General features: G+C 62.2%; 105 protein-coding genes, 1 tRNA gene and 1 riboswitch (1 of these 107 cut by a window edge). Of the genes, 48 read left to right on the top strand and 58 right to left on the bottom strand.

Annotation, left to right across the window (positions count from 1 at the left end; translation table 11 throughout):
- Positions 1-1,355, bottom strand: the 5' portion of a protein-coding gene (locus M8523_RS17560) for an IS1380 family transposase (protein ID WP_282586187.1). The gene continues 40 nt to the left of window position 1, outside the view; the window shows 1,355 of its 1,395 coding nt (coding positions 1-1,355); its start codon is at positions 1,353-1,355; its stop codon lies off the left edge, out of view.
- A 389-nt stretch (positions 1,356-1,744) separates the two neighbouring features.
- Here M8523_RS17560 and M8523_RS17555 point away from each other — a divergent pair, with 389 nt between their 5' ends.
- Complete coding sequence (locus M8523_RS17555) at positions 1,745-2,065, top strand: hypothetical protein (RefSeq protein ID WP_282586186.1); 321 nt, start codon at positions 1,745-1,747, stop codon at positions 2,063-2,065.
- A 60-nt stretch (positions 2,066-2,125) separates the two neighbouring features.
- A complete protein-coding gene (locus M8523_RS17550) occupies positions 2,126-2,278 on the top strand; it encodes a hypothetical protein (RefSeq protein WP_282586185.1) in 153 nt (50 codons plus the stop codon).
- Between the two features lie 8 nt (positions 2,279-2,286).
- On the opposite strand, the gene M8523_RS17545 is transcribed toward M8523_RS17550, so the two are convergent.
- The 24 genes from M8523_RS17545 to M8523_RS17430 form a co-directional block, all read right to left on the bottom strand.
- Entirely contained in the window at positions 2,287-4,137 is a 1,851-nt protein-coding gene (locus M8523_RS17545) for a S8 family serine peptidase (RefSeq protein ID WP_282586184.1), read from the bottom strand.
- A 293-nt stretch (positions 4,138-4,430) separates the two neighbouring features.
- On the bottom strand, positions 4,431-5,510 hold the full coding sequence (locus tag M8523_RS17540; protein ID WP_282586183.1) for a hypothetical protein: 1,080 nt from the start codon (positions 5,508-5,510) through the stop codon (positions 4,431-4,433).
- Positions 5,507-6,991 carry a hypothetical protein gene (locus tag M8523_RS17535; RefSeq protein WP_282586182.1) on the bottom strand — a complete coding sequence of 495 codons (1,485 nt, stop codon included), beginning with the start codon at positions 6,989-6,991 and terminating at the stop codon, positions 5,507-5,509. The genes M8523_RS17540 and M8523_RS17535 overlap by 4 nt, the downstream gene beginning before the upstream one ends.
- Positions 6,992-7,011: 20 nt before the next feature.
- A complete protein-coding gene (locus M8523_RS17530; RefSeq protein ID WP_282586181.1) occupies positions 7,012-8,184 on the bottom strand; it encodes a hypothetical protein in 1,173 nt (390 codons plus the stop codon).
- A gap of 443 nt (positions 8,185-8,627) precedes the next feature.
- Positions 8,628-9,257, bottom strand: coding sequence for a hypothetical protein (locus tag M8523_RS17525; RefSeq protein ID WP_282586180.1), 630 nt, complete (start codon positions 9,255-9,257; stop codon positions 8,628-8,630).
- Positions 9,258-9,295: 38 nt separating this feature from the next.
- Positions 9,296-9,637: a hypothetical protein gene (locus M8523_RS17520; protein WP_282586179.1), complete on the bottom strand. Its 342-nt coding sequence runs from the start codon at positions 9,635-9,637 to the stop codon at positions 9,296-9,298.
- Positions 9,634-10,233 (bottom strand): head-tail connector protein, encoded by a 600-nt coding sequence (locus M8523_RS17515; RefSeq protein WP_282586178.1) that lies wholly within the window; start codon positions 10,231-10,233, stop codon positions 9,634-9,636. Before M8523_RS17515 ends, M8523_RS17520 begins: the two co-directional genes overlap by 4 nt.
- Position 10,234: 1 nt before the next feature.
- The gene (locus M8523_RS17510; protein ID WP_282586177.1) at positions 10,235-11,470 is read right to left on the bottom strand and encodes a collagen-like domain-containing protein; all 1,236 of its coding nucleotides are present in this window, start codon (positions 11,468-11,470) and stop codon (positions 10,235-10,237) included.
- Positions 11,460-12,848, bottom strand: a complete 1,389-nt coding sequence (locus M8523_RS17505; protein WP_282586176.1) for a phage portal protein — start codon at positions 12,846-12,848, stop codon at positions 11,460-11,462. The genes M8523_RS17510 and M8523_RS17505 overlap by 11 nt, the downstream gene beginning before the upstream one ends.
- Before the next feature lie 3 nt (positions 12,849-12,851).
- On the bottom strand, positions 12,852-13,202 hold the full coding sequence (locus M8523_RS17500; RefSeq protein ID WP_282586175.1) for a hypothetical protein: 351 nt from the start codon (positions 13,200-13,202) through the stop codon (positions 12,852-12,854).
- Positions 13,203-13,272: 70 nt separating this feature from the next.
- The gene (locus tag M8523_RS17495) at positions 13,273-15,198 is read right to left on the bottom strand and encodes a phage major capsid protein (RefSeq protein ID WP_282586174.1); all 1,926 of its coding nucleotides are present in this window, start codon (positions 15,196-15,198) and stop codon (positions 13,273-13,275) included.
- 10 nt (positions 15,199-15,208) lie between these two features.
- A complete protein-coding gene (locus M8523_RS17490; protein WP_282586173.1) occupies positions 15,209-16,813 on the bottom strand; it encodes a terminase large subunit in 1,605 nt (534 codons plus the stop codon).
- The gene (locus tag M8523_RS17485; protein ID WP_282586172.1) at positions 16,813-17,304 is read right to left on the bottom strand and encodes a phage terminase small subunit P27 family; all 492 of its coding nucleotides are present in this window, start codon (positions 17,302-17,304) and stop codon (positions 16,813-16,815) included. The genes M8523_RS17490 and M8523_RS17485 overlap by 1 nt, the downstream gene beginning before the upstream one ends.
- A 168-nt stretch (positions 17,305-17,472) precedes the next feature.
- The gene (locus M8523_RS17480; RefSeq protein WP_282586171.1) at positions 17,473-18,321 is read right to left on the bottom strand and encodes a DNA-methyltransferase; all 849 of its coding nucleotides are present in this window, start codon (positions 18,319-18,321) and stop codon (positions 17,473-17,475) included.
- Entirely contained in the window at positions 18,321-18,686 is a 366-nt protein-coding gene (locus M8523_RS17475; protein ID WP_282586170.1) for an HNH endonuclease, read from the bottom strand. Before M8523_RS17475 ends, M8523_RS17480 begins: the two co-directional genes overlap by 1 nt.
- 5 nt (positions 18,687-18,691) lie before the next feature.
- A complete protein-coding gene (locus M8523_RS17470) occupies positions 18,692-18,985 on the bottom strand; it encodes a hypothetical protein (protein WP_282586169.1) in 294 nt (97 codons plus the stop codon).
- A 186-nt stretch (positions 18,986-19,171) separates the two neighbouring features.
- Positions 19,172-19,699, bottom strand: a complete 528-nt coding sequence (locus tag M8523_RS17465; RefSeq protein WP_282586168.1) for a transcription termination/antitermination NusG family protein — start codon at positions 19,697-19,699, stop codon at positions 19,172-19,174.
- 274 nt (positions 19,700-19,973) lie between these two features.
- On the bottom strand, positions 19,974-21,671 hold the full coding sequence (locus tag M8523_RS17460) for a DNA primase family protein (protein WP_282586167.1): 1,698 nt from the start codon (positions 21,669-21,671) through the stop codon (positions 19,974-19,976).
- A complete protein-coding gene (locus M8523_RS17455; RefSeq protein ID WP_282586166.1) occupies positions 21,668-22,030 on the bottom strand; it encodes a hypothetical protein in 363 nt (120 codons plus the stop codon). The genes M8523_RS17460 and M8523_RS17455 overlap by 4 nt, the downstream gene beginning before the upstream one ends.
- Positions 22,018-23,424 (bottom strand): DUF7146 domain-containing protein, encoded by a 1,407-nt coding sequence (locus tag M8523_RS17450; RefSeq protein WP_282586165.1) that lies wholly within the window; start codon positions 23,422-23,424, stop codon positions 22,018-22,020. Before M8523_RS17450 ends, M8523_RS17455 begins: the two co-directional genes overlap by 13 nt.
- Positions 23,421-23,735, bottom strand: a complete 315-nt coding sequence (locus tag M8523_RS17445) for a hypothetical protein (RefSeq protein ID WP_282586164.1) — start codon at positions 23,733-23,735, stop codon at positions 23,421-23,423. The genes M8523_RS17450 and M8523_RS17445 overlap by 4 nt, the downstream gene beginning before the upstream one ends.
- A 202-nt stretch (positions 23,736-23,937) precedes the next feature.
- On the bottom strand, positions 23,938-24,288 hold the full coding sequence (locus M8523_RS17440) for a hypothetical protein (protein ID WP_282586163.1): 351 nt from the start codon (positions 24,286-24,288) through the stop codon (positions 23,938-23,940).
- 325 nt (positions 24,289-24,613) lie between these two features.
- Positions 24,614-24,817, bottom strand: a complete 204-nt coding sequence (locus M8523_RS17435; RefSeq protein ID WP_282586162.1) for a hypothetical protein — start codon at positions 24,815-24,817, stop codon at positions 24,614-24,616.
- On the bottom strand, positions 24,814-25,077 hold the full coding sequence (locus M8523_RS17430; RefSeq protein ID WP_282586161.1) for a carph-isopro domain-containing protein: 264 nt from the start codon (positions 25,075-25,077) through the stop codon (positions 24,814-24,816). The genes M8523_RS17435 and M8523_RS17430 overlap by 4 nt, the downstream gene beginning before the upstream one ends.
- Here M8523_RS17430 and M8523_RS17425 point away from each other — a divergent pair.
- The 3 genes from M8523_RS17425 (at position 25,076) to M8523_RS17415 (ending at position 28,655) form a co-directional block, all read left to right on the top strand.
- Positions 25,076-25,834 (top strand): LexA family transcriptional regulator, encoded by a 759-nt coding sequence (locus tag M8523_RS17425; RefSeq protein WP_282586160.1) that lies wholly within the window; start codon positions 25,076-25,078, stop codon positions 25,832-25,834. The two genes, M8523_RS17430 and M8523_RS17425, sit on opposite strands and share 2 nt — an antisense overlap.
- Positions 25,835-26,134: 300 nt before the next feature.
- Positions 26,135-26,683 (top strand): hypothetical protein, encoded by a 549-nt coding sequence (locus M8523_RS17420; RefSeq protein ID WP_282586159.1) that lies wholly within the window; start codon positions 26,135-26,137, stop codon positions 26,681-26,683.
- 349 nt (positions 26,684-27,032) lie between these two features.
- Positions 27,033-28,655, top strand: a complete 1,623-nt coding sequence (locus tag M8523_RS17415) for a recombinase family protein (protein WP_282586226.1) — start codon at positions 27,033-27,035, stop codon at positions 28,653-28,655.
- Here M8523_RS17415 and M8523_RS17410 read toward each other — a convergent pair.
- A tRNA-Met gene (locus M8523_RS17410) sits at positions 28,612-28,688 on the bottom strand. The two genes, M8523_RS17415 and M8523_RS17410, sit on opposite strands and share 44 nt — an antisense overlap.
- Positions 28,689-29,055: 367 nt before the next feature.
- Between M8523_RS17410 and M8523_RS17405 the strand changes: the two genes are divergently transcribed.
- From M8523_RS17405 to M8523_RS17380, 6 genes are all read left to right on the top strand, one after another.
- Positions 29,056-30,834, top strand: a complete 1,779-nt coding sequence (locus tag M8523_RS17405) for an acyl-CoA dehydrogenase C-terminal domain-containing protein (protein ID WP_282586158.1) — start codon at positions 29,056-29,058, stop codon at positions 30,832-30,834.
- A 33-nt stretch (positions 30,835-30,867) separates the two neighbouring features.
- Positions 30,868-31,341, top strand: a complete 474-nt coding sequence (locus M8523_RS17400; RefSeq protein WP_282586157.1) for a GFA family protein — start codon at positions 30,868-30,870, stop codon at positions 31,339-31,341.
- A gap of 36 nt (positions 31,342-31,377) precedes the next feature.
- The gene (locus M8523_RS17395; protein WP_282586156.1) at positions 31,378-32,586 is read left to right on the top strand and encodes an acetyl-CoA C-acetyltransferase; all 1,209 of its coding nucleotides are present in this window, start codon (positions 31,378-31,380) and stop codon (positions 32,584-32,586) included.
- A 139-nt stretch (positions 32,587-32,725) separates the two neighbouring features.
- Positions 32,726-34,945, top strand: a complete 2,220-nt coding sequence (locus M8523_RS17390) for a 3-hydroxyacyl-CoA dehydrogenase NAD-binding domain-containing protein (protein WP_282586155.1) — start codon at positions 32,726-32,728, stop codon at positions 34,943-34,945.
- A 159-nt stretch (positions 34,946-35,104) separates the two neighbouring features.
- Complete coding sequence (locus tag M8523_RS17385) at positions 35,105-36,049, top strand: ABC transporter ATP-binding protein (protein ID WP_282586154.1); 945 nt, start codon at positions 35,105-35,107, stop codon at positions 36,047-36,049.
- Positions 36,046-36,807, top strand: a complete 762-nt coding sequence (locus tag M8523_RS17380) for an ABC transporter permease (RefSeq protein ID WP_282586153.1) — start codon at positions 36,046-36,048, stop codon at positions 36,805-36,807. Before M8523_RS17385 ends, M8523_RS17380 begins: the two co-directional genes overlap by 4 nt.
- Before the next feature lie 50 nt (positions 36,808-36,857).
- Here the strand turns inward: M8523_RS17380 and M8523_RS17375 are convergent, their stop codons facing one another.
- A complete protein-coding gene (locus M8523_RS17375) occupies positions 36,858-38,012 on the bottom strand; it encodes a DNA recombination protein RmuC (protein WP_282586152.1) in 1,155 nt (384 codons plus the stop codon).
- 233 nt (positions 38,013-38,245) lie between these two features.
- Here M8523_RS17375 and M8523_RS17370 point away from each other — a divergent pair, with 233 nt between their 5' ends.
- Entirely contained in the window at positions 38,246-39,370 is a 1,125-nt protein-coding gene (locus M8523_RS17370; protein ID WP_282586151.1) for an AI-2E family transporter, read from the top strand.
- Positions 39,371-39,394: 24 nt separating this feature from the next.
- Here M8523_RS17370 and M8523_RS17365 read toward each other — a convergent pair whose 3' ends face one another.
- On the bottom strand, positions 39,395-40,555 hold the full coding sequence (locus tag M8523_RS17365; RefSeq protein ID WP_282586150.1) for an ABC transporter ATP-binding protein: 1,161 nt from the start codon (positions 40,553-40,555) through the stop codon (positions 39,395-39,397).
- Between the two features lie 95 nt (positions 40,556-40,650).
- Complete coding sequence (locus M8523_RS17360) at positions 40,651-41,565, bottom strand: LysR family transcriptional regulator (protein ID WP_282586149.1); 915 nt, start codon at positions 41,563-41,565, stop codon at positions 40,651-40,653.
- A 93-nt stretch (positions 41,566-41,658) separates the two neighbouring features.
- Here M8523_RS17360 and M8523_RS17355 point away from each other — a divergent pair, with 93 nt between their 5' ends.
- The 3 genes from M8523_RS17355 to M8523_RS17345 all read left to right on the top strand — a co-directional run bounded on the left by M8523_RS17355 (position 41,659) and on the right by M8523_RS17345 (position 44,720).
- Entirely contained in the window at positions 41,659-42,585 is a 927-nt protein-coding gene (locus tag M8523_RS17355) for a ring-cleaving dioxygenase (protein ID WP_282586148.1), read from the top strand.
- Positions 42,586-42,596: 11 nt separating this feature from the next.
- Positions 42,597-43,205: an alpha/beta hydrolase gene (locus M8523_RS17350; protein WP_282586147.1), complete on the top strand. Its 609-nt coding sequence runs from the start codon at positions 42,597-42,599 to the stop codon at positions 43,203-43,205.
- A 75-nt stretch (positions 43,206-43,280) separates the two neighbouring features.
- Positions 43,281-44,720 carry a phospholipase D-like domain-containing protein gene (locus M8523_RS17345; RefSeq protein WP_428350779.1) on the top strand — a complete coding sequence of 480 codons (1,440 nt, stop codon included), beginning with the start codon at positions 43,281-43,283 and terminating at the stop codon, positions 44,718-44,720.
- Here M8523_RS17345 and M8523_RS17340 read toward each other — a convergent pair.
- Positions 44,611-45,342, bottom strand: coding sequence for an endonuclease/exonuclease/phosphatase family protein (locus M8523_RS17340; protein ID WP_282586145.1), 732 nt, complete (start codon positions 45,340-45,342; stop codon positions 44,611-44,613). The two genes, M8523_RS17345 and M8523_RS17340, sit on opposite strands and share 110 nt — an antisense overlap.
- 259 nt (positions 45,343-45,601) lie before the next feature.
- On the opposite strand from M8523_RS17340, the gene M8523_RS17335 reads away from it, so the two are divergent.
- Positions 45,602-47,032 carry an aldehyde dehydrogenase family protein gene (locus M8523_RS17335; RefSeq protein WP_282586144.1) on the top strand — a complete coding sequence of 477 codons (1,431 nt, stop codon included), beginning with the start codon at positions 45,602-45,604 and terminating at the stop codon, positions 47,030-47,032.
- 81 nt (positions 47,033-47,113) lie between these two features.
- Here the strand turns inward: M8523_RS17335 and M8523_RS17330 are convergent, their stop codons facing one another.
- Together M8523_RS17330 and M8523_RS17325 are read right to left on the bottom strand one after the other, a co-directional pair.
- Complete coding sequence (locus M8523_RS17330) at positions 47,114-48,466, bottom strand: FAD-dependent monooxygenase (protein ID WP_282586143.1); 1,353 nt, start codon at positions 48,464-48,466, stop codon at positions 47,114-47,116.
- Positions 48,453-50,447: a squalene/oxidosqualene cyclase gene (locus M8523_RS17325; RefSeq protein WP_282586142.1), complete on the bottom strand. Its 1,995-nt coding sequence runs from the start codon at positions 50,445-50,447 to the stop codon at positions 48,453-48,455. Before M8523_RS17325 ends, M8523_RS17330 begins: the two co-directional genes overlap by 14 nt.
- A gap of 352 nt (positions 50,448-50,799) precedes the next feature.
- Between M8523_RS17325 and M8523_RS17320 the strand changes: the two genes are divergently transcribed.
- Positions 50,800-51,903, top strand: coding sequence for an NAD(P)/FAD-dependent oxidoreductase (locus M8523_RS17320; RefSeq protein ID WP_282586141.1), 1,104 nt, complete (start codon positions 50,800-50,802; stop codon positions 51,901-51,903).
- Between the two features lie 71 nt (positions 51,904-51,974).
- Here the strand turns inward: M8523_RS17320 and M8523_RS17315 are convergent, their stop codons facing one another.
- The 3 genes from M8523_RS17315 to M8523_RS17305 all read right to left on the bottom strand — a co-directional run bounded on the left by M8523_RS17315 (position 51,975) and on the right by M8523_RS17305 (position 54,940).
- The gene (locus M8523_RS17315) at positions 51,975-52,289 is read right to left on the bottom strand and encodes a 4a-hydroxytetrahydrobiopterin dehydratase (RefSeq protein WP_282586140.1); all 315 of its coding nucleotides are present in this window, start codon (positions 52,287-52,289) and stop codon (positions 51,975-51,977) included.
- A gap of 186 nt (positions 52,290-52,475) precedes the next feature.
- The gene (locus M8523_RS17310) at positions 52,476-53,276 is read right to left on the bottom strand and encodes an enoyl-CoA hydratase (protein WP_282586139.1); all 801 of its coding nucleotides are present in this window, start codon (positions 53,274-53,276) and stop codon (positions 52,476-52,478) included.
- The gene (locus M8523_RS17305) at positions 53,273-54,940 is read right to left on the bottom strand and encodes an AMP-binding protein (RefSeq protein ID WP_282586138.1); all 1,668 of its coding nucleotides are present in this window, start codon (positions 54,938-54,940) and stop codon (positions 53,273-53,275) included. The genes M8523_RS17310 and M8523_RS17305 overlap by 4 nt, the downstream gene beginning before the upstream one ends.
- A 252-nt stretch (positions 54,941-55,192) precedes the next feature.
- On the opposite strand from M8523_RS17305, the gene M8523_RS17300 reads away from it, so the two are divergent.
- Entirely contained in the window at positions 55,193-56,038 is an 846-nt protein-coding gene (locus tag M8523_RS17300) for a class I SAM-dependent methyltransferase (RefSeq protein ID WP_282586137.1), read from the top strand.
- Positions 56,039-56,062: 24 nt separating this feature from the next.
- On the opposite strand, the gene M8523_RS17295 is transcribed toward M8523_RS17300, so the two are convergent.
- A complete protein-coding gene (locus tag M8523_RS17295; RefSeq protein WP_282586136.1) occupies positions 56,063-57,031 on the bottom strand; it encodes a cyclase family protein in 969 nt (322 codons plus the stop codon).
- A gap of 147 nt (positions 57,032-57,178) precedes the next feature.
- Positions 57,179-58,570, bottom strand: a complete 1,392-nt coding sequence (locus tag M8523_RS17290) for an MFS transporter (RefSeq protein WP_282586135.1) — start codon at positions 58,568-58,570, stop codon at positions 57,179-57,181.
- 209 nt (positions 58,571-58,779) lie between these two features.
- On the opposite strand from M8523_RS17290, the gene M8523_RS17285 reads away from it, so the two are divergent.
- A complete protein-coding gene (locus tag M8523_RS17285; protein WP_282586225.1) occupies positions 58,780-59,049 on the top strand; it encodes a DUF2312 domain-containing protein in 270 nt (89 codons plus the stop codon).
- Positions 59,050-59,121: 72 nt separating this feature from the next.
- On the opposite strand, the gene M8523_RS17280 is transcribed toward M8523_RS17285, so the two are convergent.
- Together M8523_RS17280 and putA are read right to left on the bottom strand one after the other, a co-directional pair.
- Complete coding sequence (locus M8523_RS17280) at positions 59,122-59,280, bottom strand: hypothetical protein (RefSeq protein ID WP_282586134.1); 159 nt, start codon at positions 59,278-59,280, stop codon at positions 59,122-59,124.
- Positions 59,281-59,428: 148 nt separating this feature from the next.
- Positions 59,429-63,283: a trifunctional transcriptional regulator/proline dehydrogenase/L-glutamate gamma-semialdehyde dehydrogenase gene (gene putA / locus M8523_RS17275; RefSeq protein ID WP_282586133.1), complete on the bottom strand. Its 3,855-nt coding sequence runs from the start codon at positions 63,281-63,283 to the stop codon at positions 59,429-59,431.
- Positions 63,284-63,506: 223 nt separating this feature from the next.
- On the opposite strand from putA, the gene M8523_RS17270 reads away from it, so the two are divergent.
- Positions 63,507-64,118: a helix-hairpin-helix domain-containing protein gene (locus M8523_RS17270; RefSeq protein WP_282586132.1), complete on the top strand. Its 612-nt coding sequence runs from the start codon at positions 63,507-63,509 to the stop codon at positions 64,116-64,118.
- A gap of 51 nt (positions 64,119-64,169) precedes the next feature.
- Here M8523_RS17270 and M8523_RS17265 read toward each other — a convergent pair whose 3' ends face one another.
- A complete protein-coding gene (locus tag M8523_RS17265) occupies positions 64,170-65,462 on the bottom strand; it encodes an MFS transporter (RefSeq protein WP_282586131.1) in 1,293 nt (430 codons plus the stop codon).
- Between the two features lie 121 nt (positions 65,463-65,583).
- Positions 65,584-66,198 (bottom strand): glutathione S-transferase, encoded by a 615-nt coding sequence (locus M8523_RS17260; RefSeq protein WP_282586130.1) that lies wholly within the window; start codon positions 66,196-66,198, stop codon positions 65,584-65,586.
- Positions 66,199-66,342: 144 nt separating this feature from the next.
- On the opposite strand from M8523_RS17260, the gene M8523_RS17255 reads away from it, so the two are divergent.
- The 5 genes from M8523_RS17255 (at position 66,343) to M8523_RS17235 (ending at position 70,977) form a co-directional block, all read left to right on the top strand.
- A complete protein-coding gene (locus M8523_RS17255; RefSeq protein ID WP_282586129.1) occupies positions 66,343-66,807 on the top strand; it encodes an Lrp/AsnC family transcriptional regulator in 465 nt (154 codons plus the stop codon).
- Positions 66,808-66,902: 95 nt separating this feature from the next.
- A complete protein-coding gene (locus M8523_RS17250; protein WP_282586128.1) occupies positions 66,903-68,102 on the top strand; it encodes a pyridoxal phosphate-dependent aminotransferase in 1,200 nt (399 codons plus the stop codon).
- Between the two features lie 128 nt (positions 68,103-68,230).
- Positions 68,231-68,830, top strand: coding sequence for a DUF1007 family protein (locus tag M8523_RS17245; RefSeq protein ID WP_282586224.1), 600 nt, complete (start codon positions 68,231-68,233; stop codon positions 68,828-68,830).
- Positions 68,821-69,924: a nickel/cobalt transporter gene (locus M8523_RS17240; RefSeq protein ID WP_282586127.1), complete on the top strand. Its 1,104-nt coding sequence runs from the start codon at positions 68,821-68,823 to the stop codon at positions 69,922-69,924. The genes M8523_RS17245 and M8523_RS17240 overlap by 10 nt, the downstream gene beginning before the upstream one ends.
- 54 nt (positions 69,925-69,978) lie before the next feature.
- Complete coding sequence (locus M8523_RS17235; RefSeq protein ID WP_282586126.1) at positions 69,979-70,977, top strand: adenosine kinase; 999 nt, start codon at positions 69,979-69,981, stop codon at positions 70,975-70,977.
- Between the two features lie 11 nt (positions 70,978-70,988).
- On the opposite strand, the gene M8523_RS17230 is transcribed toward M8523_RS17235, so the two are convergent.
- Positions 70,989-71,516 (bottom strand): hypothetical protein, encoded by a 528-nt coding sequence (locus M8523_RS17230; protein ID WP_282586125.1) that lies wholly within the window; start codon positions 71,514-71,516, stop codon positions 70,989-70,991.
- Positions 71,517-71,765: 249 nt separating this feature from the next.
- On the opposite strand from M8523_RS17230, the gene M8523_RS17225 reads away from it, so the two are divergent.
- From M8523_RS17225 to M8523_RS17200, 6 genes are all read left to right on the top strand, one after another.
- Entirely contained in the window at positions 71,766-72,731 is a 966-nt protein-coding gene (locus M8523_RS17225) for a sugar-binding transcriptional regulator (protein WP_282586124.1), read from the top strand.
- Positions 72,732-72,845: 114 nt separating this feature from the next.
- Positions 72,846-74,165, top strand: coding sequence for an ABC transporter substrate-binding protein (locus M8523_RS17220; protein ID WP_428350770.1), 1,320 nt, complete (start codon positions 72,846-72,848; stop codon positions 74,163-74,165).
- A 248-nt stretch (positions 74,166-74,413) separates the two neighbouring features.
- Positions 74,414-75,331 carry a carbohydrate ABC transporter permease gene (locus M8523_RS17215; protein WP_282586123.1) on the top strand — a complete coding sequence of 306 codons (918 nt, stop codon included), beginning with the start codon at positions 74,414-74,416 and terminating at the stop codon, positions 75,329-75,331.
- Positions 75,332-75,340: 9 nt separating this feature from the next.
- Complete coding sequence (locus M8523_RS17210; RefSeq protein ID WP_282586122.1) at positions 75,341-76,162, top strand: carbohydrate ABC transporter permease; 822 nt, start codon at positions 75,341-75,343, stop codon at positions 76,160-76,162.
- A 13-nt stretch (positions 76,163-76,175) separates the two neighbouring features.
- Positions 76,176-77,291 (top strand): ABC transporter ATP-binding protein, encoded by a 1,116-nt coding sequence (locus M8523_RS17205; protein ID WP_282586121.1) that lies wholly within the window; start codon positions 76,176-76,178, stop codon positions 77,289-77,291.
- Positions 77,292-77,495: 204 nt separating this feature from the next.
- Positions 77,496-78,704 (top strand): MFS transporter, encoded by a 1,209-nt coding sequence (locus M8523_RS17200; RefSeq protein WP_428350802.1) that lies wholly within the window; start codon positions 77,496-77,498, stop codon positions 78,702-78,704.
- Here M8523_RS17200 and M8523_RS17195 read toward each other — a convergent pair.
- Positions 78,691-79,596, bottom strand: a complete 906-nt coding sequence (locus M8523_RS17195; RefSeq protein ID WP_282586119.1) for a polysaccharide deacetylase family protein — start codon at positions 79,594-79,596, stop codon at positions 78,691-78,693. The two genes, M8523_RS17200 and M8523_RS17195, sit on opposite strands and share 14 nt — an antisense overlap.
- 121 nt (positions 79,597-79,717) lie before the next feature.
- On the opposite strand from M8523_RS17195, the gene M8523_RS17190 reads away from it, so the two are divergent.
- Positions 79,718-80,164: an RrF2 family transcriptional regulator gene (locus tag M8523_RS17190; protein WP_282586118.1), complete on the top strand. Its 447-nt coding sequence runs from the start codon at positions 79,718-79,720 to the stop codon at positions 80,162-80,164.
- Between the two features lie 8 nt (positions 80,165-80,172).
- On the opposite strand, the gene M8523_RS17185 is transcribed toward M8523_RS17190, so the two are convergent.
- Positions 80,173-80,646: a peroxiredoxin gene (locus M8523_RS17185; RefSeq protein ID WP_282586117.1), complete on the bottom strand. Its 474-nt coding sequence runs from the start codon at positions 80,644-80,646 to the stop codon at positions 80,173-80,175.
- A 234-nt stretch (positions 80,647-80,880) separates the two neighbouring features.
- Here M8523_RS17185 and M8523_RS17180 point away from each other — a divergent pair, with 234 nt between their 5' ends.
- Entirely contained in the window at positions 80,881-84,306 is a 3,426-nt protein-coding gene (locus M8523_RS17180) for a YhdP family protein (RefSeq protein ID WP_282586116.1), read from the top strand.
- Between the two features lie 21 nt (positions 84,307-84,327).
- Here the strand turns inward: M8523_RS17180 and M8523_RS17175 are convergent, their stop codons facing one another.
- The 7 genes from M8523_RS17175 to M8523_RS17145 form a co-directional block, all read right to left on the bottom strand.
- Complete coding sequence (locus M8523_RS17175) at positions 84,328-84,666, bottom strand: SUF system Fe-S cluster assembly protein (protein ID WP_282586222.1); 339 nt, start codon at positions 84,664-84,666, stop codon at positions 84,328-84,330.
- 59 nt (positions 84,667-84,725) lie between these two features.
- A complete protein-coding gene (locus tag M8523_RS17170) occupies positions 84,726-85,973 on the bottom strand; it encodes a cysteine desulfurase (RefSeq protein ID WP_282586115.1) in 1,248 nt (415 codons plus the stop codon).
- Entirely contained in the window at positions 85,949-87,277 is a 1,329-nt protein-coding gene (gene sufD / locus M8523_RS17165; RefSeq protein ID WP_282586114.1) for a Fe-S cluster assembly protein SufD, read from the bottom strand. The genes M8523_RS17170 and sufD overlap by 25 nt, the downstream gene beginning before the upstream one ends.
- 7 nt (positions 87,278-87,284) lie before the next feature.
- Positions 87,285-88,034: a Fe-S cluster assembly ATPase SufC gene (gene sufC / locus M8523_RS17160; RefSeq protein ID WP_282586113.1), complete on the bottom strand. Its 750-nt coding sequence runs from the start codon at positions 88,032-88,034 to the stop codon at positions 87,285-87,287.
- A 190-nt stretch (positions 88,035-88,224) separates the two neighbouring features.
- Positions 88,225-88,443, bottom strand: coding sequence for a hypothetical protein (locus tag M8523_RS17155; protein ID WP_282586112.1), 219 nt, complete (start codon positions 88,441-88,443; stop codon positions 88,225-88,227).
- Entirely contained in the window at positions 88,443-89,912 is a 1,470-nt protein-coding gene (gene sufB, locus M8523_RS17150; RefSeq protein ID WP_282586111.1) for a Fe-S cluster assembly protein SufB, read from the bottom strand. Before sufB ends, M8523_RS17155 begins: the two co-directional genes overlap by 1 nt.
- Before the next feature lie 69 nt (positions 89,913-89,981).
- Positions 89,982-91,148, bottom strand: coding sequence for a cysteine desulfurase family protein (locus M8523_RS17145; protein WP_282586110.1), 1,167 nt, complete (start codon positions 91,146-91,148; stop codon positions 89,982-89,984).
- Between the two features lie 222 nt (positions 91,149-91,370).
- Between M8523_RS17145 and M8523_RS17140 the strand changes: the two genes are divergently transcribed.
- From M8523_RS17140 to M8523_RS17130, 3 genes are all read left to right on the top strand, one after another.
- The gene (locus tag M8523_RS17140) at positions 91,371-92,075 is read left to right on the top strand and encodes an alpha/beta hydrolase (RefSeq protein WP_282586109.1); all 705 of its coding nucleotides are present in this window, start codon (positions 91,371-91,373) and stop codon (positions 92,073-92,075) included.
- Positions 92,076-92,141: 66 nt separating this feature from the next.
- Positions 92,142-93,464 carry a hypothetical protein gene (locus M8523_RS17135; RefSeq protein ID WP_282586108.1) on the top strand — a complete coding sequence of 441 codons (1,323 nt, stop codon included), beginning with the start codon at positions 92,142-92,144 and terminating at the stop codon, positions 93,462-93,464.
- A 9-nt stretch (positions 93,465-93,473) separates the two neighbouring features.
- A complete protein-coding gene (locus tag M8523_RS17130; protein WP_282586107.1) occupies positions 93,474-94,892 on the top strand; it encodes an MBOAT family O-acyltransferase in 1,419 nt (472 codons plus the stop codon).
- 53 nt (positions 94,893-94,945) lie between these two features.
- Here M8523_RS17130 and M8523_RS17125 read toward each other — a convergent pair whose 3' ends face one another.
- The 4 genes from M8523_RS17125 to M8523_RS17110 all read right to left on the bottom strand — a co-directional run bounded on the left by M8523_RS17125 (position 94,946) and on the right by M8523_RS17110 (position 101,983).
- Positions 94,946-98,089: an efflux RND transporter permease subunit gene (locus tag M8523_RS17125; RefSeq protein WP_282586106.1), complete on the bottom strand. Its 3,144-nt coding sequence runs from the start codon at positions 98,087-98,089 to the stop codon at positions 94,946-94,948.
- Positions 98,090-98,184: 95 nt separating this feature from the next.
- Positions 98,185-98,982 (bottom strand): ParA family protein, encoded by a 798-nt coding sequence (locus M8523_RS17120; protein WP_282586105.1) that lies wholly within the window; start codon positions 98,980-98,982, stop codon positions 98,185-98,187.
- 65 nt (positions 98,983-99,047) lie between these two features.
- Positions 99,048-100,451: an efflux RND transporter periplasmic adaptor subunit gene (locus M8523_RS17115; protein WP_282586104.1), complete on the bottom strand. Its 1,404-nt coding sequence runs from the start codon at positions 100,449-100,451 to the stop codon at positions 99,048-99,050.
- Entirely contained in the window at positions 100,448-101,983 is a 1,536-nt protein-coding gene (locus tag M8523_RS17110) for an efflux transporter outer membrane subunit (protein ID WP_282586103.1), read from the bottom strand. The genes M8523_RS17115 and M8523_RS17110 overlap by 4 nt, the downstream gene beginning before the upstream one ends.
- Positions 101,984-102,160: 177 nt before the next feature.
- Here M8523_RS17110 and M8523_RS17105 point away from each other — a divergent pair, with 177 nt between their 5' ends.
- Complete coding sequence (locus tag M8523_RS17105) at positions 102,161-102,670, top strand: VOC family protein (RefSeq protein ID WP_282586102.1); 510 nt, start codon at positions 102,161-102,163, stop codon at positions 102,668-102,670.
- 119 nt (positions 102,671-102,789) lie between these two features.
- Here the strand turns inward: M8523_RS17105 and M8523_RS17100 are convergent, their stop codons facing one another.
- The 3 genes from M8523_RS17100 to M8523_RS17090 all read right to left on the bottom strand — a co-directional run bounded on the left by M8523_RS17100 (position 102,790) and on the right by M8523_RS17090 (position 104,783).
- Positions 102,790-103,071, bottom strand: a complete 282-nt coding sequence (locus M8523_RS17100; RefSeq protein WP_282586101.1) for an accessory factor UbiK family protein — start codon at positions 103,069-103,071, stop codon at positions 102,790-102,792.
- Positions 103,072-103,137: 66 nt separating this feature from the next.
- Positions 103,138-104,073 (bottom strand): ABC transporter substrate-binding protein, encoded by a 936-nt coding sequence (locus M8523_RS17095; protein ID WP_282586100.1) that lies wholly within the window; start codon positions 104,071-104,073, stop codon positions 103,138-103,140.
- A 26-nt stretch (positions 104,074-104,099) separates the two neighbouring features.
- On the bottom strand, positions 104,100-104,783 hold the full coding sequence (locus M8523_RS17090) for an ABC transporter permease (protein ID WP_282586099.1): 684 nt from the start codon (positions 104,781-104,783) through the stop codon (positions 104,100-104,102).
- A gap of 171 nt (positions 104,784-104,954) precedes the next feature.
- Positions 104,955-105,070: riboswitch (TPP riboswitch) on the bottom strand.
- A gap of 567 nt (positions 105,071-105,637) precedes the next feature.
- On the opposite strand from M8523_RS17090, the gene M8523_RS17085 reads away from it, so the two are divergent.
- From M8523_RS17085 to M8523_RS17035, 11 genes are all read left to right on the top strand, one after another.
- Complete coding sequence (locus tag M8523_RS17085) at positions 105,638-106,003, top strand: NADH-quinone oxidoreductase subunit A (protein ID WP_282586098.1); 366 nt, start codon at positions 105,638-105,640, stop codon at positions 106,001-106,003.
- A complete protein-coding gene (locus M8523_RS17080; protein ID WP_428350759.1) occupies positions 105,973-106,578 on the top strand; it encodes a NuoB/complex I 20 kDa subunit family protein in 606 nt (201 codons plus the stop codon). Before M8523_RS17085 ends, M8523_RS17080 begins: the two co-directional genes overlap by 31 nt.
- Positions 106,579-106,614: 36 nt before the next feature.
- Positions 106,615-107,229: an NADH-quinone oxidoreductase subunit C gene (locus M8523_RS17075; protein WP_282586096.1), complete on the top strand. Its 615-nt coding sequence runs from the start codon at positions 106,615-106,617 to the stop codon at positions 107,227-107,229.
- The gene (locus M8523_RS17070; protein ID WP_282586095.1) at positions 107,226-108,416 is read left to right on the top strand and encodes an NADH-quinone oxidoreductase subunit D; all 1,191 of its coding nucleotides are present in this window, start codon (positions 107,226-107,228) and stop codon (positions 108,414-108,416) included. Before M8523_RS17075 ends, M8523_RS17070 begins: the two co-directional genes overlap by 4 nt.
- Positions 108,413-108,658 carry a hypothetical protein gene (locus M8523_RS17065; protein WP_282586094.1) on the top strand — a complete coding sequence of 82 codons (246 nt, stop codon included), beginning with the start codon at positions 108,413-108,415 and terminating at the stop codon, positions 108,656-108,658. Before M8523_RS17070 ends, M8523_RS17065 begins: the two co-directional genes overlap by 4 nt.
- Positions 108,659-108,665: 7 nt before the next feature.
- Complete coding sequence (gene nuoE / locus M8523_RS17060; RefSeq protein ID WP_282586093.1) at positions 108,666-109,580, top strand: NADH-quinone oxidoreductase subunit NuoE; 915 nt, start codon at positions 108,666-108,668, stop codon at positions 109,578-109,580.
- 12 nt (positions 109,581-109,592) lie between these two features.
- Positions 109,593-110,894, top strand: a complete 1,302-nt coding sequence (gene nuoF, locus M8523_RS17055) for an NADH-quinone oxidoreductase subunit NuoF (RefSeq protein WP_282586092.1) — start codon at positions 109,593-109,595, stop codon at positions 110,892-110,894.
- A gap of 113 nt (positions 110,895-111,007) precedes the next feature.
- Positions 111,008-113,074, top strand: coding sequence for an NADH-quinone oxidoreductase subunit NuoG (gene nuoG / locus M8523_RS17050; RefSeq protein ID WP_282586091.1), 2,067 nt, complete (start codon positions 111,008-111,010; stop codon positions 113,072-113,074).
- A gap of 13 nt (positions 113,075-113,087) precedes the next feature.
- Positions 113,088-114,110: an NADH-quinone oxidoreductase subunit NuoH gene (gene nuoH, locus M8523_RS17045; RefSeq protein WP_282586090.1), complete on the top strand. Its 1,023-nt coding sequence runs from the start codon at positions 113,088-113,090 to the stop codon at positions 114,108-114,110.
- A 40-nt stretch (positions 114,111-114,150) separates the two neighbouring features.
- Positions 114,151-114,639 carry an NADH-quinone oxidoreductase subunit NuoI gene (nuoI, locus tag M8523_RS17040; RefSeq protein WP_282586089.1) on the top strand — a complete coding sequence of 163 codons (489 nt, stop codon included), beginning with the start codon at positions 114,151-114,153 and terminating at the stop codon, positions 114,637-114,639.
- Between the two features lie 88 nt (positions 114,640-114,727).
- A complete protein-coding gene (locus M8523_RS17035) occupies positions 114,728-115,336 on the top strand; it encodes an NADH-quinone oxidoreductase subunit J (protein ID WP_282586088.1) in 609 nt (202 codons plus the stop codon).
- Positions 115,337-115,343: the final 7 nt, after the last annotated feature.

Raw genomic sequence — 115,343 nt, 5'->3', positions numbered from 1 at the left:
AGGATCGTCTGTGCCGGAGATGTCGTGGGCAGATGCAGCCGCACCTGCGTCTTCATTTCGACCACACGAGCCGCGATCTTGATCAGGCGCAGGCGCAGCGTGTCGAATTGTGCGACGCGCCAGATCGATCGTTTCGGCATGGACACGCGCAGCCCTGCGTTCGCAACCCTCTCCGGCTTCGCCGGACAGGGGCCCTTGCTCTCTCCGCCCCACATGAGCCAATAGGCTCCGGCGTGAAGGAAGAGGCGGAACTGGTTGGCGGTCGCCTTGGTGCAGGAGGTGCGGTCGGCGGCCAGATGCGTTTTCCAGGATTTGATGTGGTTCTCGGCGCAACCGCGCCGACAGTAGACGTCCTGATAGAGCACTTTCGGTTTGCCACCGGACAGATTGGTGACGATGAACCGCGTGTCGGTTCCTTGATCGCCCGCCTCGACCCGCGCGATGATGCGCTCGACGCGGCTCCAACTCCCTGCTCCATCGTGGAACTCCTTGAAGCGCCGCACCTTGCCTTTGCCAGGCGCGGCGTTGAACCGCTCGGCCGTGCTGGCTTCCAGCGTTTCAATGTGTTTCCGCAAGGTGGAGCTTGGCGCCACCCCGAAGATGAAGTCGACGCCGTTCGCCCGGCACCAGTCGATGACGAGGGGGCCGCAATAATGGCTGTCGGCGCGGATCAGAATGTCCGTCTTCGGCCAGTTGGTCCTGATGGCGCGCAGGAGGCGACGCAGGTGGGCCCGAATTTCGACGCCGCTCGGCCGTTTGGCCGGACGCAGGACGGCGGCGACGAAACGGCCGTCCCCGTCGAACACGACGATGAGCTGGAACCCATAGTTGTCGTGGTGTCCGTTAAACAGCCGAAGCTGCTGGCCGCCGTGAACGGCATCGAACGTGTCGTCGAAGTCGAGCACAATCCGCTTCGGCACCTTTGCGAACGACGCGCAGTAAAGATCCACCATGGCTCGCCCCATGCGCAGCAAGGCGCGTGGGTCTGGAAGATTTTCCACCCGCGAGAGCGTCGGCTGAGAGGCGAGGTCGCGTCCGGACGGCAGCGTGCCCTGCGCCATCTTGAACACCGGATCGTGGCGCAGGGCCGCTGCGTCGTTGGCATCCTCATAGCCCGCCGCGATCATCAACATGCGGAAACGGATCATGTCGGCGAGGCCGTGCACGATGAGATCGGGGTTGCGAGGATCGTCGAGGCATCCGGCCAACCGATCCGCCACGCCGAGACGTTTCTCGACTTCCCGCAGCACAAGAACGCCAGAATCCGACGACAACGATCCGCCATCGAACCGCGCCACGATCGACGTCCGCCCAAGAGGTGACAGGCCAGGCAGCGGTAACGTAGGATCATCCATGGCGGGTGTAGCTTCCTGAAATGACATGGGATCGGCTTAGACAACCGAATCCTAAATCACGTCAGTGCTTTAAGCTACATCCGCCAGCCCTGGCGTGAATTATTCAGGCTAGATAGTTGAGATTGACTGCGCTTGGCCGCGAACGGGCTGGCCGCTTTGGACAAAAGGGCTCGACAACGCGACGCGGCGATTCGGGCGGAGCGCCGAACAACCTGCAGAGGCGCCAGAGCAGTGCAGTTCATAGGAGAGGGGCCACTTGGGCCGGGCGCATGCGCTCGAATGATCCCAAATGGGGCGCTGGTGCGGCTTCGACCATGTTCCCGCAGGCGGCATATGTGAAAGTGAGTGGCGATGGGATTGCCGCGAGAAAGCCCGATCCGCGGCCGCGCATGAGTGAGGCCTACCTGTTCTTTTTCGCCCGGCTGGAGGCCTTCTTCCTGGGCAAGGAAGGCCGGGAGCCGACGGCCACCTCATTCCCGCTCTCGACGCGTACCGACGAGTGCTGCCAGGCTCTTCGCAATGCCCTAACGGCAGTCGTCATCGACCTGCAGAAGGACGATGACCCGCAGGTCATCCGCGAGACCCTGAATGCGCGTAGCGAGCCTCTGCTCCCAGCCGACCTCCTGAGGAACTACATCTTCTTTCGCGCTTCGAGGGAGAAGCTCGTCGCCGAGGTCATCTCCCAGAAATACTGGAGTGGTTTCGACTAAGACTTCTGGCGCAAGGAGGTCCGCCGGGATCGCCTGTATCAGCCGAGAAGCGACCTGCGCATGCAGCATTTCCTATTGAGCCGAAAGGGACGGGATGTGCCGATCAAGCACCTCTACGTCGAGTACAAGCACTGGCTGGAAACCACGAAGCCGTTTGCCAGCGTGGAAGCCGAGCTGCAAGCGCTTTCCCGGCAGCCCCACCCGCAATTTTAATCGACGACTCATTTGCGTTGTACCGGATCATCAGAACTCATTGCCGCCCCAGCGGTAGCAATAGACCCGAGCGCAGCCGTTGGCATCAGAATTCCGGCACCCGAAGCCACATCCGGATTTGGTCCGCCGATCGGTATTGCAGTGGAAGTTAAAGCGCCCCTGATCTGCTTACCGGTCAAATGCGAATTGAAACTCATTAGAAGTGCAGCAATTGCAGCGGCATGCGGTGCGGCTGCACTCGTTCCTGTAAAATGACTGAACCCGGGCACCCCGGTGTCCACGCCGTCAGCCGCGCAGAAATCCGGCTTCTTGACAATCCGCCCCCCCGTCCGAGTGAGATCGGCAGGCGTGATGAACGATCCGTCCACCTCGTAGTATAGGTGTCGCGGCCCGTCGGAACTGTAGCCGGCGACAGCGAGGTTACCGCCCGCCGCGAACACACCCGGGGGAGAGGACACGTTGACAGCACCAACAGAAAACGCATTTTCCCCGTCAGCGGCGTTATGCCCCCTTACCGCACCCGATGTCGCAACCTGGAGCGCTAGTCTGTTCGTGTCCAAGTACAAGTATCGCGGAGCCGCTTTCGACATCTTTACCACTACAAGCCTTTGCCCTGCGCTAATCGGAACGGTCTGATAAGGATCGCTGGCCCCGATACTCGGCGAATTGGATGAATGTGCAATCGATCCGTCCGAATTTACCGCATACAGGTCATATTCATTGGACGAATGACCAAGAGGGTCGTTCCAAAATAAGTCCGCGGTTGATTCTGACCTGCCGGTCATAGGGTTTTTCGACACAAGATTGCCGGTGGCTTGCTGTTGTTCTCCCGGCGCGGCAAAACTGACATAACGCCCAATTTCTTTCCCAGCGCTGTCGTTCACCGGTCCCCCATCTAGGAAATCTCCCTGCCACGTACCAGCGGTATGATGTTGCACATTGCCATTGTTTGCAGCAGCACTGAAGTAGAGGACACCCGCCTGCGACGCTTCATCAACCGCCTGCGCGATTAGCCCGTCTTGAAACGGCGACTCGTCAAAATATAGAATGTCATCGACAATGATGCGGCATCCGCTTGCCGTGAATTGCTTGATGTTGGCGGCCATTCCGACATCACTCTCGAGACCAGTCGCGAATTTTAGCATCGCACCGGGCGCGATTCTATGGAGAATTTCCAGCATCGCTGTCCCTTCACCCTTTCCGTGACCTTGTTGACCAGGCAGTATTTGAACGTCACCGACTGCACCAGCGTCCTGAGCTTCCCCTAAATGGTCGACACTATCCGACAACACACAAACTGAAACACCTGTCCCATTCACCCCAAACTTGGCACGCGCCGCAGCGGCGTCGTGCGCGACTTCACCGGCAACATCTGATTCACCCGTCCCGATGGCCTCCACTGTCCCCTGCGGACTAGGACGAAGGTATGTCACCTCAGGTTTAGCAGCCAACTCCTTGATAGAACTCGACGGGATCTCCACGTTGAGAATGTTACGCTCTGATACGCTAGATTTGACGGTCCCACCAAGATCGGTAATCTCCTGCTTGAGCTTATCGCTCACGACACCGAATACGTTAACTGATATGCGGCCATCGACCCCGGTAATCACCTGATGAGCGAGTGCTGCTCTGTTTGCTACCGAAGAAGACTCTGGTCTACTTAAGATCAGCAAATCAGACGACATCTTCATTTCGATAGGCGTTCGTGAGTTCTTCTCAACTTGCGCCGATTGGATTTGCGCAATCGCATCGGCATTGAACGGAGTTTGGTCCCCGGCAAAAGAACGAGTGCCGATCAAGACCGTACATACAGACAGCACCCCGGCTGACAATTGGCAGTTGCCTCGCATCCAACTCATTTTTCACTCTCCTATGTGCCGCGGCGGAGATCGCATCAACTCCCGTTGTCTAACGAGTTGGTACTGCCGTGAGCACTCGCACCCGACAATCTCGCAGACGATCACGAAGGGCAAGATAATCGCGCAGCGCCACAGCAGCTGCCGAGTCCGACGTCATGCGATTAACCTCAGTTCCAACCGCGGCTTCAAACTCAGCACTGTATTCGACTATATTGGGGCACAACACCGCTGGATAATGCGCAATGTTACGGTGTCGCTTCACGAAGGGTCGTAAATAAGGGAGATCAGCTGCCTCAGTAGGAGCCGTCGCGAAGCCGATTGAGTAGCTCATCGAAAGAACTAGACCTAGAGACTTGCTCAACACCCAGGCTTTTCTGGTCATACTTGGCGGCGGGAACCGAAGGTGACACATCGCTAACAGTCCCGACAAGAGAATATTCGACTTCGCCAACACCCTGCTTCCGGCTGACAATTAACCATTCTGGAATGCAACCGAGCGGCAAATCGCAAGTGACACCATCCGCCAAGCTCGATTCGCGGTGCAGCCAACCTGATTTACCCGTGCTCCATACATATCGAGAAAAGACCCCCCGATCGAACCAAGGCCGCTCTATCCTAAGGATCGCAATACTATAGGGGCTGGCCGAGTAACTGAGATCAACCCACGAGCTTCCTGAACCAAGGCTGTCCACCCTAACGACCGTTCCGGGATCGGCTCCGGTCGAAGCCGATCGCGCGCCCCCGAACACCTGAAAGTCAGTCCAAAGATCAAAGCCCAGGAACTTGGGGTCGACCCTTTCCAATTCGTGGATGTTACCCAGTGCAACAGCCACCGCTTGTCGCCCCTTAGACTCACCCCACATACGTAGGCGGCGTCGTGGATCGCCTCGGCCATTGCCGCCTCGCTGATCTACCTTCGCCAGCTCGTCTTCGTACTGAGCGTATCTCTCGACGGCTTTGCATGGCCGTCGAGCGACGGCGGTCCTACACGTCACCGGCTCGTTTAGAATTTCATATGCCGCATTAATGGCATCATCTGGCCGGCGCTTTACATTCGGCCACTCACCATACCTCAGAATTCCCAGATAGGCAGATGCTATGCGAGCCTCTCCTATCCGAAGCTCGTCCGCAGCTGCTCCCGCCATCGAACCAAATTCGAATACCTGCATCTGCGTCGCTGGAGCAAACAGCTGAATACGCATTTCCGGTCGCCATAATAGGAGGCCGCCGCCGACTAACGCCGTCTGGACAACACCCTCACCATCAGAATTGATGACATTGCCTGAGGAGTCGCCAGCGTGCACGACCCCTCCCCACATGAGAGGAGCAAGGATCAATCCCAATGTGCCGACGATCCGGTGGATATCCGTCACTCCTGGGCGCCGCTCTGAATCAAGGTCTGAGCTGCTTGAATGAGGGGATCAGCTGAACTCTCGGTACCCATGCTAGATACGACTGCGGCCGTCCGAGGCTCATCGGGCCAAACGACCGGGGTCCCGTTGACTACACGCGCACGGTTCGGTGAATTGGGGAGAAAATGAACAATGTAACCGATGATCTGAGGACTATCGAAAGTGACTGCATTACCGTTACCTTCGGCATGAACGTAACTGTCCTTTGAACTCTTGTTTGTTCGCCCGCCGAGTTTGAACGGCCCCCATCCAAAAGAGCCTCCTCCCCCAGAATGCTTCTCGACAAACTCCTTAATGTTAACGCTCCAATCGGCGGACAAAGTGAGATTTCTCGCAACCAGCAGCTCTACTGGTATCGCCGGCATTATACCGCTCGGAGTCTGCCCTTTGTCATAATCCGCGCCGCTTGAAAGCTTTTGCCCCGCGTATTGAGAGTTTCGCGACCAATCCCACATCTGCGAATCGAACAAATTGGCGTCCATCCACGCGTAGGTTATTCCAACACGAAGGACATCAAAGCTGACGAGCATATTAGAGGTACTTACCTGTTCGTTATGTTTCGTTTCATCCTCCGCATAGTCACCGCCCACGCTAAACAGACCCCACGACGCCGAGAGACCTCCGCCGACCTCCGAGTGCTCATCGTGGGTGCGTTGATCCAGCATATTTGAAGTTATCTTTATGTTCTGCCAGCTATTATCCTTGTTTAGCCACGTGGGGTATGATGGGTATAAGAGCGTCCGGCCATAATAGTTTTCTGTGAACCAGTTTGCTGCAAAGCGAGTTCTGAGCGAATCGAAATAAAACTCTCCATTTCTCTGGCCGTATTTTTGAATTGTCAATAGATCCCCTTGCGCCGTGTCTCCACGGTGAGCTATGTAAGGTGTCAATGCTTTCTTGATCTCGTTTACCAGTTTTAAAGTAAGAGGTTTGCCCACATTCTGAGACTGCCAAGTTGCGGCGTTTTCATTAGCCGTCTGAAGAGGGCCACTGTATGTGTTGTAATCAGTCATGAGCTGGCGCTCTTTGCCCGCCGGCGTGTATAGTGCATTTGTTGCTTTTTCAAGCTCAGCCTTCTCGCCTGCAGCGAGAATAACTTCCGGAACCGAGTGGTTGCGAAGTATCTCCTGGTACACGTCGCTCATTCGGCCTGGCTTGAAGTCTAGAAAAGCACTGGGAAGAAGGATTTTATCAGTAAGATTACTCACGAGATTTGCTGCGTCGTCCGGATTTTCCAGCTTTAAACTAGGATCCACCAATATCGCCGGAGCGGCGAGAATCAGCATATTTTGGTTTGGGCTAAGTTTCTGGTCACCGACTCGGAGATTGGCCGCAAGCTGAGCATATAGCTTTTGCATTAGTTCGGCGTTTGTCTCCCCGGCTGCGAGAGCTGCAGTCGGCGCAAGTGTCGCCACCACAATTGTAAAAAGCATAGATCTCATCAAACCAAGCCTCCCAAAAGTCAGTTGTTTATTCCATTCAGAATCGGTAGCGGATCTCCCCAGATGAGGGTCTGATCAGCGTTCGGCAATTCTGGCAGGATCTTCCCGCCGAAAGCGACTGCCTGTACCCCCGGGACGAATAACTCGTTGTTGCCCAGAAGCGACGGCCGGACCGCCACCGTTAATTGTCCAAACTTGAATTCCCCGCCCACGACAAAAGGACCAAAATATACTTGTGTAGCGTCATGCATCGCAGCTTCGAAGTATTGAAGAATGCTTGCGTCCAGACCGCCCGAGATTCGGAGTGATCGAATTAGGATTATTTCTTGCGGAAGACTGGTGAGGTCAGCAATCTCATCTTCCGACTTTGTGGCTTGCGGTCCTCGCGAAAGTGGGGGCGCCGCCTGACTCCACTTCCAATCTTTGCTCGGTCCACCGAGTAACACCTCATCAGCACGCCATGGTTGCCGAATGGAAACGTGTAGAACATCAAATCTAATTGTGATTAAGTCGCTTGCTGATTTCGTTGCGACGTCTTTCGGTATGGAGCAGCACCAGACCGGTGGAAGGGCGCTAATCTTGCCTAATTGGTCCGTAGGATCGCCCTGGGCTGCGAGCTTAAGCTCTACTGCTTGCCATCCTGCAGTTGCGCCGAAGTCGAAGAATTTGGGCGCGACGCTCGAGCTAGGCTTCCCTGACTTCGCATCCATGTTGGCGGCGAGCCTTGCCTTAAAGCTCTGGCCAACAGTAGTGTAATCGTAATTTAATAAGTTCCTCAGTCGTGACACGTCCGGAATTAGCGATTGAGCGCCAGTATCTCTGTTCAACGCAATTTTCGCGGCCTTGAGACGAGCCTTCAGATCATCGGTCCGACTTTCGACCGGTGTCGAAGCGAATTCCTTCTGTAGGCTTGCCAGTGTAGTCTGCAATTGCAGCAAGTGACTTAAGTCCGCACTTGGCTCGTAACCAGTTTCCTTATGAACAAACAGCTTTTTTAAGAGATCGATATACTTGTCCTGCTCACTCTGGTCAAACGCTAGTCGCCCCCATTGCGCATTATCGATCAAGTGGCGATACAATTCGGCTGCAGCGCCGAGATGAATGTCGGAGACTGCGTGCGGAGTAATAGCAGAGTTGACTAAATCGTTCAAAGCGTCGCTGAATTGCCCCTTGCTGGCGCCGTAGATCGCCAACGTGTCTATCGGAACAGCATGAGTAAAGACTGTGTAAAATAAATCTCCTGAAGAGAGCTGAGTTCGTACGTCGGCGTATATTGTACCACTCTCGAGTGTAGCGGCCTCAGCCTCGATTACGACGCACTGTAAGCACAGCGCGGTGAGGAGTATTGCAGGTGATTCGCGTAGGCGCCGACGGAAAAGCGGCATAGGTCCCTCGGACTGCGGCTATTTATCTCAGAGTGTCACTGCTTTAACCAGCTGTCAACGCGCGGCAAGAGTGTCGGCCTGAGAAAGACGGTTTGCGATGTAGGCGGCCTATGCACGGGTAGACTCAAAACGATAGCACGGTACCGAACGGCTGCTTTGTAGGCTCCGCCAGGAGAACCATATCGACCGTCTTGGGCAGAACGTCAGCTGCAAACTCCAGGTTACGGGCGCGCTAAATGAGCAGAGCGTTGTCAGCGAAGCGCCACGACGACCGCTGGCTGCCGGACGTCTTTTAGGTACTGCTGCCGTCGCTTAGGGCGACGGGGCTCCTTGGCGCTATGGCCCGACGCCCAGGCTTCAAGCGCGTTGCTTCCGCCGACCGGCTCGCGGAAGCCGAAGCTGATCTTTGCGACATTGCCGTAGCGGGCCTGCGCGAGAGCCGCGACCGCCTCGAAAACGCCGTGTGGCGCCTTGGGCGATTCGCCGCGCTCGATCTTGCGCGCATAGGGCACCGTCGCGAGGAACACGACCTCGGCCGCGGCCAGGGCGTTGGCCGGCGATCCGACCGCGACCCCGTCGGCGTAGATCGTGATGGACGCCCGGAAGGCGCCCGTGAGCACCGGCCCATGAGCCTTGAGCTGCGCGTCGACGAAGTCGAGGCAATCGCCGGCGAGATCGAAGACGGCGAGGACGCTGCCGCCGGGCCGCACCGATTCGTAAGGCGCCGCCGGGATGCCGTTGACGAAGTCGTCGTGCGGCGCCGGCCGGCCGAGCGCTTCGGCATTGGCGGCCGCCGCCTCGGCGACCAGCGCCCGCGCATGGGCCGCGACCTGAGCGGCCGCGCGCTCCGGCGACAGGACGCCACCGGGCCGGACCATCACCGACCGGTCGAGCGGGCGGATGCGAACCGACGCCGGTATCAGCCGCCGGCGACCTGGATTTCGTAGGCGACGAGCGCGCCGCCGACCCGCCGCGTCGCATCGTCAACCGCCTTAACGGCCAGCAACAATCCATTCCAATCGACACGGTCCGCGTCGGGCAGGAACGGCAGCGGAAAGCCCGAGGCCGTGACCGCGTCGGCGGGTAGGATCACCTTGCGGTCGCCCTGCTGCAGATCGAAGACGGTTTGATCGGCCGCAAAGCCCGTCACGCGGGCCGGGATCGGGCCGAAGGTCCCGTCGACGTCGACGCGCGACAGCAGCACCGTGTCACCGCCCGCGAGCATGCGGCCGAGCGAAGCCTTGGCCTGATCGGGCGTCACGCCAGCAAGACCCGGTAGGGCGCGAGCAGCTTCTCGGCGGTTTGCGTGAGCACCGGCGTCGCATTGGCCGAGAACTGCTGCGATCCGACGCCGAAGACGGTGTCGACCGTGAGCGACGGATCACGCGCGCCGAGCGCATAGAGGTTCTGGACTGCGAGCAGGATCGCCGCCTTGATGGCGCCGGGCAGAGTGGCATAGCCGGCGACGTAGCGGACGCGGACGCTCAATCGGTCGCCGGATAGCCACGGCCACGCGCCGCCCGACATCGGCCGCACGACGTCGCCGGGGCCGAAGACATAGGCCGACGGGTCGAGCGTGACGTTCGCGCCGTAGCTCACGCTCGTGATCGCGGTCACGGGCGGGAACGGCAGCTTGATCCAGGCCTGCGGGTCCGCCGTCTCGATCCCCTGCAGCTCGAGCGTTTGCACGCCGACGGCGCGGCCGAGCACGCCGGACGGCCCGTCGATCTGGCTCTGCGCCGCGGCCAGATACGTCGAAAGCAGGCTGTCCTGGCTCGTGCCCGTGATGCGCAGATGCGCCTTGATGTCGGCGAGCGACACGAGCGGATCGGGCGGCGTGATGACGACAACCGACACCTCAGACTCCCATCTCGGCGCGGACCTGCTCGAAGAGATCGCGAAGGTCGAGCGCGGCGCCGGTCGATCCGTCGCTCAGGACCGGGGTGACGGCATAGCGCTCGGCATCGACCCGCCACGATGCAATGCGCGGACCCGGCGGACCTGGTTCGCCCCGCTTGCCGGGTTCCCCAGGCGCGCCGCGGCGGCCGGGGCCGGCGACGAGCTGCCAACCGGGGCCAGGACACGCGCCGGGCTCGTCGTCGAGGGCCGCAAACGATCCGGCATTGAGCGCGACGACGTCGAGCTTTCGATAGGCGGTGCCGGGCGCATAGGTTCCGACGAAACACGGCGATGCGCCGTCGCGGCCGGGGCCTGCCAATCGCAGCCAGTCCGATCCGGTGCCCGGGGTCTCGGCTGTGTCGCAAAGCGCCTGCCAGGTCGCACCGTCGAAGGCGCGCACCTCGGCCTGGTAATGCACACCCGGCGCCCAGGCTTTGCAGACCGGCAACCGACCCGGTGCCCCATCGATGCCGTCGCGCCCAGGCGCGCCGTCGGTCCCATCGCGACCCGGCGCTCCGTCCTTTCCGTCATGACCGTCGCGACCGGGGGCGCCATCCTGACCGGCCGCGCCGTCCTTCCCATCGCGCCCGTCGGTCCCATCGCGCCCAGCCGATCCATCTTTCCCATCAACCCCGTTTCGGCCCGGCACACCGTCGATCCCGTTCAGGCCCGGAGCTCCATCCTGTCCGTTGCGCCCGTCCTGGCCCGGCACCCCGTCGCGGCCCGGTGGCCCTTCTTTGCCGTCAATTCCGTCTCGACCGGGCTCACCATCTTTGCCGTCTATGCCGTCGCCACCCGGCGCTCCATCACGCCCCGGTGCGCCGTCAATGCCGTCCCGGCCCGAAGCCCCATCCTTCCCGTCGAGACCGTCACGACCGGGCTCACCATCTGCGCCGTCGACGCCGCTGCGGCCCGGCGCGCCATCACACCCCGGCGCGCCGTCAATGCCGTCTTGACCCGCCGCCCCATCCTTGCCGTCGGTTCCGTCGCGCACCGACGCGAGACGCACCGCGACTTGCTCGCGCAGGCTGGCGTCGAGCTCGGCGATGCGGGCCCGAAACTCGGCCACGACCTCGCGCGATTGCGCGATGACCTCGCGGGATTGAGCGCCGAGCAGCTCGGCTTCGCGCCGCCATTCGCGGCGGCACTGCGCGATGACGGTCCCGAGCGCGATTCGCAAGCTGTCAGGCAGCACGATCGACCTCGTCGGCGATGCGGAGAAGGTCGACGGCGGACCAGTCCGGAATGGCGTCGGCTCCGACCGCTCGACCCTCGCCGGGCGCAGGAAGTGCGGGTGGCGCGCCGAGTGCGGGCGGCGCCGCGGGGATCGCGGCCGCGGCCGAGAGCGGCACGACCTGCTGCTGCACCCGCGGCTCGTCGCCGTACGGCGTCTTGCTCAGGCCCTCGATCGCGCGCGCTTCGTTCGGGGCGTAGACGCCGCCGAGCACGCCGGTCGCCAGTGCCTCGATGCGTTCCTTCATGTTCGAGCGCAGCAGCGCGCCGGTATCGAGCTCGAAATACTCGTCGGGCTGCCCCCTAAGACCGAAGAACAGGCCGATGCTCTCTTCGATGTGGTTGAGCGCGAAGCCGAGGCCCGAGGCGATCCAGAGCTGCATCAGGCTTTCGGTCGAGGCATGCGGCGTCGACCCGATGCCGAGAATCTGCAGCGGCACCCGGAACGCGAGCGCGATGTGCTGCTCATTCAGCTTCATGATGTCGGCGAGTTCCGCGTTCTCGGCGGACATCGTGAGGGGATGCGGCTTGAGCCCGTTCGACAGGATCGGCGTGCCGCCGGCCGCCAGGCCCTTGCTCTGTTCGTTCCACGACTCGCGGAGCTGCTGCGCCTGCTCTCTGGTCAGGGGCAGATCGGTCGACAGGATGTAGGAGGGCCGCGCCTGGTTGAGATAGAAGGCGAGCTGCTGCTGCAGCATGGCGTCGCTTGTTGCGACGTCAATCGCGGCCGCCCGGATCGGGCTTTCGCCGATCAACGGGTGCCGCGGCGTGTGAAGCCGTACGTGAAGCACGTCGCGCGCCGGCACGACGAGCGGCCCGTCGATCTGCCGCTCGACGATGTCGTTGCCGGACAACGCGTAGAAGACCGATCCGTCGACCGCCACGCGCGGCACACATTTGCGGGCCGGGAAGAGGTGCAACTCGTCGACCTCGAAGCGATCGTTGCGCAGTGCGAGCGCGAAGGCGTTGCCGTCCCCGTAGAGGTCGCGCGTGAGGTTCAGAAGGAAGTCGCTGATCGATTGGTAGTCGTTCGGCTGCTTGACGATCCGCGCGAGCGCCGAATTGCCGACCAGCTTGCGGCCTCCGTCATGCTCTCGCCGCCAATGGCCGCCGGGGCACATGGCGATCGTCTGGGCATAGGCCGAGACGCAGGCCTCGACCATGGCCGAGGGCACCGCGCCGCGCTCGACGTTATAGCCGAGCTGCCACCAGTTGAGGGTGCTGCCGGCCTGCGCGGACAGCCAACCCCCCGAGACCGGCAAGAACCACGGGCCGGACCGTGCTTCCCCTTCGGCCACCTCGCCGAAGGCGGCTTGCCAGATGCGACTGAGGACGCTCACGGCCTAGTTGCCGCCCGTGAGGTCGCGGGTTGCGTAGCCGCCGCCACGCGCGGGCTTCATGGTGCGGCTCGTCTTCGCCGGCATGATCGGCGGATCGGGCCGGCGAATGCCGCGCTTGATGTCGTCGATCTCGGCCTGTGTCGGCGTCGGCGTCTCGATCGGCGGCTCCGGGTCGGTCACCGGTCCCTCGTCATAAGGCTGATCGGTGGACGCCTCGGCAACAGCGACGGCCTGTGTGGCTGACACGACCGGTGCGACCAGCGCAGCCGCGAGGGGTGTGGCGGTCGGGGCCACTGGGAGCGCGGCGGCTGTGGCTGCGGTGGCGCCCGCCAGTGGTGCTGATGGCGTTGTCATGGTTCGACTCCTTCGTGGTGATGGGCGCCGGGCGACCGCCGGCCGGCACCAGCTTCAAGCGGCGTCGCTGCTACCAAGTCACGCTGTTGATCCATGCCACGACGCCCGGCCGCCGCAGCGCCCAGTTGATGTCGAGCAGCATGCGGATGCCGATCGTGTCCGTCTGCCAGAGCGAGCGCACCGGCGCCGCCACGACGTTCGGCGTTCCCGTGGTTCCGATCGCGGCCGGCGCGGTGTCTTCCATGTGAAGCACCGCCTGATCGGAGACGTCGAAGCGGGGATCGTCGCCGGTCGCCGAGAAGAAGTCCGCGGCGTCGACGAGGATCACCATGCCGGAGGTGACGCTCGCCGACTGCAGAACGGGATAGCCTTGCAATTGCCCGCTCGCGATCTCGGCCTTGAACGGGAAGTCGCCGGCCGTGTTTTGCGTGAGCGAGATCGAGACCGCCTGGATCGGATTCATGATCCACAGCGGCGCCCGGATGTTGCCGTTCGTCGACGTGATCAGGGCGCCGATCAGCGCCTTGAGGTCGCCGACAAGTGCCGCAAAGCCGCCGCCCGTGGTCGCCGTGAGGCCGGTCACGTTGTAGCGCAAGCCGGCGGGCCGGATCGCAGTCGCGGCGTTCGCGTCGGTCAGGACGGTGTCGATCGAGACGGCCGTGTCTTCCTGGATCGCCTGCCGGATGATGGCTTCGATCGAGGGCGTCGAGTGCTCGGCGATCTCGCGCGTGAAGGTCGAGATCACGCCCATCTTCTTCGGCGTCAGGGTCGTGGCCGCGAAGGCGCCCTGCCGGACCGGGATCGGGGCGCCCTGGCCGACGAAGGATCCCGCGATGGTCGGCGTTGTGGACCGCGCCGGAATGGACACGATCCCGTTCTGACCGAAGGTGAACCGGCCGCCCTTGTCCCGCAACCCCGGATAGATCGACATCGGCATCAGGGCGTCGATGAAATCGAGCACGGCGGTCTGCACGAGCTCGGCAGCCCATCCGCTCGTCGTCGTCGTGGCCGGCGCCGAGGCGGACCGTGTCACCGCGGCGAACACCGCGCGCGTCGCCTCATCCTCGCCGTAGCGCTCGCGCATCACCTCGTCGCGCGACCGCTGCTGGATCTTCGCGAGCAGCGACACGACGGCCGACCGATAGATGTACTCGATCGGTTGCACCTTCTTCGCCGCGACCGCGAAGGGACGGCGGGACGGGGATGCGGCCGGCGTGGCGGCCGCGGCGTCACTGTCGCCGGCGAGCCGGGCTTCGGCCTGCCGCAGGCTGTCGAGGCTGCGCTGCTGCGCCTCGATCCTGGCGTTGAGGTCATCCGTAACGGCGAGGGATGTCTCGTCGGGATTGGCGTCGTCGACCGTGGCGAGATGGTCGGTGAGTTGGCTGCGAAACGAGAGAAGGCGCTGCTGCGCGTCTTCGATGCGCTTTGCGAGTGTCATAGGAGGCTTTCGAGACGGAGAGGATGCGGCGTGCTCGCCGGTGGCACTGCGGCGCGCGATGGCGTGGCCCCGTGTGGCGTGCTCGCCGAAAGCCATGCGGATCGTGTCGTCGGAGAGGTGGAGACGCCGCGCGAGCTGTAGGGCCGACGGATTGGCCGGTACGCTCACGAGGCTGCATTCAAGAAGTTCTTGGCGCGTGAAGCGCAGGCCGCCGTCGCCGCGCGGTTCGGTCGCCAAGGGCTGGAACCCGACCGAGACGGCGCGCAGCACGCCTTGTCCGACGAGGCTCACGAGCTCGTCGATCCGGGCCGAGGTGCCGGGCGCCGCGAGCGTAAGGCGGCCGACCAGGCGCCCGCTCTCGACCCGCACGTCCGCCCAGGTGCCGATCGGGAAATCCGAGTCGTGGTTGAAGAGCGCGATCGGGTTCTGCTCAAAATGATCGAGCACCCACCCGGCCGGATCGATGACGTCGCCGTAGCGGTCGACCGTCGCGTCGGACAGCACGAAGTCGAGCGCGCCCCCGGCCGCGCGCGCGACCGTGACCTTCTTCACGAGCATGATGATGGCCTCAGATGATCATTGCAGAGGCGTCGAAGGGATCGTCCGCGCCATTGAGGTCGACGAAGATGGCGTCGATGGCGGCCGCGATGCCGTCGATCTTCTCCGAGCTCTTGTCCTTCGCCGGCTTGATGTTGCCGGCCGGATCGGTCGTGATCGCCACGTTCTCTGCCATCCACCGCGACACCGGGTGCCCGCCGTGGTCGAACAGGCCGGCGAAGACGAGGCGTTCGAAGACCTTGGCGGGTTCCGACAGAGACGCGTAACCCTGGCCGACGAGCACGATCTTCTCGGCCGGAAAGCCCTGGTCGGCGAGACGCGTCGAGAAATGTGACGAATTCCAGCGGTCGATGCCGAGCCCGGCGATGTCAAAGACCGCGGCGTCGTCGAGAACCCGGGCGATCACGAACTCATAGTCCGTGATATTGCCTGGCGTCGCGATCAGCGCGCCCTCCTGCACCCAGAGGTCATAGGGCACACGCGTCGTGCGCACCCTGTCCTCGATCGTGTCGGCAGGCACGAAGTAGCGCCAGAGCACGTCCGCGGCGCCACCGTCGATCGCCGGCGGGAAGTAGAGGCAGACAGCCGTGATATCCCGGTTCGAGGACAGGTCGACGCCGACGAGGCAGCGCCTGCCGACGAGCGCGGCTTCGTCGCGCCAGTCGCGACGGCGGCACCGCTCCCACGCGTCGATCGGAATCCAACGCACCGCCTGAGCGGTCCATTGATTGAGGTGATAGCGGCGGAAGTCGTTTTCGAGGCGCGGATTACGCATCGCCGACCGGCATTCGGCGCGGAGATAATCGAGCGTTACGCTCACGCCGAGATTGGGATTGGCCTTGCGCCACGTCTCTTCGGCGGTCCAGTCGTCGCCCGGATCGGCAGCGTAGATCACGACCAGCGTTTCGGGATCATCGATCGAGCCGTCGAGGATCTTCAGCGCTTCCTCCCATAGCTCCCACCCGTAACCGCGGTTTCGGATGCCCGCCGTCGAGATCAGGAATTCGAGCGGCTGCTCGCGGGCGGCCTCGGATTGATGCACGACGGTGTAGAGGCGGCCGTCGCGCCATTCGTGCACCTCATCGCCGACGAGGCCGGATGCGTTGAGGCCGTGCTTGCCCTCGGCATTGCCGGTGAGCGGCTTGAACACGCCCTGCAGCTCGGCGCAGAAGATCGACGATTTCAGGGCTGTGAGATGCTTGCGCAGCTCGGGGCGCATCCGAACCATCGCGGCGGCCTTGTCGACCACGATGGACGCTTGGTCTTCGTCCTTGGCGATCGAATAGACCTCCGGCCCATAGACGCCGTCGCCGAGCAGCAGCAGGAGACCCACCCCCGCGGCCAATTCCGTCTTCCCGTTTTTGCGTGGCACGAAGACGATCACGCGCCTGTAGCGACGGGTGCCGTTCGACCGCTTCCAGCCGAACGCCGGCCGAATGATGTTGTCGGCCTCCCACGGCTCGAGGTGGAAGGGCTTGCCGGCCCATCGATCCTTCGTGAAGCAAAGGTAAGTCGGGAAGAACGCCGCCGCCGCTTCGGCCGCGGCGGCGTCGAACCAATAAGCCTCCCGAACCGATGCAGGCGGCGGCGCCGGGACGCTTTCGGCAGCCAGCATCAGTTGAGCGCCGCCCGCTGCAGCATGCCAATCGGCGAGGGGGCAGAGGCGGCGGCCGGCTCGGCCGCGGAATCGGACTTCTGGGCAAAGAGATCGCCCCAAGCGCCGGGATGGGCGGCCTGCTGCGCGATCAGCCGGTAACGCGCCAGCGGCGAGCCGCCAAATCGGTCCTCGATATCGATGAGGTGCTTTTCGGCGAGATCGCGAACGCGCACGGCCGGATGCAGCCGCGGCATGCGTTCGTCGCTGTTCGTCATCTTGACCAGCACGGTCGAGCCCTCGCGCTTGATTGTGTCGGCGGCCTCGATCCACTCGGCGAAGTGTTGGCAGTACCGGCCGAAGACATCGGCGTCGCTCGTGCTCAGGATGTTGAGGCGGCGCAGCTCAGGCGTGACGCGATGCCAGACGCCGAGCGCTGCTTTGCTGATGAGCCACGGCGGCGGCGCGAAGCCGCTCAGGACGGACGCCGGCGGCGGCGCGGCCGGACGCACCCGGCGCTTGCCGGCTCCGGTGAGGCGCTTCTCGATCGGCGATTTAGGCGTTCGGCCCATAAGCCCCAGCACAAAAAAGAAGTGTCAGAATTTCGCGGCCATTTTCGGGGGCTTGGGGGACCGGTCCCCGGGGGCAGAGCCCCTGAGTTCCGACCCGCCCCCCCCGGGCTAGCTGGCCGACCGCGAGGCGAGCCGGCCCGTCATCCGTTCCCACCGCCGGACCGCGAGGTCGACATAGGCCGGGTCGAGCTCGACCGCGTGGCAGACGCGTCCTAAGGACTGAGCCGCGATGATGGTCGTTCCCGACCCGACGAACGGATCGTAGACGACATCGCCCGGCTGCGAGTTGTTCTCCATCGGCCGGCGCATCGCCTCGACTGGCTTTTGCGTGCCGTGTCCCGACGCACTCTTCAGATGCATGATCGGCCAGATCGTGCACTGCTTGCGATCACCCGACCAATGCGCCGTGCGACCCTTGCGAACGACGTACCAGCAGGGCTCGTGACGCCAATGATAGTGGCCTCGCGAGATGACCATGCGGCCCTTGTCCCAGATGATCTGGGAGCGAACCTCGAACCCACTCGCTTCGAGGCTCGTGCGAACGAGGTCACTGTAGAGCGCGCTGTGCCACACGTAGGCGACATCGCCCGGAAACAGCGACCAGGCCTGCCGCCAATCGGCACGGTCGTCGTTTTTGACCTTGCCGAGTGCGCGACCAGCCTTGGTCCGACCGCTTGCCGCGTCGATCACGCTGCTTCGCCACTCGGGGTCATAGTTCACGCCATAGGGAGGATCGGTCACCATCAGATGCGGCCGCACGCCCTTGAGCGCCTTCCCCACGACATCAGCCTGGGTGGCGTCACCGCATACGACGCGATGCTGGCCGAGCGTCCAGACGTCGCCGGGCTGCGTGATCGGCTTCTCCGGCGGCTCATCGAAGAAGTGATCGAAGAGATGTGTCGGCGGCGACACCAGATCGTCACAACATTCCGGAAGGAGCGGGACATTCAAGGTCATCAGGGAGCTTCGCCTTCGGCGCAGGCGCTCTGAGACGCCCGCGATCGTTCGATCCGCTGCTTTCGGGCGCTGTGGCAGGTCTCGCACAGGGATTGAAACGGGCCGGCGAAGAACCGCGCGCGGTCGCCCCGATGTGGTCGGACGTGGTCGCAAACGGTGGCGGCCGTCACGCGCGATGGTTGGTCGGCGGCGCACATCCGGCAGAGCGGTTCGGCGTTGAGCTGCTGCCGCCGGATCGCCCGCCATTCCGGCGTCTTGTACCAAGCGCGCCAGGGCATCTTGCGCCGGCGCGCCTCGTAATCCTGATTGGCCGTGCGCCCGAGCCGCGCGGATCGAGGCCGCAGCGTCAGGGGCGCAACCGGCATGGCGCTCAGGCCGCGGGGGCTTCGGTCGTGCCGGCGGCCTGCGAGGCGAGCGCGGCCGCGATCTTGGCGCCGTTCGTCTCGATCGCCGCGTCGATCGCGTCGAGGTCGGCCTGCTCGTTCAGCGCCTTCGTGGCCGCGAGCTGGTCGATCTGCGTGCCCTGTGTCGCGAGCTTGTCCTGAATGGATTTCAAGGTTGCTGCCATGTCCTGCTGTCCCTGCTTGAGTTGCGCGAAGTCCGCGCGATGGGCGCGGGTGTCGTGCGCAAGCGCTTCCATGAACGCGACGATCTTCTCGAACATGACGGCACGCTCCCGCTCGGCACCCGACCGATAAGCAAAGAAAAAGGCCCGCATGCTTTCGCACCGGGCCTCGCGCCATAGATCACCATCGCGGACTGAGCGATCTGCTCGGCCTGGGGCGGGCTAACGTCCTGTGGCGCACGTGGCGCATGGACACTAAAATCCCGCTCGTCCTGTGATTCTCCTCTAAGCGGCCAATTCGAGCGCGTCAAGAGGCACTGTCGAAAACGACTCCGGTCCGTGGCCGCCCCAGAGCACGCTCACGCCGGGGTGGTCGCCTTTTTCCACAAGCGAAACGATACGGCCGAAGCGCTTGATCGGATTTCCTGCGACCGAGGGCAACCGCATGGTGACTTTCGCGCCGAGGCGATGCTGCTCGACGTCGAAGCGCCCGAGCATGGCTCCGACCATGAGGGTGCCGATGTGGTCGCTCGGAATGCGCAGCGGCCGGCCCGCCGCGGCCACGATGGCGAACACGCCGCCGGCGTCCCGCACGATGTCCCATCGGGTCTGCCCGGGTTCGAAGCCGACCAGCACGTAGCCGGGGAAAAGCCTGCGCTCGACGAACCGCTTGCGGCCCCTCTGTCGAACGACCTTGCTGTAGGTCGGCACGAAGCAGTCGACCTTTCGCCGTGCCAAGTTGTCTCGCGCCCTGATCTCGTTTTGTGGAATCGTAACGACAGCAAACCAATCCAAATCGCAGCCTAAAAGCATGGCTGAAGCCTTTTCTTGTTTATCCTCCCATCCTCCCATTTTTTGATGATCCTCCCAACCACTAAGCCCTTGATAAGATTTCTCTTGGGAGCTTCTGGGAGGATTGGGAGGTTTTTGTTGGCTTTCGCTTATGGTGCTTCTTCTCTTGATTCCCGATCTCTACATGGACGTGCGTAAAACCCTCCCGATCCTCCCCAATCCTCCCAATGCTCCTGTTTTCAACGACTTAGCCTGCTTGTGATGCTCCCGGTTTTGGGAGCTTGGGAGGATCACGTCAGGATCTGTCTTCCTCTCTCGCCGCTTCTGGAGAGTCCGCAGCGCCATGGAGCGGTTTGCCGCTCGCATCGAGGAAGTCCGAAACGCCCTTGGTCAGCACGATGTCGAGCCAGTACTGCACGCTCGACTTCTTCTCGGCGAAGCCACGTTCGCGCAGCGCCGAGCCGAGCCCTTTCGGCGTGTATTCCGTTTCGCCGTTGAGCTTCGCCCAGGCCACGAAGACAGCGTGCATGTCGGCGGCCTGCACCCGCTTGCCGATCTCGGGTCGGGTGCAGAATTCGAGGAAGCGGCCGAGCGGATCGCTGTCGGACCGATAGGCCTCTGTCGCGGCCGAGACTGCGGCCGGGATGAGCAGGCCGCGGTCGAGCCAAGCACACAGGCCGTCGAGCAGCCGGTTAAGGATCCCCGAGGCCTCCCGCTTCAGCTCTTCGACCAGTTGCGGGTTGCGCTCGCCTTCGGGAATGAAGACCGGCCAGGGCACGAGGATCATACGACCCCAGATGCCTTCATCGGTGCCGCTGATCTTCGGCCGGTAGTTGCCCTGCATGGTCAGCTTGGCTTGGGGGAAGAACTCGAAATAGTCCTTGTTGAGGTGGCGCGCCTTGAGCTTGTCGCCACCCGTAAAGAGCTTCACGAAGGCTTCGTCGAGCTGCGCGCCTTTCTTTGGCTCCGAGGTCGTGAGCATGCGGACGCCGGGCAGGCCGGCGATGTCGGGCGTCGCCTGACCGCCGGCGCGGGCGCGGCCGCTGTCCAGAAAACTCTCGATCGGGATCGAGTCCGAATAGTCGCCGGCCACGAAGGACACGGTATTGACCCAGACGCCCTTGCCGTTTCTCCCTTTGCCATAGTGGAAGGTCATCTTCTGCACGCCGACGTCGCCGGTGAGCGACAAGCCACCCCATTGCGCGAGGAAGTGCCGCGCGGTGTCATCGGGCTGCACCCGCAGGAGAAAAGCGTCGAACCTCGGGCAGTCAGCCTCCCGGTCGAAGGTCACGGGCGCGAGTTTCGTGATGAGGTCAGCCGGATCGTGTGGCGACAGAACGACATAGGGATCGTCGTCTGATTTGCGCACGAGCAGCGTGCCGTTGAGGACATTGATCCGCATCGGGTCGCGGTCGAGCTGCGTGACCGGAATCGCGAACATGGCGGCCGCGCGCTTAGAAATCACGCCCATGCGGCTGGCGTTCTCGGATGCCCGACCCCAGGCCGCGACCTTGTCCGAGTACCAGACGGGCGGCTTCGATCGGCTCGCATCGGCCACGACGAAATCGTCGGCGCTGCCCCGAATGGTCTTGGCTTCGTCCTGGATCGCCCGCACCGTGGCGTGCTCGGCCAAGCCGACGCGCTCGTCGGCACCGTCGCGCTGCCACCGCCGCCCATCCCAAGCGAGCCAGCCGATGGCGCGGCAGAAGAGCAGCTGGCCGCTGTAGCGGCGGTGGAACCGCTCGGCATTGCCGAGGTCCGTCAGCGCCAGGAAGCCAAGCTCACGATCGCGGGACGCGCCGTCGCCTCCTGCGCCGCCGCCATGCCCCGCTTCCCCGAAAGCCCGATCCATAGGATCCGTTCCGCGAGAAAGGCGATCTGCGGCGCTGGCCGAGGCGTTGGGAGCATTCGCTTGCGTCTCGGCCGGAACCTTGCCGCGCGGGAACTGCAACACTTCGGCGCCGGCGACGCGTTTGACGATCTCGTCGCTCATCGCGCGCCTCGCTTGAGCAGCACGATTGCTCTCAGATGCGGAGCGCGCTCGGCGACGACCTCGGGCGGCGTCCACGAGCGGCGGCTGCCACGCTCCCTTCGGTCCTCTTCGCGATACATCGAGGCGAGCCGGTTGAGCATGCTGAGTACGCGCAAGGCGCGTGCTGCAGAGCGATCGAAGCGATGCGCCATGAACAGGTCATAGAGCTCGGCGCCACGCGTCTGGCGTCGGTTGTTGTAGGCGCGCCGGCACGCGGCCGAGCAGAACTGGCTCGTTTGCTTGTCGGTCTGATAGGCGGCGCCACATTCCAGGCAGTCCCGGCCGCGGCTAACCTGGGATGACGCGTTTAGACGGGGCACGACAGAGCCCCATGGTCGGCAAGGGACGCCTGCGCCGGTACGGTGATGGCCCGGACGGCAGGTGCCTCCTCCGGAGGATTCTCTGGCCGACACAGTCGATCGGGAGTCCAACCCTCCTTCGCTCGCCAGAGGTCGTTGAAGTCGGCGCCTTCGGGCGCCATCGCGAGTTTGACCGTGACGTACGGATAGGCGTCCGCGAAGCGAGCGGCCGCACGCTCAAGCGCGAGGCGGGTCGCGAACGGTTCGCTGTCGCCGTCGCCGATGAGAACGATGTCCTCGACATTGGCTCCAATCGCGACGACGGGATCGGTGTCGAGGCGGGGTGTCGGCCCTGCAACCATTTCGCGACGGATGCGGCCGCGCTTGTCGACGATCGTCCGCGTCGGATGCGGCACGCGATCCTCGGCCTTGCCGGCAAGGTTGCCGAGGTCGACCGCCGAGCGGAACTCCGCGATCTGCAGGACCTGTGACTCGGCCGCCAGCAAGGCTTCACGGATCGAGAGCACCGTTTCGATACCCTCGCCGATGAACAGCACCCGTGCCGGCAATCCGTTCAGCGGGCGGCCCAAAAGGATCGAGCCGCCTTTCTTCGAGCCGCGGATCTTCTTGGCCGGCACGAACTCGCCGGTCGATCCGTCAAGCACGAGCGCCTTGCCATTGACCTGGCTCAAGTCGATCCACGTGATGTGAACGCCTGAGAAGTGGCCGTCCGGTCCCTCGATGCCGGCCAGCATGGCGGGGCCGCGATGCACGACCTTTCCGTTCGGTGGCGGCGCATCCCAGAGCGCGAGGTTCAGTGTGGCGCGCAGACGGGCGCCGGGCGGCACGGCGAGGCCGCGCAGGCGCAGATAGGACTCGGCTTCCGAGGCGACGATCGTGCGACCGCGCTGCCAGATATCATGCGCCCGCTCGCGTTCCTTCCGGCGAAAGTCGGCCTGGACGGCGGTACGCTTGGCGTCTTCAGTCGCGAGCGCGAGCGCGAGAGCGCGATGCCGGTCCTCGCGGGCGCGGCGATCGGCATCGCTCTCGCCGGGCGTGTGGCCGGGCGAAGGAGGCTTGGGCCCCCGGCCGGCTTTGCCGGTCGGGGAAGCCTCCGGAGGGGGCGCCTCGTCGAGCAGGATCTCGACGGCGCGCAGGAAGTCGACACCATCGAGGTGCTGCACGAGGGTGATCGCGTCGCCGCCGATCGCACAGCGCCGGCAGTTCCAGACGTTGCGACCAGGATGCACGCCAAAGCGATCGTCGCCGCCGCAGGTAGGGCATGGGCCGACGAGCTCGGAACCGGAGCGCTTGAGTCGCGCGAGGTGATGGCGCCGCCCCAGCTCGTGCAGGACCTTGGCCGACTGACCGCGCCGCACCCAATCCGAGAAGGCGCGATCGCGGGCGCCGTTCACGCGAAGCCCTCTGCGACGATAAGGTCGAGGACGGTGCCGAGCAGGCTGGCCGGGCCGCCATCGGGCCGACGTTGAACCGCGGCTTGGAACGCCCCTACGGTCAGGCCACTCTGCAGCGCGACCGAGATGATGATGGCGACGTCGCGGGCCAGGGCTTCGAGGGCCGACGAGGTCTTGCAGGTCGCGAGCCAGATTTCCCCGATTCGGCCGTCCGGATAGGGGCCGATACCGAGGTGATAGCCATGTCCTTCGTATTCAAAGGACAGGGACACAAGTTGGCGGCGTTTCGGCAGGGCAGCGCGCTCGATCATGAGCCGAGCCCCTTGTGGGTCGCGCAATACCAAGTTCCGGGTTTTCCACCCCGTAGGTTGACGCCGAAGCCGAAGGATGCCGGTTTACGACAGGCGGCGCACCGATGCACGCGAGGACCGTCCGCCGTTGGAACTGCGTCGACCGGCGCCGCCGCCCTTGGGGCAGGCTTGCTTTTGCGAGAGGTAAAGAGGTCGGCGCGCATCAAACGCCGTCCGGGTCGTCTAGAGGCGGAAGGTCCGCACGATCCAGAGCAGCAACCGCGCGAAGAAGAGCGCGGCCAAGCCTGGTCTGCGCTTTCGTTTGGGCTCGCTCATCGGTGGTAAATCGGGACTGCTGTTCGTGAAGCTCCAGATAGGCCTCGCACAGCTTCTCGAAAACGGAAACCCCGATGTCTTTCGGCGGTCGGTAGCGCAGCATCCAGAGCGCTGCGAACGGCACCTTATGTCGGCGCGCCAGGCGTTCCATGGCCGCGCGCATATCGCCGGGTCCACGCACCTCGGCGTGCAACAAACAATCGAGCATGGAGATCGCGTCGGCGACAGCTTCGCTCATTTGCCAAATCCGCAAATGGATTTTGCACATGCGCAAACAGGCCCGTGTTTGAATGATTTCACGGGAGGAGCGCAGAGACGTGCGAACACAAATATCGGCACCGTCGCCTCGGTCTTGGCGGGCTCGGAACGGCGGAGCCGAATGCGGTCAACTCCCAAAAAGTCCGGAACCCCCGAGCGTCCTGACGACGCCCGAAGGTTCCGGCAAGTTAGGGAGGAAACACCCGAAGACGGGCATCCTCCCCGGCCGACCACCGGCCGGGGAGCTTGGACCACGCTGGCACACGGCCGCGTGGAATTCGACGCGACCGGCAAGGCGGCCGCGCTCATGGACCCACCGCCCGCGCCGCAGCGACGACAGCGCGCGCAAACCACGAAATCACGAGGGCGCACCACACCGCGCCACCCAGAAACACCAGCACGGGCGCGATCAGCATTGCGGCGGCGATCCACACCCTCACCACCAGGACCAGCGCCTCCTCGCCGCGTGCGGCGACCGTCTTCGGACCTGTCCCGCTGCGTCGCGTCATGCCGTGACCTCGTCGGTCGGGCTGCCGGGCTGTGAGCGGCGAGCGTGGGCGCGACGTTGCGCGCTGATCTCGGCCAGCACCTCGAAGGTGACGTCGTCGCGCCCGAGTCTGCGAGCCAGGGTCACGAGTCCATCCCAGTACTCGGACGGGATCGACTGCCGTGTCTTCATGGCACTCGCGGTGCCTTTGGGCACAGCGATGGCCTCGGCCACCGCGAGGTAGCCACCCAGGTCATCGATCACATCGGAAAAGGTCCGCATGCGCTTAAATCTGCAAAAAGCAGAATTAAAGTCAAGGCATCAACTCCCGGATTTGCAGATTTTAATTCTGCAAAATGCAGGAATGGAACGACACGAAAGAATTAAAGCGGCGCGGGCACGGCGTTTCGACACCGCTAAGGAAGCGGCCGAAAGCCTCGGCGTGCCCTACGGCACCTATTCCGGGCACGAATCGGGTTCGCGCGGCGTCAAGGATGTCGACCTGCAACTCTACGCTCGCCGCTTCGGCGTGCCGCTCGAATGGTTGTCGCTCGGGCTTGGGTCGATCGACGAATCGCAAGTGAATGTCGTGACCCTTGTGGGGCGCATTGGAGCGGGAGCCCAGATCGACGTCGGGGTGGAGCAGATTCCCGAAGGCGGGGAACAGATCGAAACGGTGATGCCCCTTCCGGCCGGCGCGATCGGTTTCGAGGTGGCTGGCGACAGTATGTGGCCGCGCTACGACCCGGGCGACGTCATCGTTTGTACCGCCCAGGGCAAACCGCTCGACGACCTCTATGAAGGCGAGGAAGCGGCAGTCCGCACCACGGAGGGCTTTCGCTACCTCAAACGCGTCCGCCGCAGCACGACGCGCGGCATCTTCGACCTCGAAAGCCACAATGCACCACCGATGCGCGATATTCGCCTCGATTGGGCGTCTGATGTTCTCGCAGTCATTCGCGCTGGGAAGTGGCGTAAGCTTTCGGACGGGGAACGCCGACGCGTGGCACGGCGGGCGATGGGCGTAAGCCACCCATGATGGTCCTGTCGCGATAGTTGATATCCCACCGATCTTCGGGCTGAACAAAAACAACCGTGACCAGACCGGCGAAGGCGGCCGGGGCAATGCCCGAGCCGTCGATTGCGTCACTCCGCGCCTCGGTCCGACGAGCGCGACGCACGCCGAGCGCATTCTCATGGCCTTGAACTCACCCACGGGATCTTTACCCCGGTTGGTGCATCGCAGATTCACGAGTTATGATATGCAAATTGCATATTAGCAGCTTGACCTGTTAATCTGCATATTGCAGATTTTAGCTCCTTTCTGCAGGAGCCCGTCATGTTCGTTCAGCTTCGCACCGGCCGTTCCGCCGGCGCCATCTCCTTCCCGTTCGAAGATCTGCCCATCACGCGCGAAAGCGGTGAACGACGCGCCTTCGGCGTCGCCACGATCGCTTTCGACGGCGCCGGCGGCTACTGGCCAACCGCGATCATCCTCGACAGTTCCACTTTCCGTGGCACCTCGAAAGCCTTGACCGACGGGTCGCCTCTTTGGCGCGAGATCATCCGACGGCTTGAACAGCATCACAGCGACGCGATCGCCGAGCGTATCAACACCGCACTCGGCGAGCACGGCCTGCACATGGCGCTCTTCGGGGAGCACCTGCCGCCTGTCGCCGTCCGTCGGTCGGTGCCGCCCTATGTCTCGCCCGCGGCCCGGAACGCGCAGCTCATGCTCGATCGCGCGGCTCTCTGCGCCGAATGCGCCACCATCGCCCTGGCCGGCGCCGCCCTGCTGCTCTGCATGATGATCGCCGAGCAGCAGCATGAGCAACATGGATGGTCCCCCGTCCTCGCTGCCTCTGTCATTGCGGGGGACGGGTATTGAGGATGGCGTCTTCGAAGCGGCTCTCGCTCGACCCCGGGCCAAAAACCATGGTGCCCATGATGCGGGGGCACAGCCGAGGCATGCGACCGCTCGAGGTTGGCGAGTCGCAAATCCCGTCGAGCGTTGCCACGGCATACAGCCTCACCAAAAAGCGGTGGGCCGATGGCGTGCACGTCCCTCCCGGTCGCCTTACAAGGCGTTTCAGAGCGGCAGCGTAGAAACATGACCGCCAGGACGGTCCTTCGGCCCCCGCCCGATCCCGACCTGCTCCGCTTCGTGATGAACCTTGCCATCGCGAACGCACGACGCGATCATTTGATTGCGACAGGACAGATCATAAAGGACCACGATGCCGCGCGCCGCGATTTACGCTCGGTTTTCCACCGACCTGCAGAACGAAAAATCGGTTGACGATCAGGTTGCGCTCTGCCGCGCCTATTGCGCCCGCGAAGGCCTGACCCCCGTCGTCAGGTTCCAGGACAAGGCCCGGTCCGGCGCCTCAATCTTCGGCCGCGACGGCCTCATCGACCTCATGGCGCAGGCCAAGACGAAGAGCTTCGACGTCGTCGTGGTGGAAGCACTCGACCGCTTGTCGCGCGACATGGAAGACCTCGCTGGCATCCACAAGCGATTGTCCTTCGCCGGTGTTGAGATACGCGCCGTTCACGATGGTAAGGCCGACACTGTCATGGTGGGCCTACGTGGACTCGTGGGCCAGCTTTTCAGGGAAGACGGCGCCAAGAAAGTCCGCCGCGGTATGATGGGCGTCGTGCGGTCCGGCCGGCACGCCGGCGGCCGAGCCTATGGCTATCGGCCGCGCCCAGGCGTCAAGGGAGAACTAGAAGTCATCGAGAGCGAGGCGGCTGTCGTGCGCCGTATCTTCGCCGACTACGCCAACGGACGGCCGCCACGAGAGATCGCCGGTAGTCTCAATCGCGAGGGCGTCGAGCCGCCCCGCGGCGACAAGTGGAACGCTTCAACGATCAACGGCAATGCTGCGCGTGGCAATGGCATCATCTTCAATGAGCTCTACGCCGGTCGCATTGTGTGGAACAAGGTGCGCATGGTCAAAGACCCGGAAACGGGTCGGCGCGTCTCGCGTGCCAACGATCGCAGCGAACGCACGACCATGGAGGCCGACCATCTTCGCATTGTCGATCAGGAGACATGGGAGCGTGCTCAGTCGTTGAAGGCGGCGAAGGCGCAGCTTGCGTCGACAAGCAAGCGACGGCCGCCACATCTTCTGTCCGGGCTTCTCCGGTGCGCGTCGTGTGGTTCCGGCATGTCGGTGCACGACCGCAGCGAGTCTGGCCGGGTCCGCATCCGATGTTCGACAGTCCGTGAGAGCGGCACATGCGACAACACCAGCCGCATACGCCTCGAGCGGATCGAACGAGCCGTTTTGGACGGCATGCGCGCAAAGCTCAACGATCCGGAACTGATCAAGGCCTACGTGAAGGCCTATAACGACGAGCGCCAGCGCCTCGCGGGCGACGCCATTCGCAATCGTGCCAAAACCGAAGCAAGGCTGGAAGAGGCGCAGCGTGAACTCGACCGAGCTATTCAAAACCTTATCAAAGGCCGGCTCAGCGATGACGAGGCCGATGCGATCTTGCCAAAACTCCGGGCCGAACGGGACACAAAGCGCGAAGAGCTTGCCGCTTGCGAATCGGTTCCGAAGGTGATCGCCCTACATCCAGCCGCGCTCGCGCAATATGCTGCGACCGTCGATGGCTTGCACCAAACACTGGCAGATCACGCTCACGCCGCCGATGACCGAGGAGACCTGGTGCGTGACTTCCGCCAGCTGGTGCACAGCGTCATTGTTGGACAGCCGAGCAAGAACGGCGAAATCCCAGTTAAAGTGAACGGCCGGCTAGCCGCGCTCATAGGCGGAGATCTCTTCCCGCAAAACGTGGGGGTTAACGTGGTAGCGGAGGAGGGACTCGAACCCCCGACACGCGGATTATGATTCCGCTGCTCTAGCCACCTGAGCTACTCCGCCAAAACCATTTAGGCTGGGTGGATATACGGGGCGTCGAAACGGTCTGTCAACATGCGGTCTGGCTCGTTTACGCCCCGGAGTCGCTGACGATCGTGCGTTCTTGAGGGTCGACGGCTCGACCTCGACTTGTAGGGCGCGGGCATCGGCCCTGGGCATCGCGAGCCCTCTCGGGTTTACTCGACTCCAAGTAAGAGCCAAACGGCAAGTTTACGCCTTCGCGGCGTCCGCTTTGCGGCGCGGGACCTGTCGCCGCACCTCGGCGCCGTGACGGTGCGTTCCCCTCTCGCGCGCTCACCCCTATAGTCGATGCTAGAAGACCGGCGTTTGATCCGGTCCCGAGCGTGACCCTGCGTCGAGGCGGAAAGAGATGCCGAGCTTCAAAGCCCCTGTTGCCGATGTTCTGTTTCTTTTGACCGACGTGCTTCACATCGACCGCTACGGTAACCTGCCGGGATTCGCGGAACTCACGCCGGATGTCATGGAGGCGGTGCTCAACGAAGCCGCCAAGCTTTGCGAGGAGGTCTTGCAACCGTTGAATCGGATCGGAGACCGAGACGGATGTGTCCGACATGCCGACGGCCAAGTGACGACGCCTCCCGGGTTCAGGAACGCCTACAAGGCTTATTGTGACGGCGGATGGCAGGGTCTTGCGGTCGATGCATCTTATGGGGGGCAAAGCCTGCCCCAGGTCATGGGTGTCGCCGTGAATGAGTTCTGCGTCGGCGCCAATATGGCCTTCACCATGTATCCGGGCCTGACCAAGAGTGCGATCTCAGCCCTGCTTGTTCACGGGTCGGACGAACAAAAGCGGCTCTATGCGCCCCGTATGGTGGCCGGCGAATGGTCCGGCACCATGAACCTCACGGAGTCGCATTGCGGGACGGATCTTGGGATGCTCAAGACCCGCGCCGCGCCGCAGGCCGACGGCTCCTATAAGATCACAGGTCAGAAAATCTTCATTTCGGCTGGCGAGCATGACCTCACATCCAACATCATTCACCTGGTGTTGGCTCGAATCGAGGGAGCGCCGGCCGGCACCAAGGGGATCTCGCTATTCCTCGTTCCCAAAGTCATGGTTCATCCGAATGGGTCGCTCGGGGCGCGCAATGCCGTCTCGTGCGGTGCGCTCGAGCACAAGATGGGCATCCATGGCAATGCCACCTGCGTGATGAACTACGATGGCGCCACGGGCTGGCTCGTGGGCGAGGCCCATCGCGGCCTCAATGCGATGTTCGTGATGATGAACGAGGCTCGGATCGGGGTCGCGATCCAGGGCCTCGGGCTGTCCGAGGTCGCCTACCAGAACGCCGCCGCCTATGCCAAGGACCGTCTGCAAGGGCGTGCCCTGACCGGGCGAAAGAACGAGAGCGGGCCGGCCGATCCGATCATCGTGCATCCGGACGTGCGGCGGATGCTGCTGGAGATCCGGGCCTTCAACGAGGGCGCGCGGGCATTGCTGCTCTGGACCACGCTGCAGGCCGATCTTGCCGGGAGCGCGGAAGATCAAAAGGTCAGGCAGCAGGCCGAGGATCTGCTTGGCCTGATGACGCCGGTTCTGAAGGGCGTGCTCACCGACACGGGATTCGACAATTGCGTCACAGCCCAGCAGGTGTTCGGCGGCCACGGCTATGTGGCCGAATGGGGCATGGAGCAATTCGTCCGCGATGCCCGCATCGCCATGATCTATGAGGGGGCCAACGGGATCCAGGCGCTCGACCTCGTCGGACGCAAGCTTCCGAAGGACGGGGGGCGGGCCTTTGCGGCCTTCACCAAGGAGGTCGCGACCTACATCAAGGAGAACGCCGGCGACGAGGCCCAAAAACCATTTCTGCAGCCCTTGAAGGAAGGGCTCGACCGGTTGCAGCAGGCGACGATGTGGTTCATGGCCAATGCCATGGGCAACCCGGACAATGCCGGGGCAGGGTCGACCGCTTATATGCACCTCTTCGGACTGGTGGGCATGGGCTACATGTGGGCGCGTATCGCAAAGGCCGCCATGGGCCGGGCAGGGGACCCGGCGATGGACACGAAATTGGCCGTCGGCCGGATCTTCATGGAGCGGCTGATGCCGGAATCGGCGGCGCATCTCGCACGCGTCACGGCCGGTGCACAAACAATGATGGCCTTGCCGGCGGAAGCGTTCTAAAGCTGCGCACCCCGGATCCCCGTTGGAGCGCGCATGAGCGAGCCTGCGACACCGCCACCGTCCCGTCTATCCGGCGGTTGCCAATGCGGCGCCGTGCGCTACTGCGCTGTGGGTGCTCCTGTCGAAGTGTCGGTCTGCCACTGCCGCATGTGCCAGAAGGCCGGTGGCGGCCCCTTTCTGGCATTCGCGAAGCTCCCGCTGGCGTCGGTAGAATGGACGCGCGGGGCGCCGGCGATCTTCAAAAGTTCAAACATTGCGACGCGCGGTTTCTGCGCCATGTGCGGAACGCCGCTCGCCTACCAGTGGCAGCCCGATGCGATCAGCCTGACCACGGGTTCCTTCGACGAGCCTGCCGCCATTCAGCCTTCGGTGCGCTACGGCATGGAGGGCTTGCTCCCTTGGTCCGAGTCTCTTGCCGGACTGCCGGCGGACACGACGGACAACTGGCTCGCTCCCGGTTCCAATCAGACCTTCGTCAACCATCAACATCCCGATCACGACACATAGTCGGCTGCGGCTCGTGGCACTCGACAAGGATCTTTCATGCCTGACGCCTTCATCTACGATCATGTGCGGACGCCGCGCGGCCGGGGCAAACCGGACGGCTCTCTGCACGAAGTCTCGACGCTCCGGCTCGCCACGACCGCGCTTGCTGCCCTGAAGGCGCGGAACGAACTCGACAAGACGATCATCGACGATGTCGTGCTCGGCTGTGTCGATCCCGTCGGCGAGGCCGGCGGTGACATTGCCCGTGCGGCGGCGCTGACGGCGGGCTACGGCGCACATGTGCCTGGCGTGCAGATCAACCGGTTCTGCGCCTCGGGACTCGATGCAGTCAATTTCGGGGCCGCCCAGGTCATGGCCGGCCAGCACGACTGCGTCGTGGGCGGCGGCGTGGAATCGATGAGTCGCGTCGGCATTGGTGCCTCCGGTGGGGCGTGGCCGGTCGACCCGAGCATCGCAATCCCGTCTTACTTCATGCCGCAGGGCGTCTCGGCCGATCTCATCGCCACAAAATACGGCTTCACGCGGGACGACGTCGATGGCTATGCGGTTGAAAGCCAGAAGCGTGCGGCGGCGGCTTGGGAAAATGGGCGCTTTAACGATGCCGTCGTGCCCGTGAAAGACGTCAACGGCCTGACCCTGCTGGCCCGCGACGAGCACCTGAGGCCTGGCACGGACATGCAGGCTCTTGGATCGCTCAAACCCTCCTTCGTGGTGATGGGAGAGCAGGGCGGCTTTGATGCCGTGGCGATCCAGGCGCATCCGGAGGTCGAGGCCGTCAACCACGTCCATCATGCCGGCAATTCGTCCGGCATCGTAGACGGGGCGGCTGCGGTTCTGGTCGGCAGCGCGGAGGCTGGCCGGCGCCTCGGCCGGCCCCCGCGCGCGCGCATCCGCGCCTTCGCCAATATCGGTTCCGATCCGGCCTTGATGCTGACCGGCCCCATCGACGTTACGCGCAAGGTGCTGGCCCGTGCCGGAATGACCATCGCGGACATCGACCTTTTCGAGGTGAACGAGGCCTTCGCGGCCGTGGTGTTGCGCTTTCAGCAGGCCTTTGGGGTCGCGAGCGAGAAGCTCAACCCCAACGGCGGCGCCATCGCGCTCGGCCATCCGCTTGGCGCGACCGGCGCGATGCTGCTCGGAACGGCATTGGACGAACTCGAGCGCACCGGCAAGGGCACGGCGCTGATCACTTTGTGCATCGGGGCCGGCATGGGCACGGCGACGATCATCGAACGCGTCTAGTAATTTCTTCTCCCTGATGAACCGGGAGAGGTGCGGCCGGGCCGGTTGGGGTTCCTCTCCAAGGCTCAGGTCGCTTTCATCCACGTGCCGTCACGTTTTCCGGCGATCGCGGACCCAGGGACGAAACATTGAGGCATCCATGGACCTGACCAACTTCCGCTTCGACATCGACACCGATGGCATTGCACTCCTGACATGGGATATGCCCAAGCGCTCGATGAACGTCATCACCGAGGATGTGATGTCGGAATTGCATCGCGTCATCGACAAGGTCGCGATCGACGCGCACGTGAAGGGCTGTGTGGTCACGTCGGGCAAGGAGAGTTTCTCGGGGGGCGCCGACCTCAACATGCTGCAGGCGCTCGGCCACGACTATGCCCGCATGGTCACGGAGGACGGCGAAGAAAAGGCCATGCAGGCTTTCTTCGACGGCTCGCGCAAGCTGTCGGTCCTGTTTCGCAAGCTCGAGACCAGCGGCAAGCCCTGGGCCGCAGCCATCAATGGCCTGTGCCTCGGCGGCGCGTTCGAACTGGCGCTGGCCTGCCACTACCGCGTGATGAGCGATGGCGAAAAGGTGCGCGTGGGGCTGCCAGAGGTGAAGGTCGGCATCTTCCCGGGCGCCGGCGGCACGCAGCGTGTGCCGCGTCTGATGCCGACCGGCGACGCCTTGCAGATGCTGTTCAAGGGCGAGCAGATCAAACCGGCTTTGGCCAAAAGCATGGGCCTCGTTCATGAGGTCGTGCCGCAGACCGACCTTGTCGAGCGCGCCAAGGCCTGGATCAGGAATGGCGGCAAGGGCATTGCACCTTGGGACGAGAAAGGCTTCAAGCCGCCGTCCGGCAAGGTCTTCTCACCCGTTGGCATGATGACATGGCCGCCCGCCAACGCGATTTACAGGCGCGAGACACAGGATAATTATCCCGGCGCCAAGGCCATCCTGCACGCTGTCTATGAAGGATTGCAGCTTCCGATCGACCTCGGCCTGAAGATCGAGAGCCAGCATTTCGCCAAGGTTCTGCGCTCGCGCGAAGCCGCCGCGATGATCCGTTCGCTCTTCATCTCCATGGGCGAGCTCAACAAAGGGGCGCGGCGGCCGAAGGATGTGCCGCCCACGATATTGAAGAAAATCGGCGTGCTCGGCGCGGGTTTCATGGGAGCCGGTATCGGTTATGTGATCGCCAATGCGGGTCTCGACGTCGTGCTGATCGACCAGACCCAGGAGGCGGCCGACAAGGGCAAAGCCCTGTCGCACAAGCTCATGACCGAGCAGGTTAGCAAAGGCCGGGCCAAGACGGCCGACCGCGACGCCCTCCTGGCCCGCATCACGGCGACGCCGGATTATGAGGCGCTCAAGGGCTGCGATCTGGTGATCGAGGCCGTGTTCGAGGACCGAACCGTCAAAGCGGAGGCTACTCGCAAAGTCCAGGCCGTGCTTGGCCCCGACGCGATCTTCGCCTCGAACACGTCGACGCTGCCGATCACCTCCCTGGCCGAAGCCTGGGACAAGCCGGAAAATTTCGTAGGCGTGCATTTCTTCTCGCCCGTGCAGAAGATGCCGCTCGTCGAGATTATCAAGGGCGCCAAGACCGGAGATCGCGCGGTTGCGGTCGCGATGGACCTCGTCCGGGTGCTGAAGAAGACGCCAATTCTCGTCAACGACGCACGGGGCTTCTATGCCAATCGCTGCGTTTTCGCCTACCTGCTCGAAGGCCACAAGATGCTGCTTGAGGGGGTGCCGCCAGCCATGATCGAGAACGCCGGCAAGCAGGCCGGCATGCCGGTCGGGCCTTTGTCCCTGACCGACGAAGTGGCCATCGATCTCTGCCGCAAGATTCTGCATGCCACCAGGGCGGATCTGGGTGAGGGGGCCGTCGATCCAGGCCAAATGGATCTGCTCGACACGATGGTGACGACTCAGAACCGTCTCGGCCGCAAGAATGGCAAAGGGTTTTATGACTACCCCGAAACGGGCCAGAAGAGGTTGTGGCCTGGGCTTGCCGATCTGCAGCCAAATAAACTCGATGCCGATGCGATCGATGTCGGCGACCTGAAAAAGCGCTTTCTGGTCAGCCAGTCCATTGCGGCCGCGCAGGCTATGGCCGAGGAGATTGTCACGGACCCGCGCGAGGCAGATGTCGGGTCGATCGTAGGCTTCGGCTTTGCACCCTTCACGGGGGGAACGCTGTCCTACATCGACGGCATGGGCGTCGGCCAGTTCGCGCTTCTCTGCGATGACCTTTCCAAAAAATTTGGGTCACGCTTCGATCCGCCGGGGATCGTGCTCGACCTGGCGCGTGAGCACGAGACATTTTATGGACGGTTCGGGGCAAAGCCGCTGTTGGCTCGCCTTGACTCTTAACAACGATGCCGGCTCGTGCGTGCCGGCATTGTCATGGTACGCGGGAAGGCGTGTCCCCGGACTGAAAATGTCACCGATCGGACGCGTCCGTGCTCTAAGAGCTTCGGACCCATTCTCCAGCACGTCCCTCAAGACCAAGAAGCTGCTTCAATCAAGAACATGATCGTAACCTCCCCACCGTCGCCCGTCATCTCGATCCAGAACCTCACCAAGACCTATTCATCCGGCTTCCAGGCGCTGAAATCCATCACGCTCGACATCCGGCGCGGCGAGATTTTCGCGCTGCTCGGGCCGAACGGGGCCGGCAAGACGACGCTCATCAGCATCGTCTGCGGGATCGTCACACCCAGCACCGGAACGGTCTCGGTCGACGGCCATGACATCGCTCGCGACTATCGTGCCGCGCGGGCACGGATCGGGCTGGTGCCGCAGGAGCTGACGACCGACGCTTTCGAGACGGTGTGGGACACGGTGAGCTTCAGCCGCGGGCTGTTCGGCAAGGCCAAAAACCCCAAAGTCATCGAGCGCGTCCTGCGCGACCTGCACCTGTGGGACAAGAAGGACAACAAGATCATGACCCTTTCCGGGGGCATGAAACGCCGCGTCCTGATCGCCAAAGCCTTGTCGCACGAACCCGAGATTTTGTTCCTCGACGAACCGACAGCCGGCGTCGATGTCGAACTCCGGCGGGACATGTGGCGCGTGGTGCGCGGCCTCTGCGACAATGGGGTCACGATCATCCTCACGACGCATTATATCGAGGAGGCCGAGGAGATGGCCGACCGGGTCGGGGTCATCACCAAGGGGGAGTTGCTGCTGGTCGAAGACAAGGCCGTGCTGATGCAGAAGCTCGGCAAGAAGCAACTGGCACTCAAGCTCTCGACGCCGATCGACCGGATCCCGACCGCCCTCGCGGAATATCCGCTCGCTCTTTCGTCGGATGGCGCCATCCTCACATACACCTATGACAAACAGACCGAACGGACCGGTATCGACACGATGCTGAACGATCTCGGCCGCACCGGCCTGCGCTTCACCGACCTCGAATCTCAGCAGAGTTCGCTCGAAGACATCTTTGTCGGACTTCTGGAAACGCCCCGATGAACTGGCACGCGGTTCAAGCCATCTACATGTTCGAGATGGCGCGCACACGCCGCACGCTGCTGCAGAGCATCGTGTCGCCTGTCATCTCCACATCGCTCTATTTTGTCGTGTTCGGGGCCGCCATCGGCTCCCGCATTCAGCAGGTCGACAGTGTCAGCTACGGCGCCTTCATCGTGCCAGGGCTGATCATGCTGTCCCTCCTGACCCAGAGCATCGCCAACGCGTCGTTCGGCATCTACTTTCCCCGCTTCACCGGGACGATCTACGAGATCCTGTCGGCCCCGCTTTCATCCTTCGAGATCGTTCTGAGCTACGTCGGCGCAGCGGCCACGAAGTCGACCATCCTCGGATTGATCATCCTGCTCACGGCGGGCCTCTTCGTGCCACTGCACATCGATCATCCGTTCTGGATGCTGGTTTTCCTGCTTCTGACGGCCGTCACGTTCAGCCTGTTCGGCTTCATCGTCGGTTTGTGGGCTGACGGGTTCGAAAAGTTGCAGCTGGTGCCGCTGCTCATCATCACGCCTCTGACCTTCCTCGGCGGCAGCTTCTATTCCATTCACATGCTGCCACCTTTCTGGCAGGCCGTGACGCTGTTCAACCCTGTCGTCTATCTGATCAGCGCCTTTCGCTGGAGCTTCTTCGGCCAAGCCGACGTGCATATCGGGATCAGCGTCGTGGCGATCCTGTCGGTGCTTGGGCTCTGTCTCGCGGTCATTTGGTGGATGTTCAAGACGGGATACCGTCTGAAGTCCTGAACCCCGGCTCGGGCTCTACGGGTGGCGCCACAATTTTCGTAGTGGCGGCGTCACTCGGCGGCTCCGTCGAAAAGGCCTGGTGGCTGTACCCGCTGATCGTTCGCCGGAACCGGCGGCACTGCATAGTCCACGGCGTCGATGCGGTCGCCGCGTGTGACGATCCGGTCGGCGAGGCTCGAAATGTCCGAGACGTCCTTTCGCGCCAAGCGGAAATGGTCGTCGAGCTTTCCCACCCGCTCGCCGAGACGCCGCACATCGTCGGTCAAGCCCCGGACCTCCGCCTGAATGAGGTGAGCCTGCTCCCGCATCCGCGCGTCGCGCGCCACGGACCGCATCAGTTGGATGGCCAGGGTCAATAGCGTCGGCGAGACCACCATGACCCGCGCTCGGCTGGCCTTCTGCAGCACGTCAGGAAAATGCTCGGATAGATCGGCGAAAACCGACTCAGAGGGGACGAACATCAGGGCCGTGTCCTGCGTCTCGCCTGGGATGAGGTAGCGCTCCGCGATATCGCGGATATGCTTGCCCATGTCGGTCCGCACCCGCGCGCCGGCCTGGGCGCGCTCGTGCTCCTGCTCGGCAGCCTTGAGAGCCTGGAACGCCTCGAGCGGGAACTTGGCATCGATCACGAGGGCGGCGCGGTCGCCCGGCAGCTTGACAGTGCAGTCTGGCCGCGTGCGGTTCGACAAGGTGGGCTGGAACGCGTAAGCGTCGGCCGGCAGTCCGTCGCGCACGATCGCTTCCATCCGGCCCTGACCATAGGCGCCCCGCGCCTGCTTGTTGGCGAGGATGTCCTTCAGCCCCACGACCTCTTCGGTGAGGCCGGTCAGACGCGCCTGTGCGGCATCGATGACCGCAAGCCTCTCGTGCAAGCGCGCTAGACCCTCGCCGGTACGATGCGCGGAACGATCGAGCGTCTGTCCCATCCGGGCGTTGACGCTATCGAGCCGTTCCGTCACCAGCCGGGCGAGATCGCTCTGGCGGGCCGACAAGGCTTCGCCCATGGTTCTCACGCGGCCGGTCAGCTCCGCATTGGCTTGGTGCAGCGATGCCACGAGGTCTTCAAGATTGTAGAGAGCGGCTTCGCGTCGCCGTCGCAGCCCGGCCCAGGTGACGACGAGGACGACAACGGCAGCGCTTACGCCAACGGCCATAAGGCCAGGAGAGACGCCGAAAGGAAGATAAGGCAGCGGGTTGTTCGTCATAAGACGTCAAGATACCCGATCCGAAACAGAAAGTGAACAAAGATGGAACCTGGATCATCTACTCGGCGGTTCCGTCGACTGCGAGCCGCCGAGGCTTGTGTTTGCCGCACTGCCCACCACTTGACCTCCGAAGCGATCTGACCGACTCAACCCTCCTCACGTCGCTAGTGCCGCATGGCCGGCTGCCAATCGCTTCGAAAGCCCCTTTTTGCACGCAACTCGGACCCTCTGACATGCGAACCATCATCGAGCACAGGGGACGGCTGCGTGAAACGCCAGAGCGCATGCAGCGTTACGCCCGCATGGCTCTCGTCATCGGCCTGATGGCTCTGGGACTGTGGATCCTGCAAGGATTTCTCGGCGCTCTCGTTTGGGCCGCCATCCTGGTCGTGGCGCTCGGGCCGATCTACGAGCGCGCCTGCAGGGCGTGGCCGGGCGGGCGAAGGGCGGCTTGGCCAACCGTCTTCACCACGATGGCCGGCCTCGTCATCATCGTGCCGCTGGTGGTCATTGCCGTACAGGTTGGCCGCGAGACTCACGATTTCATGGAATTCGTGCACGGGGTCGAACGCTCCGGGATCCCGGTGCCGGCCTGGGTTGAACATTTGCCGCTGGTCGGAAAGCCCATGGCCGGCTGGTGGAGCAATAATCTGGCGTCGTCGTTCGACACCAATGATTTTCTGAAGCACCTCAACCGCAATTCCGTGTTTTCCGTCACGCGCGAATATGGCGTGAAACTCGTTCATCGCGTCGTGACTTTCGTGTTCACGTTGATGACGTTGTTCTTTCTGTTCCGGAACGGTCCCGAATTGGCATCCGAGATGCTGCATGCGAGCCATCGTCTGTTCGGGCCGCGGGGTGAGCATATCGCCCGCCAGATGGTGGCCTCGATCCACGGCACGGTGGATGGCTTGGTCCTGGTCGGGATCGGCGAAGGCTTCGCGCTTGGGGTTGCGTATTATTTCACGGGGGTGCCGCATCCGGTCCTGCTCGGCGCGGTAACGGCAGTGGCGGCTATGATTCCCTTCGGGGCTGCCGTGGCGTTCTGCGGGGCCGGGATTTTTCTTGTAGCTCAAGGGGCTCCAGGATTAGGCATTATCGTGGTGGCAATCGGAATGGCGGTCGTTGGCATCGCCGACCACCTAATCCGTCCTGCGGTAATTGGCGGTGCGACCAAATTGCCGTTCCTCTGGGTGCTTCTCGGCATCCTTGGTGGAGTGGAGACATTCGGGCTCCTGGGCCTTTTCCTCGGTCCGGCCGTCATGTCCGCGTTGATCCTGCTGTGGCGGGAGCTTGTCCGGCACGAGCCCGCGGAGGACGACGCAATGGCCTCACCCCGCATGGTTCGCTCGTCCTGAGTCTAGCGGCACCGCGGGCCTCCTTCAGGGGCGTAGCGCCGCGCCTGTTTGCGCGTCAAAAAGGTGCATGTCGTTCGTGTTGATCGCCCAATGGACGAGATCTCCCGGAGTGATCCGGTGGCGGCCTTGGAGCGCGACCTTGACGGGTCGACGCGCGGCGACGAATTCGTCGTCATCGCCGCCAGATCCGGTGCCGAGCGGAACGACATTTTCAAAATCGACCGACACGAGAAGCGTCGCTCCGAGATCCTCGACGAACCGGACGATACCGGGCAGGGCGCTTCCGTCCGACAATGAGGCCGGACGGACGGCTTCGGGCCGGATGCCGATCACAACTTGCCGGTCTCCATGGTCCCCGAAGGCTGTGGATCGGGCAAAGTGGTCCTCGCTGACTGGGAGGACGTGCGGCCCTAGGTGCAGAACCTGAGAGCTTCCCGTCGCCGGAAGGACTGCGCTCAGGAAGTTCATGGCCGGTGAGCCGATGAAGCCTGCCACAAAGCGATTGGCCGGCGAGTCATAGAGACTTCGGGGCGGCCCGACCTGTTGAAGAACGCCACGATCCAAGATCGCCACGCGCGACCCCATCGTCATGGCCTCGACCTGGTCATGGGTGACGTAGACAGTGGTCGTCCCCGTTCGGCGTTGCAGCGCGACGATCTCCTCGCGCATCTGCCCCCGCAAACGAGCGTCGAGATTGGACAGGGGCTCGTCCATGAGGAACGCCTGCGGGGACCGCACCAGCGCCCGTGCCATGGCGACACGCTGGCGCTGTCCGCCGGACAGCTGGGCGGGTTTGCGGCCAAGGTAGTCGGTCAACTCCAAAGTTGCCGCGACTGCACGTACCTTTTGGTCGATTTCGGCCGAACCCGCGTTACGCACGCGAAGGCCGAAGCCGATGTTCTGGGCCACCGTCAGATGGGGGTAGAGCGCATAGGATTGAAACACCATGGCGATGTTCCGGTCGCGCGGCGCCATGTCGTTGGCGAGATCGCCTCCGATGAAGAGTCGCCCCGAAGTCGGGCGATCGAGCCCGGCCGCAATGCGAAGCGCCGTGGACTTGCCGCATCCCGACGGTCCGACAAGGATCAGGAATTCGCCTTCGCGGACATCGAGCGACAAACGGTCCAAGGCGATGTGCCCGTTGTCATATCTCTTGGTGACGTCATCGAATGTAATGGTCGCCAAGAGGTCCCTCGTCCGCTGCAATCGTTCATCGCGTTGCAGCATACGGAACAGCGTCGCACAAGACGTGGACCGCGTTCCCGTATTGTGGCTGTCGGTTAGGGCTCCTGAGACAGGCGAGAGAGCGCTTGCACCAGTTCATCCGCCAGCCAGCCGGCTGCAGGACCCAGCAGCCGGTCACCGCGTCGGATCAGTCCTAAAGGATAGTCATAAGACCGGCCCTCGCGAAGCGCGAGTTGGACCAGACGGCCGGATGCCAGATCCTCGGCCACCATCAGAGCCGGCATGTTGCCCCAGCCGAGGCCGGCGCGCAGGAGTGCGTGCTTGGCTCCGAGATCACCTACCCGCCATGTGCGGAGCGACAGGACCGCGATATCCTGCCCCTTTGTCAGCGCGGAGCGGTCGCTGAGGACGATCTGCGTCGCATCACGGACGGCCTCACGTCCGACGGGCTCTTGCGACCGGCTCAAGGCATGGTTGGGCGCGGCCACAGGGACGAGCCTCACGCTGCCGATCGGCTGCAACCTGATCGTGTCCGGCATGGCCGTGAGCTCAGTGCCGATGCCGAAGTCGCAGTTCTCCCCCATGACGAGTTCGGCGATGCCACCCAGAGCTTCCATGCACAAGCGCAGGCCCACGGTGGGAAATCTCGATGCGAACGCTTCGAGGACATGAACCACCGTCCCGACTGGCACCATCACGTCGATGCCCACCCGCAATTCGGCTTCGATCCCCTGCTGGAAAGCGGAGGCCCGCGCGCGCAGCGCGTCCAGGGACGCGGTCGCCCGCCTCGCGTCGGCGAGAAGCGCCCGCCCGCCCTCCGTGAGCTGCGGAATACGGCCGGAGCGATCGAAAACCGCGAGGCCGAGTTGCTCCTCCAGCTGCGCGACCGCATAGCTGATCACAGATTGGGCGCGGTTCAGCCGGCGCGCCGCCGCCGAAAAGCTGCCCGTATCCGCAACCGTGATCAGCACCTGGAGCTGCTCGAAACTAGGAAATCCGACGTCAGGCATTCAACTATCTTGATAGATCGACCCAAGTTTATCCCGGTCCCGCCGGACGACATGGAGCTTATATGTGCCTCAGCTCCTTCGCGTGAGGCGACGATGACAAGCGGTATTCACCACGTTACAGCAATCTCGGGACCGGCTCGGCGCAATCTCGATTTCCACACCCGGGTGCTCGGCCAGCGCTTTGTGAAGCGGACCGTCAACTTCGACGATCCCGGCACTTACCACCTCTACTATGGCAACCAGGATGGCGCACCAGGCAGCATCCTCACGTTCTTTCCCTGGGACCATGCCGCGGCGGGAAGAATCGGTGCGGGCGAGACGCTGGAAACGGCCTTTCGTGTTCCCGCGGGCGCCTTGCCGTTCTGGACAGAACGATTGAGGGCCGCTGGGGTCGCGGTCGAGCCGCCTATCCACCGTTTCGGTCGGCCCGTTCTCAGCTTCCAGGATCCAGATGGGATGCGGCTGGCGCTTGTGGGTGTCGACGATCTTGCCGGTGAGTCTTCCTGGGCGGCGGAGGGGATCGCGCCTGAACACGCCGTGCGGGGATTTTACGGCGTCACGCTGCTGGTCGGCGAGGCTGAGGCTACGGGTGAGGTGCTGACCGACGTCATGGGCTTCCAGAAAGCCGGCAAGGAGGGGGATACGCTTCGCTACACAACCGCTGCCGGTATGGGCGGCGTGGTCGATCTCCGAATTGCATCCGGTCTGCCGCGCGGACGGCAAGGCGCCGGCTCGGTCCATCACGTGGCGTTCCGGGCCGCCGACGACGCGGCGCAGGCCGCCATGGCGCGGAAGCTTGTGGAGGAGCACGGCTTGTCCGTGACCGAGCAGAAAGATCGCAACTACTTCCGCTCGATCTACCTCCGTGAGCCGAGCGGCGTGATCTTCGAGATCGCGACGGACGAGCCGGGTTTCGCGGTCGACGAACCGCAGGCCTCGCTTGGCGCGGCGTTGAAGCTGCCGTCCTTTCTCGAAAAGCACCGGGCCGAGATCGAAGCGGCCCTTCCGGCCCTGGCCTGATGGGAAGCACGATGACATTGGGCCTGACGCATCGGTTCGAGCCGGGAGACGGCTCGAACCCGATCCCTTTGTTGCTTCTGCACGGTACAGGGGGCGACGAGAATGACCTCGTGCCACTGGGGCAAGCCCTGGCCCCTGGAGCAGCGCTTCTGTCGCCGCGAGGTCCTGTGTTGGAGCACGGCATGCCGCGCTTCTTCCGGCGTTTGGCGGAGGGTATCTTCGATCCGATCGAAGTGCGGGAAAGAACGCTGGCTCTCGCGGATTTCGTCGAGGCAGGGTGTCGGCACTACGGGCTCCGGGCGCCGATCGCCGTCGGTTTTTCGAACGGCGCCAATGTGGCCGCGACCATGATGGTCCTGCGTCCCGGTGTGCTGGCGGGTGCCATCCTGTTGCGGCCCATGATGGTCTTGGACGATCGACCCGGAGACCTCGAGGACGTCCCGGTGCTGATCGTCTCCGGTGCCACTGACCCGATCGTGCCGCGAGACAGCGTCGACAACTTGGCTTCCCTCCTGAGATCAGGCGGGGCCGACGTACACCACCGATGGGTCTCAACCGGGCACGGCCTGGTTCAGCAGGATGTCGCCCTGGCCTCGGCTTGGTTGCGCGACCGGCCGTAATCTGTAGGGGGCGCCGGCTGGACCTTTGGCGCTGCAGTGCCTACCAACACGCCTCCGCGAACGTGAAGGCTGCCGGTGTTGACGGATTGGGAATGGTTGCTGGCCGGGATGGACAGGGTGTGGGCACCCGTCGCCACGCCGCTCGGCCTCCTGCTCGCTCTGCTGGTGACCGGTCACGCCCTCCTCAATAAGCGCGATGTCGCGGCCTGCATCGGATGGATGGGTCTGGCCTGGGTGGCTCCCGTATGGGGCGCGCTGTTCTACTTCATGTTCGGCATCAACCGGGTTGCCCGGCGCGCTCGCCAGGTGCGTCCGCCCCGTCCGCCACGGCACAATGTCATCCGGCTACCGGATTACGATTTCACCGACCACTTGGCCCCGCTCGATCAGGCGGTGCGGCGCATTACGAACCGGCCGGCGGAAGATGACAATACTGTCGACGTGCTGTGCAACGGCGACATTGCCTACCCGGCGATGCTGGATGCCATCGCCGCGGCGCGTACGAGCATCGCTCTCTCCACTTATATCATGCGTGACGATCCCGTCGGGCGACGTTTCGTTGCCGCCCTTGCTGAAGCGCGACAGCGCGGCGTGGAGGTTCGGATCCTTCTCGACGGCATCGGCAGCGGTTACTTCCCCGCCATCAGCCGTATCTTGCGCCGTGCCGCCCTCCGTGCGGCGCTCTTCATGCATTCGGCGCTGCCCTGGCGCATGCCGTTCCTCAATCTCCGGAATCATAAGAAACTACTTCTGGTCGACGGGACGGTGGGCTTCACGGGGGGCATGAACATCTCGGCCGAATGCCTTCTTGCGGAACGCCCTAGGCATCCCGTGGCGGACACGCACTTTCGTTTGCAGGGCCCGGTTGTCTCCCAGTTGATGGACGCCTTTGTGCGCGACTGGAGTTTTACGACCGGCGAGGAACTCGCGGGCCAGACGTGGTTCCCGGAGCCGAGTTTAGCTGAGGGCGACAGATCGGTCGCCAGGGTCATCGCCTCAGGACCGGACCAGGATTTCGAAAAGATCGAAATGGTGCTGCTCGAGGCGATCGGTTGCGCCAATCAGTCGATCAGGATCATGACGCCCTACTTCCTGCCGGACGAGCAACTGGTCACGGCGCTCTCGCTCGCGGCACTTCGGGGCATCGACGTGGAGATCGTGGTTCCCCGGCGCAGCAATCACCGGGTCGTCGATTACGCCATGCGGGCGCATATAGGTCCGCTGCTCGATCACGGGGTGCGGTTCTGGTATGGTCGTACGCCCTTCAACCATTCCAAGCTGATGGTCGTCGACCGTCGCTGGTGCCTGATCGGCAGTGCCAACTGGGACATGCGCAGCCTTCGCCTCAACTTCGAGTTGAATGTCGAGGTCTATAGCCGTGCCATGGCCGACACTCTGGAGGGCCTCATGCACGCTCAGCAGGAGGACCGCCTGCGGGCTGCGGAACTTGCGCGGAGAAACGTCGCCGCCCGGTTGCGCGATGCAGGACTTCGACTGCTGCTTCCTTATATCTGAGCACAGCCTGACGCGGTGTATCGGAGCCTTCCACCGGGCTTAACGTCACGCTGATCGGATGATGATCCGAACGGCGACGCGGCAAGATGCGGGCCTGGTCGCAGCGTAGCCCTCGCACGAGGCATCGGTCGATGCGCAGCGGCAGCACGTCGATCATGCGGTGTGTCGGCCCTCGCGGCCCCACATCCCGGAAACCTGGCAAGAGGGCAGGGCCGACCAGATTGAAGTCGCCCAACACGGCAGCCCGGTGCGGCAACAGGGCGGCGATCTCGCGCAACTGGCGACGGTTGAGACGTTGTCCATGCGACAGGTGAACGTTGGCAATACCAAGATCGCCCACCATGATGATCTGGCCAATGCGTTCGAGCAGAGCGCCCCGGCGTAGAGGTCCAAAGGTCGGCGCATTCACCCATGGCACAGGGCTCCACATCGCAAGCCCGTGGATCCGGCCGGGCTGGGTCCTCCACGCGAAGGCGCCGCCGAGTTTGTCGCATAGGCCTTCGATCTGATGCGTGACCTCCTGCATGAGGAGGAGGTCGGGCTTTTCGCGTTCGACGAGATCCACCACGTCGGCCTGCGTCGCGCCCACGCGGCGCAACAGGTTCCAGCTGATAATTTTCACGTCGGCTCGCCGGCACAAGGGTGATTGGCTGGCTCGATACGCAGGAACCAGGGAAAAGGGAAGCGGACGGGGTAAGCGATGAGGTCTCTCCCGATCATGCCAAAAGGGGAAAACCTGAGCGGCCCCATCGGTCGAGCACCGAGGTCAACGTTGAATTTAACCTCTGGCGCGTCCGTCATGCTACATCTAAGGCCGATATCAGCACGGCGAAACTGCGGACGAGGCCCTCTGGGCCGCCTGTCCGGGATAGGGGCTAAAAATGTCGCATAATCTCCAGTTCTACATTGATGGCGCCTGGGTGGGCCCCGTAGAGCCGAAGGTGCTCGACGTCATCGATCCGTCGAACGAGGAAGCCTTCGCGCAGATTTCGCTCGGCGGAAAAGCCGATGTCGACAAGGCCGTCGCGGCAGCCAGACGCGCATTCGGCACCTTTTCCCGCACCACTGTGGCCGAGCGCCGAGATACGCTTCGCCGTGTGGTCGAGGTCTACAAGAAACGGAGCGATGATCTCGCGGTCGCAGTGTCGCGCGAGATGGGCGCTCCGCGTCCTTTTGCCCGCGATTCCCAGGTGGGAGTCGGACTGGCCCATCTTGAGAAGATGGTCGAAGTGCTGGGGCATTTCGAATTCGAGCATCGCAAAGGCACCTCGCTCGTCGTCAAGGAGCCCGTCGGCGTGGTCGGACTGATCACGCCGTGGAATTGGCCTCTCAACCAGATCACCTGCAAGGTCGGGCCGGCCCTGGCGGCGGGCTGCACGATGGTGCTGAAACCAAGCGAAATCGCGCCGCTCGATGCCATCATCTTTGCCGAGATCCTTGACGAGGCCGGCGTCCCGAAGGGCGTTTTCAATCTGGTCAACGGCGATGGTCCGACGGTGGGCCAAGCGCTCGCCTCTCATCCCGATGTCGACATGATGTCCTTCACGGGCTCGACCCGCGCCGGCATTCTGGTCGCCAAGGCCGCGGCCGATACCGTCAAGCGCGTGCACCAGGAACTCGGCGGCAAGTCGGCCAATATTCTCATGGCGGACGTCGACCTGGAAGTGGCTGTCACCAAAGGCCTCGCGGGGTGCTTCGGCAATTCTGGTCAGTCCTGCAACGCCCCGACCAGGATGTTCGTGCCGCGCGATCTGCACGACAAGGCGGCGGCCATCGCCAAGACGGCCGCCGAGACATTCCGCGTGGGTCCAGCCGATGCGCCGGGCACCAAGCTCGGCCCCGTGGTCAGCCAACTGCAATTCGACAAGATCCAGGACTTGATCCAGAGCGGCATCGCAGAAGGCGCGACCCTCGTCGCCGGCGGACCGGGCCGTCCGGCCGATCTGAACCGCGGCTATTACGTGCGTCCCACCGTCTTTGCGGATGTCACGCCCGACATGCGGATCGCCCGAGAGGAGATCTTCGGACCGGTTCTCTCCATCATGCCTTATGACACGGTCGACCAGGTCGTCCATGAGGCGAACAACACGGTCTATGGTCTCGCCTCCTATATTCAGAGCAAAGATCTGAAGAAGGCCAGGCAGGTCGCAAGCCTGATGCGAACCGGGAACGTGCACATCAATTATCCGGCCTGGGACGCCGGAATGCCGTTCGGCGGGTATAAGCAGTCGGGCAACGGCCGCGAGTATGCCGAATACGGCCTCGAAGATTTCCTCGAGATCAAGGGCATCCTGGGTTACGAGGCGGCTTAATCACCCCAACTGGGGACGATCATCGGATCAGGCATGGCGCACTGCCGCGCCTGATCCATGAAAGCCGACGTGTGCGAAGAGCTAGCGCGCTTTCAATGAAGCACTCATCCGTCGGACCGTCATGGCGCCGAGGGCCGCAACGAGGCGGGCACTGAGACCGACACGTGCGAGACGCGGTGTACGGTCTGTCTGCCAATGTTCCGCAAGACCATGGCGGATCACCTTCACGAACTGCCAGAACGCCGAAACGAGGCGATCGTCCGTCATGGCCAGAATTGCCATCGTGGCCGATGAACTGCGGGCATCCCGGCGCCAGTAGCGGATCAAACCGGCGCGGATCACGCAGAGTTCGGGGTCTCTTTTGCTGCACACGTCGTGAAGCGCGGATGCGACCATGCGCCGGCTCCGCTGGGCCTTGCGCCGCACGCGGTCATAGTGCCGGAACGCATTCCGCAGGCTGTTGGGGTGCCGGCGCAGAGCATCACGGAGACGCAATCCATCGCAGATCCCGATCGTCATGCCCGTCGCGGTGAGAGGATGGCAGCTTCCCCCGGCATCGCCAACCAGAACGGCCGCACCAAGCGATGAGGCATGAGCGACAACCTCGGCACTCTTGAAGATCAACGGCTTTTGAGTGGCCATCGCTGCGGCCACTTGCTGACGTAAGGGTTCCGGAATCGAGCCCAGCAAGCTCTCGCGATGCGATGCGGAAGCGATCCCTTCGAGCTCGATCGGGTGGTCGAACATCACGCGGGCACGACCTCCTCCGATCTCGTAGGCCAATACGAGAGAGGACCCTCCGATGATGACGTGGCCGAAACCCGGCGCCGGCAGGGTCGCGCCCTCGATCACATAGCCGGAGATCGTCGAGATGTTTCGGCGCGTGTGTTCAATCCCGACCAGGCTGCGGACGGAACTTGAAGCCCCATCGGCCGCGACAAGAATACGGCATCCGATGATTTGAAGACGACCCTCCGACTCCACCGTGATCCGAGGCGACATCGGGTCACTCATGTCCACCGCAGCCACACGGGCATCGTCGAGGAAGGTCACGTGATCGAAACGGCGCGCGGCGTTTTCGAGATTGCGGCGGAAGACGGAAAAGTCGATCGCCATAGCGCGCGAAGCCGCCACCTTGTGTTTGCCATAGGTCAGCATAATCCGCGAAGCGGCCTGTCCTTCATCCGGAAAAACTGCGAACCCCTGGATTGGCATCGCCTTCACGAAGGCTTCCGGGTCGAAGAGACCGAGCTCGTGAAGAGCCGCGACGCCGAGTGGGTGAAGAAGCTCGCCCGCCAGCCGCCGCTCGGTGCGCTGACCCGGCTCGACGACAAGGACCGAGAACCCAAATTCGCGCAGGGCAGCCGCGGTGGCGAGACCGGCCACGCTGCCGCCGGCGATCAGCACGTCGAAAAAGCGATCAGGCGCTAGCATGTCGGGCCAACTTCGCAAGCGCCATGACGGGGAAATAGGTGTTGTAAAGACGATAGTCGAGCATCGCGGTTCCAAAGAAAACGCCATTCACGCTGTCGCGTGGCCAGTCGCCATTCGCGAGCTGGCTCGACTCGAGCCAAGCACCTCCGCGTCGAGCGCTCTCCAGTGAAAGATTGGCAGTGCAAAGGAGAGCCAGGGTGGCCCAGGCGGTTGTTATCACGAGACTTCTTGGGTTATCGACATATGTGCCGCTGGCACAGCCGTCGAAATGCTCTCCCCAACCGCCATCCGGCTTTTGCCGAGCCTCGAGCCAAGCTCGTGCACGCAGGATTGCCGGGTGATCGACGGGAAGGCCGATATCCCGCAAAGCCGTCAGAGCGAACAAAGTTCCATAGACAAAATTGATGCCCCAGAATCCTGGCCAGCTGCCATCCTGTTGTTGCCGGGAAAGAACAATCTCCGTTCCTTGCCGGATTGCCTCGGTCAATCGTTCGCGGTCGACGGGCGCGCCGGAGCCGAGAATGCGGGAGAGCGCTCGGATGGAGGAAGACGTGCATTCTACATAGGTGAGTTCGGTCATGCATCGGCCGAACATCTCCGATGGGTTGAGGCGTTCCAGAAACGCTTGACCGCGTCTCCGCTCATAGCTGCCGAAACCGCCGTCCTGGTTCTGGCGGCTGAGGATAAAATCGGCCGCCTGTGGCAGCCTGATGCCGGAGATGCGATTCTGAGGCTCGATCAACCCCTCGATCGCGTGGCAGTCCAGCAGCGCGATCACGGCTTCGGCCGTGCAATCGCTGACCGGCCACGCCTGAGTACCTTCGGTGAAACACCAGCCGCCCAGATTGATATCGCGATCCTGCGCGATCCGGTCGGGCGGATCGCTCACCGCCTGCATGGCACATAGCCGCGCATAGCCCCGCCGGATGACCTGCATGTGCCGCGTCGCGGCATCAGGGCCCTCCTCAACGAGGGCTTGAAGGGCAAAGCTCGTATCCCATGCGGTTGAACGAGCGCCGGCGTAGCGCAAACCGTTTTCCTCGTCGCTCCAACACCATGCCTCGACTCCATCAAGGCTGGCGGCGACATCGGTGTCGCTTGGGTCCCGCGCAAAGAGCGCGAGCGTATTGAGGAGACCGCTGACGGGCGACAATCCTTGATAGCCGGTCGCCCGCTGCTCGTAGCGGATCCGATCGATCACGCTACTCAAAGCCCGTTTTCGCAGAGCGGCGGTTCCAGGCAGTGCACGCCAAAGGCCCGCGGTGCCCCGTGTCAGGCCGTAAAGCGCACTCAGCACCCTGCCTGGGGGTTCGTGAAGGTCGCTCGGGGCGACAGGAACCTTATGGGATGGCGGCCCACCCGCGAGGCCCGGCAATTCGTTTCTGAGCTCGTTGGTCAGCGGGCCGAGATTGGCCTGAAAGCCACTGCCGGAGAGATACGCCATGGCAAGATAGATGTATCGCGTGTGGCAGTAGAAACGAAGGGGCGACAGCGGCGAGCTGCGCGGCAGCAAGAAAAGCTCTGGCGGGCAGGGGTTCAGCCCATGCCGGTCGTAAAGGCCGATAAGGGCCAGCCAGAACAGTCCCCATTGCGGATTGGCATGAACACCATGCGGGTTCGCGGCCAGGAACTCGCGCGCCGACACTATCATCTTGTCCTGAGGAGATGCACCGAGCAGCCTTGCCGCGATGTAGACGACCGTCGTCACGAACACATAGGACCGCGATTCCGGGTGCAGCCCCCAGCCGCCATCCGGGCGGCGTGTCTGACTGAAATAGTGGAGGATGAGCCGGCGCCGCTGCTCGGATGCGATCTGCCCCACAATGGCCTGGACGATGACGGCCTGTGCTGTGATCACAGGGCTCCAGACCACCTCCGCTTCCCAGGACCCGTCGTCAAGTTGCAACGAGGCCAGTCGCTGCTGGGCCTTCACGAGGGATGTGGCGGGATGTGGAAGCAAATGACCGATAGAAGCGTTCACGCACATGTCTCGGCGGACGGAACATCCTTTGCGATCCGGTACAGGGCCGTCGATTTTTCCTGTCCAAGATCCAGACACGCCCGCGCGTGGCTCGCTGCCGAACGGATGATCAACTTCCCACCCTCTGCGCGTTCGATTGCAAGTTCCTGTGCTGCCTTCATAAGTGTCCGGGTCGATCTCGATCTTAATGAATGCTAAGGTCGGAACGCGCAACCCACGGCCTGGGTCCATGGTGAACGGTCGAAGCTTCGGTGTTTCGGCTTCTTCGCTGCGGCCGCCCCGGGTCCGCGCTGGATCTGGGCGCGTTCGAACCTAGATACGACCTCCCACATACAGCGTCGCGTAAGAAACTATGTCACAGCACAATGTCAGCATTATCGGTGCCGGACCGGCAGGCTTGGTCGCTGCCATTCGGTTGGCAATGCTCGGCGTCAAAGATGTGACACTCGTGGATCGTCACGATTTTCCTCGCGATAAAACCTGCGGCAGCGCGATCTCCCCGAAAGGGATCGAGATCCTTAAACAGCTAGGACTTCTCGAAGAGGTGTCGGCTCATGCCCTGTGGATCAATGGCATGCGGCTTATCACGCCGGCCGGACACGACGTCCGGATGATCGGGAAGTCCGATGCCGCTTTGATCTGCAATCGCAGGATCTTCGATGAAATTCTTCTGCGCCGCGCTGAAGCGCTGGGAACTGTGTTCCGTCCTGGGCTCAACGTCGATCACCTCTTGATGCGTGACGACCGTGTGGTCGGGTTCCAGGCGAAGGATGAGACGGCGGTGAAATCGGCTTTCACGATCGTCGCTGATGGAGCGAAGTCGCGGTTTGCCTTGGATCGAGGACCGCGACGCGCCTTGCAGACGATCATGGGCTGGTGGGACGGCTTCGCGCACGAGCCGGGCCTTATCGAAATGGTGTTCGATCCCCTCGTGGCCCCTCTCTATGGCTGGATGTTTCCTGAAACCGAGAACCGCGTGAATATCGGGATCTGCTACGAAGACGCGAAGCTCGAAAAAAACGGACGGGAGCTGTTTCAGAGGTTTCTCGACAAATATTACGCTGATAGGATTTCCGTCGCCCAGCCTTCTGGTGCCTGGAAAGGCCACCCGATCTCCTACTCGACCGGCATCGCGAATCTGACATCACCGGGCCGCTTCGTCATCGGCGAGGCCGGCCGAATGACGCATCCGGCGACGGGAGAAGGCATCTACCAGGCAATGCGGACAGGGATTGCCGCCGCTGAGGCGATCGCATCGGTGCTGCAGGGTCACACAGACGAGGCTCGCGCCGCCGCCGCGTATCAGACGGCCTGCCGGTCTGCATTCGGAACCTCGTTTCGAGGCGGGATGATCTGGCGCCGGCTCATCGACATCGGCGCTCTCGATGTGGTGGCCAAGGCGGCCAACCGTCCCTTCGTTCAGCGCTACCTGGCCGGGACGATGGCGCATATGTGAGCGGGTTCACGCTCTTCGCAGGTCGGACTGATCACACGAAACTCGTATTGTTGGGATCGCTGCCCCAAACCTCACTTGTCCATCTGCAAGAATCTAAACGCCAGCTGCGATATGCGAGACGCGAGTGAAAAATCGAGGTGTGTCAGCGCGTGTCCGGCATCGTGAGTACAACAGGTGAACCGGACCTTGTTGTAGGAAATGGAAATGTCCGGATGATGATTGAGCTTCTCGGCCGCGATCGCTATCTGCACGAGAAACGCAATGACATCCTGGAAATCGTGAAGCGTGAAGGACTTGGTGATCGAATCGCCTTGATGTGTCCAATCGTCCAGCTTCTCCAGTTCTCGACGGACATCGTCAGGCGACAGGGCTTGAGTCCTCGCCATAAGGTCCTCCTTGAAAGGCTGTAAGAACTATCTTCCGTGGCGCAGCTACGCAGGCCTGCCTTCGAAATACAAGATTGATGCGATGCCCGGAGGCGGCCGGGTTTAGGGAGGCGACGTCCTCGTGAGAACATCGGGATCGTAGCAATCGAATATTCGTCCTCCAGCGCGCGAGGGTGAGCGTCAGCCTCAAACTGCCCCAAGCACTTTGCGCTTCGTGAGGAACGCCTCGATCCCCTGACGAGCATCGGTGCTCATCATATTGCAGGCCATGACGTCGGCGGCATAGCGATAGGCATCGGCCAACGGCAGCGCAGCTTGAGCATAGAACATCTGTTTTCCGAGCCGGATGGCCTCAGGACTTTTGCTGCAGATCACCGCTGCCTTGGCGGCAACCGATGCTGATAGCGCCGCATCGTCCACAACCGCGTTCACGAGGCCCAAGGCAAGCGCTTCGTCGGCGTCAATGAAGCGACCTGTCGTCAGCATGTCGAAGGCGGCTTTGGGCGGAATGTTGCGGGATAGGGCGACGGCCGGTGTCGAGCAGAACAGGCCGAGGTTGACACCCGAGACAGCAAAGCGTGCAGCGCGTCCCGCCACCGCCATGTCGCAAGTCGCGACGAGCTGACAGCCGGCGGCCGTAGCGATCCCATGCACCTCAGCGATGACCGGCACGGGCAGCGCGCGGATCGCCTGCATGACCTCGCTGCATTGCGCAAAAAGCCGCTGGAAATAGTCCTCCTCGGCGTGACCATTCATCTCAACGAGGTCATGGCCGGCGCAGAAGGCGGGACCGCTGCCGCCGAGCACAACGCAGCGGATCGTTTGATCGTCTTTCAACTCAACTAGTTCACGCTGGAGAGCGCCGAGCATCGCCTCCGAAAGCGCATTGAATCGCGACGGACGATTGAGCCGCAATGTCGCGACGCCATCCTGGTCGGAGCGGAGGAGGATCTCCTCGGACACGTTGGATACCGGATCCGAGATCATGCCACCCTCCCGACCAGTCCGTCGACGCCGAGCAGACTTTCCCGCAGCATCCGCTTTTGCACTTTGCCGGTCGATGTCCGCGGCAGGTTCGCGACGATGACGCGCTTTGGGCATTTATAAGCTGCAAGGCGCTGGCGCGCGAAGGCAATGATTTCTTCAGCGGTCGGCGCTGTGGCTCCAGGAGCGAGCTCGATCACGGCGCACGGAATCTCGCCCCACGTCTGATCCGGCAGCGCCACGACGGCGGCGGCAAAGACCGACGGATGATGGCAGATCGCATCCTCGACCTCGATCGACGAGATATTCTCTCCGCCGCAGATGATGATGTCTTTGAGCCGATCGCGGATCTGCATGTAGCCGTCGGGGTGCCGCACCGCGAGATCGCCCGATCGGAAACGGCCACCCGCAAAGGCCGCTTCGGTCGCGACGGGATCTTTGAAATAGCCCTTCATCACCACGTTGCCGCGAAACCGGATCTCACCCATGGAGATGCCGTCGGCCGGGACGACTTCTCCGGTGGTCAAATCGGCCACGATCACATCCTCGCAGACGATATACCCCAGACCCTGGCGTGAGCGCTTGGCGGCTTGCGACTCTGGTTCGAGTCCGTCCCATTCCTCACGCCAGGCGCAAGCGACCGCAGGGCCGTAGGTTTCGGTCAGGCCGTAGGTATGGGTCACATCAAAGCCGCGGCCCTGCATGGCGGCGAGCACAGCTGCGGGCGGGGGTGCCCCGGCGGTCATCACCTTGCACGAGTGCGCGAAGGCGCGCAGGTCCTCCTGCTTCGCGTCCACCATAAACTTGAGCACGATTGGGGCGCCGCAGAGGTGATCGACGCCCTCGTCTGCGATCGCGTCGTAGATGGCCTTCGCCGTCACTTTACGCAGGCAGACATTCGTGCCTGCCTTGGCCGCAAGCGTCCACGGGAAACACCAGCCGTTGCAATGGAACATCGGCAAAGTCCACAGGTAGACAGGCTTCTCGACCATGTGCCATTCGAGGATATTGCCGATGGCGTTCAGGTAGGCGCCGCGATGATGATACAGCACGCCCTTCGGCCGACCCGTGGTGCCTGACGTATAGTTGAGGCTGATCGCGTCCCACTCGTCTAGCGGTCCGGTCGCCTCGAAGGCGGGATCGCCGCTGGCCAGCAGGGCTTCGTAGTCCATCGCCCCGAGCCGCTCGCCAGGCGCGGCCGGATCCGAGATGTCGATCACGATCGGTGGGTTCGCCAATGCTGCGAGAGCGCTCTTGACCACGGCGGAGAACTCGCAATCGGTGATCAGGACCTTGGCATCGCTGTGGTCGAGGATGTAGCCGATCGTGCCAGCGTCGAGCCGAATGTTGATCGCGTTGAGCACTGCGCCGGCCATCGGCACCCCGAAATGCGCTTCGTAAAGCTCGGGCGTGTTGGCCGCCATCAGCGACACGGTGTCGCCCGGTTCGATGCCGAGACGAACGAGGGCCGATGCCAGTCGCCGACATCGCTGCTCGGTCCCCGCCCAGGATCGCCTGGTCGAACCATACACGATGGCGGTGCGGTCCGGATGTGACGCCGCTGCACGGCGCAGAAACGACAAGGGTGACAATGGCACGTGGTTGGCGCGCCGCCGCGTCAAATAGTCAGCCCCGATGGGCCCGCCTTTATCCTCTAGAACTGCCATCGAAAGTTCCCCCGTCGTTTCGCTGTCCGCTTGCGTGTCGGTTGAGAGTCTTCGCCGCTTGGGTGGAGACGTCGTTGTCCGGCACTGCCGCAGCCGTTTTAGGGCCGTCTTTCCATTGAGCCTAAGACCGGGAAGCTTGTCGAGGGGACTGACTGTCCGGGCAGGGCCTTTCACCGCATCATCACCCCCTTTGGCTTTGCGAAGCGAAAGGGAGCTGCGACAGTGAGATGGGTTCTGACATCGAGGCGTACTATGACCACTACCATCACGGGTCGACGATCACGGGCCGCCGCCCTTGTTCTGGCCTTCACGCTTGCGGGCATCGGCGCCGGGCCGGCCCGGGCGCAGGGGGTCGACGCGCCGCGCCTCCAAGCCCTGGTCGATGGCCCGCAGCGTCAGCCCGCCAACCGCGCTCGTGACCCCTACCGGCACCCCATCGAAGATCTCACGTTCTTGGGTATCACGCCTTCCGATACGGTCGTGGAGATCCTGCCGGGCGGCGTGGGCTATTGGACCGAAATCCTCGCCCCGTACCTGAAGGACGGCGGTCGCTACATCGCTGCCAATCCGCCGAAGACCGACACCTCCGAGGAGGCCGTCAAGGGCAATGCCGCCCTCGCGGCCAAGATCGCTTCGGATCCGGCCGACTATGCCAAGGTCGACACGGCCGACTTCGTCCACGACGGGAATATCGTCCCCTCTGGGACGGCCGACGCGGTGCTGACATTCCGTAACGTGCACAATTGGATGGCCGACGGCTCGGCACCCGCCGTCTTCGCGGCCTTCTTTCGCGCGCTGAAACCAGGCGGCATTCTGGGGGTGGAGGAACACCGCGGCCGGTCTGATCAGCCGCAGGATCCGCTCGCCAAGAGCGGCTATGTGCGCCAGGATGCCGTCATCGCTCTCGCCGAACAGGCTGGCTTCAGGCTTGCCGCGACCTCGGAAGCCAACGCCAACCCGAAGGACACCAAGGACTATCCTGCCGGGGTTTGGACCCTGCCCCCGACTTATCGGCTCAAGGATGTCGACAGAGCCACTTATACGGCAATCGGCGAAAGCGACCGTATGCTCCTCCGCTTCACCAAGCCGAAATCTTGAAGCTTAAATAGACAGCCCTCGGTGCTACGATAAGGGCATTGCCACTGGGCGCATCGGAGCTCCGGTCGCGCCGCGCAGCTTGATGCAGGCGCCGAAAAAAGCAAACTCGTAGAGCTTCTCCGCCGCGAGTTCGTCCAGCTGGGCCATTTCCAGGATCGGCACGCCGGCCTCGGCCAGCAGGTAGGTGTGGACGGGGAAAAAATTGAGGTCATGAGCCGACGGCGTCTGCTCAAGCGTCAGATTATCGGCCCCGATCATCACCGCGCCCGCCTTTGCCAGGAACTCGGCACCCTCCCGATTGAGGCCTGGAGTGTTCTTGGTGAAGGCCATGTCTGGCCAGAGCGCCATCTGCCCGGTGCGGAGCAAGACGACGTCGCCGGGCCGCAATTCCACACCCTGATGCTTGAGGCATCCGGTGATGTCGGCCGCGCCAACAGCGTGGCTCGGGGGTAGCGTCGCCAGGCCATGCAGACCAGCCACGTCAAGCAGGACGCCGCGCGCCAGAATGGGCGGGTGTTTTTCCGGACCGCATTTCTGCCAGGCCCGGCTGCCGAGGTGATCCTGCGCCGTGAAGCCGTTGAAGATCTGGCCTTTGTAGCCGAAGTGATTGAACGTATCGATGTGGGTCCCGCAATGGGTGTACATCGAGATGCTGTCGCCGGAATAGGCAACGAGTTCGTTGGCCTCCGCGCTCACACCCATGGTGTTCGCCACGATCTCACCCTGGGGCGTGTGGGTCATCCAGATCTGGTAGGGCTGATCGCCCGCGCCGAACCAGCCTGGCATGCCCACGAAATGGTCGACCGACAGATCGAACATCTTCGAGGCGTCGGCACGACCGAGAATCGCTGAACGCGATGTGCCATCGATGAGGTGCAGCATGCCGATCTCGTCATCGCTTCCATAGGGGCTTTTTGTGACCTCATGGAACTTCGCTCCATAGGCGATGATCTTGGCTTTGGTGGCTTCATCGATCACGCAAGCGACGCACATGATTGTGTCTCCTCGGCAGTTGCCCCTTGCAAGGTTGGGCGGGACACTCGCGGTACAATGTTCGTACCACAATCCTCCCTCTTTGAGACGGCTCGTCAAAAAGCCGAACTGGCCGCGCCCCGGTTCTGGTTTCTACGCCGGCCGCCTTCAATGCAGCGCGACGCGTCCTGGAACGATGACAAAGGCGACGGCCGCCATGACGACCAACAAGCACGCTGAGAGGAGCGCCGCAGCGTGCAATCCGCCAACGAGGTCGGGTCCCGCCAATGTGCCGAACACCGCGACGCCCATCGCGCCACCGGCCTGCCGCGCCGCATTGCTGACCGCGGAGGCAATACCGGAGCGCGCGCGCTCCACGCTGCCCAGCATCGCCCCGATCATGGCGGGAATGCCGGTTCCCATCCCGCCCGGCATGAGCATGAAGGCCGGGAGGGCCAGCCAGTATGGGGACTCTGGGCCGAGCAAGAGCAGTAGCGCGAATCCGAGCGCATCAACGAGAAATCCGCCCACCATGCAGGCCCGCACGCCGAACCGCCTCACCATCCGGGCATTGATGAGATTGACCGCGACGAACGTCGCCATCAGCGGCAGGTAGGCGAAGCCGATCGTCGGGCCGTCATAGCCGCGCACGCGCTGAAAATAGAGGCTCAGCACGAAGATCATGCCGTAGAAGGTGAAATTGGCCAGGGCCCCATAGGCCAGAGCGGTCGAGAAAGTGCCGGAGCGGAAGAGTGACAGCGGCATGAGCGGCGTCGCCACCCGTGCTTCGACCCAGATGAACAGCGGTGCCGCGACCAATGCGAGAGCAAACAGCGCCAGCACAATCGGGTGACCCAGCCCAAGTGGATGGGTTTCGATCACGGCGCCGGTCAAACCGCCAAGCGCCAATATGGCCAGCACCTGTCCGAGTGGGTCGAACCCTCGACCTTTGTCCTCGCGCGGCGTCTCTGGTGCGCGCAGGCTGAGGAGCGCTGCCCCGAGGCAGATTGGCAGATTGATGAAGAAGATCAGCCGCCAGGAGCCGATTGCGAGCAACAGTCCGCCCAGCATCGGGCCGACCGCAAGGCCGATGCTTCCCGACGCCGTCCACAAGCCTACGGCCTTCAGGCGAAGCGAAAGCCTGTCCTGAGTCGCATGGTTGATCAGCGAGAGGGAGCAGGGCAACATCACGGCCGCGCCGACACCCTGCAGCGCACGTGCCGCCACCAGCGTCGTCACCCCCTGGGCCAATCCGCACAAGGACGAGGCCAATGCGAAGAGACCGACGCCCGTGATGTAGACCCTCCGCGCCCCGAAGCGGTCACCTAGAAACCCGCCGATCAGCAGCATGACGGCAAGAACGAGCGCGTAGCCGTCGACGATCCATTGTAGCCCGGCAATGCCAGCCCCGAGGTCGGTGCCCAAGCGGGGCAGGGCCACATTGACGACGGTGACGTCGATCTGCACCAGGGCGAAGCCGACACTCGCGGCCGCTTGGGTCCAACCGATGCCGTCCGTGCGGCGCTCCGAGTTCACTGCCGCCTGTCGAACGTCACTCATGGCGGCATGTCTTGCCCTTTTGGCGTTGGACCCGTCAACTTTCCTGGTCGTGAATTGTCCAACATCGTCGCAGGCGCATGTGGGAGCGAACTGGCATCCCGGATCTTGTCAGCCGGGCGGCGAACGCCGAACCACCAGGCGGCGCGTCCCTTAACCTTCTGCTCACCATCCGGACTTACCCTGCGCCAGCTTCACGCAGGAGAATAGAGATGACGGACACAGTTGGGATCGCCGGAGACCGGATTCGCTCCTTCGTCGAACGTGTCGAGCACATCGAGGAGGAGATCAAAGCCCTCACCGAAGGCAAGAAGGAAGTTTTCGCAGAAGCCAAGGGTGAAGGCTTTGACGTGAAGGTGCTCAAGGAAATCCTCAAATTGCGCAAGCAGGACCAGGACGAGCGCGACGAACAGGAATCGCTGCTCGATCTCTACATGCGCGCCATGGAAAGCAGCGAAGAACCTCAAGCCAAAGCTGCTTGATCACAACCAAAAGAGGATCTGCCGCGACCCTTATCGCGGTAGATCCTTCGGGTCAGAAAGACGCGCTGGAGCCTAAGCCTCGACCAGATCGAGCCGGATCTCGATTCGGGTGAGCCGCGTTTCCATCCGATCCATCCGTACGGAATGTTCGGCAATCGCAACGTGCACCTGGGCGACCGACTGTTCGAGTCCGCCGACCCTATGCTTTAACTGTTCGACATCTTCCGCCATCTGATCGGATGTGCCGAAGATGTGCAATCACAAGGCTGTCCATCTGGTCGGCCCTCGCGCCATGATCTGTCGACGGCCGGTCGGAGTCAAACCTACGCTCAGTCGAAAGACCGGCTGGCGCTGCCGGTCTCAGGGATCGCGCAAAGCGTCAGCCGATTGTCATCAGACTGGCATTCCCGCCGGCCGCGGCAGTGTTGGTGCTGATCACCACTTCTTCGAGAAGCCGGTCGAGTGGGAAGCGTTCGCGCCCGGAGGCCAGGCCCTGGCGTGACGCACCATAGACCGGGATGACGGCGCCCTCCCAGCCAGCGACGTCCTGGCTGAGATGCAGCAGGCCGTCTCCATCGCCTTCATAGAGCACAGCTGTCACACCGAGATGCCGCGCTCCGTTGACCACCCTGTTCCGAAGGGGCGCCGGAAGGGTTTTGAGAACCGCGATCACGTCGTCGGGCGCATCGACCGTGAGTTCGTTGCCGGTTGCAAGTGCCGATGCGAGGGCTGTGAAAAGACCATTCGAACTCTGCACCTTGGCCGCAACGAGGCCTCGCGGCTTAAGGCCATAGCGATTGACCTCACCTACCGGCCCGGGAAGATCTACCCAAAGACGCCAGGGCGCCGAAGCACCGATCTCGGCCACGAGATCAGCGGTCCTCGTATCCCCCCTCGCCAGCAACCACTCCCGCAATTGGCCAACGAGAGGCAGGGTTGAGGTTTCCGGCCTTGCGTCGGACCCGCCCACGTCGGATTGCACCAAACGATGCAGGTAGAGAGGTCCCCCTGCCTTTGGACCCGTGCCCGACAAGCCATTGCCGCCAAACGGCTGCACGCCCACCACCGCGCCCACGATGTTGCGGTTCACATAGATGTTGCCGGCGCCGATCTTGTCCGTGACATGCGCGATCGTTTCGTCGAGCCGCGTATGCAGCCCGAAGGTGAGCCCGAACCCGGTCGCGTTGAGGGCATCTATCAGGGCATCGAGATCGTCGCGCTTGTAGCGGACGATGTGCAGCACGGGGCCGAACACCTCGCGTTTCAGGTCGCCCACTTGGTTGAGTTCGATCAGCGTGGGCGCCACGAATGTGCCCCCCGCGCAATCGCTCGGCAGATCCGCGGCATGAACCGCATGGCCCGCCGCTCGCATGGCCTCGATGTGTCCCAAGATGTTGTCGCGGGCCTCGGCCGAAATGACCGGACCGATGTCCGTCGCAAGCCGATCGGGATTGCCGACTGAAAGCTCCGCAAGCGCACCCCTCAGCATCTCTATCGTACGATCGGCGATCTCATCCTGCAGGCAAAGCAGGCGCAGGGCCGAGCAGCGCTGACCGGCGGAGTCGAAGGCCGATACGAGGACATCGGCCACGACCTGCTCGGCCAAGGCGGAGGAGTCGACCACCATCGCATTCAGGCCGCCCGTCTCGGCCACGAAGGGAATCGTTCGGCCTTCGGGGCTCAGGCGTTTGGCCAGCGTCCGTTGGATGAGGCGCGCCACCTCGGTCGACCCGGTGAACATGACGGCGGCGCATCCGCGGTCGGCCACGAGCGCTGCTCCCACTTCACCGGCGCCCGGTATCAGCTGGACCGCGCCCGCAGGGACGCCCGCCTCATGGAGCATCTCGATCGCGCGGGCGGCGATCAGCGGCGTTTCTTCGGCCGGCTTCGCCAGGACCGCATTGCCGACCGCAAGGGCCGCCGATACCTGCCCGGTGAAAATGGCGAGCGGGAAATTCCAGGGGCTGATGCAGACGACGGTCCCAAGTGGGCGGCCGCGGTCATGTGCGAAGTTCTGGGTCGCCTGGGCAGCGTAGTAACGCAGGAAGTCCACGGCCTCGCGCACCTCGGCGATCGCATTCGCGAAAGACTTTCCGGCTTCACGCACCAGCAGGCCCAGCAAGGCCGGCAGGCGAGCTTCCATCAGATCGGCCGCTCGGCGCAGGCAGGCGGACCGTGCCTCGGGAGGGGTCGCCTGCCAGATCGACCCAGCCGCCAGCGCCTCGGCAAAGGCATGATCCACGGCGGCCAAATCGGCATCCGTGACATGCCCGACAATGTCGTCATGATCCGCGGGATTGATCACGGCCCGCATCACCGTTTCGGATGTGCCATCCGTCGTGTGAGCGGGAGCCGCACGCCAATCGGTCGCCGTCCCGGCCAGCAGGGTCCCGGCCAGCGCCGCAAGGCGTTGCTCATTCGACAGGTCAAGACCGGCCGAATTGACGCGCTCGGCGCCGAAGAGATCTCGCGGCAAGGCGATCTTGGCATGTGGCGCCCCGATCGGCTCCATGCTCTCGGCCTGTGCGACCGGATCGGCGATCAGATCGTCGACCGAGATGCTCGGGTCCGCGATCCGGTTCACGAAGGAGGTGTTGGCACCATTTTCGAGAAGACGGCGCACCAGATAGGCGAGGAGGGTCTCATGCGATCCCACCGGCGCGTAAATGCGGCATGGCCGGTTGAGCTTGTCGCGTCCGACCACCTCGTCATAGAGCGGCTCGCCCATCCCATGAAGGCACTGGAACTCGTATTGGCCGTGGTAGAAGTTCTCGCCTGCCATGGCGTGGATCGTCGCCAGCGTCTGGGCATTATGCGTCGCGAATTGCGGAAATACCGCATCGGGCACCCGCAGCAGCTTGCGGGCACAGGCGAGATAGGACAGGTCGGTGTAAAGCTTGCGCGTGAAGACCGGGAAACCTTCGAGCCCGTCCACCTGGGCACGCTTGATCTCGCTATCCCAATAGGCCCCCTTGACCAGACGGATCATCAGCCGGTGGTTCGACCGCCGCGCGAGATCGATGAGGACATCGAGCACGTAGGGCGCGCGCTTCTGATAGGCCTGCACGACGAAGCCGATGCCGTTCCAGCCGGCAAGCTCGGGTGCGAAACAGAGCGATTCGAGGAGGTCGAGCGACAGCTCAAGCCGATCCGCCTCCTCGGCGTCGATGTTGAGGCCGATATCGTAGTGGCGCGCCAAAACCGCGAGCGCCAGCACGCGGGGCAGCAGTTCGGTCATCACCCTTTCACGCTGGGCGCGCGCATAGCGTGGATGCAGCGCCGAGAGCTTGACGGAGATTCCCGGTCCTTCGTAGATCCCGCGCCGGTTCGAGGCCGCCCCAATGGCGTGGATGGCCTGTTCGTAATCGCGGTAATAGCGCGCGGCGTCGGCCGTGGTGGTCGCGGCCTCGCCGAGCATGTCATAGGAATAGCGGAAACCGCGCCCTTCGTTCTTGCGGCTGTTGGCTAGAGCTTCGCCAATGGTCTGCCCGGTGACGAACTGCTCGCCCATCATCCGCATGGCCAAATCGGTGCCCTTGCGGATCAGCGGCTCGCCTCCCTTGCCAATCATCCGGGTCAAGGCCGTGCCGAGGCCGTTCTCGCTGGCGGTCGCCGTGAGCCTGCCAGTGACCACCAACCCCCAGGTTGCGGCATTGACGAACATGGAGGGGCTTTGCCCTAAGTGACTGGACCAATCCCCCAGCGCGATCTTGTCCCGGATCAGTGCATCGCGGGTCGCTCGGTCGGGAATGCGCAGAAGTGCCTCCGCGAGGCACATCAGCGCGACACCCTCCTGGCTCGACAATGAATATTCCTGCAGCAAGCCTTCCACGCCGCCACGCCGCGTCTTGGCGCGCAGATCTTCGACCAGTTTTCGGGCTGTTGCTTGGGCTCGCTCAATCGTTTCGGCGGGCAGGCGGGCTTCCGCGCAGAGCAGCGGCACGCAGTCTGGCTCAGGCACCCGATAGGCGGACGTAATTCTGGCGCGAAGAACGCTCTGGGGCTGAAGATCTTGTGCAAAAGCCAGGAATGGCTGCGATGCTCTCGCGGTTGCGCCACTCTGAGGAGCCGAGTGGCGCCCATCAGCGGCATCACCGCTCTCAATTCGCTCCAAAGTCGCAAAGATCGATTTCTTGATCAATCCGTGGGGCGTGGAGCCCATTGTCTGGGCTGCCGATTTGAGACGCTCTTTCAAGCTCTCATCGATCTTTACACCGATTGTCGAGTTGGCCATCAGACTGTCGCTCCGCTCTCCGATAGGCGCAACCCCTAGTATAGAACGGCGCAACCCGCAAGGATCGAGATGTTCATGTCTTGCAATTCGGGCTTGCGAATCAACTCCGTGTTGTCCTGATTGCCTTCGAGATGGGAACTGTTTAATTTTATGCCCTTATCCGGGCACAGTTTTTCGGCACACAGCTGAACGAGGGGCAGGGAGTAGCATGATGACAACACGTTTGGCGGTCGGGTCCGTATCGACGCTTGCCGCGGGCGCGCTGCTCCTGGGAGCCGCGCCTTATCTGTTTAATCGGGTCGTCGGCCCGACGCAGAGTGCCCCATGGGGATCGATCTCGTCTCTGTCGGTCGCGTCGCCCGCCATCGCTTCCGTGGACACGGATCGTGCGCAGCTTTTGAAGCTCGCCGCTTTGAAAACGGGCGCGACACAAGCCGACGACGAGACCGAGAAGGTCCAGGCCGTAGCCAGTGCCGTGGCTCAGCCGGCCGATGTTTCCCCCGCGGTTCTAGCAACAGAGCCGGTGGATGCGACCTCACAAGCGGCGAGTTCTGCGCCTGCTTCAAACGATGCGCCGGTCAAGATAGCTGCTGTCGACCCGGACCAGGGGTCACGGCTAAAACAGGATAAGACGGCCGTCGAGCCAGCAGGATCGACGCTGATTAATATCAATACAGCTTCAACTGAAGTGTTGGATCATTTACCTGGGGCCGGTCGGATCGGCCACGCGATCGTCACGCACCGGCCCTATCGAGCGGTCGGTGATCTCGTTCGGAAGCGGGTCCTCCGGACCAGCGATTTTCAGAAGATCCAATCAGTCATTCGGGTGGATTGAGGTTTCGGAACGGGTCACTCATCTGAGATGATCGAACAATGCCGCTAAAGCTCATAACGCCGACGACTGCGTTTCCTTCATGCTCAACACCGCCAGGAAGCTGATCAGGGCCGCGACGGTGACGTAATCGCCAACCCAGGGGAGCCCACCGCGCAGCAGCAGCAGTTGCGCGAGCGACGGTGCAAGAGACGCTCCCAGAATGCCGCCGATGTTATAGGCGGTCGACGCTCCCGTGTAACGAACCCGCGTCGGAAATAGTTCGGGCAGCAAGGCGCCCATCGGCGCGAATGTGAAGCCCATCAGGGCCAATTCCATCGACAAAAAGATCAACGCGTCAAAAGGATCACCGCTTCCGAGCAGGCGAGGCAGCCCGAGGCCCGACAAGGCCGCCATGGCGCAGCCTGCCAGAAGGACCGGGCGCCGCCCGATCATGTCGGCCAACAAGGCGGAAATCGGCGTGGCGAGGGCCATGAACATGACCGCCATGCACAGAAGCCCGAGAAAATCGATGCGCGGGATATGCTTGACGCCCGTGCCATAGCTGAGCGCGAAGACGGTGGAAATGTAGAACAGCGCGTAGCACACCACCATGGCGAGCGAACCCTGGATGAGCGGCACGCCATGATCGCGTAGCACCTCCATGATCGGTACGCGGGCTCGATCACCCCGCTCCGCGGCGGCCACGAAGGCTGGGGTCTCGGCCAGTGTCACGCGCACATAGAGACCGACGCCCACGAGAACCGCGCTGGCAAGGAACGGAATGCGCCAGCCGAAGGCTAGAAACCGTTCTTCGCCAAGACCAAGCAGAAGCGCCAGGAAAAAGCCGTTGGCGAGCAGGAAGCCGATCGGCGGCCCGAGCTGCGGGAACATGCCGAACCAAGCGCGCTGCTTGCGCGGCGCGTTCTCGACGGCCAGTAGCGCGGCCCCGCCCCATTCGCCGCCAAGTCCGATGCCTTGAAAGAGGCGCAGCAGGCAGAGCAGGACAGGCGCGGCGATGCCGGCCTGTGCATAGCCGGGCAGCGCGCCGATCAACGTCGTGGCGCATCCCATCACAAGCATCGACCCGACAAGTGTCGATTTGCGTCCGATACGATCGCCGAAATGGCCGAAGAGAACCGAACCGATCGGGCGCGCCAAAAACGCGATCCCGAACGTCAGGAACGCGCTCAGAGCCTGCAGGGACGGGTCGCCGCCCGGAAAGAACGTCCCGCCGATGACGAGCGCGGCAGCCGTTCCATAGATATAGAAATCGTAGAATTCGATCGTGGTCCCGACGAGGCTCGCCAGGACGATGCGCGCGGTGCTGACCTGCGCTTGTGCGACCTCCACCCGTTCCGCAGCCATTCCCCGCGCTTCTCCGCCATAGGCCCTGGCCGCATCTGTTGCGCGGCTCGATGGCCCATGGCGCTAAGCGAGAGTGCCATGGTGCGTCAAGCGAAAGGGGCGAGCGTGGTGACTCGGGGACTCAGGTCGGCGGGGCGTCGCGAAACGCCGACAGAGCTTCAGCCCGTGCGGCAAGCCGCGCGAGATTCGGATGCGAATCGATGGCGAAGAGCTCGGGCAGGATATCCTTGGTGAAACGCCATGCCACTGCCGCCGTGACATCGGCCTGCAGCGGCCGATCCGCGAAGAGCCACGTCTCGCCGGACCCGATTTCTTGCTCGAGGAGCCCATAGGCAGCGCGCAATTGTCGCTCAACCCGGTCGAGCCAGGGCTGGTGCTGCTTCTCGGCTGGTCGGAGCTGCCGCTCGTAGACGATCTGCACGGTCTTCTCGCAGCTTGCGAGGGCGAGCCCGATCACACGCTGGGCGCGAATGAAGGTCGCAGGGTCTTCCGGTGACAAACGCCGCTTTGGCGGCACGAGTCGTTCCAGAAGTTCGAGGATCAACGTCGAATCCATGAGAACGACACCTGAATCGGTGACAAGTGTCGGAGCCTTGACGATCGGATTCAGCACCGCGATGCGATCAAAGTCCCTGAAGACCGACAAATCGTCGTGGACGAAGGGTAGGTCCATCAGCAGGAGCGAGATCGCGACGCGGCGAACATAGGGGGAATCGAGTTTACCGATCAGACGCATGAAGCGCGTGTCCCAGGTTTCAGACCGGGTCTGCCACCGGCCAAGCGACAGGAGATTGACACCAGGCCGATCGCGCCACCATGGCGGTTCATCGGAAATCCTGGCGGGTTGCCGATGAATTCAAGCTGGGGACGAAAGCCGATCATGTTGCCTGACATCGACGCCAAAGATCTGGCGATCCTCGAAGCCTTGCAGGAGGATGGCCGGATCTCGCTCGCGCTCCTCGGCCGCAGGATCGGTCTGTCGCAGCCGGCCATGTCCGAACGCGTCAAGCGCTTGGAGGAGCGGGGCATCATCACAGGTTACGGGGCGCGGATCAGCGCCGATGCGTTGGGGTTACGGATGATGGCGATCATCCGCCTGAAGACCGCACATGAGCACATCAAAGCCTGCCTGCAGCAGTTCGCCGAGCTTTCCTATGTGATCGAAGTGCATCGGGTCACCGGCGAAGACTGTTTCATCCTGAAGGTGCTCGTCCCGGCTCCTGAAGATCTCGCGACGATCGTCGACGCGATCGGCCGGTTCGGCGTGGTGACGACCGCAGTCGTCTTGCGGAGCGAGCCACCGAAAGCCATCAGCCGAACCCTGATGATGGCGCGCCGACGGTAGACCGTTTGATCGGGAGAGAAGCATCTTTTGCACTTGCACAGGATCGAACGGTGCGGCAGTCCGGGTCATCAGCCATCAAGAGCGAGGAAATCCCAATGCTGACGACCGTGCCGAGCTTCGACCGCATCGGCGAGGAAAATGCCTTCGCGGTGCTGGCCCGCGCCACGGCGCTGGCCGGCCAGGGGCGTGACATCATCAATCTCGGTATCGGGCAGCCGGATTTCGCGACGCCCCCGCATATCGTCGAGGCGGCCGTCAAAGCCTTGCGGGATGGGCACCATGGCTACACGCCCGCGACCGGCATCCTGCCGCTACGTGAAGGTGTGGCCGCCGATCTGCACCGCCGGCTCGGGATCTCGGTGTCCCCGGAGCGCGTGATGATCGTGCCGGGCGGCAAGGTCACGATGTTCATGGCAATCTTGATGTTCGGCGAGCCGGGCGCCGAGATCCTCTACCCGGACCCTGGTTTTCCCATTTACCGCTCGATGATCGAGTTCACCGGCGCGACGCCGGTGCCGATCCCTATCCGCGAGGAGAACGGGTTCGCGTTTTCGGCCGAGGAGACCCTGGGGCTCATCACGCCGCGTGCACGGCTCCTGATCGTCAATTCGCCGGCCAACCCGACCGGTGGCGTGACGCCGAAGCAGGAGATCGACCGGCTGGCCGCCGGGCTCTCTCGGCATCCGCATGTCGCGGTTCTGTCCGACGAAATCTATGGGCAGATGACTTACGACGGCTTGGCGCATCAGAGCTTGTTGGCCTATCCGGAGCTGCGTGACCGGCTCATCGTGCTCGATGGCTGGTCGAAGACCTATGCCATGACAGGCTGGCGGCTGGGCTACAGCGTCTGGCCCGAGGCGCTCTACGACAAGGCCCGCAAGCTGGTCGTGAACTCCTTTTCCTGCACCAATGCACCCGCGCAATATGCCGGCCTTGCCGCTCTCGAAGGGCCGCAGGACGCGGTCGCCGCCATGGTGCGCGAGTTCGACAGGCGCCGGTCGCTCATCGTCGACGGGCTCAATGCGTTGCCCGGGGTGACGGCCGCAACGCCGAAGGGGGCTTTCTATGCCTTTCCCAACATCGGCGCGACGGGCTGGAAGGCGAAACCGTTGGCCTCTGCGTTACTGGAACGCGTCGGTGTCGCGACGATCGGGGGACCGGATTTCGGCGTATTCGGCGAAGGATATTTGCGCTTCAGCTATGCGAATTCGGCCGAGAATATCCGACGCGCTCTCGATCGCATCGGAAGCTTCCTAGAGGCCGAACGCCCCTCCGGATCAGACGCCTCAGATTAGCCGAACTCCCAGGGTCACCTCAGACCGGAAGCGAGTCGAACCGGAGAACACGGCAGCGCATGGGGTCAAGTCGGAGCTGGAACAAACGTCGCGTCCGTAAGGCAGCCCTGGCGGCTTGTTTGTCGGTCGTGGGCGCCGGGCAGGCCTCGGCTCATCCCCATGTCTTCGTCACCGCTCGCGAGCAGGTGATTTTTGGCTCCGACGGAAAGATCACGGGTATCCGGGCCGACTGGAAGTTCGACGACATGTATTCAGCCTTTGCGATCCAGGGCCTCGGCGATCCCGACAAGATCCTCACAAAGGAGCAACTCGCGCCGCTGGCGAAGACCAATGTCGAGTCGCTGGCCGAGTTTGGCTGGTTTACGGTCGGTCGGGCCTTCGGTAAGCCAATCCAGTTCAGCGAACCGGTCGATTACTCCCTCGACGAAGGCGCGGACAAACTCGTCACTCTGCATTTCACTCTGCCATTGAAGACGCCCACCGCGACCGGCCCCTTCTTCAACCTGCAGATCTACGATCCCACCTATTTTGTGGCTTTCGACTATGAAACCAAGGACCCCGTGACCCTGGTGAACCCGCCGCCGGGATGTTCGGTCAGCGTGGCGAAACCGAAGCCTCTCGACAATACCGACAGCCAGAAGCTGTCCGAGGCATTCTTCACCAACATGTCGCCCGGCACCGATTTTGGAATCAAGCTGGCGAGCCGGGCGATCATCGCATGCCCTTGATGGTTTCGAAGGCCTGGCTTCGGGCGTTATCGGGGCTCATGCCGGCAGGGCTGGCTCTTCTCAGCTGGTCGGGGTCTGCCATGGCACAGGCCAAGAACCCGTTTAGCGTGGGGATCTCGGAAGGCGGTGGGAGTGCGACCGGCTTTGCTGGGTGGATTCTCTCCCAGCAGGGATGGTTCGAGCATCAGCTTTCGCTTGGGGTACGCGCCGCGAGGGTCGACGGAGGGGCGTTTTGGCCCCTGGTGCTTCTCAGCTTCGGTTACGGCGTGTTTCATGCCGCCGGGCCCGGGCACGGCAAGGCCGTGCTGGCGTCCTACATGGTGGCCAACGAGCGTGCCTTCCGACGCGGCGTGGTTCTGTCCTTCCTCGCTGCGTTGCTGCAAGGGCTCATGGCGATCGTGCTGGTGAGCATCCTGGCGCTGATGCTGCACGCGACGGCGCAGCACATGAAGGATGCCGCATCGCTCGTTGAGACGGCGAGTTTCGCGGCGATCGTCGGGCTTGGGCTGCTTCTCGTATGGAGAAAGGGGCTTGCGTTATTTCGACTGTGCTCCCAGGGGTACGCCTTCGCGACGCCGGGCAGCGCGGCGCCGGTGTTTCTGGCAAACGACCACGTACTGGCGGCTCCAGGGATCGGCGCGTTGCGCTTCGAACCGATGCGCGCCTCCAACTCCGGGCGTTTTGTCTGCGTGCCCGGAGAGGGTTCGCATCCGGTGGGATGCCAGCATTGCTCCGGTCCAGACCCAACTTTATTGATGGCGCCGGTTTTCTCCCTCAGGGATGCGGTGACAACCGTTCTCGCGGCCGGGTTGCGACCCTGTTCGGGCGCGATCCTGGTTCTGGTGTTTTCTCTGGCTCAGGGTATCCTCCTGGCCGGCATCGTGTCGGTCCTCGCCATGTCGCTCGGCGTGGCCCTGACCACGGCGTCGCTCGCCACCGCGGCGGTCTTCATGAAGCAATTGGCCCAGCGATTTGTCGGCACGCATTCACGTCTCGGTGCGCTGGTCGGAGCGACGGTCGAGTTCGGCGCCGCCTGTCTCGTGCTTATGGCCGGGGCATTGCTGCTCGGCGGCACGATCGCGGGCGGCTCTTGACGCGTGCTGAGTCCGGTGCGAGACGCGGTCATCGCCTCAACGCTGTGAGACCAGATGCCTTCTTCTGACTTTGACGTGCTTTGCCTTGGCAATGCGATCGTCGATGTGATCTGCCAAGTCGAAGACGACGTTCTGGTTCGGGAACATATCGTCAAGGGCTCGATGACGCTCATCGATGAGACGCGGGCCGAGCATCTCTACCGGTTGATGCCGCGGGTCACGGTCGTGTCGGGCGGTTCGGCTGCCAACACGGCCGTAGGGGTCGCAAGTTTCGGCGCCAGAGCCGCGTTCGCGGGCAAGGTAAAGAACGACGAAGTCGGCGCCTTTTTCACGCGGGATCTCAAGGCAGGCGGGGTGCACTTCGAAACCGCTCATGCGATTGATGGTCTTGCCACCGCACGCTCGTTCATCATGGTCACGCCGGACGGACAGCGTTCGATGAACACCTTCCTGGGAGCCTGCCAGGGTTTGACGTCCGACGACATCGATCCTGAGGTCGTCAGAGCCGCCTCCATCACCTACTTCGAAGGTTACCTCTGGGATCCTGCGGCGGCCAAAACCGCATTTCGGAAGGCGGCAGAGATCGCTCATGCCGCGCAGCGGACAGTGGCTATCACCTTGTCAGACAGCTTTTGCGTCGATCGGTACCGCAGTGAGTTTCTCGAACTGATACGGTCGAAGACAGTCGATCTGGTTTTTGCGAACGAAAGCGAATTGCACGCCCTGTACCAGACCTCCGATTTCGGAACCGCCGTTGCAGCCATTCAGGCGGATTGCGAACTCGCCGTGGTCACTCTGGGTGACCGCGGCGCCGCGGTCATCACGGCCGGCGGCCACACAACCGTTCCGGCCGCTACGATCAACGAACTGGTTGACACGACCGGGGCCGGTGACCTGTTTGCGGCCGGTTTCATGGCTGGGCTTGCCCGGCGTGTTGACCACACTCATTGCGCTCGCCTCGGAGCCTTGGCGGCTGCCGAGATCATTCAACACGTCGGAGCACATCCTCACGTGTCGCTCTCAGGTCTGGCGGAACAGAACGGGCTCGGTTGAGCCCGCGCTGATCAGTCGAGAGGCGTGTATCCGAGCTCGCCGGGAGTAGGTCCTGGCAGGTCGGCATCCGTATCGAAGTCGTCGCTGTCCGTGATGTGGCGATTTGCAAACCCTGGGCCGAATGCAAGGTTCGTAGGAACACCATTGTATCCGACATAGGAACTGTAGGCATTGCCATAGTTCGGGTTGTTGTAGCCGCTGTCGAGGTCATCCCCAAACGTTCCGCCGAGCCCGTCGAATCCGTAGCCGTAGACGCCTTCGGTGCGCAAACGCACGCTCTCGTTGCGTGCTTCGCGCCGGGAAGCTTCCCGGCCCATGCGGTTGTTACCGTAGCCGTTGGCGCTGAAGCCGCCCCAGGCGATGATTTCACGGCCGCCGTCGCGGTACTCGATCCCTGTGCCGCGTGCGGCGGCGCCCGTGTGGCGTGTGATCGTAAGCGGATGCTCGTGGTGGCGGGTTTGCGCGAGAACCGGCGTCGCCGCAATGCCCACCGTGATCGCCAGCAGAGCGGCGCGGGTTGTGGTGTTCAGCTTGCCCATTGTTCTCTCGCCAGTGCGTCGGTCCTTCGAGTCCCGAAGGCCAACTGCTAAGTTCGTGCTGTGCTAACGCGGCCAAGTGACGTTCGGTTCGATGCCGCTTTGGTGCAAGGCCGGAAACAGCTCTTGATTAATGCTTCCCCAAGAATCGGGTCCCGGGTTTTGCACGGTCTCCACACGCTCTTGACCCTGGGAAGCGGCTGACGCTTTATTCGCAGAACCAGAGCAGGGTCCAACGCGTCGGGGAACAGTTTGAACGACCTGACCATCGATCCAAAGCTGCGCCGCCTGGATTTGGCGGCTCGCGCGGCTTGGCTTTACTACATCAAACGTCGCACTCAGGACGAAATCGCGATCGAACTCAACGTCTCGCGTCCCAATGCGCAGCGTCTTGTGGCCTTGGCCCTCAGTGAGGGGCTTGTCCGGATCCGCATCGATCACCCGTTGGTGAAAAGCATCGAACTTGGCGAACAGGTGCGAGAAACTTTCGGCCTTACATTTTGCGATGTGGCGCCAAGCGAGAGCCGAAAAACTGAAAATCAGATCGGGGTTGCGCATAAAGCGGCCGAATTGCTGGAGAGCTTCCTGTCGCCGAAGGTGCCCCAAACCCTTGCGTTCGGTACAGGGCGGACATTGCGGGAGGCCGTTCGTCTGGTCTCATCCATGTCCAGACCGGACCACAAGATCGTGTCGACCGTCGGCAATCTTTCGCGTGATGGGCGAGCCAGTCCCTATGATGTGGTGATGCGCCTCTCCGACCGCGTGGGCGCGCAATGTTATCCCTTGCCGCTGCCCGTGATCGTGGACACGGAGGAGGAATGCAACATCCTGAAGGCCCAGCGCGGGTATCGGACCATCCAGGCGCTGTTCGATCAGGCAGATGCTCTGATGTTCGGCGTCGGTCGCGTGGACGAACAGGCGCCTCTGCTGATCGACGGCTTCGTGACACATCACGAATGGAGCGAGATGGTCCGGCTGGGGGCTGCGGGAGAACTCACCAGCCGCAGCTTCGATGCCTCGGGTGCCATGATCGAAGGTTCCATCGCAGGACGGCTGACCGCGATGGAATTGCGTCGCCGTCCAGAGCGCCCGACGATCCTTGTGGCAAGTGGAGCGGAGAAGACCGAGCCGCTCAGGGCCGCTCTCAAGGGTGCGTTTGCCAACGGCGTCATCATCGACGAAGATATCGCACACGGGCTACTTCGCACTGCACAATAGTACGTGCGCCGCAATAAATGATTTGCTCCGTTAAGAGCTTGACAACAACTGCGAAAGGACAGAGCATTTGCTCTCGCGGTGAGCATTTAACAAGCCGCTTTGGGAGGAAGACTGATGCGTTTCGCTCGTTTTTGCGGGATGACGGCGCTTGGGCTCATTGCCGGTACTCTGGCGGCGCAAGCAGAGACAAAGTTGACGATCGCCACGGTCAACAATGGCGATATGATCATCATGCAGAAGCTATCGTCGGCATTCGAAAAAGCGAATCCCGATATCAAGCTTGATTGGGTGGTGCTCGAAGAAAACGTGCTTCGCCAGCGCGTTACGACCGACATCGCCACCAAGGGTGGCTCCTTCGACGTCATGACGATCGGCGCCTATGAGGCTCCGATCTGGGGCAAGCAGGGCTGGCTCGTGCCGCTCGACGACTTCGGCGCCGACTACGATTATGCCGACCTCGTGCCTCAGGTGAAGGACGGTCTCAGCGTTGGCGGCAAAATGTATGCGGCGCCCTTTTATGCCGAAAGCTCGCTGACCTTCTATCGCAAGGATCTCTTCGAGAAGGCCGGCATCAAGATGGCCGAAAAGCCGACGTATGCGCAGATCGCGGAATACGCCAACAAGCTGAGCGATAAAAAGGACGGCATCTACGGCATATGCCTCCGGGGCAAGCCGGGATGGGGCGAGAACATGGCTTGGCTTGGGACCGCAGCCGTGGCGTTCGGCGGCTCCTGGTTCGACGAGCAGTGGAAGCCCCAGTTTACCACGGAACCGTGGAAAGAGACCATCAAGTGGTATCTGGACGTCATGAAGAAGGACGGTCCTCCCGGCGCCGCTGCCAACGGCTATAACGAGAACCGTGCTTTGTTTGCGACCGGCAAATGCGGCATGTGGATCGACGCCACCGTGACGGCGGGCTACCTCTACAACCCCAAGGAAAGCCAGGTTGCCGACAAGGTTGCATTCGCGCCGGCGCCCATCACAGATGCCAACCCGAAGGCATCAGGCTGGTTCTGGTCCTGGGCGCTTGGGGTCCCGGCTTCCTCCAAAAATGCCGAAGCCGCCAAGAAGTTCGTTCAGTGGGCCACCTCCAAGGATTACGTGAAGCTTGTCGGCGAAAGCGAAGGTTGGATCGCGGCGCCTCCTGGCACCCGCATGTCGACCTATAGCAACCCTGAATACAAGAAGGTCGCGCCCTTCGCGGACTTCGTCCTGAACGCGATCGAGACCACGAACCCGGCGAAGCCGACCGTGAAGCCCGTCCCCTATACGGGCGTGCAGTTCGCCGCGATCCCTGAATTCCAGGGGATTGGGACAACGGCTGGCCAAGATGTCGCTGCTGCTCTCGCCGGTTCTTCGACGGGTGACCAGGCGCTGGCCAAGGCTCAAGCTTCCGCCGAGCGTACGATGAAGCAGGCGGGCTACCCGAAGTAGTCGGTCATCCCGGCTTCTCATCCGGGGCTCGGTCGATCCGGGCCTCGTTTGATCAGGGATCTGGGGTGGCTCGGCCTTCCCGGTCAATGATCGACTCTAAAGCGCCTTGGTCAAGAGCGCGCTGAGCTTAGACTTCCGCAGTGATCGATTGAACGCGGCACGGTGGTGGCCGTCGAACGATCGATCCAGCCGTATCGGGCCCTTTGCTCGCGCGGCGTTCGAGGTTTCTTTTCGATCGAGTGATCGACATGACAACGTCCACCATTCCCTCTCCGAAGGCGGCCGGTTTCTCGTTTCGGCGGGCACAGAGCCGCGCGACGGACACACGGCCGCTTCTCTGGCCCAGCATTTTCGTCCTGCTGATCTGGATGATCGTGCCGCTTGTCCTGACGCTTTATTACTCGCTGCGGAACTATAATCTGGTCGATCCGACAGTGACCGGCTGGGCCGGGATCGACAATTACACCTATCTTCTCACAGACCCGTCTTTCCTGACCTCGGTGATGAATACCGTTGTACTGGTCGGCGGCGTGCTGATCTCGACGGTCGTGTTCGGCACGCTCTTCGCCGTTCTGTTCGATCAGGAGTTCTGGGGGCAGGGCGCAGCACGCCTGTTCGTCATCGCGCCCTTCTTCGTAATGCCGACGGTGGCGGCCCTGGTGTGGAAAAACCTGCTGATGCATCCGGTGAATGGTCTCTTCGCCTATATCACCAGTTCCCTCGGCCTTGGCGTGATCGACTGGTTCACGACAATGCCCTTGTTCTCGGTCGGAATCATCGTGGCATGGCAGTGGGTCCCCTTCGCGACCCTGATCTTGTTGACCGCCATGCAGTCGCTCGACCGCGAACAGATGGAGGCGGCTCGCATGGACGGCGCCAAGGCCGTGGCGCGCTTCCGCCACATCATCGTGCCGCATCTGGCCCGTCCTATCACCGTTGTCGTGATGATCGAGACGATCTTCCTGCTCGGTATCTTCGCCGAGATCTACGTCACCACATCGGGCGGCCCGGGCGATGCGTCGACCAATCTGCCATTCCTGATCTACAAGACCGCGATTTTGAACTCGGATGTCGGCGGTGGCTCGGCCGGGGGTATCGTCGCGGTCGTCTTGGCGAACATCGTGGCTTTCTTCCTGGTGCGCACCGTCGCGCGAAATCTCGACTGAGGCCCTGTCATGAAAACCAAGCCTCGCGACAAAGCCCTGATGACCCTGCTCGGCTGGGGCGTCGCCTTCATCGTGTTCTTCCCGGTTCTTTGGATGGCCCTCGCCTCCGTGAAGACCGAACTCGATGCGGTCGCGACCCCGCCAAAGATCCTGTTTCGGCCGACGCTTGAGAATTACGCCGAAATTAACCAGCGTGCCGACTATCTGAAATTCTTCACGAATTCGATTGTCGAATCGGTTGGTGCGACCCTCGTGTGCCTGCTCCTGGCGGCGCCAGCCGCCTATGCCATGGCGTTCTTCCCGACACGGAAGACCAAGGACATTTTGATGTGGATGCTCTCCACCAAGATGATGCCCGCCGTCGGCGTGTTGGTTCCGATCTATATACTCGCCATCCAGACCCATTTGCTCGACACCTGGGCCGGTATGATCATCGTCTACACGCTGATGAACCTGCCGATCGTCGTCTGGATGCTGTATTCCTTCTTCCGCGAAGTCCCGAAGGAGATTCTCGAAGCGGCGCGTATGGATGGTGCAACTCCACGACAACAGTTGCTGGAGTTGCTTCTGCCGCTGTCCCTTCCCGGGATCATGTCGACCGCGCTGCTCTCGATCATCATCTGCTGGAATGAGGCCTTCTGGAGCATCAATCTTACGGCCTCGAAGGCTGCACCGCTCACAGCTTTCATCGCCTCCTTCTCAAGTCCGGAGGGCCTGTTCTGGGCGAAACTCTCAGCCGCTTCGCTTCTTGCCATCGCGCCGATTTTGGTGTTCGGCTGGCTGACACAAAAACAATTGGTCCGAGGCCTGACCTTCGGCGCCGTCAAGTAGGAAACACCCTTTCATGGCCACCGTCTCCCTTAGCAATGTCCAAAAACATTATGGCGACGTCCACGTGATCCAAGGCGTGGATCTCGCCATCAAGGACCGCGAATTTGTGGTTTTCGTCGGCCCGTCGGGCTGCGGTAAGTCCACGCTTCTGCGCATGATCGCGGGCCTCGAAGAGATCACCGGCGGTGAATTGAAGATCGATGGCTCCGTCGCGAACGACGTTCCGCCCGACCAGCGCGGGCTTGCCATGGTGTTCCAATCCTACGCGCTCTATCCCCATATGACGGTGGCCAACAACATGGCCTTCGCGCTCAAACTCGCGGGCGTGCCGAAGACCGAGCGTGACGCGAAAGTGGCGGAAGCCGCCCGTATCTTACAGCTTGAAAAGTTGCTCGACCGGAGGCCCGGCCAACTCTCGGGCGGTCAACGTCAGCGCGTGGCGATCGGCCGGGCCATCGTGCGCCAGCCCAAGGTCTTCCTGTTCGACGAGCCCCTGTCCAACCTCGATGCCTCGCTCCGCGTTCAGATGCGCATTGAAATCGCGCGTCTCCACAATGAACTCGATGCGACGATGATCTACGTGACGCACGACCAGATCGAAGCCATGACGATGGCTGACCGGATCGTGGTCCTGCGCGCCGGCAAGATCGAGCAGGTCGGTACGCCGCTTGAACTCTACCATTATCCCGCGAACACATTCGTGGCCGGCTTTATCGGCTCACCCAAAATGAATTTGACTCCTGTGACCGTGAAAGGCGCCGACGCAACGGGTGTCGCAGTGACTCTACCTGGCGGCGGAACCGTGTCCGTGCCGGTCGAGGCAGCGCGGGCGACGCCTGGGTCGTCAGCTACCCTTGGCGTGCGGCCTGAGAATTTCGTGGTTGCGGAAAGCGGCCCCATGGGTGGCAAGGTCGCGGTGGTGGAGCAGCTCGGGGGCGAAACCCTTGTCTATGTGGATGTCGGCGATGGAACGCTGGTGACCGTCAAGGGTGGTGGCGGTCTCAACGTGCCGGTCGGCACGAATGTGCGGCTGGCCGTTTCGACGAGCGAGTCGAACCTGTTCGACAAGGACGGCCTTGCCATGACGCCGAAGGTTAAACACGACTACTCGGCAACCAAGGTTCACTGATCGAGAGGTCCTGGCGCGGAAGCGCCGGGGTTACGCCGGTGCATGGCAGCCCAGCCTCCGCCTGCTGGGCGTACCGAGGGCGTGCAATGCACGGCGCACTTCTGTAAAGACCAGCCGATAGGTTAACGGAGCAGATCGACAAGCCGGTCGTGCTCTCCTGCAGTCACGTCGTCTGCGGATCCTGCCGACTGGTCTCCTATGACGATCTCGTTGAGTGAATCCAAGCAACCTTCGCGGTCTGTCCCTTCCCTATCGACGGGTCTTGTCCTTCTTCTCGCAACCGCATGCGGCATCGCGGTTGCCAACATCTACTACGCCCAGCCCCTTGTCGGGCCCATCAGCGCTTCACTCGGCCTGTCGACCGCGGCAGCCGGACTGATCGTCACGATGACTCAGATCGGCTATGTGCTCGGCCTGTTGTTCATCGTTCCGCTTGGCGACCTTGTTGAAAACCGCCGGCTCATCGCCTTGGTTCTGGGCCTCTGTGCGGTCGCGCTTCTTGCCGCGACCCTGGCGACCCGGCCCATACCGTTTCTGATCGCGATGCTTTCGGTCGGCTTATGCTCGGTCGTGGTCCAAGTGTTGATCCCTTTTTCGGCTCATCTCGCCCCGGAGGAGACACGAGGTCGCGTGGTCGGCACCGTTACGAGCGGCCTGATGCTCGGCATCATGCTCTCTCGACCGGTCGCGAGCTTCATTACGTATCTGGCCTCTTGGAAGACGGTGTTTGCGCTTTCCACGGCATCCACGCTCGGTCTCGCCTTGGTGCTGGCGCGCGCCCTGCCGCGTCGCCAGCCGCCGCCTGGCTTGAGTTATGTCACTCTGCTGCAATCTATGTTGCGGCTTGCCCTGACAACCCCGGTGCTCCGACAGCGGGCCGCCTATCAATTTCTGCTCTATGGCGCGTTCAGCCTATTCTGGACGACCACGCCCTTGTTCTTGGCCGGGCCGACTTTCGGATTCACTCAGGCCGGCATTGCCTGGTTCGGACTGGCAGGTGTGGCCGGTGCGGTCGCGGCGCCGGTAGCGGGCACGCTCGCCGACCGGAACCTGGGGCGTTTCGCGACCGGGTTGGGAATTGTGGCGGTGGCGATTGCCTTCCCGCTCTCCCACTTCGGCCAGCCGGGCTCAAAGACGGCACTCGGGTTCCTGCTTGCCGCCGCCGTTCTGCTGGACTTCGGGGTGTCGGCTGCGCTCGTGGTCAGCCAGCGCACGATCTTTTCTCTCGGGCCTCACCTGAGGGCCCGGCTGAACGGCCTCTTCATGTCGATGTTCTTCATCGGCGGCGCCCTCGGATCTGGTCTTGGCGCCTGGGCTTATGCGCAGGGCGGCTGGACGCTGGCGTCGTGGCTTGGGATCGTGCCGCCTCTTCTGGCGCTTCTTCTCTTCACCACCGAGTTCAAGCGCGGCTGACTCCGGGCACGATGCCATCCGGCAGGCTGCGGACATGTGCCGCGATCGTGCCGGCGCGCGTCAGGAAAACGTCGCCGCGAAAGCGGCAGATATGCGCGAGGGCACGCCGCAGGTGCCGTAGCCGGTGCGGCTGGCCGACGATATACGGATGCAGCGCGATGCCCATGACGAGCGGCGCGGCCGCGCTCTGCTCAAGCATCTCGTCGAACTGATCGACGATCATGTCGGCGAAATCGTCGCCGTTCATCTTGCGCCCGACGATGGCCGGAATGTCGTTGAGTTCCTGCGGATAAGGGACTGAAAGGATACGTCCCCGCCGGGTCTGCATCCATACCGGTTGGTCGTCCATGCACCAGTCGAGCACGAATTCATATCCGGCCTCATCGAGGAGGTCGGGTGTCTGCGGGCTTTCCGAGATCCACGGTCCGAGCCAACCTCCCGGATGCCGGCCTTCATGCTGCACGATCGCCGCGGTCGCCTCGCCGATCAGGGCGGCTTCGGCAGGCTCCGGCATCGTGCCTTGGCGCTCGCTGTTCGTTCGGCCGTGCCCGAGAAACTCGTCACCCCGCTTCCGAAACGCCGTCGCGATCGCGGGACAATCCTTGTAGATCTGGCTGTTAATGAGCACCGACACCGGCAGATCGAGAGCGTCGAACAGATCAAGCATCCGCCAGACACCGACGCGGTTGCCGTAGTCTCGCCAGGCGTAGTTCAGGATATCGGGCTGCGGACCGCCTGGTGCCAGTTCCGCCCCCAAACCCTCACCGAACGCAAAGGTCTCCAGGTTCAGGCCGATGTAGACGGCGAGACGCTGGCCATTGGGCCACTCGTATCCGGGCCGGCCGGCGATGGGTGTGAAAGGATAACGGCTGAATGGCGACGTAGATGTCATACTCACTCTTGAGATCTGGCCGAAAGGCTCGGGACGCCATGCGAATCTGCCGGCGTAGTTTTGCGCCCTCGCATCCAGGGCCACGCGCCGTTATATGGACGGGTAGGTAAAGCGGATCAACATGCTCACGAACAAAGGCAAGTACGGGCTCAAGGCGCTCACGCATCTCGCAGGACTTCCCGTTGGTCGTACAGCGCAGTCGGTCGAGATCGCAACCGCCAACAACATTCCCAAGAAGTTCCTCGATGCGATTCTGGGAGAGCTTCGCGTGGCGGGAATCGTCAGCACGAAGAAGGGAAAAGGCGGCGGATATCGGTTGGCTCGGGCTCCGGCACTGATAAGTGTCGGAGCCGCAGTTCGGGTGTTGGACGGCCCGCTGGCACCGATCGGGTGCGCGAGCCGCAAGTCATATCGTCCCTGTGCCGACTGTCACGATATCCGAACCTGCACGGTGCGTCTCATGATGCTCGAGGTTCGTGACGTATCGGCCCGGGTGCTCGATCATACCTCGCTCGAAGACATGTGCCGCAAACCGTCCGAAATGGACGGATTGACCTACGAGATCTGACCTGCGTCTCAGGAAAGCGCGCGCGCGGCCTCGAGAACCTCGGCAGCGTGGCCAGGCACCTTCACGTTGGGCCATACTTTGGAGATCTTGCCGCCGCGGTCGATGAGGACGGTGGTGCGCTCCACCCCCATGTACTTGCGACCATACATGCTCTTTTCCGCCCAAACCCCATAGGCCTCGAGGGTTGCCTTCGCCTCGTCGGAGCCCAGTTCCAGATCGAGTTTGTGTTTGGCCTTGAACTTCTCGTGGCTCAGAGCCGAGTCCGGTGATACTCCGATGATGGTGGTGTCAGACGACGCGAAGTCCTGTCGGAGATGGTTGAATTCGATGGCTTCCTTGGTGCAGCCACTCGTGTCGTCCTTGGGATAGAAATACAGGACGAGTTTCTGTCCAAGACAGGATTCGTTTGTGAGCGGCGTACCTGCAGCACTTGTGAATGCGAAAGGTGGAGCCTGATCCCCAATGTTCAACGTTGCTCTCATGCGGCCTTCCTTTCGTCCTATTGAACCGTGATGGCTTGACCATAAACTGAGTTGTTCGCGGCCACCATGGTTCGCGGATTTTTAACCACCTTGAAGACAGGGCGGGTCAAGAGGCATTTGGTTGATCACACTGACGATCTTACGCTCCAGGAACGTGGGTTTCGGCTTCGTCGAGGGGCGTGGGGGGCGACCCCGAGCGTAATCCGCCGAACGCGGCGGCTGTGTCTCGCTGTCGTGACCTTCGCAATCACGGTGCTGCTGTTTGTAGCAGCGGCGTTTGGCCTGCTTTCGCTGCGGTTGGCGCATGGCCCGATCACTGTTGCGGCCCTCGATGCGCCTGTTTTGGATGCGCTCTCGGCTCATCTTCGTCCCGGCTTTCATGTGGGCATCGAGGGTGTTGATGTCGAAGCCGTCGACGGACGCCCGGCCATCGCATTGAAGCAGATGTTGGTGCGTGACGAGGCGGGCCGGCCGATCTTTCGCGCCCCACGGGCCGTGATTTCCGTCGACCCGGTCAGTCTCCTCACCGGATCCATCGTACCGACGCGTCTCGATGTGCAGAATGTCGTGCTGAAACTTTCGATCCTGCCCGATGGGTCGACCGCGCTTTCGGCTGGCAGCGAGGACACGGCACCGCTTCGGGTCAGCGAGGCGATTGCCATGACGACGGCCGCGCCTTCGGCCGCGACCCCGCCGCGGACCAATGGTTCGGGCGCCGAGACGCCGCCGCCCGAGGCGACCCCTGCCACAAGGTTTGCGTCAGCGCTGGCCGGAGTGATCGATCAGTTCAGCGATGCCGTGCATGGCACCGGTGGGCTCGATCGTTTCGGGGTCGGGCAGGGGACCCTGATCCTCGACGACCGCACGCACGACACGATCACCTCGTTTCGCAACCTTGATCTCGATTATCAAAAGCTCTCGGATCGAGCGTCGCGAATGTCGCTCGCGGCAGACGGCGATGCGGGTCGCTGGTCTGTGCAGGCATGGGGCTCGCATCAGGAGGATGGCCGGCGCACTCTCTCGGCCGACGCGAACGGGATCACACTCGACGACCTCCGAGCCATTCCGGCGTTCCGGGACATAGGTGTCGATACGGATCTGCCATTCTCGGCCAATGTGACCTTGGGACTCGATCCCTCAGGAGCGCTCGTGGTAGCGCGCGGACACGTTGGGGCGGGCAGTGGTTTTGTCCGCATTCACGATCCCGACCATGAACCCTATCTCGTGAATTCTCTGGAGGGTTCGTTTCACTTCGATCCCGGCGCACAGGCCATCTTGGTCGATGCCGTGACCCTGAAAGCAGATACGTCCAATTATCAAGTCTCGGGTCGGGTCACGCCGCCGTCAGGTGAGCGACAACCGTGGGCCCTATCGCTTTCGGGCAAAGGCGTCTTTGGCCAGGAGCGGCCGGGTGAAAAGCCAATAGCGCTAGAGAACATCGTTTTTTCGGCGCACGTCGCTCCCACCGACGGCAGCGTGACCGTCGATGCCTTTCACATCACCGGGCCCCAGGTGGACCTCAGCCTGCAAGTCGCCCTGCGCAGTTCCGCGTCTGGCCTTTCGATCAAGGGCAGTGCGAATGCGGGCCGGATGCCCGCGCCGGCGCTCCTACGTATTTGGCCGACCCCACTCGCCGCCGAGGTTCGGGCCTGGCTCCTGGTCAATCTGCAGGGTGGCATGGTGGAGCGGGGCTCCGTTTCATTCGCGCTTGACGATGCGGACCTGGCCAAGATGCGCCTTCAGCGTTCGATTGCCGACAGCCATCTGCGCTTGGATTATGCCGTCTCCGACGTGTCACTGGCCTTCATGGATGGCGTTCCCCCGTTGCGTAAGGTCATTGGGCATGGGGTCGTGACGGGCGACACATCCTCGTTCGCGGTGGATACCGCGACGATCGAGGTCACGCCGGGCCACCAACTCGCAGTCGCGAGTGGCGGCCTCGTTGTCCCGAGCACCGACCCGAAGCCGGCAGCCGCGACGATCACGGCTCATGTTGCCGGTGCCATCGACACTCTGACGGATTTGCTGTCGCGCGACGCCCTAAAACCCTACGCAAACCTTCCCTCCGATATCGGAAACGCACGCGGCCAGATCGAAGGCGATCTCTCCGTTGATTTAAAAATCGGGCGCGGTGCGACGTCCAAGGACGTCAAGATCGGCGCGAATGCGCAAATTAGTGCCCTGGCGATCGATAAGCTCGTCGGCAAGCAAGGCCTCACCGACGGACAGATCGGGCTCGCCCTCGACAAGACCGGCCTGCGATTGAAGGGCGACGCACGCTTGTTCGGCGCGCCGACCACGCTCGACGTGAAAAAACCGGCAGGCGCGGGGCCCGGCGAGGCGAATGCGGTGCTGGTCATGGACGATGCCGCCCGCGTGAAGGCGGGATTGAACTTCGGCAAGCAGTTGACCGGATCCATCACCGCGAAGGTGTCCGTTGGCCTCGGCGACGGGGACCACAAGCCAGCCACCGTCGATGTGGATTTGAGCCGCGCGGCTGTGAACAACCTCATACCCGGACTGCTGAAACCGGCCGGAAAACCGGGCCGTCTCACGCTTACGATCACGCAGACAGCAAATGGCGTCGCTCTCGATAACGTAACCTGCGACATGGGAACGTTCACGCTGCGCGGAGCTGCCGTGCTCGACTCCGACGGCGGGTTTCAGTCGGCCCGGCTCAGTCAAATCAAGTTGTCGCCCAGCGACGACATGAAGGCCGACGTTACCCAGGGGCCGGATGGCTTAAAGCTCGTCATCCGCGGCACCAATATCGATGCGCGGCCTTTTCTGAAGAACCTGACAGGCTCGGATAGTTCGCCCTCCGAATCGGGTTCGAAAAACATCGAGGTCGAGATGCACTCATCGGTCTTGACGGGTCAGAACAGCCAGGTCCTGACAGCCGTTGACCTTCGCATGGTCAAACGGGACGCTCAGATCCGTAAGGTTCAGCTTACCGGGAAATTCGGTCGGTCATCATTCGAGGTCAAATCCAGTCAGCAAGGCCGAGACCTCGTGCTCGACGCATCTTCTGCCGACGCAGGCGCGACGTTGGCTTTCCTCGATCTCTACAAGAAGGTCAGCGGCGGCCAGTTGGATGCGACGATCCACATGTCCGAAACGAAGTTCGACGGATATGCGACGATCCATAATTTCGCGCTGCGCGAAGATCCGGCCATGAAACGTTTGACCGAAGAGGGGATCTCGCAGGAAAAGTCAGGAAGCGTGCAGATCGACACGTCGAATCTCGGCTTCACCAAACTATACGTGATCTTCAACAAGGCGGGGTCACGGATGAATATCCGGGATGGCGGGATGTTCGGCCCTCAGATGGGCGCGACCGTCCGGGGATGGATCGACCTCGGCGGCGATCGCATTCAGCTCAACGGCACCTACGTGCCGGCTTATGGTGTGAACAACCTGTTCTCCCAGATTCCTGTTCTCGGCCCAATTTTGGGCGGCGGCTCGCATGAGGGCCTATTTGGGATCAATTACAGGCTCACGGGTTCGATTGCTTCGCCCAATCTTACCGTCGACCCGCTCTCGGCCCTCGCGCCAGGCTTTCTGCGTGAGATTTTTGGAGCCATCAGCGAGGCCACCCAGGAGGGTAGCGCGCCGACACCGGGGCGAAAGGACCTTCTTCCCGATAATGCGGCGCGATAGCCGCACTATCGTCATGAGCTGCTACCACATGTCCAACGCGACACGGGCTTCATCCGACATGCGGCTCTGATCCCACGGCGGATCGAACACCATCGTGACCTTTGCGCCCGAGACCCCCGGTACATTGGTCACGGCCGTTTCCACCCACCCTGGCATTTCTCCGGCGACCGGACATGCGGGCGCCGTCAGGGTCATATCGACGGAGACAAAGCGATTGTCGTCGATATCGATCTTATAGATCAGCCCGAGTTCGTAGATATCGACCGGGATCTCTGGATCATAGACCGTTTTAAGGGCCGCCACCAATCCATCCGTGAGAGTGTCGATTTCTTCAGGCGCAAGCGCCACGGCGGGTGTCATCGCGGGCTTGTTGGGTTGATCGACGGTTTCATTGGCAACGCTGGTCAAGCTTGCCTCCTTCATGAAAACAGGGCTTCGGCCTTTTGCAGGGCTTCGACGAGCTTATCCACCTCCTGACGGGTGTTGTACATCGCGAAGGAGGCCCGGCACGTCGAGGTGACGCCAAATCGCTGCAACAGCGGCATGGCGCAATGAGTTCCGGCACGAACCGCGACGCCCGATCGATCGATCACTGTCGCGACGTCGTGGGCATGAGCCGACTTCATATCGAACGCGACAATGGCGCCCTTGCCCTTCGCATTGCCGAAGATCCGGATCGAGTTGAGGCGGCCCAATTGCTCATGCGCGTAGGCGGTCAGATCAGCCTCATGCGCATGGATCTTGTCCCGGCCGATCGTCTCCATATAGGCGAGCGCGGCCCCGAGCCCGATCGCCTGGACGAGAGGCGGTGTACCAGCCTCGAACCGATGGGGCGGCGTATTGTAGGAAACACCCTCCTTGGTCACAACGTCGATCATTTCGCCACCGCCGTTGAACGGTCGCATCTCGTCGAGAAGGGCCCGCTTGGCGTAGAGGACGCCGATGCCGGTCGGTCCGTAGACCTTGTGCCCCGTGAAGACATAGAAATCGACATCGAGATCGCGGACGTCGACATCGAGATGCACGGCCCCTTGCGAGCCGTCGACCAGAACCGGAATGCCGCGCGCATGCGCGATCCGGACGATCTCCTTAATTGGCGTCACCGTCCCGAGCATGTTCGACATATGCGTGATGGCGACGAGCTTCGTGCGCGGCGTCAGAGCCTGTTCGAAGGCCTCGATGGAGAAATTTCCTTCGTCGTCGATATCGACCCAGGTGAGAACCGCTCCCTGTCGTTCGCGCAGGAAGTGCCACGGCACGATATTGGCGTGATGCTCCATGATGGAGAGCACGATTTCGTCCCCTTCGCGGATGCGCTCCGCGCCGTAGGAATAGGACACGAGATTGATCGACTCGGTGGCCGAGCGGGTGAAGATGATCTCGTCGACTGAACCAGCGTTGAGGAAGGCGCGAACCTGTTCCCGCGCGATCTCGTAGGCATCCGTGGCGGCGTTGGCCAGATAATGCAAGCCACGGTGAACATTCGCATATTCATACTCGTAGGCGTGCGAGATCCGCTCGATCACCGCCCTCGGCTTCTGCACGGAGGCTGCATTGTCGAGATAAACGAGCGGCTTGCCATAAGGCCTGACGGAGGTGAGGGCCGGAAAATCGGCACGCACCGCCTCAACGTCGAAGCCGTTCAGTCCTGTCGCTGTCGCAACCATCGTCCCACACTTTCGGTCAGAACTTCGCGGATCGCGTCCGTGCCGACACCCTCGATTGCTTCTGCCGCAAAGGCTTCCAGCAACAGGGCCTGAGCTTCCTTTTCCGGGATGCCGCGCGCGCGTAGATAAAAGAGCTGCTCCTCGTTGAGAAAGCCCGCCGTGGCGCCGTGGCCACAAACCACATCGTCGGCGAAGATCTCCAACTCGGGCTTGTTGTACATGGTGGCACCGTCGGCCAGGAAAATGGCCCGGCTCATCATCTTGCCATCGGTCTTCTGCGCGCCGGGCGCCACAATCACCTTGCCCTGAAACACACCCGTGGCTTCGTCGTCGAGGATGTGCTTGAAGAGTTCACGGCTTTCGCAATGCGTTGCCTTGTGGGTGACAACCAGCGTTGTATCCGCGTGACCCTGGTGGTCGAGAAGCGATATGCCGCGGAGATCGCCCTTGGCATGTGCACCGTTGAAGGTGAGGAAGCCCTGACGACGGACAAAGCCGAAACCGGTGACGAGCGCGAAGCTGACGAGGTTTGCATCCGCCCCGAGGTTGGCGATGATCGAAGCGACAGTCTGCGTGGCTGCTTCGGCACCGCTCGACATTGTCACGTGATGAAGCGATGCCTTGTCGTAGACCGACAGGATCAAAGCGTGATTGCTCTGGCTTGGTGCCGAACCGAGCGCTTCATGGCGCTCGACCACGATCGCGGACGCTCCCGATCCCACCTCGACCAGCGAGCGAGTCGTGACGGCACCGGCCCTTTGACCCGATGTCAAAAAGAGCAGCTCAATCGGCGTCTCGACCACCGCGCCCGGCGCAACCGAAACGACGGCGCCTCCCTGCATGAAAGCTGCATTCAGGGACAGGACCGATTCTTGGGCCTCCAAGGCTGAAACTGCAAGCCGGTCGATGACGCCCGAGGGTCCTCCGCCCAGCACGTCGATGAGGGACCGGGTCGACACGCCCGGCTGTTCCAGATTGGACGACAGCTCCGCCTGAAAATAACCGTCGAGAATCACAACGCGGGTGCCCTCGACGTGCATCTCTGCAAGGCGAGTTCTGGCGAGCGCCACCGTGTCCTCGGTGGGCGCGACCGTCGGGGCATAGGCGTCACGGAGGATCGATCGCAAGTCCGTATAATGCCAGGCCTCGATGCGCCGATGAGGCAACCCGCTTTTTGCGAAACGCGCAAAAGCTGCTTCACGGTCGAGGCTGGCCCCGGAGTAAACGCCGCCTTTCGCTGCGCCGAACAATTCGATCAGCTTGGATTCGGCGGCGGTGTTGATACGTGTGATTTCAGCCGTCATCGCACCCTCACGCGGCATCGGCGACATAGTCGCGATAGCCGTTCTTCTCAAGTTCGAGCGCAAGATCCGCGCTCCCGGTCTTCACGATCTGGCCGCGCGACATGATATGCACGACGTCGGGTTTGATGTAGTCGAGCAGGCGCTGGTAGTGGGTGATCACCAGAAACCCGCGGTTCTCGGCCCGCAGGGCATTCACACCGCCGGCAACAATCCGTAGGGCGTCGATGTCAAGGCCGGAATCCGTTTCGTCGAGAATGCCGTAGCGCGGCGAGAGAAGCGCCATCTGAAGAATTTCCATGCGCTTCTTTTCACCGCCGGAGAAGCCGACGTTGAGGGGGCGCTTCAGCATGTCGGGGTCGACCTCGAGCTTCGCGGCAGCCTCGCGAACCACCCGCATGAAATCGGGCGTAGACATGTCGCTTTCGCCACGTGCACGCCGTTGCGCGTTGAGAGAGGCCTTCAGGAACGTCATGGTCGCAACGCCTGGGATCTCGACTGGGTACTGGAATGCCAGGAAGATGCCAGCGGCGGCTCGCTCTTCAGGATCCTTGTCGAGGATGTTCTCGCCGTCGATCAGGATTTCGCCATCGGTGACGTCGTAATCGTCCTTGCCGGCGATCACGTAAGACAGCGTCGACTTGCCCGAGCCGTTAGGCCCCATGATGGCTGCCACCTCACCCGGATTGACCGTGAGATTCAGTCCGTTGAGGATTTTTTTGCCCTCGACTTCGACGTGAAGGTTCTTGATTTCCAGCATTCGTTCGTTCCGTTGAATTTCTCCATGGGCAAACAGCCTCATGGAGGTCAGTCAAATTTGATGTCTGCCTTCGTGGCGGTTGAAGCGCGTTGGCGCGGGATCAGGCAGGTGAGACGATCCCCTGGTTTCAAGGCTGGAGGCAGAAGGCAACTTTCGAGTCCGGCTTTGACCAGCAAGCCAAACTTTGAATCTACTCCGTCAATTCAAGCTGCTTCTCGATACGGTCGAGTCGGACCTTGATGGGGGCCAGATCCAGGTGATCATGCTTTCGAAGCGTGATCAGGCTGGACGAATGCTGGCGCCGCGCGGTCATCTCCGCGCCGACGGTCCGCATCGCGTCTGCCATTTTGCCCATATCTCCGTGCATGGCGCGAAGATGTTCAAGCACGAGGTTGCTGGTCTCTGCCATCAGCCCACACTACCCTCGAGCGAGATCGCGATAAGCTTCTGAGCCTCGACAGCAAACTCCATCGGCAATTGCTGCAGCACGTCGCGGACGAAGCCGTTGACGATTAGCGCCGTCGCTTCCTCATCGGACAGACCGCGCTGGCGGCAGTAGAACATCTGGTCCTCGGAGATCTTCGAGGTCGTGGCTTCGTGCTCGAACTGCGCCGACGAGGTCTTCGCCTCTATGTAGGGCACGGTATGCGCCCCGCAGTGTTCCCCGATCAGCAGCGAGTCGCAGTTCGTGAAGTTGCGGGCATTGTCCGCCTTGCGGTGCGCCGAGACGAGACCTCGATAGGTATTCTGTGAGTGACCCGCCGAGATCCCCTTCGAAATGATCCGGCTCGTCGTGTTCTTGCCGAGGTGGATCATCTTGGTTCCGCTATCGACCTGCTGACGGCCGTTTGAAATGGCGATCGAGTAGAACTCGCCCCGCGAATTGTCGCCGCGAAGGATGCAGGACGGGTACTTCCAGGTGATGGCCGAACCCGTCTCGACCTGGGTCCAGGAGATCTTGGAGTTCTTGCCTCGGCAGTCACCCCGCTTCGTCACGAAATTGTAGATGCCCCCTTTGCCCTCGGCGTCGCCGGGGTACCAATTCTGCACCGTGGAATATTTGATTTCCGCGTCGTCGAGTGTCACCAACTCGACCACGGCGGCATGCAGCTGGTTCTCGTCACGCTTGGGCGCCGTGCAGCCTTCCAGGTAGCTGACGTAGGAACCCTTGTCGGCGATGATCAGCGTGCGCTCAAACTGCCCGGTGTTCTGCTCGTTTATGCGGAAATAGGTCGACAGCTCCATCGGGCAGCGCACCCCGGGCGGGATGTAGACGAAGGAGCCGTCGGAGAAGACAGCCGAGTTCAGCGTCGCAAAGTAATTGTCCGTGGTCGGGACCACGGAGCCAAGATAGTGCTTCACGAGCTCAGGGTGGGAATGCACCGCCTCCGAGATCGGGCAGAAAATCACGCCGGCCTTTGCCAGTTCGTCCTTGAATGTCGTCGCGACGGACACCGAGTCGAACACGGCATCGACCGCCACGCGCCGTTCCTGAACGCCGGCCAGCACTTCCTGTTCGCGCAACGGGATGCCGAGCTTTTCATATGTGCGTAACAACTCAGGATCGACGTCGGCCAGGGTCTTTGGGCCGGCCGTGCCTTTGGGGGCTGAGTAGTAATAGAGATTCTGATAGTCGATCGGCGGATAGTCGACGCGCGCCCAATCGGGTTCGCGCATCGTCAGCCAGCGCCGGTACGCACCGAGCCGCCATTCCGTCAGCCACTCAGGTTCGTTCTTCTTGGCTGAGATGAAGCGGACAATATCTTCTGAAAGGCCCTTCGGCGCCTTGTCGGATTCGATGTCGGTGATGAAGCCGTATTTGTACTCACTGACGTCGATTTCCTTGACGCGATCCACGGTCTCCTGGACAGCGGGCATGTGATCACTCCTTCGATTGGCAGCGCACAGCCACCGGCGTTTTTGAAGGGCTTTCGCCCCGAAATCCTATCAAGCTGCGGCAGCGAACGGCCGCTTGTGCATCCGTCGCAACGCTGCTCCGAACGCGTCGAGAAAACGGGCGATGTCATCGGTGGTCGAAGCCCAGCCCGTGCTTACCCGCAAGGCACCCTGACTTAGATGAGGTCCGACCCCCATGGCCTCAAGGACGTGCGACCGAGAAACCTTCCCGGAGGAGCATGCGGAGCCGGTTGATACCGCAATGCCTGCCAAATCGAGCGCGATCAGCAGAACCTCGGCGGAGGTGTGAGGCACGGCGAAACACGTGGTGTTCGGCAAACGCGGTGCCGCTGCGCCGAACACAACGACATCCGCGGCCACGTCCGCCAGTCCCTTCTCCAACAGCTTTTGCAACTCTGAGAGGCGCCCGGTCCCGTCAGTTTCCCCAGCCTCTGCCGCCGCCGCCCCAAAGCCCGCAATTCCGGCCACATTCTCGGTGCCGGAACGAGAACCACGCTCCTGGCCACCGCCCCGAAGCACCGCCGGCCCGAGGACAATTCCCTTCCGAAGCACAACGGCGCCTGTGCCCTGCGGCCCTCCAAGCTTGTGCCCGGAAAGACATGCCACATCGACGCCGGTGTCCGCGAGCGAGACGGCAACGCGTCCGGCGACCTGCACAGCGTCGCAAGCCACGAGTCCACCCGACGCATGGACGAGGTCGGCCGCCTCCCGCAGTGGTTGCAACACCCCTGTTTCGTTGTTCGCCGCCTGAAGGGCCAGCAGTGCCGGACTACCTCCATCGGACGCGAGCGCTTCGGCAAGGCCGGTGAGATCAATCACCCCGTCGGGTCGCACGCGTAACAAGGTCACGGCATCTGGCGCAAACCTGTGACCGCGCAGAACGGCTGAATGCTCGGTCGCCTGGACCAGCAGACGGCGGATGCCGCGTGGCGCCGTTGGGCTCGCCAATTCCGGCGTGAGCATCAGATTGGCTGCCTCGGTGGCACCGGATGTAAACACCACCTGTTCAGGAGCGGCAGCAAAAAGTCCGCCGACCCGTCGGCGGGCGTCTTCGATGAACCGCCGCGCTTCTCGACCTTCGCGATGGATCGAGGATGCGTTGCCGGCAAGATCGAGTGCTGCGACACAAGCCTCGCGAGCGCTGAGTCTCAGCGGCGAAGTCGCATTGTAGTCGAGATAGCACCGCGAAGCGGACATTGGACTCTCAAAAAGCTTGCAAAGTGCATCCGCACCCGTGGTAAGCACGCCGCGCTTGTCAATTAACCCGCAACGACGGACTCCGGACCGGCCTGAGCAACCTGTTAGAATTATTCTAGCACCATGCGACGCGGTTCGAGTCAAGGTTGGTTGTGAAAACCGTTCTCACTTTTGCCGCGTCGAACGGGCGCTTTCGGCTGAGTGCGCGACACCGAGGTCTCAATGCCTGAAGTCATTTTCAACGGTCCCGCCGGACGCCTGGAAGGCCGTTTCCATCATGCAAAGGCACGCGGTGCCCCGATCGCCATCGTGCTGCATCCCCATCCGCAGTTCGGCGGAACGATGAACAACCAGATCGTCTACAACCTCTACTATGCCTTCGCAGAGCGTGGCTTTTCGGTTCTCCGGTTCAATTTCCGCGGTGTCGGCCGGTCTCAGGGCGCGTTCGATCATGGCTCGGGCGAGCTGTCCGATGCCGCCGCCGCGCTCGACTGGGCGCAGACGATCAGCCCGGAGGCCCGCGCCTGTTGGATTGCTGGTTTCTCGTTCGGTTCGTGGATCGGCATGCAGCTTCTGATGCGCCGTCCGGAGATCGAGGGCTTCATCTCGATCGCGCCGCCCGCAACCCTCTACGATTTCTCGTTCCTGGCGCCTTGTCCCTCATCGGGTCTCTTCGTCCATGGCGACAAGGATCGCGTGGCACCCATGAAGGAGGTAACGGGATTGATCGAGAAGCTGAAGACCCAAAAGGGCATCGCGATCGAGCACGCGGTCATTCCGGGGGCCAACCATTTCTTCGAGAATTGCGTCGATCCCCTGATCGCCGAGGTGGGCACCTATCTCGACCGCCGCCTGAACAATCCGACCCGCACCGCGACACCGACGCGGACGGAACGCCTGCCGCCGCCCATGTCTAAGGATGACTAGATCGAGGAGACCAGAGGCGTGATCCGGCTTGTGGCACCAGAGGTTGTCGAGGCTGGTCTTTTCTGAATGAAACGGGGAGTCGAGTTCGATGCGTTTGGTCCTGACGCATTCGGAGGCTCCACCTCCGGGTTTTTCTCTCCTGCAGACACCTTCTTCATGAGTCCGAAGCTTCGCCGCGGTGCTGCACAAAATGCGCTCATTTCCCTTCCCAGCAAATTAGGCTTGCTGATCGTCAGCTGTGTCCTGCTGATCCCGACGATCGGCATTTACTGGCAAGACCGCGGCTATCTGGAACAGTTCCACAACCGGACCTTGACTGCCATCCCGCAGTCCTCGCTTTTCTGGTCTGATCCGGCCCAGTATTCCTCGCAGGTTCAGAAGTGGCTGTCCGATCGCATTTTTCCCATCGTCGGAGTTTCGCATTTCCAGAAGGCCTTCCTTCTCGATGTTCTAAACACCGCGCCGCAGCGCAGGGTCACCATGGGTGCCGACGGGTTCATTTTTCTCAACGGCTCGGACGACGACCACTTGAACAACATCTTCGAAAATGTGTGCATTCATGCGCACAGCGAAGAGGTTGACGCGGCCTTTCAAAACTCACTTCCGGCCATCTCGTCCTTCGCGCAGGCCAGGCAAATCCCGATCGACGTCATCGTAGTGCCTACTCTCGAGACGCTCTACGGTGATCGCCTCCCGCTATCCGTGCCACCGCGGTACCGCCGTGCTTGCTCCGATCGGGCAAGGGGGAGTTCACCGCTAAGTCGCATCGAGGCACCAGCCAACATGCGCTATGTCTATCCCGTCGCGCAAATGAGAGCCGCCAGAGATGATGGTGCTTTTTTTCCAAAAGCCAATTGGCACGCGGATGGGCTGAGCCTTAAGGTCGTACGGGATGCGTATCTTCGAGCCCTTGGCATCAGCGGTGACGTGCCGGAAAAGCTGGATCTGACACGGAAGCCAGCCGAACTTCTGCTGAGTTATGGCATAACTCGATACAGGCCCGTCTATCAGATCAGCAACGCGAACGTGAGATCCGACGAGCAAGCCGCCAAGGCCCTCGCGGCCGACATTTCCAGCTTGTTCGACACCCCACGGATCGTAACCCACGTGTTCGAAAATTCGAAAGCCATCGATCCCGACAGACTACTGCTTGTGTCGGATTCGTTCGGAGATTTGGGTGCTAAGGTTTTTGCCGGAGGCTTTTCAAAATTGATCCATGTGACGAGCAACGATATGAAAAGTCAGACGATTGGAGAGCTTCTCACCCGAGTTAAGCAGCGTTTTCCTTATGATAGGGTTGCGTTTTTGATCCAGGAAGGGAACACAGATCGTATCGCGGGTTATGGAAACGATCTCGCCCAACTTCAATCAAAGGCCAGTAGTAACTGAGTTGCGCAGATGGTTTTCTCTAGTGTTTCCTTTTTGTTTTTATTTCTACCAATATTTTTGCTCGTATACTGCTTTTTAAAAGATAAAAACCTCGTCTATGTTGTGTTCAGCTTGGGTTTTTACTTCATTGGGGAAGGTTGGTACACATCGATCGTCCTCGCGTCGGTGGTGGTGAACTATTTTGTAGCTCTCTGGATCGACAGAAACGAGTCAGAGCCTGCAAGGCGTTTGGCTCTGCTCGCTGGCGTTGCCATCAACTTGGTTGTGCTGGTGTTTTTTAAATATACGAATTTCCTCGTTGCCTCGTTCGGTTGGAACGCGCCCTCGCTCGAATGGAGCTCTCGGCTGCACCTGCCACTGGGTGTGTCATTTTTCACATTCCACGCGATCTCCTATCTGGTTGACATCTATCGACGAGTGGCGCGCGCCGAGCGGTCGTTCTTAAGATTGTCGTTGTACATACTGATGTTTCCTCAATTGATCTCGGGACCGATCCTGCGGTTTCATACGATTGCCCGACAACTGAGAAAGCGTGTGGTGACCGGCAGGCACGTCTATTTTGGTTTATACCTGTTCTGCCTCGGTCTAGGTCAAAAGGTGCTGATTGCCGATACGCTTGCAGGCGTCGCTGATCCGCTCTTCGTGAACGGGGCAAGTTTAAGCACGACCACCGCATGGCTGGCTGCTGTCTGCTATACGCTGCAGATCCTCTTCGACTTCAGCGGCTACTCGAATATGGCCATCGGACTGGGATGGCTGACAGGATTTCACTTCCCGAGAAATTTCAACTCACCATATATTTCTCGCTCGGTGACCGAGTTTTGGCGTCGCTGGCATATGAGTTTATCGAAGTGGTTCCTCGACTACCTTTATATTCCCCTTGGGGGTAACCGCAACGGGGCACTGCAGACCTACCGTAATCTGATTATCGTCTTTCTTCTCTGCGGCTTGTGGCATGGCGCCGGATGGACATTCGTCCTTTGGGGCATCTATCACGGGCTTTTGTTGGTTCTCGAACGGCTTGGGTGGGGAGAGGTTTTGCGCCGCTTGCCGCGCGCCTTCCAGCATCTTTATACGATGCTCGCCGTCATTTTCGGCTGGGTGCTCTTTCGCGCCGACAACGTGACACAAGCGTTCGGCATGCTGCAGACTATGATCGTCCCCACGGCGTCCGATGAAGTCGATGCTTGGCATCTTCTGAACGGACAGGAACAGCTCGTCCTCGTGCTCGCCATCCTGTTCGCCACGCGTATCGTGCCGCACATGCTGCGCAGCGCCTCGCTGGTGTCGCCTATGCCGCCTTGGCCGAGACGGACTCCCGTCTACATGTCCGGCGTGGGATGTATCATCGCCATTCTGCTCATATCGGCGTCAAGCGTGAAGATCCTGAGCGGATCATATAGCCCATTCATCTATTTCCGCTTCTAGCGCGTTAGGTCCAATGGTCCTCGGCTGTGCGCCTGCTGATCAGGAAAGCTGCCTTACTCCGCCGCCCTCTGAGACACCACGGGATAGCGTTCCTCCTCGATTGGGATCGCTTCGCCGCGTTGAATGCCGAGGCCGAAGCGGCGACCGACGCGGTCCATCAGCAGATAGATCACCGGCGTCGTATAGAGGGTCAGCACCTGGCTGACCAACAGACCACCGATGATGGTGATCCCCAGGGGCACACGCAATTCGGCGCCAGAGCCATGCGCGAAAGCGAGGGGGACGGCGCCAAAAAGGGCCGCGAGCGTCGTCATCATGATCGGGCGAAAACGCAGGCGGCACGCCCGCTCGATCGCGTCAAACGGGCTTAAACCCTCCTCGCGCTCGGCCGCGGTCGCGAAATCGATCATCATGATGGCGTTCTTCTTGACGATGCCCATCAGCAGGATGATGCCGATCAAGGCAACGATCGAGAGTTCCTGCTTGCACAGCATCAAGGCCAGGATGGCCCCGACGCCGGCTGAGGGCAGGGTGGAGAGGATCGTCAATGGATGGATGTAGCTCTCGTAGAGCACGCCGAGAACCAGATAGATCGTCACGACAGCGGCCAGGATCAGCCATGGTTCGCCGGCGAGCGACTTGGTGAATTCGGCCGCGTCGCCTCCGAAGCTGCCGATCACCGTATCGGGCATGCTGATGCCTTGTTCGATCGTCGAGATCCTCTGGACGGCCTCGCCGAGCGACGTTCCTTCCGGCAGGTCGAACGAAATCGTATCGCTGGGGAACTGTTCGAGATGCGCGATCGAGAGCGGTGCCGTGATGCGTTTCAGCGTCGCGAAGGATACGAGCGGCACCTGCGCGCCGCCTGAAATGCCGACGTAAAGCCGGTCGAGCACGGCCGGATCTGTAAGATAGCGGGGCGCAGCTTCCAGAATGACCCGGTATTGGTTCGCCTGGGCGTAGATGGTCGAAATCTGGCGCTGGCCGAAGGCGTCATAGAGCGTGTCGTCGATAAGCTGTGCCGAGACGCCGAGGCGCCCTGCCTTGCCGCGGTCGATGTCCACGAAAGCCCGCAGGCCGCCGTCCTGCACCTCGTTGGCGACATGCAGGAAGGTGCCGTCCCGGCGCATGGCCTCGACGAGTTTCGGAGTCCAGTCGCTGAGCGCGCTATTGTCGGTCGAGGTGAGCGTGTATTGATACTGGGACCGGCTCGTCTGCGTGGCGATCTGAATATCCTGCACCGGCTTCACGTAGGCCGTAAGCCCTGGCACTCGGGAGAGCCGCTCGCGGAGCCGTTCGGAAACGGCGGCGGCTGTACTTTTTCGGATTTCCGCGGAGCGCAGCCCGATCTGTAGGCTGGCGACGTTCGGAGTGGGATTGAGAAGACCGACACCGAGCACCGTTACAACACCGGTCACATCCGGATCGTCGCGGATCGCGGCCTCGGCTTCTGCCTGAAGGCGAGCCATGTCGGCGAAGGATGCCGTCGGCGACCCCTCGATGACGGCTTTGATCAATCCCGTATCCTGATCTGGCAGAAACCCTTTCGGCACAACAAGATATAGGTAGGCCGTCATCCCGATCGTGACGAGGGTGAGAAGCAACATCAGACTTTGTCGCCGCAGAGCCCAGTGGAGCGTCATCTCATAGAACCGAGCCATGCCGGTGATCGGGGCTTCGGCCAGCCGCATGTACCAGGGCTCGCGGAAATCGTGCGGGACGGCCTTGAGCAATCGCCCGCACATCATCGGCGTGAGCGTCAGCGACACCACGGCCGAGACCACCACCGAAAAGGTGAGCGTGAGGGCGAATTCCCGGAACATGCGGCCAACGATTCCGGTCATGAACAGCAGCGGGATGAAGACGGCGACAAGCGACAGGGTCAACGAGATCACCGTAAAGCCGATTTCGCGCGCGCCACTCAGCGCCGCCTGGAGCGGTGTCTCGCCTTCCTCGATCTTGCGAACGATGTTCTCGATCATCACGATCGCGTCGTCGACGACGAATCCCGTCGAGATGGTCAAGGCCATGAGCGACAGATTGTTCAGCGAGAAGCCCGCGAACCACATGACCCCGAAGGTCGCGACGATCGACAAGGGCAGGGCCACGCCCGCGATGATCGTGGCGCGTAAGGTGCGCAGAAACAGCAACACCACCAGCACCACGAGAGCAGCACTCAGAACCAGAGTGAACTGCACATCGGCGATCGAGGCCCGGATGGTTTCCGTCGAATCGTGGACGATCTGGAGATCCACGCCGGCCGACAGCGAGCCCTTCAGCTTCGGAATCTCGCGTTTCAGCCGATCGACCGTTTCGACCACATTGGCGCCCGGCTGACGCTGCACGTCGATGATGACGGCCGGGTGGCCCTTGTACCAGCCGGCGACGCGCGCGTTTTCGAGGCCGTCGAGAACGTCGGCGACATCCCGCAGCAGCACCGGCGCATTGTTGCGATAGGCGACCACGATCGTCTTATAGATGTCTGCAGCCTGTATCTGATCGTTGGCCTCGATCGTGTAGGCCTGCTGCTTGCCGTCGAGCGAGCCTTTCGATCCCGCCACATTGGCGGCCACGATGGCGTTGCGCAGATCCTCGATGGCGATGCCATAGGCCGCGAGCCGTGTGAGGTCGGCCTGGATGCGGATCGCCGGCCGGATGTTGCCCTCGACCGCCACATGGCCGACGCCGGTGACCTGGCTCAATCGGGGCCCCAGCAGGGTATCGGCAACATCGCTCAGGCTGCGCAGCGCCACGGTATCCGAGGTCAGCGCGAGCGTGAGGATGGGCGTGTCGGCCGGGTTTACCTTTGAATAGGTGGGCGGGTACGGCAGGTTCTTCGGAAGCGTTGAAGCCGCCGCATTGATGGCCGATTGCACATCCTGCGCGGCTGCATCGATATCGCGCCCGAGTTCGAACTGCAGAGTGATTTGGCTCAGGCCAAAGGAGCTTTGCGACGACATGGTCGCGAGCGACGGGATCTGGCCGAATTGACGCTCGAGCGAGGCCGTTACAAGCGAGGAGATCGTGTCAGGATTCGCGCCCGGAAGCTGCGTGGTGACCTGAATCGTCGGAAAATCGACTTGCGGCAACGAGGCGACGGAAAGCTGCCTGTACCCGAGAATGCCCGCAAGCAGAACTGCCACCGCGAGAAGCGACGTCGCTATCGGCCTCAGGATAAACAGGGAGGAGACGTTCATGCGGGCCATCCCGGCGCATGATCTCTGCTGATGTTGACGCGCACCACCCTACCAAGTTCAGGACTCGTAGATGTCTTTCTACGGCGCTTAAATGGCTAATTGACGGCTTCCACGCCAATCTCGTGACACGCGAAGCGGTGAATCACGTCGTCTGCCACCCGGGCGAAGTCGCCGACCGCCCGGCTTCCGGACTTGTAGCAGCGAACAGGTTCGTGATGCCCGAAGGCCTCGCACAGAGAAATGTCGACCCTAATGCCAGGCATCACCTGACTGAGGCCGAACCCTCGATTGAGCTGGCTGAGCACATGCTGCTGGACCTTGCTTCGCAGGTCGACCCGCGTCGGGACAATCGCGAGCCCCATCAGTGCGGCATTCAACCCCATCGCGACGTGATGATAGGTGCGCGAGAACTGCCGCACCCCATCGAAGGAGAGATGTTCGAGCAGCGTAGGCACCAGAACGCCGTCTGACGCCAGGAGGGCGCAGACGATCAGGTTGGCGCTGCCGGGAGGCGTATCGATCAGGATCACGTCATAGCGCGATCGCAAGGGCGCGAGAGCCTTGGCGAGACAGCGCGGATCGGACGCGTGGATGACGCCGTCGAACTCACGATCCGCCGGGAGAACATCCAGGTTCTTGATCGCTGTCGACCGAATGCTTGTTCCGAGCCAGACCTGCCGTTCGACGAGGGCGCTGTGAGCCGTCTTGTCGGCGGCGCGCGCCAGGATGCCAAGTCCCAGGCCGGCATGGCCCTGCGGATCGAGATCGACCGCCAGCACCCGGTAGCCTCGGTTGGCAAGCTCCGCTGCAAGATTAACGACGGTCGTTGATTTCCCAACGCCGCCCTTTCGATTGGCAACAGCGATGATTCGTGCGGAGTAGCCCCTGAGCATGAATCAAGTATGTCACAAAATTGTCATGGTTATTAAAGGAGGGCACTTATTTTTTGTCCTCGAACTCAATCCTGCGCGGCAGGCGCCGGTTTCGCCTGGGTTCCAGCTGAGCCTTCAGCCTGCGCCGAATTACTTCGGTGGAGATGGCGGGCTTTGCGATTGCCGCTGTCGGTCCCGGTGTTTGGCTCCGCTGGCTGGACCGCCTGGCCCGCATCGGCAGGCCCTTTCGTTTCAGCGTCGGCTGTGGGTTTTGACACCGCTACCTTGGCCCCGTCCGTCAGACGGGTGAAGCCTGTCGTGACGACACTGTCGCCCGGTTTGAGACCTTCCGCGATCACGCTGCGATCTTCGGTTTGTCGCCCGACCTTCACTTTTTGCAGGTGAACCGTGGCGTCCGGCTGAACGATAAAAACGAAGGGCCCATCCGGACCACGCTGAATGGCGGGTGTAGGAACGACAACGACGTTGCGCTCGACCGAGATCGTGAGACGAAGATTCACGAATTGGCCCGGCCAGAGCTGCAGGTCGGAATTGGGGAAGCTGCCTTTCAGCTTCACGGTTCCGGTGGTCTGATCGACGCTATTGTCGATGACCTGCAATGTCCCCGTCTCGATCACCTCGTGCGAGTCGGGACTTGACGCTTCGAGCTTGAGCGGCGGCCCGCCGGCCTGGGCGGCATTGATTTGCCCGAGGAGCTGTTGCGGCAGGTTGAAGATCGCGGCGATCGGCCGAACTTCGGCGATGGTCACGATCCCGGTGGCGTCGGAGGCATGCACCACATTGCCGGCGTCGATCAGTCGAATGCCGGTTCGTCCCGTGATCGGGGCGCGGATCGTCGCGTAGTCAAGCGTGGTCTTCGCACTATCGATGGCAGCCTGGTCCTGCTGGATCAGGGCCTTATTTTGCGCCACCTGCGCCTTCTGCGTGTCAGCCTGCTGCGCGGACCCATACTGCGTGGCGGCGAGCTTGGTGTAGCGAATGAGATCCGCCTGGGAATTGGCGAGGTTCGCTTCGTCCTGGGCCTTCTTGGCAACAGCCTGGTCGTAAGTCGCCTGGAAGGGCGCCGGGTCGATACGGGCCAGAACGTCGCCCTTGGTCACATCCTGACCGTCCTGGAAGTCCAACTCGATGAGCTTGCCGTCAACCTGGCTTCTCACCGTCACGTTGTTGGTGGCCTGAACCGTGCCGAGAACATCGGCGGTCACCGGCACATCCGCGGTTTGCGCGGCTGCCACGAGAACCGGGGTTGGTCCGTCTCCGCCGCCTCGCCGCCCCCCGCCGCCCGCGCCACGACGGCGTCCGCCTGTGGTGTCAGGTGCTCCGGCGGCCTGGTTCTGGCCGGTGTCAGCCACGTTGGTCAGTCCTGGAACATTCGGGAGCCAGGGAAGCTTGGCGCGCAGCGCAGGGATGCGTTCCGCCGCAACGAAGGCCGCCACCAGAACGAGCACAAGCCAGACGACCTTTTTCACGTGCGAGGCCCCGACAAGGCTGCTGAGACCGGCCCCGACAATATTCGTTCGGCTCCCGGGAGAGCACCGCCCACGGGTGGGATGACGACGCTTGCTGGTTGCACCCAACCACCCCCCAGCGCCTGCGCCAAGCTCGCTAAAGCCTGAAACTGGCTGAGGCGAGCGACGACGAGTGCATCCTCGGCGCTGAAAAGTGTCTGCTCGGTCTGGAGCACCGTCACGATATCGATGGTCCCTTCTTTCAGTCGCGCTTCGGTGATCGTGTAGGCGCGTCGGGATGCGTCCACCACGTCGGACAACCGCTTCACATGTTCGGTATCCTGTTGCACCGCGATCAAGGCATTTTCCACGTCGACAAAGGCTTGGATGATGGCTTTTCGGTAATCCGCCAGGTACTCGCGTGCACGCCCTTCCTGCAGAGCAAGGTTCCCCTGCAGGGCGCCCCCATCGAACAACGGCTGCGTCAGCCCACTCGCCAAGGATCCGAATGCGGCTTCCGGCCGCAGCAGCGTCTTGAGTAGGAGGCTTTCGAGACCGCCGCTGGCAGTGAGGCTGATCGAGGGAAAGAAAGCCGCCTGGGCAGAGGCTACGCTGGCGTCGGCTGAGAGCAGCGTCGATTCCGCCTCTGCCACATCGGGCCGGCGGCGTAGCAACTGCGAGGGCACTCCGGCCCGCAAGGGCGGGACCTTCAGGGCTGTCAGGGTGCCTCCCGCGATCTTGAGGCTTTCGGGCGTCCGACCCGCCAGAATTGCGATCTGCGTCTTTGCCTGCTGCAACTCAAGCTGCAAAGGTGGGAAGGACGCAAGTTGTTGCGCCACCACGCTTTCCTGTTGCGCCACTTCGAGCGCCGTCACCGTGCCGACCGACAGACGTCCCTTGATGGCTTCGAGGATAAAACGCGAGCTTTTCAGATTGTCATCGGCAACCTTCAGTCGGTCCTGCGCGGCAAGAACCGTGAAATAGGCATTGACGGTCGCGGCGACCGAAGAAAGCACTACGGCGTCGCGCCCGAAACGCGTGGCCACGGCGGTGTGCTCGGCCGCCAATCCCGCAAGCCGGTTCTTGCCCCACAGATCCAGTTCGTAGGAGGCGCTCAAGCCGAGCTGGTAGGAGTTATTGGCCGAGGTCGTGAAAGGACCGGTCTTCGACCGGATCGTTGAGGGACTCCAACTCCGGCTCGCATTCGTTGAGCCATCGAGGGTCGGAAGCAGGGCCGCATCCGTGATCTGCGCCTGCGCATCCGCCTGAAGGATGCGCGCTGCCGCGGCCTGGATGTCCAGATTATTGTCGGCGGTCGAGCGGCCAAGGCGGGCCAGCTCGGTAGAGCCGAACTGGGCCGGCCAATCGGTGCTGATCGGGGCGCTGGCCTTGGCACCGGAGTGCTCGAAGGCAGCCGGCACCGCGATGTTCACATCGGGCCTTGTCGAGTCGAAGGAGCAGGACGCCAATAATGTTCCCGCGGCCCCTACCAGGAGACGGAACATGCCGCGGAGGCTGGCAACCTCCGCCGGCAACCTCGATCGCGCAAGCATCACTGGACGTCGTCTCAAAACTCAGGTCGCGCCGGTCTGCGGTGTATCATCGTTGCAGTGCTTAAGCTTGAGGATTATGGCAGAACGACAGCCTATCCCCAGCTGGCTCGAACGGCCGGCCGCCCGTATAATTCCGCAGGCTCCCGAAATCGCCCTTTCGCAGCAAAGGAGATGGCCGTGACCACGACCTATTCACAGGCAAAACCGATCGCACGCGGCGTCGGCATCGGCCATGTTCACCTTAAAGTCGCAGACATCGAGCGGGCGCTCGCTTTCTATTGTGGCGTCTTGGGATTCGAACTGATGCAGCGGTTCGGGACCCAGGCCGCCTTCATCTCGGCAGGCGGCTATCATCATCATATCGGGCTGAACACGTGGGAAAGCCGGGGCGGGTCTCCGCCGCCGCCTGGCACCACCGGGCTCTTCCATATCGCGATCCTCTACCCGACGCGGGCCGATCTCGCCGATGCGCTTCGAAGGCTCGTTGCCGCTAAATTTCCTCTGGATGGCGCCAGCGACCACGGAGTGAGCGAAGCCCTGTACCTCCGTGACCCCGACCAGAACGGCGTCGAACTCTACTGGGACCGGCCGCGAGAGCTTTGGCCCATGGATCGAAACGGCCAAATCGCCATGGTGACGGAGCAACTCGACCTTCGAGGTCTGCTGCGAGAGCCGGAACTCGGGTGAGATTGCCAGCTCAAGCCTCACAAGAGGCGGGGTCGCCTACAGTCTGTGCGTCCCGCATCGATCGCCCCCGCGAATTGCGGGGAGCGAGGTGATCTCGACCTGACCGGCCTTCGGCCCGTCTAGACGTCGATCCCGGCCGGACCAGCTGCCGTCGTTCCCGCAAGCTTCTCCTCAAGTGCGGAGAGGCGCCGTTTCAAGGCCTCGTTCTCGTCCCGGGCGAGTGCCGCCATGTCGCGGACCGCCTCGAATTCCTCGCGAGACACGACGTCGAGATTGGACAGGATGCGTTCGGCCTGTGTCTTCATCGCCGTTTCAGCTTCCCGACGAACACCCTGGGCGACGCCCGCGGCATCCGTCATGAGCTTCGCCATATCATCGAAAATGCGACCGCGCGGCGCCATCGTGTGCTCCTGTCAAACGGCCTCACACATGGCGTGCGGCCGCGCGGCGCGCAAGGGACTCGTTTGCTACCGGACACTGTAGACGTAGCTGTCGACCGGCTCGGTCGCCTTGAGCAATCCCTTGGCCTTGAGGTAGTCCGCGAGGCGGGTGTAGCGACCGTAGTCGACCGCGGCGGGATCCTGCGCGAGCCGAGGGAGCGTGTCGGTCCAGGCTTGCTTGTTCAGCGCGTCGTCAAGCTTGGGATAGGCTTTGATGAACATGGCCCAGGCGTCGTCCGGATGATTGAGGATGAAGAGCGTTGCCTCCTCGGTGGCATCCAGAAAGCGTCGTGTCTTCGGGTCCTTGGCTTTGTCCGGCGTCGTCACGTAGATCAGCTCGTCATAGGCCGGGAAATCGACATCTTCAGGAAAGAACGCGCGGCCGGGATGACCCGCGAGCTTCATTTCGGTCAACTCGAAATTACGATAGCCGCCCACGACCGCATCGACTTGTTTGCTGACGAGCGCTTCGGTCAATGCGAAATTGACGTTGACGAGCTTGACGTCTGCCATGCTCAACCCGGCCTTGGCCAGCATGGCACCGAGCATCACGTCCTCGAACCCCGAAACGGAATAGCCGATCTGCTTTCCCTTGAGGTCCGCGAGAGTCTTGATGGGGCCGTCCTGAAGGGCGATAAGCGTGTTGAGTGGCGTCGCGATTGCGGCGCCGACGCGCACGAGATTCATGCCTTCCTGGCGGGAGAGATAGAAGCTCGGCTGGTACGACAAAGCAATGTCGCCCTGGCCGGCCGCAACAAGGCGAGGTGGGGTGGCAGGGTCGGCCGGCTCGATGAAGGTGACGTCCAGACCATGTTTCGTGAAGTAACCGCCCTGCTTGGCGATGACGAGCGCGGCATGATCCGGATTGACGAACCAGTCGAGCAGGACCGTCAATTTGTCGTCGGCCCGGGCCGGACTCCAAACAGCAAGCATGGCAGCAAGAACCAGTGCGAGAAGGCGCATGGCGTTGTTCTCCAGGGATAATGTTGTCAGAGGGTGTCGGGCGCCCAGAAGACGAGGCGGCGACTGAGGATGCCGACCAGTCCCCATAATGCGATCGAAAACACGACCAATACGGTCAGGCCGGCGAAAACCATGTCGGTCTGCATGCGGGCGTTGGCGTGGAGCATCATCAAACCGAGCCCGGATGAAGATCCGACCCATTCTCCGATGATCGCGCCGATCGGCGCGCTCGCGGCGGCGACCCGTAATCCACTGCCAAGAGCGGGAAGGGCAGCCGGCACACGGATCAACAGGAGGATGTCCCTGCGGCTGGCATGATTAAGCCGGGCGAGGTCGATCAGGTTCTCGTCGGTCCGGCGCAGGCCTTCGAGAAAGGTTGTCGATACGGGAAAGAAGATGATCAGCCCTGCCATCGCGAGCTTCGACGCAAGGCCGAAGCCGAGCCAGATCACGAGCAACGGTGCGATGGCAAAGACCGGAAGAGCCTGCGTGATCACCAAAAGAGGACCAAGCGCACGTTCGATCAAGGGTGTTGCCGCCATCAGCAACGCCGCCGCGATACCCGCCGCGACGCCGAAGATCAGGCCGCCGGCCATTTCGCCGAACGTCACCAGGGCATCGGGCCAGATGAGAGAAAAGCGCGACACCAGCGTTCCCACGATCCGCGAGGGCGCTGGCAGCAGGAATGGCGGGACGGCGTAGATCCGCACCGCGCACTCCCAGGCCGTGAGAGCCGCGCACAGAGTGAATACAGCCGTCCACGGGATCCGCCGGAGACCCAAGGCGTGAACGCCGAAACGACGCGATAGCCAGGGAAGGGCAGGGGGTGGGTCTTGGCCAACTAAGTCACGGGCCAGATCATGCGTCGGCCACAAGCCGAGTCTTGGCATAATGTCGTTCCCTCCGCCGGTATGATCCGGTTCAGGTTCAACGGGTTTCTCTCACGGGCGAGAGCTCTCAGCTCGGCTTGAAAGGCCGAACACCCCGACGTCGACGAAAATCTATCCGGCATTCGTCGGTGCCACAAGGCTGTTTTTCCGACATTTGGAGCAGAGGCGGCGCAACGTTGTCCTTCAATCCCCTGCGTCGTTTCTAGGGACATAGCTGCTATTCGCGAGCCGATGGCCTGACATTGCGGGCCCAGCATCGCAATCGAACTCAGCGCCCCGCAGGAGGTATGATCCGTACATCTGCATTCAGCCGCAGCCTTATTGCAGGTTCGCCCGAGGATGCGGTGCCGTTCTTGTCCCTCTGACCAGTTTTCGGCACTCGTCGGTCAAGGGCGGGAATCGCGACAATCCCGAATGCGCGCCGAGCTACCGAGCTATAGGTCGCTCAAGGCCGACCTTATCTCGCCGGCCCGGCCGCCTCTCACTCGGGTGTGGCGGAAGATACGGTTTGTCAGCCAATTCGCCGCACTGCACACAATGCGCGTCTCCCCGCTCTCCTTTCGCCTTGCAAGCCACCCCACCGTCGATTAGTTCTCCTCCAAGGTAGACGGGGTCGGCGTTCGGTCTGGGCGTGTCGGTCCGTCGATCCTCGTTCATCGAGGCGCGGAAGTTTCATGCCGAGTCTGCTTAACCAATATCTTCCGCTGGTGATCTTTATCGCCATCGCGGTGCTTCTGTCCGGTGCGCTTCTGATTGCGCCCTTCATCGTGGCGTTCCAGTCACCGGATCCCGAGAAGCTCTCGGCTTACGAGTGCGGCTTCAACGCCTTCGACGATGCGCGCATGAAGTTCGACATCAGGTTCTATTTGGTGTCGCTTCTCTTCATCATCTTCGATCTTGAAGTGGCGTTCCTGTTCCCCTGGGCGGTCGCGTTCCGGGATGTGGGTACGTTCGGGTTCTGGTCGATGATGAGTTTCATCTTCGTGCTGACCATCGGTTTCGTCTACGAATGGAAGAAGGGCGCCCTGGAATGGGATTGATCAGCAATCCGACGGCGACCGAGATCGCGCCGAAGCCGCGGGGCATCATCGACCCACGCACCAACAAGCCGATAGGATCGGACGACCCTTACTTCATGGGGTTGAACGACCAATTGGCCGACAAGGGCTTTCTTGTCACTGCCACCGACGATTTGATCCAATGGGCGCGCACGGGCTCGCTGATGTGGATGACCTTCGGGCTCGCCTGCTGCGCCGTGGAGATGATGCAATTCTCCATGCCCCGTTATGATGCCGAGCGATTCGGCTTCGCGCCCCGCGCCAGCCCGCGCCAGTCGGATTTGATGATCGTGGCCGGTACACTGACCAACAAGATGGCTCCGGCCCTGCGCAAGGTCTACGACCAGATGCCCGAGCCACGGTACGTCATCTCGATGGGGTCCTGCGCCAACGGTGGCGGGTATTATCACTACTCGTATTCGGTCGTGCGCGGCTGTGACCGCATTGTTCCCGTCGACATCTACGTTCCGGGCTGCCCGCCCTCGGCGGAAGCCCTGCTTTATGGTGTGCTGCTCCTGCAGCGTAAGATTCGCCGCACGGGAACGATCGAGCGCTAAGCGCTTGGACGCGGCGGTATTGGAGATAAATCTCGTATGAGCACTGAAGCGGGTTCGCTTGCAGATCTTGGTGCGGCGATTGTGGCGGCTCATCCGGGAGCCGACATTGTCGCGACCGTCCGCTTCGACGAACTGACACTTGTGGTGGACTCATCCCGTTTCGTTGATGTCGTTCGCTTCCTGCGTGACGATCCAGCTTGTCTGTTCATCAATTTTACGGATCTCTGTGGCGTTGATTATCCACAGCGCCCCAAGCGGTTCGACGTTGTGCTTCACCTTCTTTCTCCGAAACACAACCGCCGTATCCGCGTGAAGACGATGACCGACGAGGTCACGCCGGTTCCCTCACTGATCGACGTCTTCCCGGCGGCGAACTGGTTCGAGCGCGAAACTTACGATCTCTACGGGATCTTATTCTCCGGTCACCCCGACCTGCGCCGCATTCTCACGGATTACGGGTTCGAGGGTCACCCGCTGCGTAAGGATTTTCCGATGACCGGCTTCGTCGAGGTCCGGTGGGATGATCAGGAAAAACGTGTCGTCAATGAGCCCGTGCGTCTGACCCAGGAATTCCGCAACTGGGATTTCCTGTCCCCTTGGGAAGGGATCGAGATCGCGGCGCTTCCTGGCGATGAAAAGGCTTCCCAGTGACAGAGCACAACCTTCGCAACTTCGCAGTCAATTTCGGACCGCAGCATCCGGCCGCGCATGGAGTGCTGAGGCTCGTTCTGGAACTCGACGGCGAAGTCGTCGAGCGCGTCGACCCGCATATCGGCTTGCTGCATCGCGGCACCGAGAAGTTGATGGAGGCGCGAACCTACGTTCAAAACGTGCCCTATTTCGACCGCCTCGACTATGTCGCGCCGATGAACCAGGAGCACGCCTTCTGCCTCGCGATCGAGCGCATGCTGGGGATCACGGTGCCAAGACGGGCGCAATTGATCCGCGTGCTTTTCGCCGAGATCGGCCGCCTCCTTTCGCATCTTCTGAACGTCACGACCCAGGTGATGGACGTCGGCGCTCTCACGCCACCCCTTTGGGGCTTCGAAGAGCGTGAGAAGCTCATGGTCTTCTACGAGCGCGCCTCCGGCGCCCGCATGCACGCGAACTATTTCCGACCGGGTGGCGTCCATTCCGATCTTCCGCGTCAGTTGGTTGAGGACATCGGGGGCTTCTGCGAACCGTTCCTGAAGGTCCTGGACGATCTTTCCGACCTGTTCATCGACAATCGCATCTTCAAGCAGCGGAACGTCGACATCGGCGTCGTGACCCTTGAAGAATGCTGGAAGTGGGGATTTTCGGGCGTCATGGTGCGGGGTTCAGGCGCGGCCTGGGATCTGCGCAAAAGCCAGCCCTATGAATGCTACGAGGAGATGGATTTCGATATTCCGGTCGGCACCAACGGTGACAATTACGACCGTCAGGTGATCCGTATGGAGGAGATGCGGCAGTCGACACGCATCATGCAGCAATGTGTGGCGAAGCTTTTGGCGCCTGAGAACCAGGGGCCGGTCCATGCGCGCGAGGGGAAGCTGACCCCGCCGTCGCGCGCTGAGATGAAGCGCTCGATGGAAGCTCTCATCCACCACTTCAAGTTGTTCACCGAAGGGTTTCACGTGCCCGCGGGGGAGATCTACGCGGCGGTCGAGACACCAAAAGGTGAATTTGGCGTCTATTTGGTCTCGGATGGCAGCGACAAGCCTTATCGGTGCAAGATCAAGGCGCCAGGTTTCGCCCATCTCCAGGCGATGGATTTCATGTGCCGTGGGCACATGCTGGCCGACGTGTCGGCGATCCTCGGCTCGATCGACATCGTTTTCGGCGAGGTCGATCGGTGAAGACGGCAGCCGTTATGGCCGTTGCTCTTGTCGGCGCGTCGCCGGTCTCGGCGCAGCAGGTTGAGGTGGGGACAGGAGGCGTCGCAAAGTTCGGACCCGTCCGTCAACTCCTCGTGGACGGTTACGATATTAAGACAGGTTTCTCCGATAACAACGGCGGGGCCTACATGATTCTCCAAAAGGCGACCTCGGCCTACCTGTGTCACAGCAGTCCGAATCAGGTCTGCGAAAAGCTGAATTGAGATCCGCATGGCTGTACGCCGTCTCGCTGAAATCCAGCCCGAGAGCTTCGAATTCACGCCTGAAAATCAGGCGTGGGCAGAGAAGCAGATCGCGAAATATCCGGCTGGCCGTCAGGCCTCGGCCGTGATCGCTCTGCTGCATCGGGCGCAACGCCAGCATGACGGCTGGCTCCCCCGGCCAGCAATCGAGAAAGTCGCCGCGATCCTCGACATGCCCGACATTCGGGTGCTTGAAATCGCCACCTTCTATTCGATGTTCAACCTGAAGCCTGTCGGGAAATACTTCATCCAGATGTGCGGGACGACACCGTGCGTGCTGCGGGGATCGGATGGCATCAAGGCCGTTCTGGCCGCCCGAATCGGCGAGCAGGATCATGTGACGCCGGACGGGCTCTTTTCGTGGCTGGAAGTCGAGTGTCTCGGGGCTTGCTGCAATGCGCCCATGGTGCAGATCAACGACGATTATTTCGAAGACCTGACTCCTGAAAACGTTTCCACCTTGCTCGACAACCTCGCTGCGGGCCGTGACGTGAAAGTGGGGTCCCAGGCGGGACGCCATACGTCGGAACCGGAGGGCGGCCTGACCACGCTGACCGGCTTCTACGGCCATGACGGAGCCGGACCGGTACAGCCGCATACGAGCGGGACAGGAGCCACCGCACCTTCTGCCGTGTCCGACCAGGACAACGTTCCGAACGAGCACACCCATGGTGGCGTGGATCACGCTCGCGACAATACGATCGGCAAGCCACGGGGATCGGTGGCTGATACCGGCACACGGACCGATGATCCGGTCGGATCGAACCAGATCGAGTCGAGCGCGAGAACAACGGATGCTCCCGATCAGGCCAAGGAAAGGCAGGAGCAGTCCACGAGAAACAACCCGTCCGTGCCTGGTCCGGCCGGCTCTCCCGAGAAGTGAAGGCTGAACTCGATGCTTGAGGACAAGGACCGGATCTTCCAGAATCTTTATGGCTTCGGTGATTGGCGCCTGGAAGGCGCGCGGTCGCGTGGGCTTTGGGATGGCACGAAGGGACTAATCGAAAAGGGCAAGGACTGGATCATCAACGAGATGAAGGCGTCGGGTCTTCGGGGCCGTGGCGGCGCCGGTTTCCCGACGGGCCTCAAATGGTCGTTCATGCCAAAGCCCGATGCGGCGCGGCCTTCCTATCTCGTAGTCAATGCCGATGAATCGGAGCCCGGTACCTGCAAGGACCGGGAGATCATGCGCAATGACCCGCACATGCTCATCGAGGGGTGCCTCATTGCCTCCTTCGCGATGGGGGCTCACGCCTGCTACATTTACATTCGCGGCGAATACGTTCTGGAGGCGGATCGTCTGGATGCCGCTATCGAGGAAGCCTATGAGGCCAATCTCGTCGGGCCCACCAATGTCCACGGATATCCGTTCCACATCTACGTGCATCGGGGCGCTGGCGCCTACATCTGCGGCGAAGAGACCGCTCTGTTGGAATCGCTCGAGGGCAAGAAGGGAATGCCCCGGCTGAAGCCGCCTTTCCCGGCCAATATGGGTCTCTACGGCAATCCGACGACGGTCAACAATGTCGAGTCGATCGCCGTTGCGCCGACCATTCTGCGGCGCGGCGCGGCTTGGTTCGCTGGATTTGGCGCAAAAAACAACAGCGGCACGAAGCTCTTCTGCATTTCAGGTCACGTCAACAAGCCCTGCAACGTTGAAGAGGCCATGTCGGTCCCGTTCCGGGAGCTGATCGACCGGCATTGTGGTGGCATCCGGGGCGGCTGGGACAATCTGCTGGCTGTCATCCCCGGTGGCTCGTCGGTTCCCTGCGTCCCGGCGGATCAGATCATCGATGCGCCGATGGATTTCGATACGCTGCGCAACCTCAAATCGGGTCTCGGCACGGCCGCCGTGATCGTGATGGACAAGTCGACCGACATCGTTCGGGCGATCGCCCGGATCAGCTATTTCTACAAGCACGAGAGCTGCGGCCAGTGCACCCCCTGCCGCGAAGGCACGGGTTGGATGTGGCGCGTCATGAACCGTATGGCCGAAGGGCGCGCGCAGAAGCGTGAGATCGACATGCTTCTCGAAGTCACGACCCAAATCGAAGGCCATACGATCTGTGCCCTCGGTGATGCGGCCGCGTGGCCGGTCCAAGGCTTGATCCGGCACTTCCGTCCAGAAATCGAGAAGCGGATCGACAGCTATATGGCGAACCCACATCCCGAGCCCATCCGGGTCGCGGCGGAGTAGGGGATGATCGGCGAGATCAAGCTTCGTCTCGATCGTGTCGGGTGTCTCACGTTGGTAGATGTGTGCATGAAGTCCGGGGTGGTTATCGTGGCACCCGCAGTAAGGATGGTTGGATGACCAAGATCGTCGTCGACGGAGTCGAAGTCGATGTTCCGGCGGATTACACGCTGCTGCAGGCCTGCGAGGCCGCCGGCGCCGAGATCCCTCGTTTCTGCTTCCATGAACGGCTGTCGATTGCCGGCAATTGCCGCATGTGTCTGGTGGAACTCAAAGGTGCGCCTAAGCCGGTGGCCTCTTGCGCCTGGGGCGTCAAGGACTGCCGGCCCGGCCCGAATGGCGAGCTGCCGACGGTCGTGACCAAGTCGCCAATGGTCAAGAAGGCCCGCAACGGGGTGATGGAGTTTCTGCTCATCAATCATCCTCTCGATTGCCCGATCTGTGACCAGGGCGGCGAGTGCGATCTGCAGGACCAGGCCATGGCCTTCGGAGTGGCCGGTTCTCGCTTCCATGAGAACAAGCGCGCGGTCGAAGACAAGTACATCGGACCGCTGGTCCGCACGTCGATGAACCGCTGCATCCACTGCACACGCTGCGTGAGATTCACGGCGGAAGTCGCCGGCACTGGTGACATGGGCGCCATCGGTCGCGGCGAAGATATGGAGATCACGACCTATCTCGAGACCTCGCTGGGCTCGGAGCTCCAGGCCAATATCGCGGATCTCTGCCCCGTTGGCGCGTTGTTGCCGAAACCCTACCCGTTCAAGGCGCGACCCTGGGAGCTGACCAAGACCGAAACGGTCGACGTGATGGATGCGCTCGGTTCCGCCATCCGGGTCGATTCGCGGGGCAAGGAGGTCGTTCGGATCCTGCCGCGTGTGAATGACGCCGTGAATGAGGAATGGATTTCCGACAAGACCCGCCATATGGCCGATGGGTTGAAGTCCCAGCGGCTCGACCGTCCTTACGTACGGCGGAATGGCCGGCTTGCACCCGCCACATGGGGCGAGGCCTTCGCGGCGATCGCCACCAAGGTCAAGGCGGCGAAGCTCGAGCGCATCGGTGCGATCGCGGGCGATCTCGTCGCGGTGGAGGAAATGTTTGCCCTGCAACAACTGCTCGCGAAGCTCGGCGTCAAGAATCTGGATTGTCGCCAGGACGGCACGGTGTTGCACCCACGCTTCGGCCGGGCCTCCTATATCTTCAATCCGACGGTGGCGGGGATTGAAGAAGCCGACTCCTTGTGGATCATCGGTAGCAACCCGCGCAAGGAAAGCCCGGTTCTGAATGCCCGCATCCGCAAGCGCTGGCTCCGGGGCAATTTCCCGATCAACGTGATCGGCGAACACGCCGATCTGACCTATGCCACGACGTACCACGGCGCCGGCACCGACACGCTTTCTGACTTCGCCGGTCGGGCTGAGGTGACGGGGGAGCGTCCTCTTGTGCTCGTAGGGCAGGGAGCCTTGACGCGTGGCGACGGCGCCGCGGTTTTGGCACAAGTCGTCAAACTCGCGCAGGGTCTGGGCGCCATCAAGGAAGGCTGGAACGGGCTCGCTGTGTTGCATACGGCGGCAGCCCGGGTCGGTGGGCTCGATCTCGGCTTCGTGCCGGGCGAGGGAGGTTTGACAGCGCATCAGATGGCAGCGGCCGGTGCGCTCGATGTTCTGTTTTTGCTTGGTGCTGACGAGATCGATGTCGCACCCGGGGCTTTCGTGGTCTACCAGGGCTCTCATGGCGACCGCGGCGCGCATCGGGCCGACGTGATCCTTCCGGGCTCTGCCTATACCGAAAAGCCCGGGCTTTATGTGAACACGGAAGGCCGTGTGCAACGCGGCGACCGTGCTGCCTTTCCGCCGGGCGATGCCCGCGAGGATTGGGCAATTCTCCGTGCTCTGTCGGACGTACTTGGTGCCAAGCTGCCGTTCGACTCTCATCGTGCCTTACGGGAGGCCTTGGTGGCCGCTCATCCGCACTTCGGTGAGCTCGACGCGATTGCGGCCGGTGAAACGTCGGGGCTCGGCGAGCTTGCGGAGATCGGTGGGACGCTTGACAAAGCGCCTTTCGTGTCGCCCATCAGCGACTTCTACCTGACCAACCCCATCGCCCGCGCCTCAGCCGTCATGGCGGAGTGTTCAGCGTTGCACGCAAATCGGCTTCGGCAGCCGCTAGCTGCGGAATAGGACGGACCTCCCAATGACCGACGGCTCGGTTCTTTCCGTCATTCTCAAGATCATCGAAAGCTTGGCGCTCGTCGTCGGCCTGCTGATCTACGTGGCCTATGTGCTGCTGGCAGATCGCAAGATCTGGGCAGCGGTTCAGCTGCGCCGGGGCCCGAACGTGGTCGGGCCCTTCGGATTGCTGCAGAGCTTCGCCGATCTCCTGAAGTTCGTCTTCAAGGAACCGATCATCCCGGCGAGCGCCAACAAGGGCGTGTTCCTTCTCGCGCCACTCGTCACGGGTGCATTGGCGATTTCGGCCTGGGCCGTGATCCCGATCGATCAGGATTGGGTCATTTCGAACCTAAATGTCGGCATCCTCTACATTTTTGCTGTTTCATCACTGGGCGTCTACGGCGTGATCATGGCCGGCTGGGCCTCGAACTCGAAGTATCCATTTCTGGCGGCTTTGCGGTCCGCGGCCCAGATGGTGTCCTACGAGGTCTCCATCGGCTTCGTGCTGGTCACCGTGCTGCTGTGTGCCGGCTCGCTGAACCTGACCGACATCGTGAACGCTCAAAACACCGCCTATGGCGTCTTCGGATGGTATTGGCTGCCCTTGTTTCCGATGTTCATCATCTTCTTCATCTCGGCCTTGGCCGAGACGAACAGGCCGCCTTTCGATCTCGTGGAAGCCGAGTCGGAGCTCGTGGCCGGCTTCATGGTGGAATATTCCTCCTCGGCCTACATGCTGTTCATGCTCGGCGAATATGTCGCGATCGTCAGCATGTGCGCGATGACAGCGGTCCTATTCCTGGGTGGATGGCTGTCGCCGATCCCCTTTGCACCTTTCACCTGGGTGCCGGGTATCATTTGGTTCGTGCTCAAAGCCTCTGCGGTGTTCTTCATGTTCGCCATGGTCAAGGCTTTCGTGCCGCGCTATCGCTACGACCAGCTGATGCGCCTCGGATGGAAGGTCTTCCTGCCGATCTCTCTCGTTTGCGTGGTCGTGGTGGCAGGCGTGCTGCAGGTGACCGGCTGGGGTGGACTGCCTCATTGATATCGAGATCCGCGATGGCGGCGTATAAGGACGAGATCCAATGAGACTGGACCAAGCGGCCAGATCGCTGTTCCTCACTGAGTTCCTGGGCGCGTTCGCGCTCTCGATGCGGTATTTCTTCAAGCCCAAGCGGACCTTGAATTACCCGCACGAAAAGAACCCGCAGAGCCCGCGCTATCGCGGAGAGCATGCGCTGCGTCGCTATCCCAACGGGGAAGAGCGCTGCATCGCTTGCAAGCTCTGCGAGGCGATCTGTCCTGCGCAGGCGATAACGATCGAGGCAGGCCCGCGACGTAACGATGGCACCCGGCGGACCACGCGTTACGACATCGATATGGTGAAGTGCATTTATTGCGGGCTTTGCCAGGAAGCCTGCCCGGTCGATGCCATCGTCGAGGGTCCGAACGCCGAATTCTCGGTGGAGACTCGCGAGGAACTCCTCTACGACAAGCAAAAGCTGCTCGACAACGGCGATCGCTGGGAGCGTGAGATCGCTCGCAACATCGCGATGGACGCGCCGTACCGGTAATCGATGCGTGGATTGAAATGAGCGAGCACCGAGTCTTCGGGCCGGTGCTCTACGTGTGGCCGCGAGGCCGAAGGGGTATGAGGCGGGCATGACGGCGGCCGACGGTTTTTTCTACATCTTCTCGGCCATCTGCGTGGCTTCGGCCTTCATGGTCATCGCGGCTCGCAACCCCGTTCACTCGGTCCTGTTTCTCATTCTCGCCTTTGTGAATGCGGCCGGACTGTTCATGCTGCTCGGCGCGGAGTTCCTCGCCATGATCCTCATCGTGGTCTACGTGGGCGCCGTGGCGGTTCTGTTCCTCTTCGTCGTCATGATGCTCGACGTCGACTTCGCTGTGCTGAAGCAAGGATTCCTGCAATATCTGCCGGTCGGCGCGCTTGTCGGAGCCGTCGTTCTGATCGAGCTGGTTCTGGTGGTCGGCGGCTGGACGCTCGCACCCGCCGGCTCCCGTGTCTTAGGGTCGGCCACGCCGGCGGGCATCAGCAATACAGCGGCGCTCGGGCGCATCCTGTACACGCAATATATCTATTTCTTCCAGGCGGCCGGCTTCATCCTTCTCACGGCGATGATCGGTTCGATCGTGCTGACATTGCGCCATAAGGTCGGAGTGAAGCGGCAGAATATCTCCGAGCAGAACCTGCGCGACAGGCACAAGGCCGTGACGCTGCGCAAGGTCCCGTCCCGCGCTGGTTTGTGATCAGGAC

It is taken from the genome of Lichenifustis flavocetrariae (assembly GCF_026130545.1).
In the GTDB taxonomy this organism is placed as follows: domain Bacteria; phylum Pseudomonadota; class Alphaproteobacteria; order Rhizobiales; family Beijerinckiaceae; genus Lichenihabitans; species Lichenihabitans flavocetrariae.
This window is presented reverse-complemented; position numbering and strand designations above follow the sequence as displayed.

Coding starts and splice junctions, on each gene's coding strand:
- M8523_RS17420 (WP_282586159.1), top strand. CDS start 26,135: ATGTTCGTTCAGCTTCGCACCGGCCGTTCCGCCGGCGCCATCTCCTTC.
- M8523_RS17370 (WP_282586151.1), top strand. CDS start 38,246: ATGCGAACCATCATCGAGCACAGGGGACGGCTGCGTGAAACGCCAGAG.
- M8523_RS17405 (WP_282586158.1), top strand. CDS start 29,056: ATGCCGAGCTTCAAAGCCCCTGTTGCCGATGTTCTGTTTCTTTTGACC.
- M8523_RS17185 (WP_282586117.1), bottom strand. CDS start 80,646: ATGAGAGCAACGTTGAACATTGGGGATCAGGCTCCACCTTTCGCATTC.
- M8523_RS17235 (WP_282586126.1), top strand. CDS start 69,979: ATGCCTTCTTCTGACTTTGACGTGCTTTGCCTTGGCAATGCGATCGTC.
- sufD (WP_282586114.1), bottom strand. CDS start 87,277: ATGACGGCTGAAATCACACGTATCAACACCGCCGCCGAATCCAAGCTG.
- M8523_RS17140 (WP_282586109.1), top strand. CDS start 91,371: ATGCCTGAAGTCATTTTCAACGGTCCCGCCGGACGCCTGGAAGGCCGT.
- M8523_RS17435 (WP_282586162.1), bottom strand. CDS start 24,817: ATGACGCGACGCAGCGGGACAGGTCCGAAGACGGTCGCCGCACGCGGC.
- M8523_RS17170 (WP_282586115.1), bottom strand. CDS start 85,973: ATGGTTGCGACAGCGACAGGACTGAACGGCTTCGACGTTGAGGCGGTG.
- M8523_RS17100 (WP_282586101.1), bottom strand. CDS start 103,071: ATGGCGCCGCGCGGTCGCATTTTCGATGATATGGCGAAGCTCATGACG.
- M8523_RS17280 (WP_282586134.1), bottom strand. CDS start 59,280: ATGGCGGAAGATGTCGAACAGTTAAAGCATAGGGTCGGCGGACTCGAA.
- M8523_RS17395 (WP_282586156.1), top strand. CDS start 31,378: ATGCCTGACGCCTTCATCTACGATCATGTGCGGACGCCGCGCGGCCGG.
- M8523_RS17265 (WP_282586131.1), bottom strand. CDS start 65,462: ATGGCTGCGGAACGGGTGGAGGTCGCACAAGCGCAGGTCAGCACCGCG.
- M8523_RS17375 (WP_282586152.1), bottom strand. CDS start 38,012: ATGACGAACAACCCGCTGCCTTATCTTCCTTTCGGCGTCTCTCCTGGC.
- sufB (WP_282586111.1), bottom strand. CDS start 89,912: ATGCCCGCTGTCCAGGAGACCGTGGATCGCGTCAAGGAAATCGACGTC.
- M8523_RS17035 (WP_282586088.1), top strand. CDS start 114,728: ATGACGGCGGCCGACGGTTTTTTCTACATCTTCTCGGCCATCTGCGTG.
- M8523_RS17285 (WP_282586225.1), top strand. CDS start 58,780: ATGACGGACACAGTTGGGATCGCCGGAGACCGGATTCGCTCCTTCGTC.
- M8523_RS17110 (WP_282586103.1), bottom strand. CDS start 101,983: ATGCTTGCGCGATCGAGGTTGCCGGCGGAGGTTGCCAGCCTCCGCGGC.
- M8523_RS17305 (WP_282586138.1), bottom strand. CDS start 54,940: ATGGCAGTTCTAGAGGATAAAGGCGGGCCCATCGGGGCTGACTATTTG.
- M8523_RS17335 (WP_282586144.1), top strand. CDS start 45,602: ATGTCGCATAATCTCCAGTTCTACATTGATGGCGCCTGGGTGGGCCCC.
- M8523_RS17075 (WP_282586096.1), top strand. CDS start 106,615: ATGAGCACTGAAGCGGGTTCGCTTGCAGATCTTGGTGCGGCGATTGTG.
- M8523_RS17445 (WP_282586164.1), bottom strand. CDS start 23,735: ATGATCGAGCGCGCTGCCCTGCCGAAACGCCGCCAACTTGTGTCCCTG.
- M8523_RS17465 (WP_282586168.1), bottom strand. CDS start 19,699: ATGCTTTTAGGCTGCGATTTGGATTGGTTTGCTGTCGTTACGATTCCA.
- M8523_RS17215 (WP_282586123.1), top strand. CDS start 74,414: ATGACAACGTCCACCATTCCCTCTCCGAAGGCGGCCGGTTTCTCGTTT.
- M8523_RS17555 (WP_282586186.1), top strand. CDS start 1,745: ATGAGTGAGGCCTACCTGTTCTTTTTCGCCCGGCTGGAGGCCTTCTTC.
- M8523_RS17190 (WP_282586118.1), top strand. CDS start 79,718: ATGCTCACGAACAAAGGCAAGTACGGGCTCAAGGCGCTCACGCATCTC.
- sufC (WP_282586113.1), bottom strand. CDS start 88,034: ATGCTGGAAATCAAGAACCTTCACGTCGAAGTCGAGGGCAAAAAAATC.
- M8523_RS17290 (WP_282586135.1), bottom strand. CDS start 58,570: ATGAGTGACGTTCGACAGGCGGCAGTGAACTCGGAGCGCCGCACGGAC.
- M8523_RS17315 (WP_282586140.1), bottom strand. CDS start 52,289: ATGGCGAGGACTCAAGCCCTGTCGCCTGACGATGTCCGTCGAGAACTG.
- M8523_RS17490 (WP_282586173.1), bottom strand. CDS start 16,813: ATGCTGGCTGCCGAAAGCGTCCCGGCGCCGCCGCCTGCATCGGTTCGG.
- M8523_RS17495 (WP_282586174.1), bottom strand. CDS start 15,198: ATGCTCGTGAAGAAGGTCACGGTCGCGCGCGCGGCCGGGGGCGCGCTC.
- M8523_RS17080 (WP_428350759.1), top strand. CDS start 105,973: ATGGAAGAAGGGCGCCCTGGAATGGGATTGATCAGCAATCCGACGGCG.
- M8523_RS17295 (WP_282586136.1), bottom strand. CDS start 57,031: ATGTGCGTCGCTTGCGTGATCGATGAAGCCACCAAAGCCAAGATCATC.
- M8523_RS17250 (WP_282586128.1), top strand. CDS start 66,903: ATGCTGACGACCGTGCCGAGCTTCGACCGCATCGGCGAGGAAAATGCC.
- M8523_RS17175 (WP_282586222.1), bottom strand. CDS start 84,666: ATGACACCCGCCGTGGCGCTTGCGCCTGAAGAAATCGACACTCTCACG.
- M8523_RS17220 (WP_428350770.1), top strand. CDS start 72,846: ATGCGTTTCGCTCGTTTTTGCGGGATGACGGCGCTTGGGCTCATTGCC.
- M8523_RS17415 (WP_282586226.1), top strand. CDS start 27,033: ATGCCGCGCGCCGCGATTTACGCTCGGTTTTCCACCGACCTGCAGAAC.
- M8523_RS17310 (WP_282586139.1), bottom strand. CDS start 53,276: ATGATCTCGGATCCGGTATCCAACGTGTCCGAGGAGATCCTCCTCCGC.
- M8523_RS17145 (WP_282586110.1), bottom strand. CDS start 91,148: ATGTCCGCTTCGCGGTGCTATCTCGACTACAATGCGACTTCGCCGCTG.
- nuoH (WP_282586090.1), top strand. CDS start 113,088: ATGACCGACGGCTCGGTTCTTTCCGTCATTCTCAAGATCATCGAAAGC.
- M8523_RS17535 (WP_282586182.1), bottom strand. CDS start 6,991: ATGAGATCTATGCTTTTTACAATTGTGGTGGCGACACTTGCGCCGACT.
- nuoI (WP_282586089.1), top strand. CDS start 114,151: ATGAGACTGGACCAAGCGGCCAGATCGCTGTTCCTCACTGAGTTCCTG.
- M8523_RS17500 (WP_282586175.1), bottom strand. CDS start 13,202: ATGACAACGCCATCAGCACCACTGGCGGGCGCCACCGCAGCCACAGCC.
- M8523_RS17425 (WP_282586160.1), top strand. CDS start 25,076: ATGCGCTTAAATCTGCAAAAAGCAGAATTAAAGTCAAGGCATCAACTC.
- putA (WP_282586133.1), bottom strand. CDS start 63,283: ATGGCCAACTCGACAATCGGTGTAAAGATCGATGAGAGCTTGAAAGAG.
- M8523_RS17470 (WP_282586169.1), bottom strand. CDS start 18,985: ATGTTCGAGAAGATCGTCGCGTTCATGGAAGCGCTTGCGCACGACACC.
- nuoG (WP_282586091.1), top strand. CDS start 111,008: ATGACCAAGATCGTCGTCGACGGAGTCGAAGTCGATGTTCCGGCGGAT.
- M8523_RS17255 (WP_282586129.1), top strand. CDS start 66,343: ATGTTGCCTGACATCGACGCCAAAGATCTGGCGATCCTCGAAGCCTTG.
- M8523_RS17475 (WP_282586170.1), bottom strand. CDS start 18,686: ATGCCGGTTGCGCCCCTGACGCTGCGGCCTCGATCCGCGCGGCTCGGG.
- M8523_RS17300 (WP_282586137.1), top strand. CDS start 55,193: ATGACCACTACCATCACGGGTCGACGATCACGGGCCGCCGCCCTTGTT.
- M8523_RS17360 (WP_282586149.1), bottom strand. CDS start 41,565: ATGCCTGACGTCGGATTTCCTAGTTTCGAGCAGCTCCAGGTGCTGATC.
- M8523_RS17440 (WP_282586163.1), bottom strand. CDS start 24,288: ATGAGCGAAGCTGTCGCCGACGCGATCTCCATGCTCGATTGTTTGTTG.
- M8523_RS17205 (WP_282586121.1), top strand. CDS start 76,176: ATGGCCACCGTCTCCCTTAGCAATGTCCAAAAACATTATGGCGACGTC.
- M8523_RS17430 (WP_282586161.1), bottom strand. CDS start 25,077: ATGCGGACCTTTTCCGATGTGATCGATGACCTGGGTGGCTACCTCGCG.
- nuoE (WP_282586093.1), top strand. CDS start 108,666: ATGGCTGTACGCCGTCTCGCTGAAATCCAGCCCGAGAGCTTCGAATTC.
- M8523_RS17350 (WP_282586147.1), top strand. CDS start 42,597: ATGACATTGGGCCTGACGCATCGGTTCGAGCCGGGAGACGGCTCGAAC.
- M8523_RS17095 (WP_282586100.1), bottom strand. CDS start 104,073: ATGCGCCTTCTCGCACTGGTTCTTGCTGCCATGCTTGCTGTTTGGAGT.
- M8523_RS17125 (WP_282586106.1), bottom strand. CDS start 98,089: ATGAACGTCTCCTCCCTGTTTATCCTGAGGCCGATAGCGACGTCGCTT.
- M8523_RS17550 (WP_282586185.1), top strand. CDS start 2,126: ATGCAGCATTTCCTATTGAGCCGAAAGGGACGGGATGTGCCGATCAAG.
- M8523_RS17085 (WP_282586098.1), top strand. CDS start 105,638: ATGCCGAGTCTGCTTAACCAATATCTTCCGCTGGTGATCTTTATCGCC.
- M8523_RS17380 (WP_282586153.1), top strand. CDS start 36,046: ATGAACTGGCACGCGGTTCAAGCCATCTACATGTTCGAGATGGCGCGC.
- M8523_RS17130 (WP_282586107.1), top strand. CDS start 93,474: ATGGTTTTCTCTAGTGTTTCCTTTTTGTTTTTATTTCTACCAATATTT.
- M8523_RS17480 (WP_282586171.1), bottom strand. CDS start 18,321: ATGACCTTGAATGTCCCGCTCCTTCCGGAATGTTGTGACGATCTGGTG.
- M8523_RS17460 (WP_282586167.1), bottom strand. CDS start 21,671: ATGAGCGACGAGATCGTCAAACGCGTCGCCGGCGCCGAAGTGTTGCAG.
- M8523_RS17260 (WP_282586130.1), bottom strand. CDS start 66,198: ATGCGTCTGATCGGTAAACTCGATTCCCCCTATGTTCGCCGCGTCGCG.
- M8523_RS17385 (WP_282586154.1), top strand. CDS start 35,105: ATGATCGTAACCTCCCCACCGTCGCCCGTCATCTCGATCCAGAACCTC.
- M8523_RS17330 (WP_282586143.1), bottom strand. CDS start 48,466: ATGCTAGCGCCTGATCGCTTTTTCGACGTGCTGATCGCCGGCGGCAGC.
- M8523_RS17545 (WP_282586184.1), bottom strand. CDS start 4,137: ATGAGTTGGATGCGAGGCAACTGCCAATTGTCAGCCGGGGTGCTGTCT.
- M8523_RS17155 (WP_282586112.1), bottom strand. CDS start 88,443: ATGGCAGAGACCAGCAACCTCGTGCTTGAACATCTTCGCGCCATGCAC.
- M8523_RS17210 (WP_282586122.1), top strand. CDS start 75,341: ATGAAAACCAAGCCTCGCGACAAAGCCCTGATGACCCTGCTCGGCTGG.
- nuoF (WP_282586092.1), top strand. CDS start 109,593: ATGCTTGAGGACAAGGACCGGATCTTCCAGAATCTTTATGGCTTCGGT.
- M8523_RS17195 (WP_282586119.1), bottom strand. CDS start 79,596: ATGACATCTACGTCGCCATTCAGCCGTTATCCTTTCACACCCATCGCC.
- M8523_RS17240 (WP_282586127.1), top strand. CDS start 68,821: ATGCCCTTGATGGTTTCGAAGGCCTGGCTTCGGGCGTTATCGGGGCTC.
- M8523_RS17230 (WP_282586125.1), bottom strand. CDS start 71,516: ATGGGCAAGCTGAACACCACAACCCGCGCCGCTCTGCTGGCGATCACG.
- M8523_RS17320 (WP_282586141.1), top strand. CDS start 50,800: ATGTCACAGCACAATGTCAGCATTATCGGTGCCGGACCGGCAGGCTTG.
- M8523_RS17120 (WP_282586105.1), bottom strand. CDS start 98,982: ATGCTCAGGGGCTACTCCGCACGAATCATCGCTGTTGCCAATCGAAAG.
- M8523_RS17400 (WP_282586157.1), top strand. CDS start 30,868: ATGAGCGAGCCTGCGACACCGCCACCGTCCCGTCTATCCGGCGGTTGC.
- M8523_RS17355 (WP_282586148.1), top strand. CDS start 41,659: ATGACAAGCGGTATTCACCACGTTACAGCAATCTCGGGACCGGCTCGG.
- M8523_RS17390 (WP_282586155.1), top strand. CDS start 32,726: ATGGACCTGACCAACTTCCGCTTCGACATCGACACCGATGGCATTGCA.
- M8523_RS17135 (WP_282586108.1), top strand. CDS start 92,142: ATGAAACGGGGAGTCGAGTTCGATGCGTTTGGTCCTGACGCATTCGGA.